This is a genomic window from Shewanella sp. SNU WT4 (assembly GCF_006494715.1).
Lineage (GTDB): Bacteria > Pseudomonadota > Gammaproteobacteria > Enterobacterales > Shewanellaceae > Shewanella.
Map to the genome: position 1 here is coordinate 3460291 of NZ_CP041151.1, position 115343 is coordinate 3575633.

The 115343-nt window shown below is 46.5% G+C and carries 97 protein-coding genes, 17 tRNA genes, 3 rRNA genes, 1 other RNA gene, 2 pseudogenes and 1 riboswitch (2 of these 121 only partly in view); of the genes and pseudogenes, 58 read left to right on the forward strand and 62 right to left on the reverse strand.

The features are described from left to right. The 3 genes from lolB to FJQ87_RS15655 all read left to right on the forward strand — a co-directional run. Nucleotides 1-536, forward strand: partial view of a lipoprotein insertase outer membrane protein LolB gene (gene lolB, locus FJQ87_RS15645; protein ID WP_168195212.1) — the 3' portion only. 94 nt of this gene lie to the left of the window's left edge; 536 of the gene's 630 nt are visible here — the last part of the coding sequence; the start codon falls outside the window, past its left edge; its stop codon occupies nucleotides 534-536. A gap of 67 nt (nucleotides 537-603) precedes the next feature. Continuing rightward, nucleotides 604-1461: a 4-(cytidine 5'-diphospho)-2-C-methyl-D-erythritol kinase gene (gene ispE, locus FJQ87_RS15650; RefSeq protein WP_140933414.1), complete on the forward strand. Its 858-nt coding sequence runs from the start codon at nucleotides 604-606 to the stop codon at nucleotides 1459-1461. 66 nt (nucleotides 1462-1527) lie between these two features. Beyond that, nucleotides 1528-2475 carry a ribose-phosphate pyrophosphokinase gene (locus tag FJQ87_RS15655; RefSeq protein ID WP_140933415.1) on the forward strand — a complete coding sequence of 316 codons (948 nt, stop codon included), beginning with the start codon at nucleotides 1528-1530 and terminating at the stop codon, nucleotides 2473-2475. A 74-nt stretch (nucleotides 2476-2549) separates the two neighbouring features. Here FJQ87_RS15655 and FJQ87_RS15660 read toward each other — a convergent pair whose 3' ends face one another. The 11 genes from FJQ87_RS15660 to FJQ87_RS15710 form a co-directional block, all read right to left on the reverse strand. After that, entirely contained in the window at nucleotides 2550-3155 is a 606-nt protein-coding gene (locus FJQ87_RS15660; protein ID WP_140933416.1) for a glutathione S-transferase family protein, read from the reverse strand. 215 nt (nucleotides 3156-3370) lie between these two features. Then, a complete protein-coding gene (gene pdxY, locus FJQ87_RS15665; RefSeq protein ID WP_140933417.1) occupies nucleotides 3371-4228 on the reverse strand; it encodes a pyridoxal kinase PdxY in 858 nt (285 codons plus the stop codon). A gap of 190 nt (nucleotides 4229-4418) precedes the next feature. Continuing rightward, a tRNA-Gln gene (locus FJQ87_RS15670) sits at nucleotides 4419-4493 on the reverse strand. Nucleotides 4494-4534: 41 nt separating this feature from the next. Next, a tRNA-Met gene (locus FJQ87_RS15675) sits at nucleotides 4535-4611 on the reverse strand. Between the two features lies 1 nt (nucleotide 4612). Continuing rightward, nucleotides 4613-4687 (reverse strand) — tRNA-Gln (locus FJQ87_RS15680). Nucleotides 4688-4710: 23 nt separating this feature from the next. Continuing rightward, a tRNA-Gln gene (locus FJQ87_RS15685) sits at nucleotides 4711-4785 on the reverse strand. 46 nt (nucleotides 4786-4831) lie between these two features. Further along, nucleotides 4832-4916, reverse strand: a tRNA-Leu gene (locus tag FJQ87_RS15690). Nucleotides 4917-4947: 31 nt separating this feature from the next. Further along, a tRNA-Met gene (locus FJQ87_RS15695) sits at nucleotides 4948-5024 on the reverse strand. 203 nt (nucleotides 5025-5227) lie between these two features. Beyond that, nucleotides 5228-6319, reverse strand: a complete 1092-nt coding sequence (gene ychF / locus FJQ87_RS15700; protein ID WP_140933418.1) for a redox-regulated ATPase YchF — start codon at nucleotides 6317-6319, stop codon at nucleotides 5228-5230. A 71-nt stretch (nucleotides 6320-6390) separates the two neighbouring features. After that, nucleotides 6391-6978, reverse strand: a complete 588-nt coding sequence (pth, locus tag FJQ87_RS15705) for an aminoacyl-tRNA hydrolase (RefSeq protein WP_140933419.1) — start codon at nucleotides 6976-6978, stop codon at nucleotides 6391-6393. Nucleotides 6979-7080: 102 nt separating this feature from the next. After that, nucleotides 7081-8268 (reverse strand): FAD-dependent oxidoreductase, encoded by a 1188-nt coding sequence (locus FJQ87_RS15710; RefSeq protein WP_140933420.1) that lies wholly within the window; start codon nucleotides 8266-8268, stop codon nucleotides 7081-7083. 439 nt (nucleotides 8269-8707) lie between these two features. On the opposite strand from FJQ87_RS15710, the gene miaB reads away from it, so the two are divergent. From miaB to lnt, 5 genes are all read left to right on the forward strand, one after another. Further along, complete coding sequence (miaB, locus tag FJQ87_RS15715; RefSeq protein WP_140933421.1) at nucleotides 8708-10132, forward strand: tRNA (N6-isopentenyl adenosine(37)-C2)-methylthiotransferase MiaB; 1425 nt, start codon at nucleotides 8708-8710, stop codon at nucleotides 10130-10132. A gap of 183 nt (nucleotides 10133-10315) precedes the next feature. Then, complete coding sequence (locus FJQ87_RS15720) at nucleotides 10316-11350, forward strand: PhoH family protein (protein WP_140933422.1); 1035 nt, start codon at nucleotides 10316-10318, stop codon at nucleotides 11348-11350. Further along, nucleotides 11340-11804, forward strand: a complete 465-nt coding sequence (gene ybeY / locus FJQ87_RS15725; RefSeq protein WP_140933423.1) for an rRNA maturation RNase YbeY — start codon at nucleotides 11340-11342, stop codon at nucleotides 11802-11804. The genes FJQ87_RS15720 and ybeY overlap by 11 nt, the downstream gene beginning before the upstream one ends. A gap of 34 nt (nucleotides 11805-11838) precedes the next feature. Next, entirely contained in the window at nucleotides 11839-12714 is an 876-nt protein-coding gene (gene corC / locus FJQ87_RS15730; RefSeq protein ID WP_140933424.1) for a CNNM family magnesium/cobalt transport protein CorC, read from the forward strand. Between the two features lie 30 nt (nucleotides 12715-12744). Continuing rightward, nucleotides 12745-14304, forward strand: a complete 1560-nt coding sequence (gene lnt, locus FJQ87_RS15735) for an apolipoprotein N-acyltransferase (protein WP_140934158.1) — start codon at nucleotides 12745-12747, stop codon at nucleotides 14302-14304. A gap of 83 nt (nucleotides 14305-14387) precedes the next feature. On the opposite strand, the gene FJQ87_RS15740 is transcribed toward lnt, so the two are convergent. The 3 genes from FJQ87_RS15740 to FJQ87_RS15750 all read right to left on the reverse strand — a co-directional run bounded on the left by FJQ87_RS15740 (nucleotide 14388) and on the right by FJQ87_RS15750 (nucleotide 17749). Continuing rightward, nucleotides 14388-15581: a histidinol-phosphate transaminase gene (locus FJQ87_RS15740; RefSeq protein WP_140933425.1), complete on the reverse strand. Its 1194-nt coding sequence runs from the start codon at nucleotides 15579-15581 to the stop codon at nucleotides 14388-14390. 170 nt (nucleotides 15582-15751) lie between these two features. Next, nucleotides 15752-17008, reverse strand: a complete 1257-nt coding sequence (locus FJQ87_RS15745) for an EAL domain-containing response regulator (RefSeq protein ID WP_140933426.1) — start codon at nucleotides 17006-17008, stop codon at nucleotides 15752-15754. 240 nt (nucleotides 17009-17248) lie between these two features. Beyond that, the gene (locus tag FJQ87_RS15750; protein WP_140933427.1) at nucleotides 17249-17749 is read right to left on the reverse strand and encodes a zinc ribbon-containing protein; all 501 of its coding nucleotides are present in this window, start codon (nucleotides 17747-17749) and stop codon (nucleotides 17249-17251) included. 118 nt (nucleotides 17750-17867) lie between these two features. On the opposite strand from FJQ87_RS15750, the gene leuS reads away from it, so the two are divergent. From leuS to lipA, 14 genes are all read left to right on the forward strand, one after another. Beyond that, nucleotides 17868-20447: a leucine--tRNA ligase gene (gene leuS, locus FJQ87_RS15755; protein WP_140933428.1), complete on the forward strand. Its 2580-nt coding sequence runs from the start codon at nucleotides 17868-17870 to the stop codon at nucleotides 20445-20447. A 19-nt stretch (nucleotides 20448-20466) separates the two neighbouring features. Then, the gene (lptE, locus tag FJQ87_RS15760) at nucleotides 20467-20964 is read left to right on the forward strand and encodes an LPS assembly lipoprotein LptE (RefSeq protein WP_140933429.1); all 498 of its coding nucleotides are present in this window, start codon (nucleotides 20467-20469) and stop codon (nucleotides 20962-20964) included. After that, on the forward strand, nucleotides 20964-21983 hold the full coding sequence (gene holA / locus FJQ87_RS15765; protein ID WP_140933430.1) for a DNA polymerase III subunit delta: 1020 nt from the start codon (nucleotides 20964-20966) through the stop codon (nucleotides 21981-21983). The genes lptE and holA overlap by 1 nt, the downstream gene beginning before the upstream one ends. Nucleotides 21984-21991: 8 nt before the next feature. Further along, entirely contained in the window at nucleotides 21992-22624 is a 633-nt protein-coding gene (gene nadD, locus FJQ87_RS15770) for a nicotinate (nicotinamide) nucleotide adenylyltransferase (protein ID WP_140933431.1), read from the forward strand. Between the two features lie 209 nt (nucleotides 22625-22833). Then, nucleotides 22834-23160 carry a ribosome silencing factor gene (gene rsfS / locus FJQ87_RS15775; RefSeq protein WP_140933432.1) on the forward strand — a complete coding sequence of 109 codons (327 nt, stop codon included), beginning with the start codon at nucleotides 22834-22836 and terminating at the stop codon, nucleotides 23158-23160. Beyond that, complete coding sequence (gene rlmH, locus FJQ87_RS15780; RefSeq protein WP_140934159.1) at nucleotides 23160-23630, forward strand: 23S rRNA (pseudouridine(1915)-N(3))-methyltransferase RlmH; 471 nt, start codon at nucleotides 23160-23162, stop codon at nucleotides 23628-23630. Before rsfS ends, rlmH begins: the two co-directional genes overlap by 1 nt. Before the next feature lie 94 nt (nucleotides 23631-23724). Then, a complete protein-coding gene (gene mrdA, locus FJQ87_RS15785; protein WP_140933433.1) occupies nucleotides 23725-25578 on the forward strand; it encodes a penicillin-binding protein 2 in 1854 nt (617 codons plus the stop codon). After that, complete coding sequence (rodA, locus tag FJQ87_RS15790) at nucleotides 25578-26684, forward strand: rod shape-determining protein RodA (protein WP_140934160.1); 1107 nt, start codon at nucleotides 25578-25580, stop codon at nucleotides 26682-26684. Before mrdA ends, rodA begins: the two co-directional genes overlap by 1 nt. 11 nt (nucleotides 26685-26695) lie before the next feature. Next, on the forward strand, nucleotides 26696-27715 hold the full coding sequence (gene mltB, locus FJQ87_RS15795) for a lytic murein transglycosylase B (RefSeq protein ID WP_140933434.1): 1020 nt from the start codon (nucleotides 26696-26698) through the stop codon (nucleotides 27713-27715). Beyond that, entirely contained in the window at nucleotides 27696-28568 is an 873-nt protein-coding gene (locus FJQ87_RS15800; RefSeq protein WP_140933435.1) for a septal ring lytic transglycosylase RlpA family protein, read from the forward strand. The genes mltB and FJQ87_RS15800 overlap by 20 nt, the downstream gene beginning before the upstream one ends. A 190-nt stretch (nucleotides 28569-28758) precedes the next feature. After that, nucleotides 28759-29937 (forward strand): serine hydrolase, encoded by a 1179-nt coding sequence (locus FJQ87_RS15805; protein WP_140934161.1) that lies wholly within the window; start codon nucleotides 28759-28761, stop codon nucleotides 29935-29937. Nucleotides 29938-30035: 98 nt separating this feature from the next. Then, nucleotides 30036-30308, forward strand: coding sequence for a DUF493 family protein YbeD (gene ybeD / locus FJQ87_RS15810; protein ID WP_140933436.1), 273 nt, complete (start codon nucleotides 30036-30038; stop codon nucleotides 30306-30308). Nucleotides 30309-30470: 162 nt separating this feature from the next. After that, nucleotides 30471-31172 (forward strand): lipoyl(octanoyl) transferase LipB, encoded by a 702-nt coding sequence (lipB, locus tag FJQ87_RS15815; RefSeq protein WP_276613146.1) that lies wholly within the window; start codon nucleotides 30471-30473, stop codon nucleotides 31170-31172. Next, on the forward strand, nucleotides 31169-32134 hold the full coding sequence (gene lipA / locus FJQ87_RS15820; RefSeq protein ID WP_140933438.1) for a lipoyl synthase: 966 nt from the start codon (nucleotides 31169-31171) through the stop codon (nucleotides 32132-32134). Before lipB ends, lipA begins: the two co-directional genes overlap by 4 nt. Before the next feature lie 131 nt (nucleotides 32135-32265). On the opposite strand, the gene rimI is transcribed toward lipA, so the two are convergent. The 3 genes from rimI to FJQ87_RS15835 form a co-directional block, all read right to left on the reverse strand. Then, nucleotides 32266-32718 (reverse strand): ribosomal protein S18-alanine N-acetyltransferase, encoded by a 453-nt coding sequence (gene rimI, locus FJQ87_RS15825; protein ID WP_140933439.1) that lies wholly within the window; start codon nucleotides 32716-32718, stop codon nucleotides 32266-32268. Then, on the reverse strand, nucleotides 32708-33145 hold the full coding sequence (locus tag FJQ87_RS15830; protein ID WP_140933440.1) for a hypothetical protein: 438 nt from the start codon (nucleotides 33143-33145) through the stop codon (nucleotides 32708-32710). Before FJQ87_RS15830 ends, rimI begins: the two co-directional genes overlap by 11 nt. Nucleotides 33146-33304: 159 nt before the next feature. Continuing rightward, nucleotides 33305-33381, reverse strand: a tRNA-Trp gene (locus FJQ87_RS15835). 160 nt (nucleotides 33382-33541) lie between these two features. Between FJQ87_RS15835 and FJQ87_RS15840 the strand changes: the two genes are divergently transcribed. From FJQ87_RS15840 to FJQ87_RS15855, 4 genes and pseudogenes are all read left to right on the forward strand, one after another. Continuing rightward, the gene (locus tag FJQ87_RS15840) at nucleotides 33542-34174 is read left to right on the forward strand and encodes a hypothetical protein (RefSeq protein ID WP_140933441.1); all 633 of its coding nucleotides are present in this window, start codon (nucleotides 33542-33544) and stop codon (nucleotides 34172-34174) included. A gap of 190 nt (nucleotides 34175-34364) precedes the next feature. After that, nucleotides 34365-34754 (forward strand): annotated as a pseudogene (locus tag FJQ87_RS15845) (transposase); the annotation flags it as partial. 106 nt (nucleotides 34755-34860) lie between these two features. Continuing rightward, a complete protein-coding gene (locus FJQ87_RS15850) occupies nucleotides 34861-36069 on the forward strand; it encodes an IS4-like element IS10A family transposase (protein WP_206194404.1) in 1209 nt (402 codons plus the stop codon). Between the two features lie 13 nt (nucleotides 36070-36082). Continuing rightward, nucleotides 36083-36718 (forward strand): annotated as a pseudogene (locus FJQ87_RS15855) (IS110 family transposase); the annotation flags it as partial. A gap of 504 nt (nucleotides 36719-37222) precedes the next feature. Here FJQ87_RS15855 and FJQ87_RS15860 read toward each other — a convergent pair. From FJQ87_RS15860 to FJQ87_RS15880, 5 genes are all read right to left on the reverse strand, one after another. Further along, nucleotides 37223-37299: transfer RNA gene (locus tag FJQ87_RS15860), tRNA-Asp, on the reverse strand. A gap of 89 nt (nucleotides 37300-37388) precedes the next feature. Continuing rightward, a 5S ribosomal RNA gene (gene rrf, locus FJQ87_RS15865) occupies nucleotides 37389-37504 on the reverse strand. 31 nt (nucleotides 37505-37535) lie between these two features. Further along, nucleotides 37536-37611, reverse strand: a tRNA-Val gene (locus tag FJQ87_RS15870). An 89-nt stretch (nucleotides 37612-37700) separates the two neighbouring features. Further along, nucleotides 37701-40592: ribosomal RNA gene (locus FJQ87_RS15875) — 23S ribosomal RNA — on the reverse strand. A gap of 300 nt (nucleotides 40593-40892) precedes the next feature. Then, nucleotides 40893-42439 (reverse strand): 16S ribosomal RNA (locus FJQ87_RS15880). Together the 16S, 23S and 5S rRNA genes with 2 tRNA genes alongside form the textbook arrangement of a ribosomal RNA operon. A 653-nt stretch (nucleotides 42440-43092) precedes the next feature. Between FJQ87_RS15880 and FJQ87_RS15885 the strand changes: the two genes are divergently transcribed. Next, nucleotides 43093-43560 carry a DUF4124 domain-containing protein gene (locus FJQ87_RS15885; protein WP_140933443.1) on the forward strand — a complete coding sequence of 156 codons (468 nt, stop codon included), beginning with the start codon at nucleotides 43093-43095 and terminating at the stop codon, nucleotides 43558-43560. A 120-nt stretch (nucleotides 43561-43680) separates the two neighbouring features. Here FJQ87_RS15885 and clpB read toward each other — a convergent pair whose 3' ends face one another. The 3 genes from clpB to rluD all read right to left on the reverse strand — a co-directional run bounded on the left by clpB (nucleotide 43681) and on the right by rluD (nucleotide 48037). Then, a complete protein-coding gene (gene clpB, locus FJQ87_RS15890) occupies nucleotides 43681-46254 on the reverse strand; it encodes an ATP-dependent chaperone ClpB (protein WP_140933444.1) in 2574 nt (857 codons plus the stop codon). Between the two features lie 84 nt (nucleotides 46255-46338). Continuing rightward, on the reverse strand, nucleotides 46339-47061 hold the full coding sequence (gene pgeF, locus FJQ87_RS15895; protein ID WP_140933445.1) for a peptidoglycan editing factor PgeF: 723 nt from the start codon (nucleotides 47059-47061) through the stop codon (nucleotides 46339-46341). A gap of 1 nt (nucleotide 47062) precedes the next feature. Further along, nucleotides 47063-48037, reverse strand: coding sequence for a 23S rRNA pseudouridine(1911/1915/1917) synthase RluD (rluD, locus tag FJQ87_RS15900; protein WP_140933446.1), 975 nt, complete (start codon nucleotides 48035-48037; stop codon nucleotides 47063-47065). 120 nt (nucleotides 48038-48157) lie between these two features. Between rluD and FJQ87_RS15905 the strand changes: the two genes are divergently transcribed. Beyond that, nucleotides 48158-48925: an outer membrane protein assembly factor BamD gene (locus FJQ87_RS15905; protein ID WP_140933447.1), complete on the forward strand. Its 768-nt coding sequence runs from the start codon at nucleotides 48158-48160 to the stop codon at nucleotides 48923-48925. Nucleotides 48926-49056: 131 nt separating this feature from the next. On the opposite strand, the gene FJQ87_RS15910 is transcribed toward FJQ87_RS15905, so the two are convergent. The 3 genes from FJQ87_RS15910 to FJQ87_RS15920 all read right to left on the reverse strand — a co-directional run bounded on the left by FJQ87_RS15910 (nucleotide 49057) and on the right by FJQ87_RS15920 (nucleotide 53065). Further along, on the reverse strand, nucleotides 49057-50121 hold the full coding sequence (locus FJQ87_RS15910) for a 3-oxoacyl-[acyl-carrier-protein] synthase III C-terminal domain-containing protein (protein WP_140933448.1): 1065 nt from the start codon (nucleotides 50119-50121) through the stop codon (nucleotides 49057-49059). Nucleotides 50122-50208: 87 nt separating this feature from the next. Further along, nucleotides 50209-50931, reverse strand: a complete 723-nt coding sequence (locus FJQ87_RS15915) for a hypothetical protein (RefSeq protein WP_140933449.1) — start codon at nucleotides 50929-50931, stop codon at nucleotides 50209-50211. Next, on the reverse strand, nucleotides 50909-53065 hold the full coding sequence (locus FJQ87_RS15920) for an MMPL family transporter (RefSeq protein WP_140933450.1): 2157 nt from the start codon (nucleotides 53063-53065) through the stop codon (nucleotides 50909-50911). The genes FJQ87_RS15915 and FJQ87_RS15920 overlap by 23 nt, the downstream gene beginning before the upstream one ends. Before the next feature lie 261 nt (nucleotides 53066-53326). On the opposite strand from FJQ87_RS15920, the gene FJQ87_RS15925 reads away from it, so the two are divergent. From FJQ87_RS15925 to FJQ87_RS15960, 8 genes are all read left to right on the forward strand, one after another. Then, nucleotides 53327-53402: transfer RNA gene (locus FJQ87_RS15925), tRNA-Phe, on the forward strand. A 46-nt stretch (nucleotides 53403-53448) separates the two neighbouring features. Beyond that, a tRNA-Leu gene (locus tag FJQ87_RS15930) sits at nucleotides 53449-53535 on the forward strand. A 35-nt stretch (nucleotides 53536-53570) separates the two neighbouring features. Beyond that, nucleotides 53571-53657 (forward strand) — tRNA-Leu (locus FJQ87_RS15935). Between the two features lie 28 nt (nucleotides 53658-53685). Further along, nucleotides 53686-53772 (forward strand) — tRNA-Leu (locus FJQ87_RS15940). Between the two features lie 47 nt (nucleotides 53773-53819). Then, nucleotides 53820-53895 (forward strand) — tRNA-Phe (locus tag FJQ87_RS15945). A gap of 49 nt (nucleotides 53896-53944) precedes the next feature. Further along, nucleotides 53945-54031 (forward strand) — tRNA-Leu (locus FJQ87_RS15950). 47 nt (nucleotides 54032-54078) lie between these two features. Further along, nucleotides 54079-54154: transfer RNA gene (locus FJQ87_RS15955), tRNA-Phe, on the forward strand. 37 nt (nucleotides 54155-54191) lie between these two features. After that, nucleotides 54192-54278, forward strand: a tRNA-Leu gene (locus tag FJQ87_RS15960). 226 nt (nucleotides 54279-54504) lie between these two features. Here the strand turns inward: FJQ87_RS15960 and rsuA are convergent. Then, complete coding sequence (gene rsuA / locus FJQ87_RS15965) at nucleotides 54505-55206, reverse strand: 16S rRNA pseudouridine(516) synthase RsuA (protein WP_168195213.1); 702 nt, start codon at nucleotides 55204-55206, stop codon at nucleotides 54505-54507. Between the two features lie 205 nt (nucleotides 55207-55411). On the opposite strand from rsuA, the gene FJQ87_RS15970 reads away from it, so the two are divergent. The 5 genes from FJQ87_RS15970 to FJQ87_RS15990 all read left to right on the forward strand — a co-directional run bounded on the left by FJQ87_RS15970 (nucleotide 55412) and on the right by FJQ87_RS15990 (nucleotide 61181). After that, complete coding sequence (locus tag FJQ87_RS15970) at nucleotides 55412-57517, forward strand: M13-type metalloendopeptidase (protein WP_140933451.1); 2106 nt, start codon at nucleotides 55412-55414, stop codon at nucleotides 57515-57517. A 160-nt stretch (nucleotides 57518-57677) separates the two neighbouring features. Then, on the forward strand, nucleotides 57678-58085 hold the full coding sequence (locus FJQ87_RS15975) for an SMI1/KNR4 family protein (protein ID WP_140933452.1): 408 nt from the start codon (nucleotides 57678-57680) through the stop codon (nucleotides 58083-58085). Nucleotides 58086-58109: 24 nt separating this feature from the next. Then, on the forward strand, nucleotides 58110-58613 hold the full coding sequence (locus FJQ87_RS15980; RefSeq protein WP_140933453.1) for a DUF4447 family protein: 504 nt from the start codon (nucleotides 58110-58112) through the stop codon (nucleotides 58611-58613). A gap of 278 nt (nucleotides 58614-58891) precedes the next feature. Further along, nucleotides 58892-59356, forward strand: coding sequence for a DUF1456 family protein (locus tag FJQ87_RS15985; protein WP_140933454.1), 465 nt, complete (start codon nucleotides 58892-58894; stop codon nucleotides 59354-59356). Nucleotides 59357-59492: 136 nt separating this feature from the next. Further along, the gene (locus FJQ87_RS15990) at nucleotides 59493-61181 is read left to right on the forward strand and encodes an NAD-dependent malic enzyme (RefSeq protein WP_140933455.1); all 1689 of its coding nucleotides are present in this window, start codon (nucleotides 59493-59495) and stop codon (nucleotides 61179-61181) included. Between the two features lie 53 nt (nucleotides 61182-61234). On the opposite strand, the gene FJQ87_RS15995 is transcribed toward FJQ87_RS15990, so the two are convergent. Next, nucleotides 61235-61666 carry a DUF3069 domain-containing protein gene (locus FJQ87_RS15995; RefSeq protein WP_140933456.1) on the reverse strand — a complete coding sequence of 144 codons (432 nt, stop codon included), beginning with the start codon at nucleotides 61664-61666 and terminating at the stop codon, nucleotides 61235-61237. Between the two features lie 16 nt (nucleotides 61667-61682). Beyond that, a complete protein-coding gene (locus FJQ87_RS16000; protein ID WP_140934163.1) occupies nucleotides 61683-62180 on the reverse strand; it encodes a phosphatase PAP2 family protein in 498 nt (165 codons plus the stop codon). A 291-nt stretch (nucleotides 62181-62471) separates the two neighbouring features. On the opposite strand from FJQ87_RS16000, the gene queG reads away from it, so the two are divergent. After that, the gene (gene queG / locus FJQ87_RS16005) at nucleotides 62472-63635 is read left to right on the forward strand and encodes a tRNA epoxyqueuosine(34) reductase QueG (protein ID WP_140933457.1); all 1164 of its coding nucleotides are present in this window, start codon (nucleotides 62472-62474) and stop codon (nucleotides 63633-63635) included. A 46-nt stretch (nucleotides 63636-63681) separates the two neighbouring features. Here queG and FJQ87_RS16010 read toward each other — a convergent pair whose 3' ends face one another. Beyond that, nucleotides 63682-63894: a dodecin gene (locus FJQ87_RS16010; protein WP_140933458.1), complete on the reverse strand. Its 213-nt coding sequence runs from the start codon at nucleotides 63892-63894 to the stop codon at nucleotides 63682-63684. 183 nt (nucleotides 63895-64077) lie between these two features. Between FJQ87_RS16010 and FJQ87_RS16015 the strand changes: the two genes are divergently transcribed. Continuing rightward, on the forward strand, nucleotides 64078-64968 hold the full coding sequence (locus FJQ87_RS16015; protein WP_140933459.1) for a LysR substrate-binding domain-containing protein: 891 nt from the start codon (nucleotides 64078-64080) through the stop codon (nucleotides 64966-64968). A 47-nt stretch (nucleotides 64969-65015) separates the two neighbouring features. On the opposite strand, the gene FJQ87_RS16020 is transcribed toward FJQ87_RS16015, so the two are convergent. The 3 genes from FJQ87_RS16020 to FJQ87_RS16030 form a co-directional block, all read right to left on the reverse strand. Further along, the gene (locus FJQ87_RS16020; protein ID WP_140934164.1) at nucleotides 65016-65741 is read right to left on the reverse strand and encodes an HDOD domain-containing protein; all 726 of its coding nucleotides are present in this window, start codon (nucleotides 65739-65741) and stop codon (nucleotides 65016-65018) included. A 141-nt stretch (nucleotides 65742-65882) separates the two neighbouring features. Next, nucleotides 65883-67814 carry a TonB-dependent receptor gene (locus FJQ87_RS16025; protein WP_140934165.1) on the reverse strand — a complete coding sequence of 644 codons (1932 nt, stop codon included), beginning with the start codon at nucleotides 67812-67814 and terminating at the stop codon, nucleotides 65883-65885. 111 nt (nucleotides 67815-67925) lie between these two features. Continuing rightward, nucleotides 67926-68106: riboswitch (cobalamin riboswitch) on the reverse strand. A 49-nt stretch (nucleotides 68107-68155) separates the two neighbouring features. Next, nucleotides 68156-68416, reverse strand: coding sequence for a hypothetical protein (locus FJQ87_RS16030; protein ID WP_140933460.1), 261 nt, complete (start codon nucleotides 68414-68416; stop codon nucleotides 68156-68158). Between the two features lie 194 nt (nucleotides 68417-68610). Here FJQ87_RS16030 and FJQ87_RS16035 point away from each other — a divergent pair, with 194 nt between their 5' ends. Next, on the forward strand, nucleotides 68611-70224 hold the full coding sequence (locus tag FJQ87_RS16035) for an IS1634 family transposase (protein ID WP_140931885.1): 1614 nt from the start codon (nucleotides 68611-68613) through the stop codon (nucleotides 70222-70224). 107 nt (nucleotides 70225-70331) lie between these two features. On the opposite strand, the gene FJQ87_RS16040 is transcribed toward FJQ87_RS16035, so the two are convergent. From FJQ87_RS16040 to FJQ87_RS18715, 3 genes are read right to left on the reverse strand one after another with little or no spacing between them, the layout of a single operon-like run. Further along, entirely contained in the window at nucleotides 70332-70709 is a 378-nt protein-coding gene (locus FJQ87_RS16040; protein ID WP_140933461.1) for an iron-containing alcohol dehydrogenase, read from the reverse strand. Beyond that, nucleotides 70676-71245, reverse strand: coding sequence for a DUF4287 domain-containing protein (locus tag FJQ87_RS16045; RefSeq protein ID WP_140933462.1), 570 nt, complete (start codon nucleotides 71243-71245; stop codon nucleotides 70676-70678). Before FJQ87_RS16045 ends, FJQ87_RS16040 begins: the two co-directional genes overlap by 34 nt. A gap of 57 nt (nucleotides 71246-71302) precedes the next feature. Further along, nucleotides 71303-71446: a hypothetical protein gene (locus FJQ87_RS18715; protein WP_168195214.1), complete on the reverse strand. Its 144-nt coding sequence runs from the start codon at nucleotides 71444-71446 to the stop codon at nucleotides 71303-71305. A gap of 15 nt (nucleotides 71447-71461) precedes the next feature. On the opposite strand from FJQ87_RS18715, the gene trmY reads away from it, so the two are divergent. Further along, nucleotides 71462-72067, forward strand: coding sequence for a tRNA (pseudouridine(54)-N(1))-methyltransferase TrmY (trmY, locus tag FJQ87_RS16050; protein WP_140933463.1), 606 nt, complete (start codon nucleotides 71462-71464; stop codon nucleotides 72065-72067). 106 nt (nucleotides 72068-72173) lie between these two features. Here trmY and FJQ87_RS16055 read toward each other — a convergent pair whose 3' ends face one another. Genes FJQ87_RS16055 through FJQ87_RS16065 form a run of 3 tightly spaced genes read right to left on the reverse strand, consistent with a single transcriptional unit; the run spans nucleotide 72174 to nucleotide 74879 of the window. Beyond that, a complete protein-coding gene (locus FJQ87_RS16055; protein WP_140933464.1) occupies nucleotides 72174-72857 on the reverse strand; it encodes a GDYXXLXY domain-containing protein in 684 nt (227 codons plus the stop codon). Beyond that, the gene (locus FJQ87_RS16060) at nucleotides 72850-73908 is read right to left on the reverse strand and encodes a DUF4401 domain-containing protein (protein ID WP_168195215.1); all 1059 of its coding nucleotides are present in this window, start codon (nucleotides 73906-73908) and stop codon (nucleotides 72850-72852) included. Before FJQ87_RS16060 ends, FJQ87_RS16055 begins: the two co-directional genes overlap by 8 nt. Then, nucleotides 73905-74879 carry a DUF2157 domain-containing protein gene (locus FJQ87_RS16065; protein WP_140933466.1) on the reverse strand — a complete coding sequence of 325 codons (975 nt, stop codon included), beginning with the start codon at nucleotides 74877-74879 and terminating at the stop codon, nucleotides 73905-73907. Before FJQ87_RS16065 ends, FJQ87_RS16060 begins: the two co-directional genes overlap by 4 nt. A 426-nt stretch (nucleotides 74880-75305) precedes the next feature. Between FJQ87_RS16065 and metC the strand changes: the two genes are divergently transcribed. The 3 genes from metC (at nucleotide 75306) to FJQ87_RS16080 (ending at nucleotide 78600) form a co-directional block, all read left to right on the forward strand. Further along, nucleotides 75306-76496, forward strand: coding sequence for a cystathionine beta-lyase (gene metC, locus FJQ87_RS16070; RefSeq protein ID WP_140933467.1), 1191 nt, complete (start codon nucleotides 75306-75308; stop codon nucleotides 76494-76496). Nucleotides 76497-76799: 303 nt separating this feature from the next. Then, the gene (locus FJQ87_RS16075; protein ID WP_140933468.1) at nucleotides 76800-77681 is read left to right on the forward strand and encodes an alanyl-tRNA editing protein; all 882 of its coding nucleotides are present in this window, start codon (nucleotides 76800-76802) and stop codon (nucleotides 77679-77681) included. A gap of 205 nt (nucleotides 77682-77886) precedes the next feature. Next, nucleotides 77887-78600, forward strand: coding sequence for an RluA family pseudouridine synthase (locus FJQ87_RS16080; protein WP_140933469.1), 714 nt, complete (start codon nucleotides 77887-77889; stop codon nucleotides 78598-78600). A gap of 33 nt (nucleotides 78601-78633) precedes the next feature. Here FJQ87_RS16080 and FJQ87_RS16085 read toward each other — a convergent pair whose 3' ends face one another. The 8 genes from FJQ87_RS16085 to FJQ87_RS16120 form a co-directional block, all read right to left on the reverse strand. Further along, nucleotides 78634-79110: a DUF1097 domain-containing protein gene (locus FJQ87_RS16085; RefSeq protein ID WP_140933470.1), complete on the reverse strand. Its 477-nt coding sequence runs from the start codon at nucleotides 79108-79110 to the stop codon at nucleotides 78634-78636. 479 nt (nucleotides 79111-79589) lie between these two features. Further along, nucleotides 79590-80273, reverse strand: a complete 684-nt coding sequence (locus FJQ87_RS16090) for a hypothetical protein (RefSeq protein ID WP_140933471.1) — start codon at nucleotides 80271-80273, stop codon at nucleotides 79590-79592. A 235-nt stretch (nucleotides 80274-80508) separates the two neighbouring features. Then, nucleotides 80509-83406, reverse strand: coding sequence for an aminomethyl-transferring glycine dehydrogenase (gcvP, locus tag FJQ87_RS16095; RefSeq protein ID WP_140933472.1), 2898 nt, complete (start codon nucleotides 83404-83406; stop codon nucleotides 80509-80511). A 90-nt stretch (nucleotides 83407-83496) separates the two neighbouring features. Then, on the reverse strand, nucleotides 83497-83886 hold the full coding sequence (gene gcvH, locus FJQ87_RS16100) for a glycine cleavage system protein GcvH (RefSeq protein WP_140933473.1): 390 nt from the start codon (nucleotides 83884-83886) through the stop codon (nucleotides 83497-83499). A gap of 25 nt (nucleotides 83887-83911) precedes the next feature. After that, nucleotides 83912-85003, reverse strand: coding sequence for a glycine cleavage system aminomethyltransferase GcvT (gene gcvT / locus FJQ87_RS16105; RefSeq protein ID WP_140933474.1), 1092 nt, complete (start codon nucleotides 85001-85003; stop codon nucleotides 83912-83914). A gap of 299 nt (nucleotides 85004-85302) precedes the next feature. Further along, nucleotides 85303-86526 carry an FAD-dependent oxidoreductase gene (locus FJQ87_RS16110; RefSeq protein WP_140934166.1) on the reverse strand — a complete coding sequence of 408 codons (1224 nt, stop codon included), beginning with the start codon at nucleotides 86524-86526 and terminating at the stop codon, nucleotides 85303-85305. Nucleotides 86527-86556: 30 nt separating this feature from the next. Next, on the reverse strand, nucleotides 86557-87762 hold the full coding sequence (ubiH, locus tag FJQ87_RS16115) for a 2-octaprenyl-6-methoxyphenyl hydroxylase (protein WP_140933475.1): 1206 nt from the start codon (nucleotides 87760-87762) through the stop codon (nucleotides 86557-86559). A gap of 11 nt (nucleotides 87763-87773) precedes the next feature. After that, nucleotides 87774-88343 carry a UPF0149 family protein gene (locus FJQ87_RS16120; protein WP_140933476.1) on the reverse strand — a complete coding sequence of 190 codons (570 nt, stop codon included), beginning with the start codon at nucleotides 88341-88343 and terminating at the stop codon, nucleotides 87774-87776. Between the two features lie 240 nt (nucleotides 88344-88583). Between FJQ87_RS16120 and zapA the strand changes: the two genes are divergently transcribed. The 3 genes from zapA to FJQ87_RS16135 all read left to right on the forward strand — a co-directional run bounded on the left by zapA (nucleotide 88584) and on the right by FJQ87_RS16135 (nucleotide 89936). After that, a complete protein-coding gene (gene zapA / locus FJQ87_RS16125) occupies nucleotides 88584-88931 on the forward strand; it encodes a cell division protein ZapA (protein ID WP_140933477.1) in 348 nt (115 codons plus the stop codon). A gap of 7 nt (nucleotides 88932-88938) precedes the next feature. After that, a non-coding RNA gene (gene ssrS, locus FJQ87_RS16130) (6S RNA) lies at nucleotides 88939-89117 on the forward strand. A gap of 33 nt (nucleotides 89118-89150) precedes the next feature. Beyond that, the gene (locus FJQ87_RS16135) at nucleotides 89151-89936 is read left to right on the forward strand and encodes a 5-formyltetrahydrofolate cyclo-ligase (RefSeq protein ID WP_140933478.1); all 786 of its coding nucleotides are present in this window, start codon (nucleotides 89151-89153) and stop codon (nucleotides 89934-89936) included. A 45-nt stretch (nucleotides 89937-89981) separates the two neighbouring features. On the opposite strand, the gene FJQ87_RS16140 is transcribed toward FJQ87_RS16135, so the two are convergent. Next, nucleotides 89982-90881 (reverse strand): DUF808 domain-containing protein, encoded by a 900-nt coding sequence (locus FJQ87_RS16140; RefSeq protein ID WP_140933479.1) that lies wholly within the window; start codon nucleotides 90879-90881, stop codon nucleotides 89982-89984. A gap of 203 nt (nucleotides 90882-91084) precedes the next feature. On the opposite strand from FJQ87_RS16140, the gene rpiA reads away from it, so the two are divergent. Beyond that, complete coding sequence (gene rpiA, locus FJQ87_RS16145) at nucleotides 91085-91744, forward strand: ribose-5-phosphate isomerase RpiA (protein ID WP_140933480.1); 660 nt, start codon at nucleotides 91085-91087, stop codon at nucleotides 91742-91744. A 97-nt stretch (nucleotides 91745-91841) separates the two neighbouring features. Here the strand turns inward: rpiA and recJ are convergent, their stop codons facing one another. From recJ to brnQ, 4 genes are all read right to left on the reverse strand, one after another. Further along, the gene (recJ, locus tag FJQ87_RS16150; protein WP_140933481.1) at nucleotides 91842-93566 is read right to left on the reverse strand and encodes a single-stranded-DNA-specific exonuclease RecJ; all 1725 of its coding nucleotides are present in this window, start codon (nucleotides 93564-93566) and stop codon (nucleotides 91842-91844) included. 134 nt (nucleotides 93567-93700) lie between these two features. Continuing rightward, the gene (gene dsbC / locus FJQ87_RS16155; RefSeq protein WP_140933482.1) at nucleotides 93701-94429 is read right to left on the reverse strand and encodes a bifunctional protein-disulfide isomerase/oxidoreductase DsbC; all 729 of its coding nucleotides are present in this window, start codon (nucleotides 94427-94429) and stop codon (nucleotides 93701-93703) included. A 152-nt stretch (nucleotides 94430-94581) separates the two neighbouring features. Beyond that, entirely contained in the window at nucleotides 94582-95499 is a 918-nt protein-coding gene (xerD, locus tag FJQ87_RS16160; RefSeq protein ID WP_140933483.1) for a site-specific tyrosine recombinase XerD, read from the reverse strand. A 104-nt stretch (nucleotides 95500-95603) separates the two neighbouring features. Beyond that, complete coding sequence (gene brnQ / locus FJQ87_RS16165) at nucleotides 95604-96926, reverse strand: branched-chain amino acid transport system II carrier protein (RefSeq protein ID WP_140933484.1); 1323 nt, start codon at nucleotides 96924-96926, stop codon at nucleotides 95604-95606. A gap of 480 nt (nucleotides 96927-97406) precedes the next feature. Between brnQ and FJQ87_RS16170 the strand changes: the two genes are divergently transcribed. The 6 genes from FJQ87_RS16170 (at nucleotide 97407) to FJQ87_RS16195 (ending at nucleotide 107376) form a co-directional block, all read left to right on the forward strand. Next, nucleotides 97407-98132, forward strand: a complete 726-nt coding sequence (locus tag FJQ87_RS16170; RefSeq protein ID WP_140934167.1) for a methyltransferase — start codon at nucleotides 97407-97409, stop codon at nucleotides 98130-98132. Nucleotides 98133-98261: 129 nt separating this feature from the next. Beyond that, on the forward strand, nucleotides 98262-99527 hold the full coding sequence (gene srmB / locus FJQ87_RS16175; protein WP_140933485.1) for an ATP-dependent RNA helicase SrmB: 1266 nt from the start codon (nucleotides 98262-98264) through the stop codon (nucleotides 99525-99527). 262 nt (nucleotides 99528-99789) lie between these two features. Next, nucleotides 99790-101085, forward strand: a complete 1296-nt coding sequence (locus FJQ87_RS16180; RefSeq protein ID WP_240778752.1) for an efflux RND transporter periplasmic adaptor subunit — start codon at nucleotides 99790-99792, stop codon at nucleotides 101083-101085. A 5-nt stretch (nucleotides 101086-101090) separates the two neighbouring features. Further along, the gene (locus tag FJQ87_RS16185) at nucleotides 101091-104336 is read left to right on the forward strand and encodes an efflux RND transporter permease subunit (protein ID WP_140933487.1); all 3246 of its coding nucleotides are present in this window, start codon (nucleotides 101091-101093) and stop codon (nucleotides 104334-104336) included. A gap of 132 nt (nucleotides 104337-104468) precedes the next feature. Then, entirely contained in the window at nucleotides 104469-105068 is a 600-nt protein-coding gene (locus FJQ87_RS16190; RefSeq protein ID WP_140933488.1) for a TatD family nuclease-associated radical SAM protein, read from the forward strand. A gap of 64 nt (nucleotides 105069-105132) precedes the next feature. Further along, a complete protein-coding gene (locus FJQ87_RS16195) occupies nucleotides 105133-107376 on the forward strand; it encodes a hypothetical protein (protein ID WP_140933489.1) in 2244 nt (747 codons plus the stop codon). Nucleotides 107377-107402: 26 nt separating this feature from the next. Here FJQ87_RS16195 and FJQ87_RS16200 read toward each other — a convergent pair whose 3' ends face one another. From FJQ87_RS16200 to tkt, 8 genes are all read right to left on the reverse strand, one after another. After that, entirely contained in the window at nucleotides 107403-108815 is a 1413-nt protein-coding gene (locus FJQ87_RS16200; RefSeq protein WP_140933490.1) for a hypothetical protein, read from the reverse strand. Between the two features lie 145 nt (nucleotides 108816-108960). After that, nucleotides 108961-109491 carry a hypothetical protein gene (locus tag FJQ87_RS16205; protein WP_140933491.1) on the reverse strand — a complete coding sequence of 177 codons (531 nt, stop codon included), beginning with the start codon at nucleotides 109489-109491 and terminating at the stop codon, nucleotides 108961-108963. Then, entirely contained in the window at nucleotides 109484-110224 is a 741-nt protein-coding gene (locus FJQ87_RS16210; RefSeq protein ID WP_140933492.1) for a helix-turn-helix domain-containing protein, read from the reverse strand. Before FJQ87_RS16210 ends, FJQ87_RS16205 begins: the two co-directional genes overlap by 8 nt. 420 nt (nucleotides 110225-110644) lie before the next feature. Further along, entirely contained in the window at nucleotides 110645-111364 is a 720-nt protein-coding gene (locus tag FJQ87_RS16215; protein WP_240778936.1) for a DUF481 domain-containing protein, read from the reverse strand. A gap of 135 nt (nucleotides 111365-111499) precedes the next feature. Then, nucleotides 111500-112567 carry a class II fructose-bisphosphate aldolase gene (fba, locus tag FJQ87_RS16220; protein WP_140933494.1) on the reverse strand — a complete coding sequence of 356 codons (1068 nt, stop codon included), beginning with the start codon at nucleotides 112565-112567 and terminating at the stop codon, nucleotides 111500-111502. A gap of 105 nt (nucleotides 112568-112672) precedes the next feature. Continuing rightward, a complete protein-coding gene (locus FJQ87_RS16225; RefSeq protein ID WP_140933495.1) occupies nucleotides 112673-113848 on the reverse strand; it encodes a phosphoglycerate kinase in 1176 nt (391 codons plus the stop codon). Nucleotides 113849-113880: 32 nt separating this feature from the next. After that, the gene (epd, locus tag FJQ87_RS16230) at nucleotides 113881-114894 is read right to left on the reverse strand and encodes an erythrose-4-phosphate dehydrogenase (RefSeq protein WP_140933496.1); all 1014 of its coding nucleotides are present in this window, start codon (nucleotides 114892-114894) and stop codon (nucleotides 113881-113883) included. Nucleotides 114895-115031: 137 nt separating this feature from the next. Further along, nucleotides 115032-115343, reverse strand: the 3' end of a protein-coding gene (gene tkt / locus FJQ87_RS16235) for a transketolase (protein WP_140933497.1). The gene runs 1683 nt beyond the window's last position; 312 of the gene's 1995 nt are visible here — the last part of the coding sequence; its start codon lies off the right edge, out of view; its stop codon occupies nucleotides 115032-115034.

Below are 115343 nucleotides of genomic sequence, written 5' to 3' on the forward strand. Positions count from 1 at the left end.
TGTCGGTACCGAGCGCCGCCGAGGCTTATGCTTGGCAACTCAATGGCAACATTTTAGTCCGTACCCCTGATGATAAGGTTAGCAGTACCCTCTATTGGCTTGAGCAACCTCAACTAACCGATATTCAGCTTATTAGCCCCATAGGCACAAGTTTATTGGCGTTAACTATCACCCCCAAAGTTGCAAATTTAACCACTAACGGTGAAACCTATGAAGGCACTAATGGGGAAGAGTTATTGCAAGCCTTAACCGGCTGGGCACTGCCTATTGCCCAAATGCCGCTGTGGGTTACCGGGCAAGTCACAGATGATATGCAAGTGATTAGCCGTGATGAACAAGGGCGCGTAGCGCAAGCTAAAACCACAGGCGCACAGGCATGGACCATAAATTATCAGCAGTGGCAGCAACAAGGTGGCAGCGAAGTCCCACGCTTAATCCTGCTGCAAAGTGACTCGATACAAGTTAAAATTCAAATCAATCGCTGGCAACCTCTAGCCCCTAGCAGCGCTACTTTGACGACCAACAAACGGTATTAAGAATTAACGGCTGATGGGATGTAATCAATCAAAATTAGCAGCCGCAAGTTAGCCCAAGGAATACATAATGACACTAAGCGCGCCCTCACTGCGCTGGCCGGCACCGGCTAAACTTAATCTTTTTTTGCATATTAATCATCAACGTGCCGATGGTTACCATGAACTGCAAACCTTGTTTCAATTTATCGACTTTTGTGATTATCTAACCATCACGCTCCATGACAATGATGAAGTCACCTTAGCCTCAGAATTGAATCAGGTTGTCGCAGATAGCGATAACTTAATTCTCAAAGCAGCAAAATCATTGAAATTAGCCACAGGTTATCGCGGCGGCGCCCATATTGAATTAGAAAAAAACATCCCTATGGGCGGCGGCTTAGGCGGTGGTTCATCGGATGCTGCTACCACTTTAGTGGCGCTCAATGCCTTATGGCACACAGGGTTATCTAAGGCGCAACTCGCTGCCATTGGCTTAAGTCTTGGCGCGGATGTTCCTGTTTTTATTAATGGTTATGCCGCATTTGCCGAAGGCGTAGGCGAGCATTTACAAGCAGTCTCCCCCACTGAAGCTTGGTACCTAGTTATCGCGCCCGATGTCCATGTGTCGACAGCCGCAGTGTTTCAAGATCCACAACTTGTGCGTAACACCCCAAAAATGACATTAGCAAGCTTGATGTCATCACCATGGCGTAATGACTGTGAGATGCTAGTCTCAAGGCAGCAGCCTCAAGTTGCCAATGCCTTAGGCTGGCTGTTAGAATATGCGCCGTCAAGAATGACCGGAACAGGCGCATGCGTGTTTGGGTCATTCGAGCAGCAACAAGAAGCTAAAGCGGCGTTGGCTAACCTGCCAAGTCACTGGCGCGGTTTTGTTGCTCAAGGAAAAAATATTTCGCCGTTAGAGCAAATGCTAAATTCGCTCTAATCCATGTACCTAAAGTGATGTTCACTTTAGTCACGACATATTAAGCAAACGCCTGAGGTTCTTACAGTGCCCGACATCAAGCTCTTTGCTGGGAATGCCACCCCCAGTCTCGCGAAAAAGATTGCCGATCGTTTATTTTGCAAACTTGGAGACGCCGTGGTGGGCCGTTTCAGCGATGGTGAAATCAGTGTTCAAATCAACGAGAACGTACGTGGAGCGGATGTTTTCATCATCCAATCAACTTGCGCTCCAACCAATGACAACCTGATGGAGCTGATCGTCATGGTCGATGCTCTGCGCCGTGCTTCGGCCGGTCGTATCACAGCCGTGATCCCTTACTTTGGTTACGCACGTCAAGACCGTCGTGTACGCAGTGCACGTGTTCCTATTACCGCTAAAGTTGTTGCTGACTTCTTATCGAGCGTGGGTGTTGATAGAGTATTAACTTGTGATTTGCACGCTGAGCAAATTCAAGGCTTCTTCGATGTTCCTGTTGATAACGTGTTTGGCAGCCCAGTATTACTGGAAGACATGCTGAGCCGTAAATTGGATAACCCAGTCGTAGTATCTCCTGACATCGGTGGTGTAGTTCGTGCGCGAGCTATTGCTAAATTGCTCGATGATTCTGACTTGGCCATTATCGACAAGCGTCGCCCTCAAGCGAACGTTGCCCAAGTTATGCACATTATTGGTGATGTCCAAGGCCGTGATTGTATTATCGTAGATGACATGATCGACACAGGCGGCACTCTGTGTAAAGCAGCTGAAGCATTAAAGCAGCATGGCGCTAATCGTGTATTTGCTTATGCAACTCACCCGGTTTTCTCTGGCAAAGCCGCTGAGAACATTGCAAATTCAGTAATTGATGAAGTGATCATCACTGACACTGTGCCATTATCTGAAGAAATGCAGAAATTGCCTAATGTGACTCAGTTGACCATGTCAGCTTTATTAGCAGAAGCTATTCGCCGCGTGAGCAACGAAGAATCTATCTCTGCGATGTTTCGTCATTAATTCGCAAAGATAATCAAAACGCACCTTAGGGTGCGTTTTTTTATGGCTGAAATTCTTATATTAACCCCTGCGCTTTAATCATTACTCGGCATAGGATAAAAACCGCCAAGGGATGATATCTGCTGACACCAGCGCTGAATATGTGGGTATAGGCTTAAATCAAAACCACCTTGATGCGCCACATGGGTATAGGCAAATAGAGTGATGTCAGCAAGACTCGGATCATCCCCCACTAAATAAGCGGTTTTAGCAAGCTGCGCGTCCATAATCGCTAGCGCCTTATTGCCACCTGCCTGTAAGCTAATGAACTCAGCACGGCGCGCTGGTGGTAACCCCTGATAATGCTTAATGAATCGTGCCACCGCAATATAAGGCTCATGGCTGTACTGCTCAAAGAACATCCACTCGAACATCTTAGCTTTAGCAAACCTATCCGTTGGGATCCAAGCGCTATCTGCGGCCAAAAACAACAAGATGGCATTAGACTCACAGAGCACGCATTTATCATCTAACACTAATGCCGGAATTTTCCCGTTAGGGTTAATAGCTAAATAATTTGGCGTATGCGTCTGCCCCGCCAATACATTCACAGCTTGCCATTGATGCTCAATTGCTAACAGTTGCAAGATAAGTTTTACCTTGTAACAGTTTCCAGAAGCCAAATCGCCATACACTAACATTATCCGCTCCAAGTGCTTGTCCTTGTTATCAGATTAGCACCCAAGCTTCTGGCAAAATAGTCTTTCGTTAGCCCAAAATAAAAAACGCTGCAGCAGCAGCGTTTATTTGTTGATCAGCGAGCATGTTAAACCATGGCACATAGTTCATCACGGTTCATCACTAAAACTCATCGCGATACTTCATAGCAATAGTGCATGGCTATAGTTAGTCTGCCTTAGCAAGCCACTGCGCGATAAATCACATCAGGCTCAGCAATTTGTTCTTGGCTGGCAATCAATTGCAGCTCATAGGATTGAGTCTCAAAGGTCTGCTTCAACACGCTATCAACCGCGGCATTAGTGCGCTCAAAAGCGGTCACGGCATCAAAACCACGCAATAAGTTACTCAGCATCAAGCCACTCAGTAAATCACCTACGCCCACAGGTTGGCGCTCAAACATATACAGAGGGCGTGAAATAATAAAATCACCCTGCTCACAGCTTAATAGCATTTGGAACTCATCACTGCTGCCTGCGCGGCTTAAGTGCTTCACTAGGACTAACTTAATGCCAGTATCCAATAATTGCTTAGTCGCAGCTTTAACGCCATTAAGATCGTTAATGCTATGACCTGCCAAGGTTTCTAATTCTAATAAGTTGGGGGCTATCATGTCAGCGCAAACTAACGCGCGTTGCTTAAAGAATTCCATCACCCCTGGGGCCACAATACAGCCTTTTTCAGGATGACCCATGACAGGATCGCAAAAATAGAGGGCATTTGGGTTAGCGGCTTTAATCGTAGCCACAGCCGCTAAAATCTCTTCACCTTGCTCGGCGCTACCAAGATAGCCACTTAATAAGGCATCACATTGGCTCAAGGCATCAATATTAGCAAGTCCAGTCACAAGTTCGGTAATTTGCCCTGCTGGCATTACCATTCCCTTAAAACCTTGTTGATATTGTGTATGGTTAGAAAACTGGACAGTATTAATCGGCCACACTTCCATGCCGTTACGACGCATAGGAAACACAGCGCTGCTATTGCCGGCACAACCAAATACCACATGAGATTGAATGGATAAGATCCGCTTCATGGACAAAACCTTATTGTAAATAGATGAGATTGCAACGAACAACTCAAGTGTAGGATTGAATTATACCCGAATACACGATTAGCAATAGTAATCACTATCGCATTATTGGCCTTGATGGCTGAGTTCGGGATTAATATTTATTTATTCTAGATAGCAAAAAGCCCGTCTATTAAGACGGGCTTTTTAAATTTGGCTGGGGTACAAGGATTCGAACCTTGGAATGCCGAGATCAAAACCCGGTGCCTTACCGCTTGGCGATACCCCAATAAATTGTTCAAGACGATTAGCAATCAACTTGATAAAAGATGGTGGCTATGGCGGGATTTGAACCTGCGACCCCAGCATTATGAGTGCTGTGCTCTAACCAACTGAGCTACATAGCCTTGGCTGGGGTACAAGGATTCGAACCTTGGAATGCCGAGATCAAAACCCGGTGCCTTACCGCTTGGCGATACCCCAATCATTGGAAATAAGAGGAAAATTGGCTGGGGTACAAGGATTCGAACCTTGGAATGCCGAGATCAAAACCCGGTGCCTTACCGCTTGGCGATACCCCAACTGTTTGTTGCTCATCTAACTTAACTTAACTTAACTTAACTTAAATGGTACGGGAAGAGAGACTTGAACTCTCACACCTTGCGGCACCAGAACCTAAATCTGGCGTGTCTACCAATTTCACCATTCCCGCTCAACAATCTCTTTTTTACATCTGGAGAAGATGGTGGCTATAGCGGGACTTGAACCTGCGACCCCAGCATTATGAGTGCTGTGCTCTAACCAGCTGAGCTACATAGCCATCTTATTTTCCGCGTCCCCTTCATCAGGGAACGGGGCGTATTATGCTTATTCGACCCAAGGAGGTCAACCGCTTTTTTACGAATAATATCGTCAAATGCATCGTTTGCTCATTCCATCAGCAAACTGAACATTAGATGGCCAAAAAAAAGAGGGAAACTATGTTTTCCTCTTAAATTCACTTAATTGCAAATGTTTGCTTGATTAAACATTGAACAGGAAATGCATTACGTCGCCATCTTTAACGATATAAGTTTTACCTTCCACTCGCAATTTACCGGCTTCTTTACAGCCAGACTCGCCTTTGAACTCTAAAAAGTCGTTATACGCCATTACTTGAGCACGAATAAAGCCGCGTTCAAAGTCAGTGTGAATAACACCAGCCGCTTGTGGCGCAGAAGCACCTACTGGCACAGTCCAAGCGCGCACTTCTTTTACACCCGCGGTAAAGTAAGTTTGCAGATCAAGTAATGAGTAGCCACCGCGGATCACGCGATCAAGACCTGGCTCTTCTAAGCCTAAGTCAGCCATAAACTCATCACGCTCTTCAGCATCCATTTCCGCCAGTTCAGATTCAATCGCTGCACATACTGGTACTACTACCGCATTCTCAGCGGCAGCAATGGCCATAACTACGTCTAAATGCGGGTTATTTTCAAAACCGTCTTCAGATACGTTAGCAATGTACATAGTTGGCTTGATAGTCAGCAGGTTCAAATAAGCAACGGCTTCCAACTCTTCTTTTTCCAGCGGTAATGAACGCAGCATTTTGCCTTCATCTAATACTGGACGCAGTTTCTCAAGCACTTCAACTTCGAACTTAGCATCTTTGTCACCGCTCTTAGCGCGTTTTTGCTGGCGAGTAATCGCACGCTCAACACTGTCTAAGTCGGCTAAGGCCAATTCGGTGTTAATGACTTCGATATCGCTGGCAGGATCAATCTTGTTAGCCACGTGAATAATGTTGTCGTTATCAAAACAACGAACCACATGACCAATAGCGTCAGTTTCACGAATGTTAGCTAAGAATTTATTGCCTAAGCCTTCACCTTTAGAGGCGCCAGCCACTAAACCTGCAATATCCACAAATTCCATCGTGGTAGGCAGAATACGCTCAGGTTTAACAATGGCCGCTAACGCATCTAAGCGTGGATCCGGCACTGGCACTACGCCGGTATTAGGCTCAATGGTACAGAAAGGAAAGTTTGCTGCTTCAATCCCAGCCTTTGTCAGTGCGTTAAACAGCGTAGACTTACCTACGTTTGGCAAACCAACGATGCCACATTTAAAACCCATATCGATACCTTTTTATTGACGTAACAACCTAAGCTAAAGCAGCTTAAGTTCAAAATTCATGGTGGCTAGTACTAGACGGCTTTGAATGAATGCAGTCTATGTTGCGCCTTAACCATATCTTCTTTAAATCCAATTTCAGTGGAGCGTACGGCTTCATCAATCGCGGCCAAGATTTTTTCTTGATCGTCACTCGATGCTTTATTCAGTACATAAGCTGCCACTTTGTTTTTATCGCCAGGATGACCAATGCCAATCCGTAAGCGATAAAAATTATTATTGTTGGCCATTTTAGCCACTATGTCTTTGAGGCCATTATGACCACCGTGACCGCCACCTATCTTAAATTTGGCCACCCCCGGAGGCATGTCTAATTCATCGTGGGCCACTAGTATCTCTTCTGGCTCAATTCGAAAGAAATTAGCCAGCGCGGACACAGACTTACCGCTTAAGTTCATGTACGTCGATGGGATCAACAAACGAACCTCGCGACCAAACAACATGACTCTTGCCGTCATTCCAAAATATTTAGAGTCTGGCACTAAACTTACATTCGCCATGCGAGCTAATTCTTGGACATACCAAGCGCCAGCGTTATGGCGAGTTTGCGCATATTCTGCGCCAGGGTTGGCTAAGCCAACAATCAATTTTATCTGATCCATACCGCTACTATTACTCTATCCGGCATGCCATCTGGCTGCCACTCAGACATAAAGCCCAGTATTCTACCACTGCTAACACTGCTCAACAAATTTACAATTAGCTTAGACTAAGCCCAGCGCATATTTGAGCACCCAATCTTTCAGTGGCCCTGACTTATCAGCGATGCGCAGCGCCGCGTTGCGCAGTAATTTAAGCGGTAAGATTCGATTACTGAAACCGGCATAAAAGGCATCCATAGTGGTCATCATTAATAAATTGTCGCGATAACGTAGGCTTTGATAGTCACTCAGTACTTTAGTGCTGGCAACATCATGGCCGGCTTGCTGCGCTTTAGCTATCACCTCAATTAACGCGGCCACATCTTTAAAGCCTAAATTAACCCCTTGGCCAGCCAGCGGATTAATAGTGTGGGCAGCATCGCCTAGGATCACTACATTTTCTTGGTAATAACAACTGGCGTGACGGCGCGTTAACGGAAAACTGCCCTTGGCTTCAATCTCAAAATCAGTAGCAAGGCGCGCTGGGAAATGGGTTTGAATCGCGCTTTTTAGCGCCGCATTATTCATCTGCATTAATTGCGCGATGCGCTGCGGCGTATCATACCAAACTAGCGAAGCATGCTTATCTGGCAACGGCAGTAATGAGCGCGGGCCATCAGGCGTAAATTGCTGCCAAGTAATAGCGGGCAGCTCCTCTGTGGTCGCGATATTAATCAGCATGGCACTTTGACTATAATCCCAACCACTGACACCTATGCCCGCCCATTGGCGCACATGCGAATTCGCACCATCACAACCCACTAACAAGCGGCAATCAATACTGGTGCCATCATCGAGTAGCACACTAACCCCATTATCATGGCGCTGATATTTAGCCACGGCCGCGGGGCAATACAGATTAAGGTTGGGATAATTGGCCATTTGCTGCCAAATACCTAATTGAACCACACGGTTCTCAAGGATATAGCCTAACTGCTCAAGCTTAACTTGGCTGGCACTAAAGCGCGTGGCAGCACCTTCCATTTCCCAAGTTTCTAGCCCAGTGTAAGCCACATGGCGCATAGCTAAAATGGCATCCATAGCGCCTAACGATTGCAGTAACCGCACTGAGGCCATGCTAATGGCGGATACGCGCACATCTAAGGGTTGGCTTGGGTCATAATCTTCTTGGCGACGATTTTCCACCAGCGCCACCGATAGGCCAAGTTTTGCCAAGCCGACAGCCGTCGCGGCGCCCACCATTCCACCACCTATGATGCAGACATCAGTTTGCGCTCGTTGTTGTGTCACCTTGTGCTTCCTTATTGATTGAACATTGCATAGCTACAATAGTTAGAACTGTTGGCCGAGTCGAATAACCAAAATGGCTTAAAAGCGCGAGTATGCTTGCTTGCACAGAACGCTGGCGCTTTATCATCACTCAGACCTTTTTGATGAACAATTTTACGCAATTATCATTAGTAGCATTATGCCTTAAATCACAGCGCGACTAAATCAGCGAATACCAGGCGTGGATTCTGACCCTTTACTCAATAATAAATGTGGCGCAACCCATGCGTTCAGGATTATTTCCGCTATGATGGCGCACCGAATGCAGCGCCTTAATCCCTAGTAATTGCAAGCCTACTAAGAGATATTGCTTAAAGTTAGTCCGACCACTGGAAAGCTTGGGTGCGAGGGGGTAAAATGCTGCGCTATTTTTCCGTGGTTCGAAGAGCGAAATTAACTGATGAGTAAAAAACTCCATATCAAAACCTGGGGCTGTCAAATGAATGAGTATGACTCATCCAAAATGGCAGACTTGCTGGGTGAAGCTCAGGGATACACTCTGACAGAAACAGCCGAAGAGGCTGACATCCTGCTGCTGAACACCTGCTCAATTCGTGAGAAAGCGCAGGAAAAGGTGTTTCATCAGCTCGGCCGCTGGAAGACCCTGAAAGATAAAAACCCAGACCTAATTATAGGTGTGGGTGGTTGTGTTGCCTCCCAAGAAGGCAAGGCCATTAAAGATCGCGCCCATTGCGTTGATATTATTTTTGGCCCGCAAACGCTACACCGCTTGCCAGAAATGATTGAGCAAGTGCGTCGTGGTGATAAAGCGGTTATCGATGTCAGCTTCCCTGAGATTGAAAAGTTTGACCGTTTACCTGAGCCGCGCGCTGATGGCCCGAGCGCCTTCGTATCTATTATGGAAGGCTGCAGTAAGTACTGTTCATTCTGCGTGGTGCCTTATACCCGCGGTGAAGAAGTGAGCCGTCCGCTTGATGATATTATCCTTGAGATTGCCCAGTTAGCTGAGCAAGGCGTGCGTGAAGTCAATTTACTTGGCCAAAACGTGAACGCCTATCGCGGCGCGACTCATGATGATGAAATCTGTAGCTTCGCTGAATTACTGCGCTTTGTGGCAGCGATTGATGGCATTGATAGAATTCGTTTTACCACCAGCCATCCTATCGAATTCACTCAAGATATTATTGACGTGTACACAGATACGCCTGAGCTTGTAAGCTTCTTGCACCTGCCTGTGCAATCAGGTTCAGATCGCATTCTGACCCTGATGAAACGTAACCATATGGCGATTGAATACAAATCAATTATTCGCCGTTTACGTGTCGCCCGCCCAGATATCAACATTAGTTCTGACTTCATTATTGGTTTCCCTGGTGAAACTAAAGAAGACTTCGCTGATACCATGAAGCTGATTGAAGAAGTGAACTTCGATCATAGCTTTAGCTTTATCTACTCAGCGCGCCCTGGTACGCCAGCGGCAGATCTGCCTGATGATGTTAGCTTGGAAGAAAAGAAACAGCGTTTAGCTATCTTACAAGACCGCATTACTCAGCAAGCCCTGCGTTATAGCCGTCATATGTTAGGTACAGTGCAGCGCATCTTAGTTGAAGGTCCATCAGTGAAAAACCCGATGGAGCTGCGTGGCCGCACTGAAAACAGTCGCGTCGTAAACTTTGAAGCCGATATGAAGCATATCGGTAGCTTTGTGGATGTTGAAATTGTTGATGTGCTAACTAACTCACTGCGCGGTAAATTTATCCGCGGTGAAGATGAAATGGACTTACGTCGTGAATTGCGCCCAGCCGATATTTTATCGCAGCGTAAACAAGATGATGCTTTAGGTGTAACCACCTATAAGCCTTAGTCGCTAAGAGCATTAGCGCCGCGCGTCAGCTAGTGTGCGGCCATAAGATAAGCTCTAGAATAAGGCGGCTTAGGTCGCCTTTTTTCATACCTAATTGCGGTAAGTTAGGTTATATTCATCCCTTATTATCACCGCAGATATCTCTATATACCTTCTGGGTAAAACTGAATTCGGAGTGTTTATTTGTCTGGTAAAATGACTACGCTCAATCTTTATCTTGAGCCCGCTGAAACTCGTCGTTTGGCTTCTTTATGTGGTCCGTTTGATGACAACATCAAGCAACTTGAGCGCCGCATCGGGGTAAAAATTAGCTACCGCAACAACCATTTTCAGATTGTCGGTTTACCGAGAAACTGCCTAACTGCCAATAACTTGCTGCGTGATTTATATGTCGAGACTCAAACAGTTAAAGGCAGCACCCCAGATTTAGAGCTAGATACTGTGCATTTAGCCATTCAACAAGCAGTATCGATTGAGGCTGCGAGTGAATCTGATGACAAGCATCTGCATATCAAAACCAAGCGGGGCGTCATTAAGCCGCGTAATCCTAATCAAGGCCAATATGTTGCCAATATAGTGACCCATGACATTACCTTTGGTATTGGCCCTGCAGGCACAGGCAAAACCTATTTAGCGGTTGCGGCCGCCGTTGACGCCTTAGAGCGCCAAGAGATTCGCCGCATTATTCTAACGCGCCCAGCGGTTGAAGCCGGTGAAAAACTAGGTTTCTTACCTGGGGATTTAAGTCAGAAAGTCGACCCGTATTTACGCCCGCTGTATGACGCCTTGTTTGAAATGTTAGGCTTTGAAAAGGTTGAAAAACTGATTGAGCGCAGCGTCATTGAAGTCGCGCCTTTAGCCTATATGCGCGGTCGCACCTTAAACGATGCCTTTATCATTCTTGATGAAAGCCAAAACACCACCATAGAACAAATGAAGATGTTCTTAACTCGAATTGGCTTTAATTCCCGAGCGGTGATCACCGGCGACATTACTCAGATAGATTTACCTAAGCATCAAAAATCAGGGCTACGTCATTCCATTGAAGTGCTTAATGGCGTCAATGAAATTAGTTTTAATTTCTTCCAATCCCATGACGTAGTTCGCCATCCCGTCGTGGCGCGTATCGTTGATGCTTATGAAGCGTATGAGCAAAAAACCGCGAAAGCGGGCCACGATAATCAGCACCAATTACAGGACACTCACCATGAGTCTTGAGTTATTTATCGATTTACAAATTGCCACAGATAACAACCAGCTACCGTCTGAATCTGATTTTGAATTATGGGTTCGTGCCGCATTGGGCAACACCATGGCGGAAGCAGAACTCACCATTCGTATTGTCGATGAAGCAGAAAGCCAAAGCTTAAATCACGATTATCGCGGTAAAGATAAACCGACTAATGTGTTATCTTTCCCATTTGAAGCGCCGCCAGGAATTGAATTACCCCTGCTTGGCGATCTTGTTATTTGTGCTAAGGTAGTCGAAAATGAAGCGTTAACCCAAAATAAAGCCTTACAGGCTCATTGGGCGCACATGGTTATCCATGGATGCTTGCATTTACTTGGCTATGATCATATTAATGATGAAGAAGCCGAAGAAATGGAATCACTTGAAATCGAGTTGATCCAATCTCTTGGTTACCCAGACCCTTACAAGGAGCAAAACTGAACTCAGCCGTTGGCTTAAGAGTTTAAGAAATACTATGAGTGATGATATCCCACCGAGTACCAGCGCCCACAAAAAAAGTTGGCTTGATAGAGTAAGTCAGATTTTTCAGGGCGAACCCCAGAATCGCGATGATCTGGTGGACGTGATCCATGATGCCGAGCAGCGTGATTTGATCACAGAAGATACCCGCGAAATGATTAAAGGCGTATTGGAAGTTTCTGACTTACGAGTACGCGACATTATGATCCCACGGGCGCAAATCGTCGCCGTCCAGATCAATAACAGTGTCGAAGAATTATTGTCTACCGTCATAGGTTCAGCGCATTCCCGCTTCCCTGTGGTTAATGAAGATAAAGATCATATCGAAGGAATTTTGCTCGCCAAAGACCTCATTCGTTATGGCTTTAATTTAGAAGCCGATTTCAGCTTAGACAAGGTCATTCGACCTGCAGTCGTTGTTCCAGAAAGCAAACGCGTAGATGTGTTACTTAAAGAATTTCGCTCACAACGTTACCATATGGCCATAGTGGTCGATGAATATGGCGGCGTATCGGGTCTAGTGACCATTGAGGATATTCTGGAAGAAATTGTCGGTGAAATTGAAGACGAATTTGACCATGACAGCAGTGAAGATACTGAAATTCGCAAAATCAGTCCTAAAGTGTTTATGGTTAAAGCCCTAACTCCAATCGATGATTTCAATGAACACTTCAACACTCACTTTAGCGATGAAGAGTTTGATACCGTTGGCGGCTTAGTGTCACATGCTTTTGGTCACTTACCTGAACGTAACGAAAAAATCACCATAGATGGCATTGAGTTTAAAATCGTCAACGCTGATACCCGCCGTCTTATTCAGTTACGAGTATCTTGGCCAGAATCCGAAGATAATCAAACAGTTGAAAATTAATTCGTGCATAAAACTCTGCAAACTTTTTTGATGGCAATTTGCCATAATGCAGGTCTACGACTGGCGATCGGCTATTTAGCCGGCGCCAGTACAGCCCTCGCCTTCGCCCCCTATAGTCTTTGGGTCATTTATCCACTCGCTATCACTGTTGGTATGTGGCAATCACGCCACTTAACGACCAAGCAAACTTTCTATTACTGGTGGGCCTTTGGCTTTGGCGCCTTTAGCGTCGGCATCAGCTGGGTGCATGTCAGCATGGCGCAATTTGGCGGTATGCCGTTAATTGCCTCTATCGGCCTAATGGCGCTGCTAGCTCTCTATCTGGCGATTTATCCCGCGCTCTCTGGCGCCCTTGCCCGCTATTTAAGCCCGTATTCTCTCACTTGGCGATATTTAGCCTTATTCCCCGCGCTGTGGGTATTAACTGAATGGGCCCGGGGCTGGGTGCTGACCGGATTCCCGTGGCTATGGGCAGGTTATTCGCAAGTTGATGGACCACTGCGCCCAGTCGCAGCCGACATTGGCACCTTAGGCTTAAGTTACCTAGTGATTATAATCGCGGCCGCACTCATGCTTGTCACTGCCCGCCGTTATCGCTTAGCTAGCGCCGCACTAGTCATAGTCGCTATCACGCCGCTTGCCACGCAGTTGCAACCTAAGCTGACACCGCAAGACAAAGCCGTGAATGTCGTTTTAGTTCAAGGCAATATCGCCCAAAGCATGAAATGGCAGCCTGAAGCCCTGTGGCCAACACTGCTTAAATACATGGACTTATCTCGACCAGAACTCGATGCTGATATTGTTATTTGGCCAGAAGCTGCGATTCCAGCGCCTGAGTACATGGTGCAATCGTTTTTAGACAATGCCAATCAAGTTGCTAACTTAAATGATGCTGCCATCATTACCGGCATTATCAGCAATCATAACGATGACTTTTATAACTCGTTAATAGTGCTAGGCAATCATAATAACAAGCAGCAAGCACAAGCGGATTATGTGGGTGGCGGCATCAATGAATACCGTAAGCATCAACTACTGCCTATAGGGGAATTTGTTCCACTAGAGGCGCTGTTAAGACCGCTGGCACCGTTTTTCAATCTGCCGATGTCATCGTTTGCTCGCGGGGATTACCAGCAAACTAACCTATCGGCGCTCGGTTATCATATTGAGCCTGCTATTTGTTATGAAATCGTCTTCCCTGAGCTGCTGCGTGCCAACTTCAATGAGCACACCGACATGCTACTGACCGTATCTAATGATGCCTGGTTTGGTGATTCCAATGGACCATTGCAGCATTTTGATATTGCTAGAATGCGCTCGGTAGAATTAGGCAGGCCGTTAGTGCGCGCTACCAACAACGGCGTCACAGCTGTGGTAGATGCCAAAGGCAATGTAGTTGATAAGTTGCCACAATTTGAAACTGGCGTACTTAGGGTGGCCGTACCATTAGTGACCGGCCAGACGTTATTTAGTTATGTGGGTGAGAAACCCATACTAGGGTTAAGCAGCTTATTAGTGTTGCTTGGTTTTATCTTAGGTCGGCGTCAGCGCCGAGTGCATAATGCTAAGCTCAATCATAGCGAGCCATAAACAACGCTAGCCGAAACGACCAACAAAAAAGCCAGAGTCATCATACTCTGGCTTTTTTATTTAAAGCGGGTTAAAGCTCAGCATTACACCCAGCCTTGCTGCCTAAATTGAATTAAGGTGCGACAAAATTTTTCCATTTGCTCTGGCGTCCCTAAGGTTAAGCGGTTCCAACCATTAGTATGATTAAACTTACGCCCGACTAAAATGCCTGCAGCCTTCATACGCTGCTGATATAAATCAGTGTCACCATTCACCTGATGAAACATAAAGTTAGCATTGCAATCAAGATGCTTAAGCCCTAGGGCATCTAAGGTTTGGGTCACTAACGCTAATGCGCGCGCTTGCGAAGCAAGGCTTAATGCCAACCAAGTATTATCGCTAAGTGCCGCCGTTGCTGCCACGCAGCCCGCTAAGTTAGCATTATCTATGCTGGCTTGACGTGTCATAGCCACTATCATCTGCGGATGAGCTACGCCATAACCTACCCGCAGTCCAGCTAAGCCATAAATTTTAGAAAAGGTGCGTGTTACCACTAAATACGGATTTTCGGCCTTCACCGCAGCCACGGCTGATACAAAGGTCTTGGGATTAGCATATTCACCATAAGCTTCATCGACAATAAATTGCAGCTTTACCGATGCTTGAGCTAACCAAGCTTGCAGCGGATCAGTTGCCATCAATAAACTGGTGGGGTTATTGGGGTTACATAAGTAGATGATAGAGCAGCCATTAAAAGAGTCGACCTGCGCTTGCATAGCCACTAAATCAATCTGTAACTCTGAGTTAAGTGGCACAGCAACCACTTTTACACCGCGGGCACTGGCATAATCAGCCACCACGCCATAACTTGGATCTGGCATCACTAATTGAATCTCAGTGACCTTAGCGCCCGCATTATCAATGGCATTAGTCACCATGGCATCCACTGACATTTTAAGCACTTCTGACGAGCCATTGCCGTAAATCAGCTGCTCGGCCGTAACGCCATGGTATTGAGCTAACGCCGCCATAAACTCAGCCTTTGGCGCATCTGGATATAAAAAAGCCTGTGGCAATTGCTGGCTTAATGCCCGCATGCAACTTGGTGGAACACCTAAAGCGTTTTCATTGAAATTAAGCAATAAAGGCGCAGCACTGGCCGATGCTTTAGTTGCATGACTCACTGACTGACAACCCGTTAATGCCAATACGCACGCCGCGCCGCCTGCGCCTAATAATTCCCGTCTTGATAATTCCACGCCTTCACCAATTTGAATAATTATTCTTTTTATTATCATATTTAATCACACAGCTTGTGCTACTAAGACCCGTGAAAAGTGTGACAGCGATCAACAACAAGCTGTTTTGTCGTTTGTTTTTTAGCACAAATAAAAAAGCATGCCTCACGACATGCTTTAGATTGCACAATAAGTGAATAGAAAATCGACTTAGGTCATATAGTTTGCCATTAACTGCCTTGGGTTAATTTGGCAAATTGCTTTTGCCAAGTCACATGCCAGCTTATTAAGCTTGAAAGTGAGCGCGACTTACTGATTAAGAAGCCTTGAATAAGCATTTCATCGTAATGACCAAATAAATAAGTTAACTCTTCAACCTGCTCAATGCCTTCGGCCACTAAATTCACATCCATTTGCGAGGCGATTTCAATCAAAGAGTGCACCACAGCCTGACAAAATACGTCCCTATGGATGTTAATGATCAATGACCTATCAATTTTAATTTCACTGTAAGGCAAGTGCCTTAACTGATTAATATTAGTAAAACCGGTACCAAAATCATCTAAGGACACGCCAAAACCGCGCATACGTAAGCGATTTAAGGTTTCAAGTTGATGAGTACTGCGCAGGGCATTATCTTCGGTAATTTCAAGTACTAGTTGTTCAGGGCCCACGCCATTACTTGAAAACATTAACTGTAACTCATCCACTAACGCCAAGTTCTCTAGTTGTGGCGGCGCTAAATTGATGCACAGATGCACTGAGTCACCAAACTGTTTTTTTAACTTAGGTAAATCCGCAATCGCCTTTTTTATCATTATGTTCGTCATAACATCTAATAAATTAAGCGATACTGCCAAAGGTAAGAAACGATTTGGAGTTACGGCATCGGTTTCGCCTTGAAGCCTAATTCGCATCAGCGCCTCAACCGAGCTCACCTCGTGAGTTTTCATATTCACTTTTGGCTGGTAATAAGCCTCGATTCGCTCATCGGCGATAGCAGCGCGCAGTTGCTGCTCACTTAATAAATCAAGAGAATGATGCTGATTGGCGAGTAAGCTATCAGCCTTTAATAACAAACCGTTAAGATCTTCTGGTTGCAAAGGTTTAGCTATGCAGCCAATCAGGCGCAGTCTATATCCTTTAGCGATATCGGCCGCCAAATGCACAATTCGTTTTTCCATTTCCGAGATTATGCCAACCGTACCTTGATAACCGATTTCACCTAACCCCCGTAGCACCGCCATGCCATCTATGTTCGGCATATTTAAATCCGTCAAAATTAAGCTATAACGCTTAGGATTGCGGGCAATAATCGACAACGCTTTGGCGGGATCGTCAGTCACAGTAATTTGAAAATCACCAAAGGTGGAGAGGATATTTTTTACGATAAGCAAAATCGCTTTGGAATCATCAATCACTAACACGTGATCAATGTGGGGATACTTTTCGCTAGCAGATGAAGAATATGGGGTTAAATTGTCCATGAAGTATCTCACTTACATCACACATCCGTGTCGTCCACCAAGTGTAGACTGAGATATTTTTTCCTGCAAAAGTGCAAAGAACTTAAGCAATATTTTTTGCTACAGCATAATAATTTGAAGTATCGATCAAGCAATTAGCACTTTACAACCAGTCAGTTAACAACCAAAAAGCACGCCAATGCGTGCTTTAACTTAACTACAACCCGCTCGAATCAGCCGGTCTGAACTTGAGCAACAACGCTAAGGGGTTAAGGCTTCACGAATAAACTCACTTTGTTCGCACTGCGGACAATCAGGAATAAGCCCGGTGAATTCAATATGCATTTTATGGCCACAATGAATACACGTCAGGGTGCCTTGACTAATAATGTCACCACTTTGGTATTCGCCATGCTGCTTAAAATCTTGGCTAAGTTCATGCCACTCTACTTGGCTGCGGTCAGTAATTTCACTTAACCAGTGCCAAAAGGTATTTTCCATCGCAATCATGGTTGGGCTATAGCTGAGCTCATCGGCATGCTGCTCGTTGAGAAAGGCAATAATGTCGCGTTTAAGAAAATGCTCCACCAGCGCTAACTCTTCACTATCGGCGATTTGTTTGAGTTTTAAATAATCAGTGCCCTTAGTCACTGACGCCATTAAATCTTTAGTACTGAGTTGATTATTATCACCAAAATCGACTTTAACCTTGTCAATCAGCGTCTGATATAAGGCTAACATCTGTGAACTTCGATCACTCATGTTGAATACTCCTTCATTGGAACCTTTTTAATACAACGCATCTGGTTTATTCTATGCAGATCCCACCGCGCATATACAGCGCGAGATCAAAAAAAGGCGGCTTGGCCGGTAAATATTAATGCAAGAGCAATATAATCCCTCAGAAATCGAGACCTTAGTGCAACAGCATTGGGCCGATAACAAAACATTTGAAGTCACTGAAGATAATACCAAGGAAAAGTACTATTGCCTTTCCATGTTCCCTTATCCATCTGGACGCCTGCACATGGGCCATGTGCGTAACTACACCATAGGTGATGTGGTTGCTCGCTACCAGAGACTGCAAGGAAAAAATGTTCTGCAACCTATCGGTTGGGACTCATTTGGCTTGCCAGCGGAAAACGCGGCGATTAATAATAAAACTGCGCCGGCGCCATGGACTTACGAAAACATCGATTACATGAAAAACCAGCTGAAATTGCTGGGTTTCGGTTATGACTGGAGCCGTGAAATCGCTACTTGTACCCCAGAATACTATCGCTGGGAACAATGGTTCTTCACTAAGTTGTATGAAAAAGGCTTAGTCTACAAGAAGACCTCAGCGGTTAACTGGTGTCCGAATGACCAAACGGTACTGGCCAACGAGCAAGTACAAGACGGTTGCTGCTGGCGCTGTGATACTAAGGTTGAGCAAAAAGAAATTCCGCAGTGGTTTATTAAAATCACAGCCTATGCCGATGAACTGTTATCTGAATTAGATAACTTGGACGGCTGGCCTGAGCAAGTTAAATCCATGCAACGTCATTGGATTGGCCGCAGCGAAGGCATAGAAATGACCTTCCAAGTCGCTGACAGCGATCAGAGCTTTGATATTTATACCACTCGCCCTGATACAGTCATGGGCGTGACTTATGTTGCTATTGCTGCAGGTCACCCATTAGCTGAAGAAGCGGCTACCAATAATCCAGCCTTAGCGGCCTTTATTGAAGAGTGTAAAGAATCTTCTACCGCAGAAGCCGATATCGCCACCATGGAAAAACTGGGTGTTGATACTGGTCTTAAAGCCGTTCACCCATTAACCGGTGAATTAGTACCTGTATGGGCTGCTAACTTTGTACTGATGAACTACGGCACTGGCGCGGTAATGTCAGTTCCTGGCCATGATCAGCGTGATTATGAGTTTGCAAAGAAATACGGTTTAGAAATCAAGGCAGTTATTAAGCCAGTTGATAGCGAAGTCGATATTAGCGAAGCCGCTTACACTGAAAAAGGCGTGTTATTTAACTCATCTGAATTTGATGGCTTAGATTTCCAAGCGGCATTTGATGCTATTGATGCCAAGCTGAGCGCTGAAGGCAAAGGTAAGCGTCAAGTGAATTTCCGTCTGCGTGACTGGGGCGTATCGCGTCAACGTTACTGGGGCGCGCCTATCCCTATGGTGACTCTGGAAGATGGCACTGTGATGCCAACGCCTGAAGATCAACTGCCAGTGATCCTGCCAGAAGATGTCGTCATGGACGGTATTCAAAGCCCAATCAAGGCTGACAAAGAGTGGGCGAAGACCACAGTCAATGGCCAGCCAGCGCTGCGTGAAACCGATACCTTTGATACCTTTATGGAATCATCATGGTACTACGCACGCTACTGTAGCCCACACGCTGATCAAATGATTGATCCCGCTAAAGCTAACTACTGGTTGCCAGTAGATCAGTATATCGGCGGTATTGAACACGCTTGTATGCATTTGCTGTATTTCCGCTTCTTCCACAAGTTGCTGCGTGATGCGGGTCTGGTAAACAGCAATGAGCCAGCGAAGCAATTGCTGACTCAAGGCATGGTGTTAGCCGATGCCTTCTATTACACCAACGACAAAGGCGGCCGTGTATGGGTATCGCCACTTGACGTGACTGTACTTGAGAAAGATGACAAAGGCCGCATCCTTGCCTGTGTTGACCAAGAAGGTCATGAGCTGGTGTATACCGGTATGAGCAAGATGTCTAAGTCGAAAAACAACGGTATTGATCCACAAATGATGGTGGAAAAATACGGCGCCGATACTGTGCGTTTGTTCATGATGTTCGCAGCCCCTCCAGAGCTTACCTTAGAATGGCAAGAGTCTGGCGTAGAAGGCGCGCATCGCTTCATTAAGCGTTTATGGAAGTTGGCGAGCGATCATATTGGTTTAGGTGCTACTGAAGCGTTAGACATCAAAGCCTTAAGCCCAGAGCAAAAAGCCCTGCGCCGCGAGCTGCACAAGACAATTGCTAAAGTAAGCGATGATATTAGCCGTCGTCAGATGTTCAACACTGCCGTTGCTGCGGTAATGGAACTGATGAACCACCTGCAAAAAGCGCCAATGGCCAGCGCTCAAGATCGCGCCTTGATGGAAGAAGCGTTATCTGCTGTGGTACGTTTGCTTTACCCTATCATTCCACACTTGTGCTTCCAGTTATGGCAGCAACTGGGTAATGAAGGCGTGATTGAAGATTCGCGTTGGCCTGAAGTTGACCAAGATGCCTTGGTTGAAGACAGCAAGCTCATCGTGGTGCAAGTGAACGGTAAAGTTCGCGCTAAAATCACGGTAGCGGCTGATGCCAGCAAGGAAACCGTAGAAGCCTTAGGCTTAGCCGATGAGCATGTGGCTAAACATCTTGATGGTTTAACCGTACGTAAAGTCATTTTTGTACCAGGTAAGCTGTTGAGCATTGTTGCTAACTAACCCAAGGATACGACGCTAAATGAAGTTAACTCAACGGATAAGTAGCGTCGTACTGGCACTGGTCGTGTTGACCAGTGCTGGTTGCGGCTTTCACTTACAGAGCAGTTATTTTATTCCTGCATCATTAACAACTCTGCATTTGAGTTCTAGTGATAATTACAGTGAATTAACGCGACTGGTGCGCGAGCGCCTGCGCCTCAATAACATTACTTTAGTTAATGCCGCGGCCGATATTCCAACCTTACGTTTAGTCCATGATAGTTTGGAGCGTTCAACCTTGTCCCTGTATCCCTCGGGCAATGTTGCTGAATATGAACTTATTTATCAGGTCCACTTTTCAGTACGCTTTGATAAGCAAGAGGCTAAAGAGTTTGATGTGGTCATTCGCCGCGATTATTTAGATGATCCGCGTACTGCATTAGCTAAGAGTAAAGAAATGGAATTGCTGCTCAAAGAAATGCGAGCGCAAGCGGCCGATAAAATTATCCAAACCCTATCGACGGTTGAAACTAACTAATGCGGGTCTATCCTGAACAACTTGCTAGCCAGCTATCAACGCTGGCTAGCTGTTTTTTACTCTTTGGTGATGATCCTTGGCTGCTAGGCCAGTGTCGTCAACAAATTCTTAGCGCTGCCAAAGCTCAAGGTTTTGATGAACATATTCAACTGGTGCAAGAAGGCCAATTTCAATGGCCAGAATTGCAGCAAGAATGGCAAAGCTTAAGCTTATTTGCTAACCGCCGCGTGATTGAACTGACCTTGCCACAAGCTAAACCTGGCACTGAAGGTAGTCAGTGTTTGCAGCAATTACTGGCAACGCCTAATCCTGATTTAATTCTTATTCTGCAAGGCCCAAAACTTGCTGCCGATCAAACCAAAAGCAAATGGTTTAAGCAGTTAGATAGTCACGGCATTTACTTACCTTGCCTAACCCCTGAAGGGCCACAATTTTTACGTTGGCTCACGGCGCGCATCAAGCATTACGCTTTAACCTTAGATAAAGAAGCCGCGAGCTTACTTGCCTATCTGTATGAAGGTAATTTATTAGCCTGCGATCAAGCGCTGCAATTATTGCAGTTATTGCACGGCCAAGAGTTAGTACCGGCGCACAAGCTGCACGAGTATTTTGATGATCAGTCGCGCTTTAGCGTCTTTCAACTAACTGATGCCTTGCTTGAAAACCACACCAATAAAGCCATGCATATGCTAGCTCAGCTCAAGGCTGAAGGTACGGCTATGCCAATTTTACTGTGGGGATTGCTGCGAGAACTGAGCTTATTGCTGGCAGTGAAGCAACCGGGCGCCGACCAAAGGCAGCTATTTAATCAGCATAGAGTCTGGGATAAACGCCAGCAGGCCTATAAACAAAGCGCAGGCCGCCTAACTTTATCGCAAATTGAAACCATGTTAGCCATGACATCCAATTTAGAATTGGCCTTAAAACAACAAGGGCAAGAAAATTGGATTTTATTAGCCCACATCTGTTTGCTGTTTAACCCTAAGGCCCATCAAGCCCTGCCGCAATTTAGCCAATAGGATAACAGGTGAGAATCGCATTATTGGGGGGCACATTTGACCCCATACATTTAGGTCATATTCAATTAGCGCTGGCGGCCAAGTCGCAGTTAGCGGTTGATGAAGTGTGGCTGCTCCCCAATGCCACGCCGCCTCATAAACCTCAGCCCAAGGCCAATGTGCAGCAGCGCTTAGCTATGCTGAGCTTGGTATGTAAGCAGTGGCCTGAACTTAACGTCTGCGACTATGAACTTAAGCAAGCGGGTCCTAATTACACCTATTTAACCTTGCAGGGACTGCATAAGTTATATCCACAGCATCAATGGGTATTTTTGATGGGAATGGATAGCCTAGTGAATTTGCCATTATGGCGCTCGTGGCAAGAGTTATTAACGCTTTGCCATATTGGCGTTTATCAACGCCCCGGTTGGCAACTGGAAGCACAAACCCCAGTGGCCGCCTATTATCAAACGCACTTAGTGACTCAAGATAAGATATGGCAGCGCGCCAGTGGCGCCTTTACGCCCTGCATAATGCCAGACATGCCCATATCCTCTAGCGATATACGCGCGCAGCTGCAAGCAAATACCCCCTATGACTTAGTCACAGGCTTACCTCACTGCGTGCAAGATTACATAGCAGCAGAGCATCTTTATCGCTAATTTGCGCTGCAAAACTCAGGTTAACGCCCCTCAACACTTAGGCTAAATAACTTCAAAACTCAGGCAAAACCACCTCAATCTTCATGCTCAAACACTTCAACTTTTCTCCTAAATTAGCTCAAAATAATCGCAAATGGGCAAAGCGTATATTTGCCGTACGTTACTTGCTATAATACTCGGCTATTTCATACACCCAGAGGACCGCTTAGGTGCAAAGTGAGCAACTAAAGCAATTCGTATTCGACAAAGTCGATGATTTAAAAGCAAAAGATATTCAAGTTTTTGATGTATCTGCACATTCAAACATTACCGATACTATGGTGATTTGTACTGGTACTTCAAAGACTCACGTCCGTGCCATTGCAGAAAACTTAGTTTGTGAAGCTAAAGCTGCCAACCTGCCAATCATTGGCGTTGAAGGCCGTGAAGGTTGCGAGTGGGTATTAGTCGACTTAGGCGAAGTGATCCTGCATGTAATGCAAGAGCAAACTCGTGAGTTGTACCAGCTTGAAAAACTTTGGCAAGATTTCGCCTAATGAAGTTACAACTGATTGCTGTCGGCACTAAAATGCCCGACTGGGTAACCCGTGGATTTGAAGAATATCAGCGCCGTTTCCCCCGTGATATGCCGTTGGAATTAATTGAAATTCCGGCCGGTAAACGTGGTAAGAATGCTGATATTGCCCGGATTTTACAGAAGGAAGGCGAACAGACAATGGCCGTCATTCCCAAAGGCAATCATATTGTGACGCTCGATCTTCCCGGTAAAACTTGGGATACTCCAGCGCTCGCAACACAAATGCAAAAATGGCAACTTGATGGTCGAGATGTCAGTCTACTGATAGGTGGTCCAGAAGGTCTTGCACCCGAATGCAAGGCAGCGGCACATCAAAGTTGGTGCTTATCAGCACTGACCTTACCGCATCCTCTGGTCAGAATTGTCGTAGCAGAAAGCTTATATCGCGCATGGAGCGTGAACAATAACCACCCCTATCATAGGGAATAAAAGGCTAGGCTGATGGAACCTTTCCTCTCAGCCTAGGTCTATTAGCCGCCCACTGGCGGCTTATATTGACAACTATTCCGAGGAGATAGCATTAGTGTCCCCGAGAAAGCGCATCACAATGCACAACCACGCTGCCGAAGCGTCACTGTTTAAGAGCCGAGCTCTTTTCACCTTTTTATGTGTAATCGTTCTTTTATCCCTATTAGTGGCCAATCTGTATCGGCTACAGATTTCCTCTTATAAAGATTACACCACCCGCTCCAACGATAACCGTATCCGCGTTGTCCCTGTTGCGCCAAGTCGTGGCCTGATTTATGACAGGCATGGCCATCTATTGGCCGAAAACCGTCCGTTTTATACCTTAGAAGTGATCCCAGAGAAAGCCGTCAATCTCGATGACAGCTTAAATGAACTGGCGAGCATTATTGAAATTACCGACGATGAACGCGAAGAATTTGCTAAGACCTTAAAATTCCACCGCCGCTTTAAGCCTTTGCCGCTAAAAAACCGCCTAACCGAAGAACAAGTGGCAACGTTTAGTGTCAATCAGCATAGATTCCCAGGCTTTTATGTAGAAGCAGGTCTTAAACGCCATTACCCCTATGAGCACTTACTGACTCACGCCTTAGGCTATGTTGGCAAGATTAACACGCGCGATCGCGAAATCCTTGAGCGCAATGATGAATGGCAATTCTACCCAGCCACCCGCGATATCGGTAAGCAAGGGGTAGAAAAGTTTTACGAATCCTTACTGCATGGTAAACCTGGTCATCTTGAAGAAGAGGTTAATAACCGTGGCCGCGCGATTCGAATTTTAAACACCACAGCGCCCGTGCCAGGTAAAGACATAGTCCTGACCTTGGATTTAGATTTACAACGCAAAGCCATGGAGTTACTCGATGGTCGCCGCGGCACTGTGGTTGCTATCGACCCGCGCGATGGCGGCATTTTAGCTTTGGTTTCAAGCCCAAGTTACGATCCTAACTTGTTTGTGCATGGCATTAGCTCTAAGGGCTATAACGCCTTGTTGAACGACACTTCGCGTCCATTAGTTAACCGCGCGAGTCAAGGCCAATATTCTCCAGCCTCAACCATTAAACCTATGATGGCTATCTTGGGCCTAGAAGAAAAAGTCATTACCGATAGAACCCGAATTTGGGATCCGGGTTTTTGGCAAATCCCTGGGGTTGAACATAAGTATCGCGACTGGAAACGTTGGGGCCACGGCTGGGTTGACCTTTACCATGCCTTGATAGATTCCTGTGATACCTATTTTTATGATCTCGCTTATAAGGTCGGTATAGATAAGATTGCCAACTTCATGGGTGATTTCGGCTTTGGTGATTCAACTGGCATAGATATCTATGAAGAATCCAAGGGTAACTTGCCATCAAAAGACTGGAAGCGCTTACGCTACAACCAGCCTTGGTATGTGGGCGACACCATTTCTGTGGGTATTGGCCAAGGTTACTGGACAGTAACGCCATTGCAATTAGCTAATGCTACCGCCATTTTAGCCAACAAAGGTAAACGCTTTACCCCGCATTTACTCAAAGCGCTTAAAGATGAAAATGTCACTTTAGATACGCCCATTGAAGAGTTACCGCCAATTGTGCTGGAAAATAACAAGCACTGGGACTCGGTCAATGAAGCCATGCGTCAGTCTGCTAGCAAAGCTCGCTTTAGCGATGCTAAATATACTGCGGCAATGAAGACTGGTACGGCGCAGGTATTTACCGTAAGACAAGATGCTAAATACGACAAAGACAACGTTGATGAGCGTCTGCGAGATAACGCCTTAATCGTGGCTTATGCCCCCTTTGAAAACCCTAAGATAGTGTTAGCCGTGGTGATTGAAAACGCCGGCTTTGGCGGCGCCAGTGCAGGCCCTGTCGCGCGCGCATTATTAGATGAATACTTGTTAAGGGATGACTGGAAAAACCAATGATGAGCCAACACCCACATCAAATGACATTTTGGCAGCGCTTTCATATCGACATGCCGTTATTTCTTGGCATTTTATCTATGTTTGCCTTTGGTTTATTTGTGATTTTCTCGGCCAGTGGTGGCAATTTAGCCATGATGGATAGGCAACTATTTCGCATGGGTATTTCACTGGTGGTTATGTTAGTGGTTGCCCAAATCAACCCCGAAGTACTCAAACGCTGGGCCTTACCTATCTTTCTAATCGGCATTTTATTACTGGTGGCGGTGCATTTTTTTGGTGAGATAAATAAAGGCGCGCAGCGCTGGCTCAACTTAGGCTTTATGGAGTTCCAACCATCAGAACTGATGAAGCTCGCCTTTCCTATCATGATGGCTTGGTACATAAGTAAGTATCCACTGCCGCCTAAAAAGCGCTATTTAGCGGGCGGGATCATGATTTTATTAGTGCCAACATTACTTATTGCCAGTCAGCCCGATCTCGGTACTTCTATCTTAGTGGCAGCCTCAGGTATTTTCGTGCTGTTTTTAGCCGGCATGAGCTGGACTATTGTCGGCGGCGCTGTCGCCGCCGTCTTACTATTTTTGCCAATTCTGTGGTTTTTCTTAATGCATGATTATCAGCGCACCCGCGTGATGACCTTGCTCGACCCTGATAAAGATCCTCTTGGCGCGGGTTATCACATTATTCAATCGCAAATTGCCATTGGCTCAGGTGGCTTTTGGGGCAAGGGCTGGCTTGAAGGCACGCAGTCACAACTGGAGTTTTTACCAGAACGTCACACTGACTTCATTTTTGCCGTGATTGGTGAAGAATTTGGCATGCTCGGCTCCCTATTCCTTTTGGCCATGTATCTCTATATTATTGCTCGAGGCTTGATTATTGCATCGCGCGCGCAAACCAGTTTTGCACGCCTGTTGGCAGGTTCAATCACCTTAACATTTTTCGTGTATGTGTTTGTTAATATTGGGATGGTGTCAGGAATACTACCCGTTGTAGGTGTACCCTTACCACTTATCAGTTATGGGGGAACGTCAATGATCACCCTGATGATAGGCTTTGGTATTTTAATGAGCATTCACACCCATAGACGCTTTGTGGACAGATAAAAGGATTCACTATGTACCATAAATTTGCGCCGTGGTTACTCGCTGCGGGATTGGTTATTCAAGCCTCAGCGCAGGCCGATGATAATCACCAACAATTACAGCAAGAATTTTTGGCAAGCCAAGAACAACAAGGTTTCAGCCAACAGCAAACTTTGGACTTTATCGGCCAAGCTCAGTTTAATCAGCAAGCGCTAGATGCCATTTCTAGGCCTTGGGAGGCCAAGCCTTGGCATGAGTATTTCCCCATATTTCTGACCGAAAAGCGCCTGCAAGCCGGCGTTAATTTCTGGCAGCAACACGCCAGCATCATAGATAAAGCCAGCAAAGAGTTTGGGGTTGAACCGCAAATCATAGTGGCCATTATTGGTATTGAAACCTTCTATGGTCAGTACATGGGTAAATACCCTGTGCGTGACGCCTTATTTACCTTAGGGTTTTATTACCCACCGCGCGCCGACTTCTTTCGTAAAGAGTTTGGTCAATTGCAGCTATTGCTTAAAGAAGAGCAACTGGATGCCAATAACTTGTTTGGCTCCTACGCGGGTGCCATGGGATTCGGTCAGTTTATCCCGTCAAGTTATCGCAACTTTGCGGTAGATTTTGATGGCGATGGTAAGCGTGATTTACTCACAAGCCCAAGTGATGCGATTGCGAGTGTAGCAAATTACTTCCACCAACATGGCTGGCAAGCGGACGCCGATGTGGTTTTACCACTGCAAGCGTTAGTTAATGGCAAAGCCATAGATAAACCACAACCGGGCGCAGCAACCACTATTGCGCCGTGGGCAGGAGAGGCACTATCGCTAACGGTGGCCGATATTTTAAGCCCTACCTTAGCGTTAAAACACAGCAAAGATATTGATGTTAGTCAGCAAGCGTTATTAATTGAGTTAGCACAACCTGAAATGACTGAGTATTGGTTAGGGCTTAATAACTTTTATGTTATTACCCGCTATAACCGAAGCCCATTGTATGCCATGGCTGTATATCAATTTAGCGAGCAACTAAAACATGCCTATCAAAAAAACTAGCCATTTAACCCCTCTTGCTGCCGTTGCTCTATGGGTCGCACTAGCCATCTCAGGCTGTAGCAGTAACTCCCGAGATATCAGCAGCAACAATGAAGATATTGCTCAAAACCAGTCAGCAGAAGCGCAAGCTGATGACTATCAGGTAGAAGATGAGCAAGACACGCAAGACGTTAGCAATGAACCAAGCGAAATCGTAGAGCAAGCTGATAATGAAGCTATGCCTGCAAGCGCTGACTATCAAGTCATCACTTCAGCCAATGCCTATAAAGCCACAGGCAAAGCCTCATTTTATAGCGCTGCCCTGCAAGGCAATAAAACCGCCAGCGGTGAGCGCTATGACAAATACGCCTTGACTGCCGCCCATAAAACCTTGCCATTAGCGAGCTTTGCAAAAGTCACTAATTTAACTAATAACAAATCAGTGATAGTTAAAATTAACGACCGCGGCCCGTTTCATCGCAGTCGCCTCATAGATGTGTCTTATGCTGCGGCTGATGAACTTGGTATGGTTAGAAGTGGCACGGCTAAAGTTAAAGTCGAAGCAGTTAAATTAGATGCCAATGCCAAAATGGCACTGGCCAATTATAAATCGTCGGCTAAATCTAACCGTCAGTCAAAAAGCCAAGCTCAAGGCAAAGGTCATTACATTCAAATTAGCTCGTCTAAAAATAGGCAGCGACTGTTTGAATTAGGTGAGCAACTTGCCAGTAAAAAGGGCTATGAATATCGCCTAAAAACGGCGGGCACTTGGCATCAATTACAACTTGGTCCCATTGATAATACCAAGCAAGCTAAAAAGCTACTTAAAAAGATGAAGCAGCAAGGTTATCCCGACAGTTACTTAATCCAATAATAACTATTTATTCATGGTTAACTAATGCAAGGAACCTATACTGAATTTCTTTGTCCACTAGTGGTATACTCGCACGCTGACATTTAGCCAGTGGCTAAATTGTCTCCCATTTTCGAGCGGTAATGCCTAGTTGTTACCGCAAATTGTTCAACACTGACTGTTGTCAAAAACCAAAAGAACCGTCTTACTGATGAAGAATTTAGTGATAAAACCAATTTCAGCGTTACTGTTATTTTCCAGCATTTGTGTGGCCGCTAGTGCCAATAACGCTCCGATGGTGATCCCTGACGCTCCAAATGTCGCCGCTAAAGCGTATATTTTAATGGATTACAACACAGGCAAAGTGATTGCCGAAACCAATGCCTATGAGAGCCTAAATCCAGCCAGTTTGACTAAAATGATGACCAGTTATGTGATAGGTCATGAAATCAAAGTCGGCAATATTTCTCCTGATGACAAAGTCACTATCAGCAAGAATGCTTGGTCAAAGAATTTCACTGACTCATCTAAGATGTTTATTGAAGTGGGCACCCAGGTTTCTGTAGACGATCTGAACCACGGCATTATCATTCAATCAGGTAACGATGCTTGTGTAGCTATGGCTGAGCACATTGCTGGCACTGAAGATGCTTTCGTTGACTTAATGAATTCTTGGGCCAAGCAATTAGGCATGCAAGACAGCCATTTTGAAAACTCTCATGGTTTAGATTCAGCGCAGCATAAAACCACTGCCTATGACATGGCCATATTAGGCGCAGCGCTGATTCGCGACGTTCCCAATGAATACCGTGTTTACGGTGAAAAATCATTTACCTTTAATGGCATTAAGCAATACAACCGTAATGGCTTATTGTGGGATAAGAGCTTAAACGTAGACGGCATTAAAACTGGCCACACATCAGGTGCTGGTTATAACTTAGTGAGCTCTGCCACTAAAGATGGTATGCGCTTGATTTCTGTGGTTATGGGCACAGGCAGCGAAGCTGCGCGTAAGGCTGAAAGCAAGAAGCTACTTAACTACGGTTTCCGCTTCTTTGAAACTGTGACTCCTTACAAAGCCGGTGATACTTTCGTTGAACAGGACATTTGGTACGGCGATCGCCCTAAAGTAAAACTTGGCGTAGCCACCGATACCCCTATCACTATCAATCGTGGTATGGCTAAGAATTTACAAGCTAACTTTGAACTGACTAAGCCATTAGAAGCGCCGATTGTTAAAGGTGAAACTGTTGGCCGCGTATTTTTCCAAATGGATGGCAAAGATATCGCCCAGTTCCCACTGGTAGCCTTAGAAGATGTGCAGCCAGGCAGCTGGTTTAGCAAGTTAATGGATTACTTTAAACAACTCTTTGCGAGCTGGATAAGTTAATCAATACGCCACCGCAAGGTGGCGTTTTTTTATGGTGTAACTTGAAATATTCGATTTCGACACCATATTAAGTTCAACAGTATTAAAGGGAGTATCCCATGTCAGATTTAGATACACGTTTTGATGAATTAATGGAGTTTCCTAACTCATTTCCTTTTAAAGTTGTTGGCAGTGCCAGTGACACCTTGGCTGAACGCGTTGTTGCCGTAGTCCAGCGCCATGTGCCAGGTGATTACGCCCCAACCACCAACATCTCAAGTAAAGGCACCTATTACTCCATTACCATTCGTGTCATGGTGCAAGATAAGCCGCAAATTGAAAGTTTATATACTGAATTAGCGGCGATTGAAGGCGTTAAACGCGTACTTTAATTCAAGCCTTTTCAGGCGAAGCTCTCCTTGCGATAGTTTCGCCTTTTTTTTACCCATTAAATCTGTGGCTTAACAAACAGATTTTTGTCGGCTGTGATCTCTGTTACATTTCTTGCCCCTCGCGTATAATGACCCCACATTTAGTTGAAAGAGGCCGCGACAGTGTCCGTTGAGCTTAACACCGCAGATCTTGCTAGCTGTTTACATGTACGCCATCTAGGCAACATGGATTACCAGACAGTCTGGCATGCGATGCAACACTATACCGACCATCGCACCGAGCACGACCAAGACGAATTATGGTTAGTGGAACACCCCCCCGTATTTACCCAAGGTCAAACGGGCAAGAGTGAACATATTTTGGCGCCTGGTGATATCCCAGTCATTCAAGTCGATCGCGGCGGACAAGTGACTTATCACGGTCCAGGGCAATTAGTGGCCTACCCATTACTTGACTTAAAGCGTAAAAAACTTGGAGTCAGGCAATTAGTCACCGCCATTGAAAACAGCATAATTGCGATGTTAACGCCTTACAGTATTGACGCATTTGCTAAGGCTGATGCCCCAGGCGTGTATGTAGGCGCGGGCAAAATTGCCTCATTAGGCTTACGTATTCGTAAAGGATGCTCGTTTCACGGCTTAGCGCTTAACGTCAATATGGACTTAGCGCCCTTTCAACGCATTAATCCTTGTGGATATGCTGGGATGGAAATGGTGCAATGCCAAGCATTAGCTGGACCGCAATCGGTTGAGCAAGCTGCTGCAGAATTGACTGACACCCTTAGCCAACAACTAGCCTATACCCAAGTTATTCATCATCACGGATTATCCACTACAAGTACTGAGGAAGTATCTCATACATGAACAGGCCAGAACGATTACAGCCAGGAGTTAAACTCCGCGATGCTGACAAAGTAGCTCGAATTCCAGTGAAGGTTGTGCCTTCTGAAAAAGACACTATGTTACGCAAACCCGACTGGCTGCGAGTAAAGCTGCCAGCGTCGAATCAGCGCATCAATGACATTAAGCAAGCCTTGCGTACTAATGGCTTACATTCTGTGTGTGAAGAGGCTTCATGCCCTAACTTGGCTGAATGTTTTAACCATGGTACGGCTACCTTTATGATCTTAGGTGCCATTTGTACCCGTCGCTGCCCATTTTGCGACGTGGCTCATGGCCGTCCACTTAAGCCTGATAGCGAAGAGCCTAAAAAGCTGGCAAAAACGATTGCCGACATGAAGCTTAAGTATGTCGTAATTACTTCTGTTGACCGTGATGATTTACGTGATGGTGGCGCCCAGCACTTTGCCGATTGCATTCGCGAAATTCGTCTGTTAAATCCTGAAATTAAGATTGAAATCTTAGTACCAGATTTTCGTGGTCGCATCGATGCCGCCTTGGACATCTTGGCCAATGAGCCACCAGATGTATTCAATCACAACTTAGAAACGGCGCCAGCCCATTATCGCAAGGCAAGACCCGGCGCTAACTATCAGTGGTCATTAGACTTACTGAAACGCTTTAAAGAGCGTCATCCAAACATTCCGACTAAATCTGGCATCATGCTGGGTCTGGGTGAAGCGAATGAAGAGATAGTACAAGTACTCAAGGATTTGCGTGATCATAATGTCAACATGCTAACCTTAGGTCAGTACTTGCAGCCATCTAAGTTCCATTTGCCGGTCGAGCGTTATGTCACGCCAGATGAGTTTGCTGAATTCAAACGCATTGCCGATGACTTAGGCTTTAGCCATGCCGCTTGTGGCCCATTAGTGCGTTCAAGCTATCACGCTGACTTACAAGCTCAAGGCAAAGAAGTTAAGTAACTTTAAACGCCAATAAAAAAGCCGCAGTGATAACACTGCGGCTTTTTTGTATCTGTGCATTGCTAACTAAAATCTTTACCCGTGCTTAGCTAAGTGTCTTTTAAACTTAGTTAAAGCATTAATCACAAGCCTTAAACGCTAACTTGCCAATCCATTAGAATCGCATCCTCGCGTCCCGCTGGCGTTTGATAATAATTAGCTCTAATACCTGTTTCGATAAACCCAAGTTTTTGATAAAGATGCCTAGCGCCATGGTTAGATGCCTTAACCTCAAGCATGATCACGACCGCGCTAGCCGCTTTGGCTTCGTCATACATATGCTTAAGTAACCAAGCGCCTATGCCTTGCCCTTGAAATTGCGGCGCGACACATATATCCATCAGCGTGACTTCATCGATGATTTGCTGGCAAATACTAAAACCAAGCAACTGCTTATCTACATAAAGCCCTGACACTCGATACAAGGGGCCAAAACAGCCCTGTAAGCTACTTTCTGATAGCGGATAACCTAAGTCACTGGCAATCGACGCCATAGCGTTCACATCGCTTAACGACAGCGCGACTAATTGTTTATTACTGCTCATTATTTTTACCACTCCTTTGCTGCGCTAACCACTGCCATAGGCACGCCCATAAGTGCCGCTTAGTTGCAGCATCAGCGAGCTGAGTTACCTCATGTAACGCTAAAGAATGCACTAACCCATCATCTTTGCCGGTGAGATCCCATAGCAAGTGTTGCCCCGCGTCAACATAAGGCTGCGTAGAACAAGTGCTTGGCGCGATATCCGCTAACTTGAGTAATGCTTGCATCACAGGGTGTCCTAGCAAGCTCTCAGCGCTTACTTGCGTATCGGCGGCTAACTTAACAACCCAAGGTGATAGCGCAGCGCTAGCCCCTTGCTCTGTTAACGCAATACTTGCAGAGCCTGTGATAGGAAATTGCTTACGACCACGCTCATTGAGTCGTAACGGCGTAATACCCATAGCGAGTAGTTGAGATCGTTGCGTCATGATATTCATCCTTAACACTCAGTCGGTTAAGTTTACGCTGTTAACGGCTGAGGCAGAAGAGTGGGACTTAGAGTTAATACATCGGACTTAATAAACTGCTTTATTAATCTGTAAATGCAAAAAAGGCCATTCATTGCTGAATGGCCTTTTTCTAGAATTTGGCAGGGGTGGCAGGACTCGAACCCGCAACCATCGGTTTTGGAGACCGCTGTTCTACCAATTGGAACTACACCCCTGTTGACGAGACGGATTATGCGTAAAAGCGGGGTAAAGGTAAAGTACTTTTTCACTAAGACTGATTCAACTGCTGAGCTTTTGAACGATGCGTCGATAATTACGCCAAGTAAGCGTATAATAACGAAATTAATCGCTTAATTTCATGCAAAGGCCGCGGCTATGTTAGTATTTTTTCCTCAGTTAAATATCACTAAAACTCTGAAATTATCGTCACTGTGCTTAAGTTTTTCACTCATTAGTAGCCAAAGTTATGCCGACCCGCAGGCACTGCTGCAAAATCTATCCGGCCAATGGCAAGGAAGCACCTACTACGCCCAAAGTGAGCCCACCAAAGTTGCCACCCAAATCGCAGCCAACCTCACCCCAGATCAAGGCATATTGACCTTTAACATCACCTATTCTGCCGATGGCTTACAAAACTATGCCGTTAAGGTGATGAGTTTTGATAAGGAAGCGCAGCTACTTTACTCCAGCGACTTTCATGACCATAACGGCACTTTAAGTCAGGCTGAGATAATCCCGAACCAAGGCCTCAGCAATTACACTGAGTTGCAGCAAGATAACCTCAGCAATGGCTTACCCTTTAATACCGACAGCACACTCGATCAGCAGTTAACTATTCAATACCAAGGTGTGTATCAACAGCGACCGGCAAAGTACATTGAGCACTGGCAATTATCAGCCACTGAATTTACTCGTCACACTAAAATGTGCTTCCAAGATGTGAATGATTGCCAATATGTGCCCTTAAGCACCAGTAAGTTGACTCGAGTGACTAATGACTCTTTTTAAGAGCTAAGGTTAACCTCAGTTTTTAAAGCACTTAGCACTTAGCCGCAATAATTAGCCACTCAGTTATGAGAGTTAAACTGCTCATTGATAGATAACAAAAAGCCCTAACATGGCTGTTAGGGCTTAATTAGATGGTCCGCCTCACCCCTAAACTAAGCTTAGGGTTAGGCAAACAAAGAGGCGAACCATCATGTCTACTATTAAAGTAATTGGGATCGATTTAGGCAAATCTTCTTTTCATCTTGTTGCTCATGACTATAGCGGTCGAGAGCAATTTCGAAAGCATTTATCTCGCGCAAAACTTATTGAGTTTTTAGCTCAAATACCCGCAACAATCATAGCTATGGAGTCATGTGGTGGCTCACATTGGCTCGCTCGAAAGTGCCAGTCTTTTGGGCACGAAGTTAAACTCATTCCTCCGCAGTACGTTAAACCTTACGTTAAAACTAATAAAAATGATTACATCGATGCTGATGCAATAGCGGAAGCATCAACACGCCCATCGATGCGCTTTGTTGGTGTTAAAACTGAAACTGCTCAGGTTATCTCAGTGATCCAACGTATTCGTTCTAGTTACGTACTGAGGAATCCCCTGATAATTTACAAATAAATCATCAAATTAGGGTGGAAGCGCATCTTGTTGCATGATCAAATGGTTTCGTCAAAAACTACACTTGGACAACAAGATGCGCGAAGCCAATATCCTACAACATTATTTACACCAATACTGCCCAGAACTTCACCTAAAACGATTAAACAGTTTGATGCTGGCCTCTAAGGCACTGATTGAATGTAAGACACTGACCTTGACTGAGTTAGGTCGAAATTTACCAACCACGGCTCGAACCAAGCAAAACATCAAGCGCATTGATCGTTTGCTCGGCAACACGCATCTGCACCAAGAGCGGTTAGCGGTCTACCAATGGCATGCCAGCCTTATCTGTTCTGGTAACCCTATGCCGATTGTGCTCGTCGATTGGTCAGATATCCGAGAGCATAAACGCATCATGGCCCTGCGAGCCTCAATAGCCTTCAATGGCCGCTCTATTACCCTATATGAGAAATCCTATCCCCTATCAGAACAATGCTCTAAGGCCGCCCACAACGGTTTTTTAGCGGACTTAGCCAAGATTTTACCTTTGCATGTTACCCCTCTCATCGTGACTGACGCGGGGTTCAAAGTGCCTTGGTACAAAGAGGTTGAGGCACATGGTTGGTTTTGGCTAAGCCGTATTCGCGGTACAGTTCAATTTGCAGATATTTGTGCCGAAAATTGGCGTGCAGTGCGCAGTACACATGACTTGGCCAACGGTCAAGCGAAGAGCCTGGGTTGTAAGACCTTGACCAAAACTAACCCTATCAATTGCCATCTCACGCTGTATCGTAGCAAACCTAAGGGCCGTACAAATCAGCGTTCAACCAGGACGAATTGCCACCATCCATCAGCAAAAACGTACTCAACAGCGGCGAGAGGACCTTGGGTGTTAGCCAGCAACTTACCACCAGAATCTCGCAGCCCAAAACAGCTGGTAAACCTGTACGCCAAACGTATGCAAATAGAGGAAACCTTTCGTGACCTCAAAAGCCCGGCATACGGCTTTGGCTTACGCCAAAGTCGTACCAACAGTCCAGAGCGATTCGACATCATCCTACTGATTGCGTTAATGGTTCAATGCCTGTTGTGGCTAGTTGGTTTACACGCACAGCAACAGGGCTGGGATAAGCATTTTCAGGCCAATACCATTGGGCATCGAACGGTACTCTCAACGATTCGCTTGGGATTGGAGGTACTCAGGCGGCCTGATTATCAAATCACGGAGAAAGAATTGCTGGCGGCGTGGGTATTATTCGCCAATCAGTTACTCAAATATGGCTATGCTATGGCCGATTTATGAGGGGATCCTTCAGAGTTACGTAAAAGAGCGTACCGCGTGCATGTCCCGTATTGGAGCTATCTTGCTTGAATTTGGTATGAGCTTCCCTAAAGGGCATAGCAAGATGAAGAGCCTATTTCAATGGCTTGCTTATAGTAAAGAATCTATTCCTCAGATGTTAATGCAGGAGTTGATTGAGCATCACGAATACTATTTACAGCTTAATGAGCGTATTGCAGGTCAAGATAACAAGCTGAAACAGCTTGTCGAGCAAAATGAAGATGCTCAACTGCTTAAATCTATCCCAGGTGTGGGAAATTTAACAGCGAGTCAGTGTTTAGCGGATATCTCCGATGTGGGTCACTTTAAAAATGGACGACAGTTAGCCGCCTGGATAGGGCTTGTCCCACATCAATACTCAACTGGCGGCAAAACCAGGCTTTTGGGGATAAGTAAGCGCGGCAACAAAGCGTTGAGGACGTTATTCATCCATGGTGCACGGTCGATTTTATCAAGGCCAGAGGTTGCAGTCGCTGTTTTTGGTGAATGGATTTTGGAGTTAAGAGCCAGAAAGCCATTTAACGTAGCGGTTGTCGCTTTGGCGAATAAGTTAGCGCGGATAGCGTGGTCAGTGTTATCGACCAAGCAAGCATTTGAAGTAAGAGTTTAAGCCGAGTTTGCAGATGATAAAAAAGATGGCAGAACGGTCAGACCACTAGATTGAAGACCTGACATAAAAAACAGCAACGCAGTATGCTTTGGGCTTTTTGAGGACAATCTAGCGCGGAACTCATCGTGGAGCGGGTGGTAGCACCTAATGAAGACTCAGAATACATTAGCGCAAACCAACCTCGTTATCGAAAATATCATTTGCAATAACGAGGCGGACCATACATTGTTTTGAGAAATAGTGTGAAGTGAACTGCTAGCCTACCAATCATTCGTTTGAGCTAAAGTGGCGCGAAGTAATGCCTCATAAAAGCTAAAATGCCACAACGAAAAAAGCCTCAGCATTGCTGCTGAGGCTTTTATTTTAATGTTGATGGGTGAATATCGCCTAGCGATGAGCTTATGAGCACGAAGCTGGGGCGAACAGGACAGCCCCGCTAAATCACAGCATCAAATTTCAGATACGAAAAAGCCCTAACATTACTGTTAGGGCTTATCAAAATGTTGGCGGAGCGGACGGGACTCGAACCCGCGACCCCCGGCGTGACAGGCCGGTATTCTAACCAACTGAACTACCGCTCCTTTAGTGATGGCTTGCGCTTCTCACTAAATTCTTTTAGCGTCGCTAACGTGTCAGCGTTAGGATACGTGCTTTTGCAAGCAAATTAGGCGCCTGGAGATGACCTACTCTCGCATGGGGAAACCCCACACTACCATCGGCGCGACTGCGTTTCACTTCTGAGTTCGGAATGGGATCAGGTGGTGCCACAGTGCTATGGTCTCCAGACAAATTTGGAATTCGGAAAGCTGTCAAAAAATGGTGGTCGCTACTGGGCTCGAACCAGTGACCCCCTCCTTGTAAGGGAGATGCTCTCCCAGCTGAGCTAAGCGACCTGGGATTTTTTGCTATTGAGTACTCAATCTTCAATCAAGTATTTTTCGATTCTTTATCAGGCTTGTTCAGTAAAACCCATCTGGGTTGTATGGTTAAGCCTCTCGGGTCATTAGTACAAGTTAGCTCAACGCCTCACAACGCTTACACACCTTGCCTATCAACGTCCTAGTCTCGGACGGCCCTTCAGAGGACTTATAGTCCTAGGGATGACTCATCTTGGGGCTCGCTTCCCGCTTAGATGCTTTCAGCGGTTATCGATTCCGAACGTAGCTACCGGGCAATGCCATTGGCATGACAACCCGAACACCAGCGGTTCGTCCACTCCGGTCCTCTCGTACTAGGAGCAGCTCCCCTCAATCATCCAACGCCCACGGCAGATAGGGACCGAACTGTCTCACGACGTTCTGAACCCAGCTCGCGTACCACTTTAAATGGCGAACAGCCATACCCTTGGGACCGACTTCAGCCCCAGGATGTGATGAGCCGACATCGAGGTGCCAAACACCGCCGTCGATATGAACTCTTGGGCGGTATCAGCCTGTTATCCCCGGAGTACCTTTTATCCGTTGAGCGATGGCCCTTCCATTCAGAACCACCGGATCACTATGACCTACTTTCGTACCTGCTCGACGTGTCTGTCTCGCAGTTAAGCTGGCTTATGCCATTGCACTAACCGTACGATGTCCGACCGTACTTAGCCAACCTTCGTGCTCCTCCGTTACTCTTTGGGAGGAGACCGCCCCAGTCAAACTACCCACCAGGCACTGTCCCTAATCCCGATAAGGGACCTAGGTTAGAACATCAAAACTACAAGGGTGGTATTTCAAGGACGACTCCACACAAACTAGCGTTCATGCTTCAAAGTCTCCCACCTATCCTACACATGTAGGTTCAATGTTCAGTGCCAAGCTATAGTAAAGGTTCACGGGGTCTTTCCGTCTAGCCGCGGGTATACGGCATCTTCACCGCAATTTCAACTTCACTGAGTCTCGGCTGGAGACAGCGTGGCCATCATTACGCCATTCGTGCAGGTCGGAACTTACCCGACAAGGAATTTCGCTACCTTAGGACCGTTATAGTTACGGCCGCCGTTTACCGGGGCTTCGATCATGAGCTTCTCCGAAGATAACCCAATTAATTAACCTTCCGGCACCGGGCAGGCGTCACACCGTATACTTCATCTTGCGATTTTGCACAGTGCTGTGTTTTTGATAAACAGTTGCAGCCACCTGGTATCTGCGACTCCCGCTAGCTTAGAGAGCAAGTCTCATCACCGGCAGGAGCGTACCTTCTCCCGAAGTTACGGTACCATTTTGCCTAGTTCCTTCAGCCGAGTTCTCTCAAGCGCCTTGGTATTCTCTACCCGACCACCTGTGTCGGTTTGGGGTACGATTCCTGCTAACCTGAAGCTTAGAAGATTTTCCTGGAAGCATGGCATCAACTACTTCAGTCCCTTAGGACCTCGTCATCAGCTCTCAGCGTAAGTATTCCCGGATTTGCCTAAGAATACCGCCTACCACCTTAAACGCGGACTACCAACGCCGCGCTAGCCTAGCCTTCTCCGTCTCTCCATCGCAGTTAGCACAAGTACGGGAATATTAACCCGTTTCCCATCGACTACGCCTTTCGGCCTCGCCTTAGGGGTCGACTCACCCTGCCCCGATTAACGTTGGACAGGAACCCTTGGTCTTCCGGCGAGGGGTTTTTCACCCCCTTTATCGTTACTCATGTCAGCATTCGCACTTCTGATACCTCCAGCGTGGGTTACCCCTTCACCTTCAACGGCTTACAGAACGCTCCTCTACCGCGCATCTCTAATGAAATGCACCCGTAGCTTCGGTGACTAGCTTAGCCCCGTTACATCTTCCGCGCAGGCCGACTCGACTAGTGAGCTATTACGCTTTCTTTAAATGATGGCTGCTTCTAAGCCAACATCCTAGCTGTCTAAGCCTTCCCACATCGTTTCCCACTTAGCTAGTACTTTGGGACCTTAGCTGACGGTCTGGGTTGTTTCCCTTTTGACAACGGACGTTAGCACCCGCTGTCTGTCTCCCGCATAGTACTCATTGGTATTCGGAGTTTGCAAAGGGTTGGTAAGTCGGGATGACCCCCTAGCCTTAACAGTGCTCTACCCCCAATGGTATTCGTGCGAGGCGCTACCTAAATAGCTTTCGAGGAGAACCAGATATCTCCCGGTTTGATTGGCCTTTCACCCCCAGCCACAAGTCATCCGCTAATTTTTCAACATTAGTCGGTTCGGTCCTCCAGTTGATGTTACTCAACCTTCAACCTGCCCATGGCTAGATCACCGGGTTTCGGGTCTACACCTAGCAACTAAACGCGCAGTTAACACTCGGTTTCCCTACGGCTCCGCTATTCGCTTAACCTCGCTACTAAATGTAAGTCGCTGACCCATTATACAAAAGGTACGCAGTCACGGTCTCAAGAACCGCTCCCACTGCTTGTACGTATACGGTTTCAGGTTCTATTTCACTCCCCTCACAGGGGTTCTTTTCGCCTTTCCCTCACGGTACTGGTTCACTATCGGTCAGTCAGGAGTATTTAGCCTTGGAGGATGGTCCCCCCATGTTCAGACAACATATCACGTGTGCCGCCTTACTCGTTTTCATCTAAGGTTAGTTTTCATGTACGGGACTATCACCCTGTACCGTTGGACTTTCCAGACCATTCCACTAACACCCCCTAGACTTAAGGGCTAATCCCCGTTCGCTCGCCGCTACTTAGGGAATCTCGGTTGATTTCTTTTCCTCTGGGTACTTAGATGTTTCAGTTCCCCAGGTTCGCCTCATACAGCTATGTATTCACTGCATGATGACCACTTATGTGGCCGGGTTTCCCCATTCGGACATCGTTAGCTCAAATGCTTGTTACTAGCTCGCCAACGCTTTTCGCAAGTTACTACGTCCTTCATCGCCTCTGACTGCCAAGGCATCCACCGTATACGCTTAGTCACTTAACCATACAACCCAAATGAGTTTCACTTGAGCGTATTGCAACTAGCTGGTTTTTACTGTCTCTTGCTTTCGCAAAAGAACGCCTTGATTTACTTCATTTCTGAAGTTAAAGAATATCCAAAACACTTGATTAAAGTATTTTGAGAACTCAATTTTGTATCACCTAATGCTTGCGCACTAAGTTCTACTATCAGCTTTCCAAATTTTTAAAGAACGACATCCCTTCAAAGGAAGGTAATGTTTTGCTCGTCAACAAGACAAGGCAATCTGTGTGAACACTCAACAGTAATTCTAAATCGCATAGGTAAGGAGGTGATCCAGCCCCAGGTTCCCCTAGGGCTACCTTGTTACGACTTCACCCCAGTCATGAACCACACCGTGGTAAACGCCCTCCCCGAAAGGTTAAGCTATCTACTTCTGGTGCAGCCCACTCCCATGGTGTGACGGGCGGTGTGTACAAGGCCCGGGAACGTATTCACCGTGGCATTCTGATCCACGATTACTAGCGATTCCGACTTCATGGAGTCGAGTTGCAGACTCCAATCCGGACTACGATCGGCTTTGTGAGATTAGCTCCACCTCGCGGCTTTGCAACCCTCTGTACCGACCATTGTAGCACGTGTGTAGCCCTACTCGTAAGGGCCATGATGACTTGACGTCGTCCCCACCTTCCTCCGGTTTATCACCGGCAGTCTCCCTAGAGTTCCCACCATTACGTGCTGGCAAATAAGGATAAGGGTTGCGCTCGTTGCGGGACTTAACCCAACATTTCACAACACGAGCTGACGACAGCCATGCAGCACCTGTCTCAGAGTTCCCGAAGGCACTAAGCTATCTCTAGCGAATTCTCTGGATGTCAAGAGTAGGTAAGGTTCTTCGCGTTGCATCGAATTAAACCACATGCTCCACCGCTTGTGCGGGCCCCCGTCAATTCATTTGAGTTTTAACCTTGCGGCCGTACTCCCCAGGCGGTCTACTTAATGCGTTAGCTTGAGAGCCCAGTGTTCAAGACACCAAACTCCGAGTAGACATCGTTTACGGCGTGGACTACCAGGGTATCTAATCCTGTTTGCTCCCCACGCTTTCGTGCATGAGCGTCAGTCTTTGTCCAGGGGGCCGCCTTCGCCACCGGTATTCCTTCAGATCTCTACGCATTTCACCGCTACACCTGAAATTCTACCCCCCTCTACAAGACTCTAGTTTGCCAGTTCAAAATGCAATTCCCAGGTTGAGCCCGGGGCTTTCACATCTCGCTTAACAAACCGCCTGCGCACGCTTTACGCCCAGTAATTCCGATTAACGCTCGGACCCTCCGTATTACCGCGGCTGCTGGCACGGAGTTAGCCGGTCCTTCTTCTGTAGGTAACGTCACAGCTAACGGGTATTAACCGTCAACCTTTCCTCCCTACTGAAAGTGCTTTACAACCCGAAGGCCTTCTTCACACACGCGGCATGGCTGCATCAGGGTTTCCCCCATTGTGCAATATTCCCCACTGCTGCCTCCCGTAGGAGTCTGGGCCGTGTCTCAGTCCCAGTGTGGCTGATCATCCTCTCAGAACAGCTAGGGATCGTCGCCTAGGTGAGCCTTTACCTCACCTACTAGCTAATCCCACCTGGGCTTATCCATCAGCGCAAGGACCCGAAGGCTCCCCTGCTTTCCCCCGTAGGGCGTATGCGGTATTAGCAGTCATTTCCAACTGTTATCCCCCACCAATGGGCAAATTCCCAGGCATTACTCACCCGTCCGCCGCTCGCCGGCAAAGTAACAAGTTACTTCCCGCTGCCGCTCGACTTGCATGTGTTAGGCCTGCCGCCAGCGTTCAATCTGAGCCATGATCAAACTCTTCAATTAAAGTTTTGTTCGGACCCGAAAGTCCTGCTCAATGAATTCTGTCGATTCGATGATAAATCATCAAATTTGCATGTTATGCGGACATCTTCGTTGAAGTCTCTTGCGAGACGTGTTAAATCGTTGTCGATTTATCAACTACTGTGAATGTCCACACAGATTTGCTTGTCTTCTACTTGTTAAAGAACGTTGCCGCTACGGGCTAGGGATGCGTATTTTACGCATAAACCTGAGTGGGTCAAGCCCTTATTTCAGGCTTGGATCCAAGCGGTTAAACTTTCGCCTAACACCCTTAATCACTCATGGTTAACTTGCTTCGCAAGTTCCATCCTGACTCAGTATCGTTGCCTTACAGCGCCGTTGTCCGTGTCAGTGGGGTGGATTATAGGGCGCTGACCCAATTGCGCAAGCGCTAATTTATTCAAACCACACCAAGCGCTCAAACATTGAGCAAAACTATTAAGTTCACGACCAAATAGAGCAATTAATGCCGCTTTTATACTTAAAAGCTGGGCATGTTTAGCGCTGCAAGCCTGAATTTAGTTATGAATAGACTAAGGTTAATTTAGGTTATGAGTCGTTAGCAGTTGGCAAGGTTGCAGAGCTTGAGTAAACTTCAACCACTATGACTGAGATATGGCCGCAAGGAACTGCATATGCCGCACTTTTTAAGTTTACCTAAGCGAGCTCTCGTTATCATTAGCTTAAGTGTATCTACTCAGGTTATGGCAAGTGAGGTCATTTACTCTTGGGTGGATGCCAATGGCCTAGTCCACTATAGTCAGCAGCCGCCCGCAAACGATATAAAATTCACTCAAGTTTATAACGATGATATTGAGCCGCAAAAATCAGGGTATGTCAGCGCACCGACAAAACAACCGACTCAATCGACAGCCGCTGAAATAGCCAGTGCCGAGGCGTTACTTATTAAGGCCAAAGATCCTGCTCAAGCAAAAATGTTGTGTGAATTGGCGCAGGAAAAACTAAAACTACTTAATAGTCAAAATCGACTGACCCGCAAAGACTCAAAATCTGGTGAACAAGTGACCTTAAGCGATCAAGAGCGTGCAACTGAAATTACCACGCAGCAACAACGTATTGATGAATTTTGCCCCAAAGCTTAAGTCATTATTGCAATCTGTTATTTTGAGTATCAGTTTTGATAAAGCTTTTAGCTCAACATAAATAAGGCGCCCACAAGGCGCCTTATTTTGTTACTGCTAACTATTCATAGTAAATTGTGCTTATTGAACGAAGTCTAACTGTTCATTTACTACTTTAACCCGAATAGGCCGCCCGGGGAGTAAATCTCCACGCAGTAAGCGCTGCGCTAATGGGTTTTCGATGGCTTGTTGCAAAGTGCGTTTTAGCGGTCTGGCGCCATACAGAGGATCAAAGCCCATAGCCGCTATATAAGATAAAGCTTCATCACTGACTTCAAGTTCAAATTCTTTATCGGCCAAACGGCGACGTAAGGATTCAATTTGAATGCTGGCAATGCGTTTGATGTTTTCTTTATCTAATGGATGGAACACGACAGTTTCATCGATGCGATTTAAAAACTCAGGGCGGAAACTTTGAGTCACAACCCCCATCACCCGCGCTTTCATCTCATGGTAACTCATGGTATCGCATGACTCTTGAATAATGTCTGAGCCTAAGTTAGAAGTCATGATCACGACAGTATTTCTAAAATCTACCGTCCGCCCTTGGCCATCCGTTAAGCGGCCATCATCGAGCACTTGCAGCAAGATATTAAACACATCAGGGTGCGCCTTTTCGACTTCATCCAGCAAAATCACTGAATAAGGCTTACGGCGAACCGCTTCAGTTAAATAGCCGCCTTCTTCATAACCTACATATCCTGGAGGCGCCCCGACTAAGCGCGATACTGAATGCTTTTCCATAAATTCTGACATATCAATACGGATTAAGGCCGATTCAGTATCAAACAAGAAACGCGCTAAGGTTTTACACAGCTCAGTTTTACCAACCCCTGTAGGACCTAAGAATAAGAAAGAGCCGATGGGCTTATCGGGATCAGCAAGACCCGCGCGGCTGCGACGTATGGCGTTCGCCACAGCATCGACGGCTTCGTTTTGACCGATAACCCGCTCGTGCAAGACATCTTCCATTTGCAGCAACTTTTCGCGCTCGCCTTCGAGCATTTTACTGACGGGAATACCTGTGGCTTTAGATAAGACTTCAGCAATTTCAACGTCAGTGACTTTATTTCTTAATAAGGTCATGTCTTGCATTTCAGCTTGCGAGGCTAAATCAAGCTGCTTTTCCAGTGCAGGAATACGGCCATACTGCAATTCTGACATATGGGTTAAGTCGCCGGCGCGTCTTGCGACTTCTAATTCCATCCGTGCTTGCTCTAAATCGGCCTTAATGTGTTGAGTACCCGCCAAGGCGGCTTTTTCTGTGTACCAGATTTCATTAAGCTCACCAGCGCGCATTTCGACGTCCACTAATTCGTGACGCAGAATATCTAAGCGCTTACGACTGGCTTCATCGCCCTCTTTGGCCAGCGCTTGCTCTTCTAGCTTAAGCTGAATAGCGCGGCGCTCAAGCCTATCGAGTTGCTCAGGCTTGGAATCAATTTGCATGCGAATGCTGGACGCCGCTTCATCGATAAGATCTATGGCTTTATCGGGTAACTTGCGATCTGAGATATAGCGATGCGACATAGTGGCTGCGGCTACGATTGCAGGATCGGTAATTTCCACATGGTGATGCAGCTCATAACGCTCTTTTAAGCCGCGTAAAATCGCTATGGTGTCAGTAACACTAGGTTCATCCACCAGCACTTTTTGGAAACGGCGCTCTAATGCCGCATCTTTTTCTATGTATTGGCGATATTCATCAAGGGTGGTCGCGCCCACGCAATGCAAATCACCGCGCGCAAGCGCAGGTTTTAGCATATTGCCCGCATCCATGGCGCCTTCACCTTTGCCGGCGCCGACCATGGTATGCAATTCATCAATAAATAAAATTACCTGCCCTTCTTCTTGGGCTAATTCATTGAGTACCGCTTTTAAGCGCTCTTCAAATTCACCGCGATACTTAGCGCCCGCTATCAAGGCGCCCATATCTAGGGATAACACGCGTTTATTCTTAATGCCTTCTGGTACTTCACCATTAATAATTCGCTGCGCTAATCCTTCAACAATCGCAGTTTTACCCACGCCCGGCTCACCTATGAGCACTGGATTATTTTTACTGCGGCGCTGCAACACTTGAATCGTGCGGCGGATTTCATCATCGCGGCCAATCACAGGGTCTAGTTTGCCTTGCTCGGCGCGCTCGGTTAGATCGACGGTAAATTTTTTCAGGGCTTGGCGCTGATCTTCAGCATTTGGGTCATCAATATTTTGGCCACCGCGCATCGTTGAGATAGTGCTCTCCATTAACTCTTTAGTCGCTCCCGCCTGAATAAGGCATTGAGCTAAGGTATCTTTGCCCTCAAGCGCAGCTAAAATGAATAGCTCACTCGAGATGTACTTATCTTGACGCTTTTGAGCGAGCTTATCGCATAAATTAAGCAAACGAATTAATGCTTGAGATAACTGAACATCGCCACCTGAACCATCTACTTGCGGCAAACGTGCTAATTCTTGAGTTAACAAGGAGCGAAGATTACTGACGCGAATGCCAGCTTGGGTGAGTAGCGGATGAATGGATCCTGAATCTTGATTCAGCAAGGCCATCATTAAGTGAATTGGCTCAATAAATTGGTTATCTCTACCCAGTGCAAGTGACTGAGCATCGGAAATAGCCAGCTGGAATTTGTTGGTCATACGGTCTAATCGCATAATACCTCCTCAGCGAACTAACAAATATAAGAATACATTTGCCTACTAAGATGGAGATTAATAGCGAAATTTCAAGCTATACCATCAATCTTTAAGCCAAATTAATGATGCTTGACGCCCGGTAACACCATCACGGCGATAGGAAAAATAATCTGCAGCTAAGGCAAAAGTACACTGATGACTATGGTAAAACTGTGTGACACCAAGGCGCGCTAAGCGATTTTGCGCCAGCAAAGTTAAATCAGCTAAAAATTTACCATTGGCATTTGGCTTAAAAGCACCAGCATCTTCAGTATGACGACTGACAAAAGCGGCTTTTACTTCGGCGCCGACTTCAAAGGCTTGTGGGCCGATACAAGGGCCAAAATAGGCTCTAAGCTCATGGGCTTCTGCCATAAATCTGGCAACGCCTACCTCTAAAATACCATCACATAAACCGCGCCAGCCTGCATGTAAAGCCGCAACTTCAGTGCCAGCATTATCACATAACAATACAGGTAAGCAGTCAGCTGTCATTACGCAGCACACCAGACCTTGTTCGCGCGAATAGCTGCCATCGGCAATATTATCGCCCGCTAACGGCAATTCAAGCACGGCAGTGCCATGTACTTGAGTTAACCAAGCTGGAGGTGATGATAAGCCCAAGTCTTTATGTAAGCGCAGACGATTGGCAACCACATGGATAGGGTTATCCCCCACATGATCGCCAAGATTGAAACTATTCCAAGGTGCCAAGCTATGGCCGTTACTCCGTTGAGTTAACGCCATACCGACATTTGCAGGTAACAACCAATGACTTGGCAGCATCTTAGATATATTCCATTGGGTGAGCTTCAGTGTCAGCTCGCAGCGCTTTAGTCAGTTGCACCATGTCATCAGGAATAGGCGCTTGCCAGCTCATTAAGAACCCTGTGATCGGGTGGTATAGCTCTAAGCGCACAGCATGCAGCGCTTGACGCTTAAAGCCACGCAATACTTCCATAAACTCAGGGCTTGCCGCTTTTGGTGGACGAGGACGACCACCATACACAGGGTCACCCACCAGCACATGGCCGATATGCGCCATATGAACACGGATTTGGTGAGTACGACCCGTTTCTAAGCGCAAACGTAAACGAGTATGGGCTCTGAATTTTTCTGACACGCGATAATGGGTGACCGATGGACGACCATTATGGATAACGGCCATGTGGGTACGCTTAGTGGCGTGACGCGCAATCGGCTCATCCACAGTGCCGCCAGCTGTCATAGTGCCTGTAACAATGGCTTCATATTCACGAGTGATTTCACGCTCTTGCAGCGCTGCCACTAAGTGAGTCTGAGCTTCCACTGTTTTAGCTACAACCATTAAACCTGTGGTGTCTTTATCAAGACGATGAACAATACCAGCGCGTGGCACTAATTCAATGTCAGGACAATGATGCAGCAAGGCATTCATTAACGTGCCGTTGTGATTGCCAGCGCCTGGGTGAACCACTAAGCCTGCAGGCTTATTGATCACCATAATATCGTCATCTTCATAGACGATATCTAAATCCATGGCCTGCGCTTCAGCAACCACTTCTTCTTCAAGAGTCGCTTCAACCTCAATAATTTGAGATTCAAGCACTTTTTCTCTAGGCTTGGTCACTGCAATACCATCGACATAGACAGCACCGGATACAATCCATTCCTTGATACGGGTGCGCGAATAGTCTGGAAATAATTCAGCGACTGCTTGATCTAATCTCAGTCCAGTTTGGCTTGCTGAGATCTCGCTTTTTAGATTAATCTGTTGAGTCATAGGAACCGTACCCCGCTTTTGGGGTCCAAAAGTGTGTGCTATCTGATACTATCGAGTTTTCTATTTTATCCCGAAATGGAAAAATTCTTAACAACAACTTATAAAAGAATTGAATTCAGCATGTATAAATTTGCCAAGCGCACTGCCATTCTTGTGCTCACATTGAGCCTTGGAGCCTGTAGCAGTACAGATCAGCAGGATGATCTAATCAACCAACAATCTCCAGAAGCCCTTTATAATCAGGCTCGTACATCAATGGAGCTAGGTAATTTTGCCAAGGCAGTACGTTCTTTAGAAGGCTTGGATACTCGCTATCCTTTCGGCCCTCACAAGACTCAAGTACAGCTAGATTTAATTTATGCTTACTACAAGCTAAACGATCCAGCCTCGGGAATTGCCAATATTGACCGTTTTTTACGCTTAAATCCAACTCATCCTGACATTGACTACGTTTATTATATGCGCGGCTTAGTCAATATGCAGTCAGATAGCTACCTGTTTCATGACATGTTGGACATAGACAGAACCGATCGTGATCCAAAAGCGGCCATGGCGGCATTTAAGGATTTTGAGCGCTTACTTAAGGCTTACCCTAATAGTAAATATGCCCCAGATGCTCAAAAACGCATGCAGTTTTTGAAAAATCGTTTAGCCCAATATTCAATTCGTGTGGCTCAGTATTACATCAAGATGAATGCTTGGAGCGCTGCGGCAATTCGCGCCCAATATGTGCTGGAAACTTTCCCAGGCACGCCATCGGTTGAGCAAGCTCTCGAAGTTATGATTGAAGCTTACGGTGAACTTGGGCAAAACAAATTAAAGCAGCATGCTGAACAAGTATTAGCGGCTAATTACCCTGAAAATGAGTTAGTAAAACAAGCGAACTAAGCTGTTTCGCTAAATACGCTAAGCATTTTCGCAAAGTATTCGCGACTCATTACGCCAATAATAACCAACTCATAGGCAATTAATAATGCCATGAGTTGGTTGTTTGTGTTTTTCTTGGCCTTTATCCCGCTTTATGGCGCCTGCCTATGAAGATAGACAAAGCCGCCATAGATATATTTAGTCGCCTCAGCCCCGAGCACTAATACCTTATCGCCATCCTCTAGCTTACCTGAATGAATTAAGCGCGACAGACTGACCCAAATGGCCGCCGAGCCTAAATTACCTAGCTTGAAGGCATCATTAACAATGCGCTCGCGCGCTATCTGCCAATGGCTACTTAGCAAAGCATCTATATGACCATTGGCTTGATGGGGCAAAATATAAGTGAAATCACTAAGCTTATGGCCTCGAGCTAATACCGCCTCTAACCCCAACTCAAATAATTTGGGCCCCATAGCTCGCACCGCATTGGCATCATGATAAAAGCGGCTAAACTCCCCTTGCCACACTGAATCACTGCCTCCCGCCAAATAAAACCCTGGCGACTGACCAATCCCATGATGACCAATATAAATATCGCTTAAATACGACTTATCAGGCTGCCAAGCCCCTACCATCACAGCGCCCGCGCCATCACCCATTTGCATGACATTAATAAGCTGCGCCGTATCTAAAAACTCAGCGCTAAACTGACTATACACAGAGCCGGTTTCACTGCCGGTGATCACTATGGGCGCAGCGCTTGCGCCAATCATAGCCGCCGCAATTTGCAAACTATTGGCAAAGCCGCAGCAAGCTTGGCGCAGCTCTAAATAGGGCGCGCTAAATGCCAAAGCATCGCTTATCCAAGCGCTGTTACCTGGCACTTGGGTGTGCGGCGTGCAAGTATGACTAATAAGATACTGACAATCTTGCAGTTGCACCTGCGCGCTATGCTGCAACATTTGCTCTATAGCAGCCAAACTCAGTTCAATGCCATTGGGCTTAGCAGCGCTTGCCACTTGATCAAGCCGCCGACTTAAATACCTGTGCTGAACGCCAATAAGCTCGCCTAAGGCTTGCGCCTTACGCGCAATTCTTGGATTCGTCAGTGCTTCTAATGCTGTTAATAATTGCTCATTATTAACCCCGGCCCCTGGCAGTGCATGACCAATACCTAAGACACTTAATCTTTGTTCGGCAAACCTGACATTCATTAAAACCTCTGCAGATGATCATTCATCTTAAAAAAGACACGGCAAATCTAAGCGAACCTTATCAAATCAGTGCATGTTTACATGATTTCAATGCAACAGTTCATCAAGCTTGATGCCTACCGCTTCAAAATGCTGTTGATAAGGCAATAATAACTGCCCCAAGTTAGCATCCACTTGATGGCGGTAATAATGAAAGTCATAGCTTGTCGCGCCAAGCAACTTGGCATAATGACGACTGACATACACATGCTTAGCTTCATCTTTGGCAATGGCGAGACATAACTCACCAAAAGCGCGATTAGCTTGCCATTGATAACTGCCTAACTGATGCATCAACTGCGAAACCAAGGTATCAAGTACGCTAATGCTGACAAAATGGCTCGCGAGGGTTTCCCCCTTAACCAGCTGCCGATAAAAAGACTTGGCTTGTTGCTGCGCCGCTTGCGCCTCACTATGGCGCGGCACTTGATTAGCCACTAAGGTCAGCGCCTGATCGTGCCAATATTCTTCTTGGCCAATCAGCGCAAGTTGCTTGGCTGCTTGCTGATAACCGCCTTGCTCTGCCCTGCGACTTTCGCTGGCAAAGACCCACTGCGCTGATTGCTCGCCGCACAATAGCAAAGGCAATAACAAGCCTAAATGTTCAGCGAGATTATCTGAAAGATGCAATGGCTTATCATGCACTTGGCACCATTGTTTAACGTTAAGGCAGCCTTTCTCTTGCAATGAGTTTAGAGCTGTTGACCTTGATGGCACCAAGCTAGGCAGTTCTGCCAAGTTAATTGCCCTAAAGCAGCGGGGAGTGGTCATCACTAGAGCTCCTTAGTAAACGCCCATAAAGATGAGGCAGCAGCAATAAATCGGCCCACCAAGCTGCCGCTATCATTAAGGCCGACAAGCCACTTAAGTCGCGAATGGGACCAAAATCAGATAAACCCCCTAAGCCAAAACCTGCCACTAAAATTATGCTGGTTAAAGTAATGGCTGGGGTAATTTTGGCTAATGCGGCGTTCATCACTTGCCTTTGTATTGCTCCCTGCGCTGGCAATTTCAGCAGTAGATGCAAGCTATCATCCACAACAATCCCCATGATGATGCCAACAGCCACAGCGCTACCTAGACTAATGCCACCCCCTAAAAATCCCCATAAACCAAACACCCATAGAATGGGTAATAGATTCATCAATAACGCCAGAATGGCAAGCGGTATAGAGCAGCGCAGCCAAGCGACTAACACCACTAACAGCAAGGCACTCATAGCAAACGACATCAGCATGTTTATACCGTTATCGCGGCTTAATCTGGCAAACATCATTTGTGGCCCGAGCGCCTGACTCAAGGTTAAATGTGAAGGCAGCGTTTGCTGCGCCAGCCAAGCATTAATGCTCGCCTCTAATGCCAACATACTGCTGGTATCTGTTGAGCTGAGGTACACTGTAATGGCGCTCTTTGATAACTCGGCATTAAGCTCGCGCCGCAGTATATGGCTAATATCAGGGTTATCATCCAGTAAACGCTTTAACGTGCTACCACTAATGCCGGTTGCTTTTAACCAATCCACATAAGTATCAACCGATGTCACTTGGGCTTGGCTCACTAAAAATCGCTTAAATTGATTAGTAAAAGACACTACTTCTGGCTGCAACAAGCCATAAGAGCTTTTCGTTTGAGTATCCAATTGAAAATAGACATGATTTGCCCCAGAAAATTGCCGTTCTAGCACTTGGCGAGCCTGAGATAAGGGATTATCAGCACTGAAATAACTTAAGGGATCGTCGCGCACACTTAACTGAGTTAACCCAGCGCAGGCCATTACAGTGGCAACAATAGATATTGACCAAAAAAACCTTGGTTGCCGACACGCCCGAAATGCCCACCTTAATGACCACAACTTAGGCGCTTGCATTGAAGTAGTGCGCGCCCAGCGACTAAACCACAGCAACAGACTTAAATTCAGCGCTAACGCCAACAGCACAGCAAAAGTCACCATCACCCCAACCCCTTGAATAGGAGGCGATGGGCTCAACATTAATAAAGCAAAACCAACCGCAGTGGTAAGTGACGCCCAAACCATAGGTTTACCGTGTTCACTCACACTTAAGTGCATGGCTTCTGAAGGCGCTACGCCTAAACGCACATGCCGCGCCCAGCCTAAATATAAATGACAACTGCCGCTTAATAGTAAAGTCACTATGACGACTGGCACAAAGCCGCTAATCGCCGCTAAGGTCAGTGATAAGTGTCCCGCTAACGCTAAGGTTAAATACAAGCAAATGAAGACATTAGTGATGATTGCCGTAAGCCACACGAGTGAGCGCATGCGCCAATACAGACAAACCAAGATGAGCACTAATAAACCGGGAGCAAACCATAACAAGTCGGCTTTCAACACTTGGGCGTATTGCCAATTTAATGCCAAGGGGCCGTAAAAATAATGCTGACTGCCAACGGGCAATAAGCCTGCGACTAATTGACTGATCTGCGTAATAGATTGATTAAGTTGGCGCGGATTGGCCGCTTGGCTGTTAAGGTTAATCTCCACCAAACAAGTGGTGCCGTCACTGGATAACAAACTGTTTAAGCGCGGAAAGGCTTTATAAGGCAATAACTGCAAACCATTATCGGCAGATAACAGGCTTGCCACACTCAGCACAGAAGTGACCGACGCTTGCTGACCTAGCGCCTCCTCTATTGAGGTTAATAACGCAAGTTGCTGACGCCAATCAAAGCTTGATTGCAGCACTAACCATAAACTATCAGTACGTTCAAACTGCCGTTCAAATTGACTGTTGGCGATAAAATCGGCGGAATCATTAGCAAAATAGGCATCATACCGACTATTGAGTTCTAAATTCGCTAATCCTGGGGTCATAATAGCCACTAACACTAGCCAAAATAGCGGCACCCCAAGGCGATGATTAGATAAGGTTAAGATCCAAGTCATTATAATTACTTATGGTTAGCTGTACTTTAGTGTAGTCACTCACAGATAGACCTAGGCAAAGAGATTATTCATTCACTGAGCGATTGATTTAGTTTTTAGCTTAACCATTCACTTTTCAAGCCGTCAAAAAACCAATTGCGACCATAAAAACATCAGCATTAACATGGCTCGCGTAAAACTTAGGCAAAAGCGCTGATTTTTTCATTTCTCACTAGAAAAGTGTTGACTCAAATCCACAAAAGCTTTTTAATGCACGCCGTTGCCCGAATAGCTCAGTCGGTAGAGCAGAGGATTGAAAATCCTCGTGTCCCTGGTTCGATTCCGGGTTCGGGCACCAATCAATTTTTGTCTTTGATAAAAGTTGATATTAACAAGAGTACAGCGCAGGTGTGGTGGAATTGGTAGACACGCTAGCTTCAGGTGCTAGTGCCCTCACGGGCGTGGAAGTTCAAGTCTTCTCACCTGTACCATCTTGTTAATAAGTTAAACAACACAGGTTGTCAGTGCAGGTGTGGTGGAATTGGTAGACACGCTAGCTTCAGGTGCTAGTGCCCTCACGGGCGTGGAAGTTCAAGTCTTCTCACCTGTACCAATTTCTGACAATCAAAAGTGTGCGCAGTGCAGGTGTGGTGGAATTGGTAGACACGCTAGCTTCAGGTGCTAGTGCCCTCACGGGCGTGGAAGTTCAAGTCTTCTCACCTGTACCAAATTTGATGCAAATCATCTTTGGTACAAAGTCACAAGATAGTAAGATGCCCGAATAGCTCAGTCGGTAGAGCAGAGGATTGAAAATCCTCGTGTCCCTGGTTCGATTCCGGGTTCGGGCACCAATCTTGAGCATGACTTATCGTCAGACTAAGACGTTAACCAGTCAACAATGCAGGTGTGGTGGAATTGGTAGACACGCTAGCTTCAGGTGCTAGTGCCCTCACGGGCGTGGAAGTTCAAGTCTTCTCACCTGTACCAATTATTTAAGAATCTCGCGGATGCGAGTTTTTTTAGCGCAAGAATTCGCCCGAATAGCTCAGTCGGTAGAGCAGAGGATTGAAAATCCTCGTGTCCCTGGTTCGATTCCGGGTTCGGGCACCATCTCTTCGTCTATACTAAGACGTGAAATAAGTACAATGCAGGTGTGGTGGAATTGGTAGACACGCTAGCTTCAGGTGCTAGTGCCCTCACGGGCGTGGAAGTTCAAGTCTTCTCACCTGTACCAATTAAGAAAAAATCTCGCTAAGGCGAGATTTTTTTTGCCTAAAATTTGGTGAAAGACAACCCAAACCACTTTAAGCGGCTACGAGATAATAACCGTATTACTTATTATCACTATGATATGCGCCTAAACACAAAAAGGGCTTGCCAGTGGCAAGCCCTTCTTTATTGGCTGCGGTTAATGCTCAATAACACTTAACGCGCAAGCACTTATATTAACTCACGCCAACTTAAGCGCCGATACTGGCAACTTCTGCAGCGGTTAGCATGCGCCATTCACCTTCAGCTAAATCGCTATCCAGTTCAATCGCGCCAATTTGCTCACGATGCAAAGCCACCACCTTATTACCAACCGCAGCAAACATACGTTTTACTTGATGATATTTGCCTTCATTAATGGTTAATAACGCTTCATGGGAGGCCAAAATTTCAAGCTTAGCTGGCAAGGTCAGGTTATCTTCACCGCGCAGCGCTAAACCCGTAGCAAAAGGTTCGATGAGATCTTCAGTCACAGGATCTGCTAATTCCACCCGATAGCGCTTAGCGCACTGCTTTTTAGGGGATGTCACTTGATGCGACCATTGGCCATCATCAGTTATTAGCACTAGCCCTGTGGTATCGACATCTAAACGGCCAGCAATATGCAGTTTTTCCACTTGAGGCACATCCAGCAGATTTAATACTGACTGATGCACTTCATCTTGGGTTGAACAGATATAGCCTTGCGGCTTATGGAGCATGATGTAGCGATTACCCAGCACTTGGATAACCTCATCATTGAAAGTCACAATACTGCCATCCACTAGCTGTAATGAGGCATCTTTTACCATGATGCCATCAACCTTTATCTCTCCACGCTTAAGCGCTCGTTTAGCTAAAGAACGAGTCAAGCCAGTAGATTCACATATGTATTTATCAAGACGCACTGTCATACCCACCCAATCAAATAGCTGCCGATTATAGCCAAACTAAGCTAACAAGGCTTGTGATACCGCCCATAAGCCTCCACAAAATTTTAGTTACATTTTTTATTCAGTAGAACGACTGAAAAAACACCCATTAGCTTTACATTATTGCAACACCACATACCATAGGCATCATTGCCCATGTCAGGGCTCACTATAACAAGGGATATTTATGCGCAAGTTAATCTTAGGCAGCGTATGTGTGTCAGCAATCTCGCTGTTAACGGCCTGTAATCCAAGCGATATTAGCCAGCAAGCCGCAACGCCAACTACTGAGACGGCAAGCCCTGCGGTATCTAAAGTTGCCGCTGCGGTTAAGCAAGAGCTGAGCTCAGGAATTGATTTTGAAAACTTTGACAGTTCAGTGCGCCCGCAAGATGACTTTTATACCTATGTGAATGGCGCTTGGATAAACAATGCAGAAATTCCTGGCGATCAAGTGAGCATTGGCGCCTTTTATGATTTACGTGAGCAAGCCCAGCAAGACGTTAAAACCATTATTGAAGAAGTGGCCGCAACGCCTAACCTCACCCCGGGCAGTGACGAGCAAAAGGTGGCCGATTTATATCGTGCCTATATGGATGTAGCCACCATAGATAAACTTGGTGTAACGCCACTTAAGCCATATTTTGCTGAGATCAATGCTATCGCCAGCCCATCGCAATTAATGAGCTATTTTGCCCAAAGCCAAATCATGGGCGGCGGCACACCGTTTGCGTTTTATATTAATGCCGATGCCAAAGATTCAACCCGCTACGCTGCCCACATTTGGCAAGCGGGATTAAGCTTACCCGACCGCGATTATTACTTATCTGCTGAACCCAGATACCTAGAAATTCGCGCCGCCTATCTTGCTCATATTGCCAAAATGTTTACCTTGGCAGGCTTAGCCAATCCAGAAGAAAGCGCTAAGCAAGTGTTAGCCTTAGAAACCGACATAGCTAAGCTGCATTGGGATAAAGTGGAAACGCGCGATAGCACTAAAACCTACAACCTTGTTGCCACTAAAGATTTAGCGACCTTAAGTCCTGGCATTGATTGGCAAGCTTACTTAACCGCCCTTGGCGTTGATAAACAAGGTCAAATTATTATTAACCAGCCAAGCTTTATTACTGGTATGGGTAAGCTGATTAACCAAGATACTTTGCCAGAGTGGAAAACCTACCTCACATGGCAGTTATTAACTCAATTTGCGAGCGACTTGAGCACGCCACTTAACGATGAAAACTTCGCGTTTTTCTCCAAGTCCCTTAACGGTCAAGCCGAGCCAAAACCTAGGTGGAAGCTTGGGGTAGATAACGTTAATGGCGTGCTCGGTGAAATTGTCGGCAAGATTTATATCAAGCGTCACTTCACCCCAGAAGCCAAACAAAGAATGCAGCAGTTAGTTGAAAACCTGCGCTCCGCTTATGGCCAAAGTATTGATGAACTCACCTGGATGAGCCCAGAAACTAAAGTCGCTGCCAAAGAAAAGCTGGCTAAGTTTAATCCTAAAATTGGCTATCCTGACCAATGGCGCGATTATTCAGCCCTGACCATAAGCGCTAGTGATTTGGTCGGCAACATAGTCAACGCCAATCGCCTTAATCATCAATTAGAGTTAGAAAAGCTTGGCGGCCCAATAAGAAAGTGGGAATGGTTTATGACGCCACAAACCGTCAATGCCTACTACAATCCAACCATGAATGAAATCGTGTTCCCTGCGGCGATTTTACAACCGCCCTTCTTTAGTATGGATGCCGATGATGCCGTCAATTACGGCGGTATTGGCGCTGTGATTGGCCATGAGATGGGCCATGGTTTTGATGACCAAGGCGCTAAATTTGATGGTGATGGCAACCTTAAAGATTGGTGGACAGAAAAAGACTTAGTCGAGTTTACTCTGCGCGGTAACGCCCTCATCAAGCAATATAATGGCTATAAAGTCTTTGATGATTTACACGTGAATGGCGAGCTTACTTTAGGTGAGAATATTGGCGATTTATCTGGGGTCACTATCGCCTATAAAGCCTATCAAATGTCCTTAAATAACCAACAAGCCCCTGTCATTGATGGCTTAAGTGGTAATGAGCGTTTCTTTATTGGCTTTAGCCAAATCTGGCGCAGCAAGCTTAAAGATGAAGCCATGCGTAACCGGGTTGCCACTGACCCACACTCACCGGGTAAGTTCCGCGCCATTGGCTCGCTCGCTAACATGCCAGAATTCTATCAAACCTTTGATGTAAAACCTGGCGATGGCATGTATCTGCCTGACGACCAAAGAGTCAAAATCTGGTAATCGTGATTATCACGCCAGATTCGCAGTAATAACCCATAGTAATCCCCTAAGGCTGCGCCATTTTGGCGCAGCCTTTTTATCGAGTTCGCCTCACAAACGATTAGCCAGCCTTAACCACAAAAGGCTATACTGCCGCCAAATTTAGATAGCGGAACATCACATGAATGAATTGATTGAACGCCTGCAGGAACTTAACCAAACCGTTCCCGTCCCGTTGGAATTACCTGAGTATGACCAACTGGTGCAAGCCGAAGAACAACTATTAATCGGCTTTCCTCGAGAACTAAAAGAGTTTTTGCTGTATGCCAGCGATGTGATTGTTGGCCGTATTGAGCCAGTAACAGTATCAGACCCAAGCTCCCACACCTATTTACCTGAAGTCGCCTCTTACGCTTGGTCCATTGGCCTGCCGCGGGATTTATTGCCGATTTGTCAGGTAGGTGATGATTTTTATTGTATAGATCAAGAAGGTAGAGTTTATTTGTGGCAAGATGGCTATCTTGACGAAGAAACCACTTGGGAATCCTTCTGGGAATGGGTGGACAACGTGTGGCTAGCCCACTGCTAATTGGTAAGCAATAGGATAATAATTATGGCAAAGCAACCTGATTTAAATGCTGTTGAGATGCAATATTTACGCATGTCTCTCGGCCTAGATGCACAGCTACTTGCACAGTTAACCCAAACAACCGTAGAGCAAGTGCTTGCTTGGGAAGCGGGTACCACTATTGCGCCTGAATTAGTGCAAAAGAAACTGCTCGAAATCGATGAAACCATTGAACTGCGTGTTGCCGATACTTGTGATGGCATTGAAACCTTGTTTAAGCAGGAGCCTAAGCGCCGCTTAGCGTTCGTGGTGTATCCAACTCAAGCTGTGTATACCCAATACAATCCAGAATTTTTAAGCTCACTGCCGTTAACTGAGCTTTACACTACTTGCGCTTGGCGCATCAAAAAAGAATGTAAGCTAATTCTTGATGTGGAAGTCACTTTAGTGCAATTGGACGCTGAAGCTTATAAGAGCTATCGCGCCGAGCATAACTTAGGTGAAAGCCCAAATAATCGCGCCAAGTGGGCCGCGACTCAAATCAAGTAACTCGATTAAAAAACTAATCAAATGACTGAATTAATTGAGCCTTTTTAATAAGGCTCAATTGATATCAAAAAGCGGCCTTGTAGCCGCTTTTTTTATGCGCCATGTAAAGTGCCAACACGCAGGCCTTTGGAGGCGCGCTCAGCGTTTGCATCGATCTCAGCCCGCAATCTGTGCTATTATCCCGCGCAATATTTCTACAAGCTTTTTAACTAGCTATGTCAACCCGCTAGAGCCGCGATAAATGCTGCTCAGTCATCGCATATAAATGCTGGAAACCCATGATAAACAACGATAAATTTAGACAGATTCGCTACATCTTCAACTATAACAACACTCATGCCTTAAAAATATTTAAGAAGATGGGTGCGGCTATGACTGAGGCTGAATTATTGGCCTTTATGAAAAAAGAAGAAGACGCTGGGTTTGTATTGCTGAGCGATGAGCTGTTATGCCGCTTTTTAGATGGCATTATTATTGAAAAACGCGGTTTGAAAGAAGGCGCAGAATTGCCAAAACCTCTGACTGAACTCAATAACAATATGATTTTACGCAAAATCAAAATTGCCTTGCAGTTAAAAGATGATGATATTTTAGCGGCTCTTAAGATGGCTGATTTCCGCCTTTCTAAATCAGAATTAGGCGCATTATTCCAAAAGCCTGAGCACAAGAATTATCGCAATTGTGGCGATCAAATTCTGCGCTACACCATTAAAGGCTTAGGCTTAATTCACCGCGAAAAATAAGACGCTCATCGTCATTGATGCTCGGCTGCAATTGATTTTGCACAAAAAGCAGCCGACAAATACAACAAAGATCACATTCCGTGTTAACCTTAACGCATTGAACTTTCTATAACTCTAATGCCAAACAAGGTTTACCATGGAAGATAATAAACGCCCTCTGTATCTCCCTTTCGCAGGTCCTGCCATTCTTGAAGCGCCGTTAATTAATAAAGGCAGTGCTTTTAGCCACGAAGAACGAATGTTTTTCAATCTCGAAGGCCTAGTACCCCACGTGATTGAAACCATTGAAGAGCAAGCCTCGCGTGCCTACGATCAGTTCAAAAGCTTTAGCCGTGATGTCGATAAGCATATTTATCTGCGTAATATTCAAGACACCAATGAAACCTTGTTTCATCGGTTAATTCAAAACCATATTACCGAGATGATGCCCATCATCTATACCCCGACTGTGGGTAAAGCCTGCGAGCGTTTCTCTCAGGATTATCGCCGTAATCGCGGATTATTTGTGTCCTATCCCAATAAAGACCGCATTGATGACATCTTAAATAACTCCACCCGTCATAAAGTTAAAGTCATAGTAGTTACCGATGGCGAGCGCATTTTAGGCCTTGGCGATCAAGGCATTGGCGGCATGGGGATACCCATTGGTAAGTTGTCACTGTACACAAGTTGCGGCGGCATAAGCCCGGCATATACCTTGCCTATCACCTTAGATGTGGGCACGGATAATCCTAATTTATTAGAAGATCCTATGTATATGGGCTGGCGTCACCCGCGCATTGGTGGTGAGGAATACGCCAACTTTGTGGAAGCCTTTATGCAAGCCGTGCAGCGCCGCTGGCCTAATGCCCTGATTCAATTTGAGGATTTTGCGCAAAAGAATGCCATGCCACTGCTTGAGCGCTATAAAGATAAATACTGCTGCTTTAATGATGATATTCAAGGCACAGCGGCGGTGACTGTTGGCTCATTGCTGGCAGCCTGTAAAGCCGCCGGTAGCCAGCTTAAAGATCAACGCGTGGCCTTTCTTGGCGCCGGTAGCGCTGGCTGCGGCATAGCTGAAGCCATCATTGCGCAAATGGTGTCTGAAGGCATCAGTGATGAGCAAGCACGCAGCCAAATCTACATGGTCGACCGCTGGGGATTATTACTCGATAACATGCCGAATCTATTGAGCTTCCAAGCTAAGCTTGGGCAAAAAGCCGATGTTATAGGCCAGTGGCAAAACGGCAATGATAATGTGTCTTTACTTGATGTCGCGAATAACGCAAAACCTACCGTATTAATAGGTGTGAGCGGCGCGCCAGGCTTATTTACTGAAGAAATTATTAAGGCCATGCATAGTCATTGCCCACGACCTATTATCTTCCCGCTGTCTAACCCCACTAGCCGTGTAGAAGCTACCCCTAAAGACTTAATCCACTGGACTCAAGGTCAGGCGTTAGTGGCCACAGGTAGCCCGTTTGAGCCTGTGGTGTATGAAGGTAAAACCTATGAAATTGCGCAGTGCAATAATAGCTTTATCTTCCCAGGCATAGGCCTTGGCGTATTAGCGAGCGGCGCGCGCCGCGTTAGCGATGAAATGCTAATGGCATCCAGCCGCGCCTTGGCTGAATGCTCACCGTTAGCCAGCGATGGTGAAGGCGGCTTATTGCCGAAACTTGAAGATATTCATGCCGTGAGTCAATACATTGCCTTTGCTGTTGGCCGCGTGGCTATGGATCAAGACTTAGCACTGCCGACCACCAATGAAATATTAAGACAAGCGATTGAAAGTAACTTTTGGAAGCCCGAGTATCGCAGCTATAAGCGCACCTCCTTCTAAATCGTTACCCATAAAAAAACCGCCTTTCGGCGGTTTTTTTATGCTGACAAGCCTTACGCAATCACTTGCTTAATAGCATTAAGCATAGAACGATCGGTACGGGCTTTTTTCAGCTTCTTAATGCTTTCTTTGAGCGCTTGCTCAATCAGCTTAGCGAAGATCCCCGCATAAGCCTGTTCATTAACAGCATCCTCTGAATCCTGACGGTCAGCGATTTCTTGGCCAGCCATGGTCAGCTTTAACCAAGCGTGACCAATGAAGAAACCATGAAACTCAGCGTCACTGATTAACGCGCGGGCGCTGGCAGGAATAGCCTGATAATGAGTGGCAAACAAGCTGTCACTATCTAGCATTAATTGCTCATACAGATCGGCAAAAGCTTCATGCAAGCTTTCTGGCATCTCATTCATAGGAAACACTTGCGCCGCAACGTTAATGGCAGCGAGGTGAGCGGTTTCGCGGTATTGAGCACTTACTTCAGTCATAGGAATTCTCTAACGATTAGAAACGGCCGCTAATATACAGACCATACTGGCCATTGCCTACTATTGGCGTGATATTTATATTTTCATAAGGGTCAGTAAAGTACCAACCCGCTAATGCGCCAATGGCTGCGCCCGCAAGCACATCACCGACATAATGCTTGTCACTCTCAACGCGGCTATAAGCCACAAAGGTAGCGGCAACATAGGCTGGCGCGCCATATTGCCAGCCATAGCGCTGCTGAATAAATGTCGCTGCCATAAAGCTATCTGTGGTGTGGCCAGACGGAAACGAGTCATTGCCACTGCCATCTGGGCGCTCTTTATCAACCGCAAGTTTTAAGCCTTCAGTAATTAAGCGCGCTGATACCGCAGCTTTTGCCAGCTGCCACATGCCTGCATCGCCCTCTTCATAAAACACTGTGGCGGCAAGCGCACTAACAGGCAAAGCTAAGTGCACTATGTCACCACTGGTCTCTAAGCTCGAGCTTGCCAACGCAGGTGTTGAGAGCGCCATTGCTCCCACGGCCAAGAGCCACTTTTTTACTGAGGTCATTCGCGATTCCCAAAAATTAAATCCAATCAAATTTAAGTGTGTTGTGGCCAAGCCACTATCACGGGCTTTGACCATCACTATGGCTTAGTCATACCTAAGCCATAAACAAGGGCGCGATTATAACAGAAACAAGCTATTAGCGCTGAACTCACTATGCCGCTTACCTTTAAGCTAAATGTCCATGTGGCTGTGATTTGGCGCTCATCCTTAGGCAAGGTAAACTAGCCACATTATTTCTATACTTTGTACGCCATGTCGCCAGCTTGCCCACTCAGTTCAACTCAATTAGCCCAGTTAGCCACTCAAATTAAACTATGGGGGCAAGAACTAGGCTTTGCCGCAATCGGTATTACTGATACCGACTTAAGCAGCCATGAACCTAAGCTGCAAGCTTGGTTAGATCAAGGCTATCACGGTGACATGAACTATATGGCGCAGCACGGCATGATGCGTGCCCGCCCCCATGAGTTGCATCCTGGCTGCGTTCGAGTGATTAGTGCGCGCATGGATTATTTACCGACTAACGCCCGTTTTACCCGTGAACTTAAAGAGCCTATGCACGGCTATATATCTCGCTATGCTGGCGGCCGTGATTATCACAAGTTATTAAGGCAACGCCTTAAAAAGCTTGGCGATAAAATTGCGGCAGAGCTTGCCACCTTTAGTGAGTGGCACACTGACTATCGCCCGTTTGTGGATTCGGCGCCCATATTAGAGCGGCCATTAGCGCAAAAGGCTGGTCTTGGCTGGACGGGAAAACACACCTTATTACTCAGTGAAGAAGCTGGCAGTTGGTTTTTTCTAGGTGAGTTACTGATTAACTTACCGCTACCCATAGATACTCCTAATCAACAAGACTGCGGGGCTTGCACCGCTTGCATCACCAGTTGCCCAACGGGCGCCATAGTTGCGCCTTTTACCGTTGATGCTAGGCGCTGCATCTCTTATTTAACCATTGAATTAGATGGCCCGATTGCTGAACATCTGCGCCCCCTCATAGGGAATCGAATTTATGGCTGTGATGACTGCCAATTGGTGTGCCCTTATAACCGCGCCGCGCCTTTAAGTCAGGAAGCAGATTTTCAAACTCGCGATGTTTGGCAAGATACTAATCTTTTAAGCTTATTTGCATGGGATGAAACACATTTTTTAGCGAAAACTGAAGGTAGCCCTATTCGGCGCATAGGCCATAGGCGGTGGTTAAGAAATATTTCAGTAGCGCTCGGCAATGCGCCAAGTCATAGCGATATTATTGCGGCGCTTAAGGCTAAATTAGAGCTGTACCAACACGATAGCATGCTGCTAGAGCACTTTACTTGGGCGCTAACTCGCCAGTTACAAGCTGAAGTTAATCAAGACCGTAAAACAGCGCGCTTGATTCGCATTATTGAAAAAGGATTAAGCCGCGACGCCTAATCCTATTGATAAATGCCATTAGGCTGCCTTGTGTGCAGCCCAATGCTTAACTGTGAGGCGTCAAGGTAAAACCAAGCTTAATCGTCACTTGCCAATGAGCCACGGCATTATTTTCTAAATGACCGCGAGTTTCGATAACTTCAAACCAACGTAAATGATCTAAGGTTTCGGCCGCCGATGCGATGGCATTGCGGATGGCCTCATCACTACTAATGGGCGACGATCCTGTCAATTCAATAATCTTATAGGTATGGCTCATAACTTGCTCCTTGGTGTTTTTACTCAGTATAGACGGCTGCGCTTAAAAACTGAGTCAAGCTCCCATGGTTAATAGTTAGCTAAGTGGTTGTAAATTTAAAGCAACAACCATCTAGACGTCCAGAAGTTTGCTGTGCTAATCTTGAGCAACAATGCACCAAACCTAAGCGCTAAGAGTGGACTTATGATTGAGCTCAGACATTTACGAACCCTTTTGGCTCTTAAGGAAAGCGGCAGCTTAGCAGCAGCGGCTAAACTGCGCTTTGTGACCCAATCTGCGCTTTCCCATCAGATTAAAGAGCTAGAAACTAGAATCAACTCGCCGGTATTTATTCGTAAGAGTAAGCCCTTATGTTTTACCGAGGAAGGCGCAAGACTGCTGAAATTAGCTGAAGATATCTTGCCAAAAGTGCAGCACGCCGAGCAGCAGTTAAAGCATGGCTTAACACAAGCGCCCCAAAAAATTCGCGCCGCCGCGCATTGGCCAGTATTAAATGGCTGGTTAGCCCAAGTGGCTGAGAATAAGCGGCAGGAATTAAGTAGCAGCGAATTACAGTTAACCAGTCAGCATCCGCAAGCGGCGCTACATTCACTGGTGAGCGGTCAGCAAGACTTGGTATTAACTTCTAAGCTCAGCCGCGATCCAGCGCTTGCTTATCAGCATGTGTTTGATTATGAGATTCGCTTATTGGTGGCCGCTAATCATCCACTGGCAGAGCGCCAGCAAATTCAAGCGCAAGATCTAGCGGGTCTGACCTTATTTAGTTTTCCGCTCTTGCCAGCAAAAACCGAATTAGTGCAGCATTTTTTAGAGCCTGCCGGCATTACTCTGGGCAAGGAAATTCCTTGTGATAGCTTAGGGCAAGTGGCGAAATTACTGCTGCAAGAACAAGGTGTAGCAGCGCTACCACACTGGGCGCTTAAGGAGCTTAAGGCCTATCCATTAGTAAGTTTACGTTTAGGTGATAAAGGCTTTTTCAGGCCACTATTTGCCGCTTATCGTAAAAGCGATGCGCTCAATCAGCCGCTGCAAGCCTGTATTCAATCCTTAAGTCATCAAGAATTACAGCACTAAACTAGATTGCGCTAATACTAGAGCTAGTTAGGCATTGCCTCGCTAGCTCACAAAGGATTGAGTAATAAGCCGCGGCGAGATAACACCCGTCGTAAAATCAGGCCGGCGGAATTGGGATTAGTGGATTGATTGAGATTATGGGCAATCAAAAACTCATTGATCAGTTCTTGATCTAATTGCAGCGCTTCAAAGGCGTCTAAGGTTAATGACTGCTGCTCATGATCGATAATACTTTTCATGACTTCAAGTGGAATGGTTTGCTCAGCTTTGGCATTTAAATAGGCAAAAGCCGTTAATGCGATAATTTGACCAAACACGCTAAATAAGGCGATGGTTTGCAATTCATCGGCATCGACTTTTACGCCTTCGAGCTCTTTTAGGCACAGCATGGCATCTTCAGCAATATTCTCGTTTAACTTCCAATAGCCAAACACTAACTTTTTATAGGGGTGTGGCAATTCATCCAGCCGCTCTTTTAAATAAAAAGAGAAGGCATAACGATAGATATTGATTTGACCGAGACGAATTAAGGCCTCTTTAATACTGCGGTTTTTGCCTTGGCCGCTAGAGCTTGCGGCCGTATTTGAGCGCCATAATAAATGGGCTGAAAGTGCGGGATCACTCGCCACAATATCAATCACATTTTGAATATCGCCATCGGCAATAATGGCCTTTTTTAAGGGGAGTAAGGTTCCTTTTCGGCCAAGAATTTGTTCTTCATTGCCCATAATGGAACGAATTTGCTGGAACACCAACTGCTCTAATTCTGTCATGATAGAGGGAGCCTGATTATGGTTATTTTTATCGTGTGCTAACACAAGTGTCTCTCCTAAAAATAACCATAGGGTCAAGCTTTTACAAGTATTGCGCCCGAGATATTAACAATCTTGCTAATCCTCGCGGGCGAATCTTAGTTAAAACTGATATTGCAGGGTCAATTGCAGATTGCGACCCGTACCAGAATAATAGCCATTGCCGTATGCACTGTAATAACTAGAAGCCACATATTGCTTATCCAATACGTTATCAATGCGCATGCTCAAGCTCCAATCATCGAGATAATAATTCGCCGCCAGATTCATTAACCCGTAAGATGGCAATTTACTATCGACATTGGCACTATCACCTTCCACAAAGCGTGATGATGTGAACACCCCTTCAACTTGCCACTGCCAATGCTCACCAAGTGTTTGGCTCAGTTGCACTCGCCCTGTGTGCGGTGCCACCCAGGATAAACGCTTATTTTGGTTAACCCCTTCGGTTAACTTAGCATCTATATATTGATACTCACCAATCAGCTCAAAGTCTTGCGGTAATTGCCACGTCGCTGAGGTATTAACGCCATAGCGCCGCGATGCTTCAGCATTAATATTGGCGCCATTAAAGGCGCCGCCTTCTGGGGTTAATTCGGGATTACTATCAAAGATAATTTCATCTTCTAAATCTAAGCGATAAAGGTTAAGGCTTAAATTAAGCGCGGAATACGCCCAGTCCACTCCAGTTTCATAAGAACGCCCAGTTTGTGGTTTAAGCCCAGTCACACCTTTAGGGGTGTAAGCTTGCTCATCCACTTTGGCAAAGCGAAAGTTATCATCCATGCGAATGTACCAACGCACATCATTGCTTGGACGATAATTTAACCCCAATTCAAAAGCGGTCGCATCTTGTGATAACTCAACCCCACCTGGGTATACGTTATTATCAAACAAATGATCGCGCGCTTCAGCGTAGCGGCCACCCACCACGTAACTTAGGCTTGAGTTTAATGGCACAGTGGCCTGCACATAGCCACTGCTCACGCTTTGGGTATTTTCACGCCCAAAACTAAATTCTGAAGTGCCGCGGGTAAAATCACCGCCAACTATCATGGTCATAGGGCCGCGGTCGGTCGCAAAGTTCGCTAACACCTTAGGCATGATACTAAAAAGGCTGCGCTCATTGCGCCCAGCGCTGCCCCAGTTCACAGAGGTCACTAAGCTATCGCTATAATCGGCATCAGCCACTAGGGTCCACACAGAATTAAGCTGATGACTAGCGCCAAGACGCCAAGCATTGGTCATATCATGCTGATAGTCTTTACTGTCAGGACTAGACGCTTGCCTTGGGTCGGCGGCAAATTGCGCGGCGGTTAACGCGCCTGGAGATTGTACTTTATTATCAAAATAACTCGCCTCAGCGTAAAAACTGCTCTTAGTATCATCATAATTAATGCGCGCTAACCCTGAGCCGGTGTCGGAATCATTGTGGGCGCGATAATTATCTGAGCTATGTAAACTGGCAGAACCGTAATAACTCCAGTCTTGATTAAAGCGGCCATAAACGTCGCCTTGGCCTTGATAACTTTCAAAACTGCCGCCGCCTAATTGCACATTAGCGCCGTTATTTTCAGGTTTACGAGTAATGATATTAATCACCCCGCCTACCGCTTGGTCGCCATATAATACGCCAGCACTACCCGATAAGACTTCAATGCTTTCAACTAAACTTAAGGGAATGGCGCGCAGCGCAGGCGCCGCAATATCAATATTATTGAGTCTGCGACCATCAAGTAAAATTAGGGTGTTATTGGACGCTTGCGAGCCTGTAAAGCCGCGCATAGCAATCGTCGCTTGGGTATTATTATCCGAGATTTGGATGCCGTTTACGCCGCGCAGTAAGTCAATTAGATTGGTGGCACCGCTATTGGCTATAGCGAGCTCACCTATGACTTGCACATTAGCAGCCATGGCCATAATGTCGGCATCGCTGCGACCTAAGACTAAGATATGTTCTACATCGTTATTGCTCGCAACCACTTGACCATTTAATAACAGCCCAAGTAAAACCGCGAGTTGAGTCGCTTTCATCTGTGTCATCTTCCCATTTACCTGTTTTATTCTAAGGAAATGGGGCAATATCGCCGCGCACAGTCAATTAAGCCTGCGTGAAATCGCACCTCAGGATCTGCCCACCGAAATCACTGAAATCGCTTTAAAGGCCGGTCTCCGGACTTAGGTTCTGCTATTACGCACGTAAACAGTTATTAACGCCTAAACGCACTGTTTACTCACCATTCACCGTTGCGGGGGCAGTATCAGCATCGCACTGATTTCCCGATTATCCCACTCAAAAGCAGGCACCATTTAAAGTTGACGAGTGCAAAAAATTTGCGCTCGAATTATAGCCATCTATACGTATAAATGTCTAATTAATTTGAACCGCCATCACAGCGATCATCTTGTTGAATATGAACTAAATGATTTTTAGCGCAGTGAGCGAGATAAAAGGCGCAAGCAGTAAACGCCGCCGTAAATACCAATAAAATGGCATAACCTAAGGGCATAAGAAGATTAAATCCCAATACACTTAAATAGCTTAAGACGAGGGCGATGAGCGCCCAAGCCAGCAGTCTAGGCTTAATGGTCACTATTCGTTTGGCGATAACAACTGGGGGTGACTGACTATCCATAGTAATGACTCCGCAAATATCCCTGTGCGATTACGATATGCTGTCCAAGCAGAGCTCACATTATCAAATTATTAAAAAATTACCAATAGCGCGCGCATTTTAAACCCGTCATTCCGCACCTAATTTTCGATTTAAAAAAACTTGACGGCGATCGGCCATTCTGATCTATTACTACTTTTTGCAGGTAGATCATTATGCCCACTCCCGCTATCGCTATTCGTAACCTCGACCACCTTGGTTTGGTGGCTGCACTTTGCCAAGAACTCGGCATTGCTCGCATGATTGATGCGGTGCTCCCCAAAACGCCGCCCTACAAAGTTTCACATGGTGAAGCGTTGGTGGCGATGATACTGAATGGTCTTGGCTTTCATAGTTCGACCTTGCACATGTTCCCGCAATTCTTTGCCAACAAGCCTGTAGAGCGTCTGATTGGCCCGGGGATCTGTGCCGATGACCTCAATGATGACGTGCTCGGCCGCTGCCTTGATGCCCTCTTTGAGGCCGATGTCAGCACGCTTTATCAGGTGATGGCGGAACAGGTCGTAGAGCGATTGGAGCTCAAAAGTACGGCAGTGCACCTCGATATCACCAGCTTCCACGTCGATGGCGCCTATGACCAAACCGATGGCGAAAAGCTCGGTAAGTTGCAATTGGTACGTGGCTATAGCCGCGACCATCGGCCCGAGCTGAACCAGGTTATCCTAGAACTTATCTGCGAAAATCAGGCCGGCCTGCCCATCTACATGCAGGCCTTGAGTGGTAATAGTAATGATACCAAGGCCTTTGCCCAGACCGTACGGCGCCACTTGAGCAGTCTCAAGGCCGCGCAGGAGAGTCGTTACCTGGTCGGCGATGCGGCGCTGTATTGCGCTGATACCTTGCAACTACTGGCTCAACAGCAACAGTTGTTCGTGACTCGAGTGCCTGTCACACTCAATGAGGCCAAGCGGGCCGTGGCAACCATTGGCACCCAGTCGCTGGTCGCGCTGGGCAATGGCTATCATGGCTGTTGGCAAAGCGCCAATTATGCCGACGTCGCGCAGCGTTGGTTGCTGGTGCGCAGCGAACAGGCTAGCCACCGTGAGCAGCAAACATTAGCCAAAAATCTACTTAAAGACAGCACGCGTGAGCTGAAAGCCTTCAACAAATTATGTGCCCAGCGTTTTGCCTGCGAGGCCGATGCGCAGGCTGAATTAGCCCGTTTTGCTGCCAGCTTAAATCTGCTGCAACTGGAAGCAGAGGTCGTGAGTGAACCTCTCTATGCTGGGCGCGGAAGGCCGCAAAAGGGTGAAGTGCCGGTGAGCTACCAATTTCACATCAAGGGGTTAGCCGCAAGTAGCTTGGCGCGGGTAGCAGAAGCGCGCAACCAGACAGGGGTGTTCATCCTCGCGACCAATGATCACAGTGAAACGCTCACCATGGTTGAGCTGTTGGCAATTTATAAAGCCCAGCAAAACGTCGAGCGTGGGTTTCGCTTTCTGAAAAGTCCCGAATTTTTAACCTCCTCGTTGTATCTTAAAAAACCGGAACGTATCGAAGCATTGCTGATGGTGATGACCAGTAGCCTGATGATTTATGCGGCGCTAGAGCACCGGATCCGGCAGGGTTTAGTAGAGCAGAATCGCAGTGTGGCGGACATGAAAAAGAAACCCACGCAAAAACCGACAGCGCGGTGGATTTTTTTACGCTTTGGCGGGGTACACGAATACCAGTTGGGAGAAGCGCCACCTCAAGTTACGGGACTCACGGTGGACCAACAGATCATTCTCGACGTGCTAGGCGAACGCTATCGACAAATTTATTCCTAAATCAGGTGCGGAATGTCGGTTAAACTACTGCGCTATTGGTTATTAAGACAGTGATTACAGTAATGATTACACCAACCATTACAGCTATAACAATCTTATCCGTTGGCTTATAAGGCTAAGGTTAAAATTTCACGGCTCTTAATCAAATCGATATCTTCATGCTCACCTAAGGCCACCATGCCGTGCTGCTCTAACTGAGCTAACACGTTATCGATTGCTGCTTGAGATAAATCATAAGCAGCTAAACGCGTAGGTAACCCCATGGTTTCAAAAAAGGCGCGAGTATTAGCGATAGCTTGGGTGATTTTTTGCTGCTCACTGCCATCACGAATCTGCCATACGCGCTCGGCATATTGCAGTAGCTTCTCGCGTTTTGCTGTTTGCGTCACTGTCAGCAATGCCGGCAGAATAATGGCTAAAGTGCGGGCATGGTCGATATCATACAGCGCGGTTAACCCGCCGCCAAATAAGCTGCCTCTAACCAAGAAATGATCTTAGCATCTATCTCAACTACTGAGCTTAAGCGCAATTTGTACTGGCACATTTGCCCTGCTGGCATGACTTTTAAGCGTTCATCCGCTTCCAAGTGCTTTATATTAAGACCGATTTCAATCTGACTATTAGTGGCCGGCCCTATCATGCAAAACTGCTTATTCCGCCGATAACTTATGTAGTTTTGTTTCGGCGCTATGATAAATGGCCCCAAGCTATTAAGCGTGACAAGTAACGCCTGATGAATAATAAGTAGCGGCGCTTTTTTATCAGGATATAAGTTAGTTAACAGCTCATCGTCACTTAAGGGCATGGGTGCTGCAACGACTTGGGATTGCTTTGCCATATGCACGAATAGATTGGCATCACCATGGCCCATACCATAAGCGGTTTTTAGCATAGCGAGTCGTTCGCCATGTTTAACTAAGCCGCTTTGATTCACAATCGCCATTAATTCCGCCATGGTTTTACCGCTACGAGTTTCAATATTGGCCAATTGACTTGCCAGCGCCTTTTCCATATCTGCCATACTCGTCTCCGCTAAATTAAGTTTGATGTCAGCAAGTTAAGCCGTCTCCCGTTGATATTAACACCATAGGATATGGCGCGAATTTTGCCAAGCGGCACCATTAATACCGTTACTTGCGGGTGTAAAACAGCGATAATGCGCCATAGCCTCTGATGCTGACAGGCCGTCAACATCTGCATTCATTTTATTATTTTGACTCATTAGGACTTAGATCCCATGCGTGCCTTTGTATTACGAGCCCGAGCAGCCCCGACCGACAATCAAGCCTTTTTAGCCGCCGTCGGCCAAGATGCCCATACCGAAATTTTGGCGCACACATTAATGAATACCATTTTTGTGGCCCAGTCTCATCGTGATGATGTAATTGTGTATTTAGTGCTTGAAAGCACTCAAGATTACTCTCGAACCATTTGCTTTCAACCTAACCTTATCCATGATTTAGGTGGCTTTCACGAGCAAGCCTTAATCAACACCATAGCCACAGCGCTGCAATTATCAAAAGGCATGGACAAGGAACAAGTTAGGCAGGTTAAAAGCGGTATTACCGTCAGCACCACTAGCTTTGAAAAACTAGTTAAAGATCTCTCGGAAGATTATCAGCTGTATATGATGGATAAAAAAGGCAGCTCGATTCGTGATGTCGAGTTTGCGCCTAATCCATGTTTTTTACTGACAGATCATATTCCTATGCCAAAAAAGAGCTTTAATACCTTAAAGCGTCTGGGCGCAGAGAAAATTAGCCTAGGCCCTAAGATGCTATTTGCTTCTCAGTGCGTGGTGCTTATCCACAATGAGCTCGATATTGCAGAAGCTGCGCGCTAACCGCGATTAACTGCTGGTAAGCGCAGCTCAAATAGCTGTGTTAACGCCGCAGCCTCAATAAAAAAGGCGTGAAGTATAAACTTCACGCCTTTTTGTTTATTACTGCCTACGGCGCTAGATTGCGAAAGTCTTTATCGTGCAAACTCACCAACAATAAATCGCCATTGGTTGCGACTTTAAAGTATCCAAAGCGAGCCGACTCAAACGCCGCGGCTTGGCCTTCTTCAAAGAAGAAAGCATTACTAGCAAGCTTAATCTCGCCATCGCGCAAGCGATATTTAATCAGTAATTGCTTCGCGCCGAGCGCCTTGCCATCATAAATCTGCAGGAAACTCGCTTGCTGATTATCATCGAGCGCCACTAACACTAAGCCATCATGATTTGAGCTATCAACAAAGCTTATTTCCGCACTTGTAGCAAGGTTTTCGTCAGCTATCTCGCCACTCTCGCTAGTGTCGCTACTTTCAATGCTGCCGCTAGTGTCGCTTCCTTCACTATTATTGACACTAGCTGTGCTATCAAGGCGTTGGCCATTATCAACACCCTCAGCGAGATCCACTGTAGCGGTTGCGCTGGTATTATTAGTAACAAGCAGCGCGGCGGCGATTTGATCAGCCATGGCAAAACCTAATGCCATATAATCGCCCTGCATCAGCGAGCGCGGATCCACAGGGGCGAGCGCTAAATACATGCCTTGGCCGTGGGCTATCAACTGCTCTTTTTGATAAATAGACCAATTAACTGCCGCAAGAATTACTCCTAAGGTGATGACAACCACTAACTTATTCATGGATTACTCCTTGCTGAGTCTTAGCTCCGCGCACTAACGCCCAGCGCGCCGCCAACAAGACAACGCCTAGCAGCAATAAGCTTTGGGCTTTTAGCAATAAACTCGTGTCTAACTGGTAATAATAGTAACTGACATAACAGAGCAAAGAGGCAATCCCAAGGCCTAACAACTGGCGATTACTGCCATAAAAACCTAGCAATAAGATTAATACCGCCAAACTAATGCCTGGGGCATACATGGTCGCGGCGCACACCAGTGCAATAAGTACATACATCCATAAGCTAAGTAGGCTCACCAGAGGAAACCCAAGCCGGCTAACTATGTGATTGGCCACATAACAGAGCACGAATCCTGTGAGCACAGCATCAAGCCAAGGCGGCGGGATAACTCTAAATATGTTTGGGTCGTTAAACCAATAACTCACGTCACCATACCAATTTACGCAAGCGGTAATCACTAATCCCAGCAGTAATCCATAGCCAAGCGCATTAATATCGCTAAGCCATTTAGGATAGCTAAATTCATTGACCCACAGCCAAGCTGCTAGCGCCATTAATAGGCTCGGAATAATCCCCACTATGCCGACTAACAAAGTCCCAGCACAAGCGCACAGCGTAAAACATAAAGCGCACAAAAAACGGTGTAATGTATTAGGGATTACCAGCGCTAGCAGTAATTGCATGGCCGCTAATAGCAACCAAGCATTGGCCTCAATCGTGAGTTCAAAAATAACCCACCCAATTAACATTTGGCCGGCAAAGCTCACCGCCAGCGCTATATGCTCCATAAACTCACTGACTTGTGTGCGAAAAAAACCATAAGCTGCCGCTATCATGCCAACACCAATCAATGCAGAGATAGGCGGCTCTTGAAAGATAACATCAAAAGAGACAGCTAAAAAAATCAGCACTAATATCGCCGCTAACCAGCCAGATAACGCCATTAACAATTTCACATACCAAGGCGAGCTTATGCTTGGCACTGGCGCCTCGCCGACCACTAATTTAGCCTGCTGTAACTCGCGCCATAGACTCTCGTTATTAGGACTCATTGCTGCCATCCTCGCTGAACATTTCTAAGCCATATGGCTGAACCTACCCCTAAACCAATGATGATTAGCGCTAGCACTAAAAAACCGCCGATATCAAAGTCATTGAGCAATAAGCGCGCAAATAAACACACCACTAAGGTATCAAAGGATAAGGCTGCGCCCGCCAACATAAATAAATCGCGGCGCCAATAACGGTAACAAACCACAGAGACTAATAACCATAAGCCCCACACCACTACCGCGGTATTGTCTACTTGGCTGTACTCGTTGTGATTGATGATGGGTTCGAGCGCTAATAGGGTTAGCGAGGTGCCGGCAACTGTCGCAATTAAGCGAAATGACCAGCGCTCAGTCAGCGCTAAACACGGGCGCAAGATTAGCTCCCAAGCCACGAGCGCTAAGCCGTTAACTATACACATGGCCCAGAGCAGTGACTCATACATGGGGAAGAATAACCACCTCGGCCTTAAGTCCACCAGCCACAACACTAAGGCCAGATTCACTAGCGTCAGCCACAACATCCATAATGCCGAAAAGCGCCCGACTATGACCCAAGGTAAAATCAGCGCCGCCCAAATGGCAAACAATTGCCAAGGATCGGCGCCGGTTTGATAGGTTTGACCGAAAAAGGCGAGTAAGACACCGACGGCAATAGACGCGGCCATTAATGACACTTGCGCCACTAACGCTTGCTTGCCCCACTTAAGGTAACTGGCCACAGCGAGTATCACTAACACTTCAAGGCCGGCAAATTTACTAAAACGGCCGAAGTCATCCCAGTTATAAGCAATAAAAAACAGCGCCGCGATAACGAGCGCCAATGCGGCGCACCACAGTAACAGCTGCTCGATAAAGGTAAACCATTGCCCGTGATTAGGCCTGAGTTTACTCACTTGTAGCGCCGCAGCGACATGCTCTGGCGCAATATCTTTGGCCGCTATATAGCCTTGCAGTTGCTTTCTGATGGACATGCTTAACGCTCCCCCATGATATACATGACGAAGTATTGCTGATAATTCCTAACATTACAGCCCCTAGCCGCCAAGCAGAGTCATCAATCACGGATCGTAAATTCATGTAAGTAATTCATTAGATAGCGATACCAAGGAGTTCTCTCACGGCAAAAACATGACTGTGACTTGTGTTATGGCGATAAGACAAGGCACTAAAAGGATAAAAAATTTGAATACTTATCAAGCGGTTTAAATAGGGTTAACATGAAAGTTATTATCAGCCTAATGACGGCGCGCAGGCTGACTTAAACAAGCCAGTTTTGAGCATAGCGCTAGGCATGTTTTTTTGTGTGATTTATGTAGCTGCAAGCTTTACTCATGAAGACTTAACCGCCCCGAGGCAGTGAGTGCTTTCCTCGACAATACCCTTGATTGAGAATGAATATGCCTAATCTAAAAATGAATACCTTATTAGTGACTGCGGGTCGCAGTGAACGCGTAAGCCAAGGCTCAGTAAACCCTGTGATTCAGCGCGCATCATCGTTAGTATTTTCATCGGTCAAAGCTAAAAAAGAAGCCGCGAAAAAACGCACCAATGGCGCCTTATTTTATGGCCGGCGCGGCACCTTAACTCACTTCGCGCTGCAAGATGCCATGGTGGCATTAGAAGGCGGCGCAGGTTGTACGTTATATCCTTGCGGCGCAGCAGCAGTTGCCAATAGCATTTTATCCTTTGTGAAGAGTGGCGATCATGTATTGATGACAGGCGCCGCCTATGAGCCAAGTCAAGATTTCTGTAACATCATCTTAAAAGATATGAATATCAGCACCACCTTTTATGACCCGTTAATTGGTGCCGGTATTGCTGACTTAATTACGCCAGCCACTAAAGTGGTATTCATGGAATCACCAAGCTCAGTGACTATGGAAGTGCAAGATATTCCAGCCATGGTTAAGGCCATTCGTAGCGTAAACCCAGAAGTTATTATCATGATAGATAACACTTGGGCGGCGGGTATCTTGTTTAAAGCCTTAGAGCATGACATAGATATTTCGATTCAAGCCGGCACTAAATACATAGTCGGCCATTCTGATGCCATGCTCGGCACAGCAGTCGCTAATGCGCGCTGCTGGGATCAGTTGCGTGAACGTTCATACCTGATGGGACAAATGGTTGATGCCGATACGGCCTATGTAGCAGCCCGCGGCCTGCGCACTATGGCGGTACGTTTAAAGCAGCATCAAGAAAGCAGTATCAAGATTGCCCATTGGTTAGCGGCGCGCCCAGAAGTTGAGCGCGTAAACCACCCTGAACTGCCAAGCTGCAAAGGTCATGAGTTTTATAAGCGCGACTTTAAGGGTTGCAACGGCTTGTTCTCATTTGTATTAAAAGACAAGTTATCCGATGCCCAGTTGGCAGAGTATTTAGATAACTTCCATCACTTCAGCATGGCTTACTCATGGGGCGGTTATGAATCACTGATTTTAGCTAACCAGCCTGAAGAGCTAAACGCTATTCGCCCTGCTGGCAAAGTGGATTTTAACGGCACCTTAGTGCGAGTTCACATAGGTCTGGAAGACTGTGATGACTTGATTGCTGACTTAGCGGCTGGCTTTGAGCGCTTAAAGAACTAAGTTCTTAACTCTATCAACGCAGCTTGCAAGCAAGCCTAACCACTAAGCTAAATAACTAAGTTTACTAACTAGCACCTGCGCCCAGCAAGGCTTAAGCCATTCATTGCTGGGCGCATTTTATTTTCTGCTTGCTGCATACTGCTATATGTATGCGGGTATATATGCGGCGGTATGTATATTCGGCAGCAGTTATTCGATTGTCCAAACTGAGTGATGTTTAGCATTAACGCTATCCGAAGCCGCGCCGCCTCTGCAACTTTGTTATCATGCAAGTCACCATCATACCAAGCCATAATAATAACCATGACGCAGTTAACCGTTAGCCCTACTCAAGTCAGCTTTAGCCAAGGTATATACCAGCAAAATAGCCCAGTTCTTTATTGTGAACATGATGACAGCAGCAGCGTTGTCATTACTGCGGCCACGCCATTTCATCCGGTATCTCATATTTGGCCCGATCACCCCGCCGACAAAGGCGTGCTAGTCATCAACCAGCAAGAATATAAGGTTATCGATTGCTTGGTTGGCGCTTGGCATAGTGAAGAGGCTTATCTTACTATCGGCGCGGATATTCCAGTGAAGCGCGATGAAGCCGGTTGGCAGTTTGTGGTCGTGCACCGCATTAATGCCAGCTTATCCATCACGCCAGGCACAGTGGTGAGCTTAAAAGTCGACAGTGACTATCAGCAAGCCTTAAGCCGAGCTCACAGCGGCGCGCATTTGGCGGCGCTTGCCCTTAATAAAGTGCTGCACTCAGCTTTTTGGCGCAAAGCCCCTAGCAGGTTTGATACCTTAGGCCATTACGATTTTCACAGTTACGCCGAAGAAACCAGTTTTGTCAGTGAAGATAGCTGCCTTGATAGTTATCGCTTAGGCAAAACCTTAAAAAAGCGCGGCTTTAATAATGATGAGTTTATAGCGGCGCTCACCCAGGTGGCGGCGCAAGTAAATGCGCAATTGCAGTTGTGGCTACAAACCGGCGCCAAGATTGATTTAGTGTGTGACGGCCCTCATTTAACCGATTCCCGCTACTGGCAATGCCAATTAGATGAGCACAAGATCAGTATTCCTTGCGGCGGCACTCATATCTCCACGCTGCAAGCATTGGCGGATATTACCGTAACCTTGGCAGTCAATGCTGCAGGTAATATTGATATGACAACCCGCACCAGTAAAAGCCTTTAGCGTTAAGGTTAAGCGAATTACGTGAGTTACGTGAGTTACGTGAGTTACGCAAATAACACCAAGTGTCGCTATTGATTGAGCCGCTAACAATAATGCCAAGCGCGGCCGTAAACTCAGCACTTAACACAAGGCCGCAAATTTTAAGCAAGTGCTAGCAAGCAGATATAGGTATGATGTCGGCCATTGCATCCCAAGAGACACATTCATGCCTATCATATCCGCCAATAACACTATTCTTGTGGATGATTTTGTCGCGCCCCTATGCCATAAGCTAGTCACTATCTTGTATCAAGATGATGATATCTTACTGATTAATAAGCCAAGCGGTTTATTAAGCTTGTCAGGTAAAAATCCGCAAAACTGGGACTCTGTGCATTACCGCTTAGTGAATGGTCAAGCTGGGGCAACGCCTGCCTTTATTCATGCCAAATTGCCCCACAGGTTAGATTTTGGCACTTCTGGCATTATGGTCGTCGCCCTTAATGCAGAGGCCGCGAGCCATCTTAATCGCCAGTTTCAAGAGCGCAACGTCAGCAAGCAATATATGGCCATGTTGGCCGGCTGGGTTAAGGATGATAACGGCCGCATTAATGGCGCTATAGCTAAAGATAAAGACTTGTTTCCATGCGTAAAAATCTGCGCCGAGACAGGAAAAGCGGCAATGAGTGATTATCACGTCATAGCGCGCTTAAATGAGCCCAAGCGCACTTTAGTTAAATACACGCCTCACACTGGCCGCACCCATCAACTGCGCATTCATAGCTTAAGCTTTGGTCACCCCATTCTTGGCTGCGACTTGTATTCAAACCTTGAGAGTCAAGCCATGGCGCCAAGGCTGCAACTACACGCCAGCGACTTGTATTTTGAGCATCCACGCCTTGCCACACCTATGCATGGCCACAGCCCCTGCCCATTTTAGGCAGTGCCCTACTATCAACAATGGATAATCTAATCAGCGTTTAACACTCATGGTTTTGACTTTTTCAGTCAAAAAAACAAGCTGAGTCGTTAATAAACTCATGCATAAGCCAAGGGCAGAACCTATTAATAATGGCGGGATAATGGCACTTAAATCTGCGCTTAAGGCAAAAGTAATGCAGCAACCAATAAAGGCGCCAGGAATGAAGGCCAAACGCTGATGGCTTGCCTGTAAACACATGGCCGAAGTGGCTATGCCAGTTAAAATGTAAGCCATTGAAGGCGCAGCAAACACACCGCTACCTGAGATAATAAGCCAGCCCCAAAATACGCCAGACAGATTCGTGGCCATCGCCATAAGCATGCCTTTCACCCCAGCATGGGTTTGCGCAAAAAAGGTGCTACAGCTTAAAAAGCCAATCCAAGTGACTAAATGCAGCGCATCGGCCGCGCCCGCCCACAGCGTCGCTAACAGCCCTGCGGAAATAGCCACTTGCCAACGATGTTTCATACCTTACCCCTCAGCTCGCACTTCACCTTGGTGAGTGAATTAGTTTAAGGCGAGCTAAGCTACCTTGTTTATCGGTAAAAAAACACAATTTCACACCAATAATCGGCCCAAGTGACTATTTAGGCCGTGCACCTGCCCGTTATCGAGTAAAGCTACCGAGCTTGTGGCCGATACTGTGGATGAGCCAATTGTGTATCATCGCACCACTGCGCGCCCCTAGGGCAGTTTAACTGTGATTGATGATATTGAGCGCCATCCCACTGAAAAACAGCGCTTAAACGTATTAACCTCTTATTACGACCAACAACAGGCTAGTACTGTGATTGAATTTTGATAGGATGCAACTGGGTGTATTTAGCCTGAGCGAGCTGCAACTTTTAATGGAAAACGTCGGATTTAGCGTTAGCCATTACACCAAGCCTGCTGATTCCAGCACTGAATGTTTAACTGTGCTGGTAGGCACTAAGCCGTAATTACTCTTAATCTAAGCGGCGCCACACTTCGACTTCTTTCAGCTCGCCATCTTCTGTGCGGCGGGTATGCCATTCATCGCCAATGAGCTCAAAGGCAAAGCTAAAGCTCTGCCTTTCTTGCATTTCAAAGGATGTGAGGCTTGGATATTCAATATATTGATTGGCTTCGATTCGGTACTTACCCGCGCCTGCCGCCCAAATTTGCTTATGATTGTCCTCTTTTTGAATTGTCGTAAAACTAAAGTGGCCATTGGATAACACCTTGATAGCCACTAAATCTAAGCTCGTATAATCAACCCAATGGCCTTCACCATCAAGATAACGCCCTGAGACTAACTCCCAACTGCCGTTTAACGCCAACGCCGCCAGAGTGGCCATGGGTTCATCTGTGTTTTGAAATTCTGCGGCTATTTGAGAATCTGCAGCTAATGCTTCTGTGGCTAATGCTGCAGAGGCTTCAGCGCTTGGCGCATCTGCTACTTCGCGGCTGGGTGTCGCGGTTTTTGGGGTTAACTCTGAAGTGTCGGTCACCTCAGGGCTTAGCTCAGGGGCTTTAGCACTCGAATCCATAGCTTTGGCATTCGGATTAATAGCTTCGGCATTCACGGCAAAACCCTGCAACATAACGCTAAGCAAGCAACTCGCCAGTAAAGCTGATGGCATTAGACGGCGCGACTCTACAAACATCATTAATCCTTCCCTATCAATGGCCTATCTTGACCAATCAATTGATTAAAACGCGAACACTGCCGTGATTTTCTCAGTTTTTAAATAAAAGGCAATCTCGGATGCCGCAAATAAAGCCGCTGCGCTTTAGTCCACCAAAAAAGTAGTGCAACAAAAAAGTCGCATAATAAAAAAGCGAACCTAAGGTTCGCTTTTAATTAGCTGATGACAGCGATTAACTCTGCATTAGCAGCGCTAATTACTCATAGTCACTTAACGGCACACAACTACACATCAAGTTACGATCGCCATAGACATCATCAATGCGATTGACCGATGGCCAGAACTTATTGGCGCGCACGGCATTCGATGGGAAGACTGCTTGCTCGCGGGTATAAGGGCGCGCATCAAACTCAGCGTCCATAATGTCCGCAAGTGTATGGGGTGCATTGTGCAGCGGATTGTTATCGGCTGGCCATTCACCCGCTTCTACTTTGGCAACTTCAGCGCGAATCGACACCATGGCTTCGATAAAGCGGTCAAGTTCTACCTTAGCTTCTGATTCAGTAGGCTCAATCATCAAGGTGCCAGCGACAGGAAAACTCATGGTCGGTGAATGGAAACCATAGTCATTTAAGCGCTTGGCGATATCCATTTCAGTGATCCCTGAGGCTTCCTTCAGTGGCCGTAAATCAATAATGCACTCATGGGCAATTCTGTCATTGCGACCGCGGTACAAAATTGGGAAATGCTCTGACAGCTTTTTAGCCACATAGTTAGCATTCAGCATGGCCACTTGGGTGGCGCGCACTAAGCCTTGGCTACCGAGCAAGCGAATATACATCCAGCTAATAGGTAAAATGCCAGCGCTACCAAAAGGAGCCGCCGAAACTGCGCCATTGTTCTGGGAAATATCACCATTTTTTACTATGACATGGCCTGCCACAAACGGCGCTAAATGGGCTTTAACACCGATAGGCCCCATACCTGGGCCGCCGCCGCCATGCGGAATAGCAAAGGTCTTGTGCAAGTTTAAGTGCGACACGTCAGCACCAATAAAGCCAGGCGCCGTTAAGCCCACCTGCGCATTCATGTTGGCGCCATCAAGATACACTTGACCGCCATGCTGATGAATAATATCGCAAATCTCACGCGCGGTTTCTTCGTACACGCCATGAGTCGATGGGTAGGTAATCATCACGCACGCGAGGTTATCGGCAAGCTCAGACGCTTTAGTGCGTAAATCGTCTAAATCTACGTTACCTAACTTGTCGCAAGCGGTAACTACGACTTTCATGCCCGCTAACTGCGCCGTGGCTGGATTGGTGCCGTGGGCCGATTGCGGAATTAAGCACACATCTCTGTGACCTTCGCCGCGCGACTCATGATATTTACGAATGGCCAGTAAGCCCGCGTATTCGCCCTGCGCGCCTGAGTTAGGCTGCATGCACATGGCATCATACCCTGTGATATCCACCAGCCAGCTGGCAAGTTTACTTATCATGGCGCGATAACCCGCCGCTTGCTCTTGCGGGCAGAAAGGGTGCATGTTGGCAAATTCTGGCCAGCTAACAGGGATCATCTCCACTGCTGCGTTAAGCTTCATGGTGCATGAACCCAATGAAATCATGGAGTGATTGAGCGCCATGTCTTTATTTTCTAAGCGCTTGAGATAACGCATCATCTCAGTTTCGCTATGATAAGAATTAAAAGTTGGATGACTTAAAATCGCATCATCCCTAAGCTCAATCGCGCTTAACGTAGGTGCCGCGGCCATCACTTCTGAATCGAGCGCACCAACATCTAAACCATGACCACTGCCTAATATCACATCAAACAGCTCAGCAATATCAGCGCGGGTAGTGGTTTCATCAATACTAATACCCACAGTGCTCGCGCCTTGGGTGTGTGTGCCATCAAGACGTAAGTTAATACCAGCATCTTCAGCGCGTCGCAGCGCATCTGGGGTAACACTGCTTAAGGTTAAGGTATCAAACCAGCGCTGATTGACGAGCTTAATGCCTTTACTGCGTAAGCCAAGGGCTAAGATATCGGTTAAGCGATGAATGCGTGAAGCAATAGTGTGTAAGCCTTGCGGGCCATGGTACACGGCGTAGAAAGAGGCCATGTTGGCCAATAATACTTGGGCTGTACAAATGTTGGAGTTGGCTTTTTCGCGGCGAATATGTTGCTCACGAGTTTGCATCGCCATACGCAGTGCCTTGTTACCGCGAGCATCCTTAGATACCCCGATAATGCGCCCAGGCATGGAGCGCTTGTGCTCATCTCGGGTCACAAAGAAAGCGGCATGCGGGCCACCAAAGCCCATCGGCACGCCAAAACGCTGAGCACTACCAAAGACTACATCGGCGCCTAAGCTGCCAGGAGATTTAAGCAGCACCAGCGACATCATATCGGCGGCCACACAAATAATGGCTTTTTTAGCTTTTAAGGGCGCGATTACACTCGGTAAATCAGTAATATCACCAAAGCGGTTAGTGTATTGGAATAAGGCGCCAAATAATTCGTACTGACTGGCATCACTAGCCTTACCGACGACGACTTCTATGCCTAAGTATTCGGCGCGGGTTTTGATGACATCTATGGTTTGCGGGAACACATCATCCGCCACAAAGAAGATGTTGGCGTTTTTCGCCTTAGACACTCGCTTAGCTAAGGCCATAGCCTCAGCGCCTGCTGTGGCTTCATCGAGCAGAGATGCTGAAGCTAAATCTAAACCGCTTAAGTCCATAGACACTTGCTGGAAGTTTAAAATAGCTTCCAAGCGGCCTTGAGCAATTTCAGGCTGATACGGCGTATAAGCTGTATACCAACCTGGGTTTTCCAGCACGTTACGCAAAATCACATTCGGCACTAAGGTGCCGTAGTAACCCATGCCTATGTAGTTCTTTTTCAGCTGGTTACGCTTGGCGTAATCTTTAATGATGGCTAAGCCTTCAGCTTCTGAGTGCGACTCACCAACGATTAACGGCTTAGTTAAGCGAATATCATCCGGCACAATTTGAGCGGTCAACTGCTCTAACGACTCAGCACCAACATAGTTGAGCATGGTTTGCAGTTCAGCTTGGCTAGGGCCTATATGGCGACGCAGGAACATGTCATGCTGTTCCAATTGGGTAAGAGTATTAGAGCTCATGGGTAACCTTTAATGTATTGCCGGCTGTAACCGGTCTCTTAATAAGGGGCCAATATTTTCAAAGCCCCAGAGGGGCTTTGAATTGGGCGACTATTCTTCGTCGATAATTTCTTGATAAGCATCGGCTTCAAGCAAGCTATCAATTTCAGATTCATCACTTGGCATGACGCGAAATAACCAGCCATCGCCAAAGGCATCTGAATTGACTAACTCAGGTGAGTCTTCGAGGGCCGAGTTAACCGCTAAGATTTCACCAGACAAAGGCGCATAAATATCAGAGGCAGCCTTAACCGATTCAGCCACGGCGCAATCATCACCGGCAGTGACACTATCGCCAACTTCTGGTAACTCAATAAACACCATATCACCGAGTAACTCTTGGGCGTGCTCGGTAATACCTACGGTATAACTGCCATCGTCTTCACGACGCGCCCATTCATGGGAAGCGGCATACTTAAGTTCAGACGGAATATTGCTCATCGTTTTGGTTCCTTGTTCGATTTAATCAGAATGCTTGTTGTCCATTGCGTACAAACACTGGCGCGACCACGCGTACAGGAACGCGCTTATTGCGAATAGCGACTTCAGCGCAATCGCCAATATCCGCCCCTACCCGTGCCATGGCAATAGCATAGCCTAAGGTCGGCGAGAAAGTCCCGCTAGTGATCACACCTTCAGCCTCTTGGCCTTGGGCGTTAGTAAAGTGCACTGTCATGCCGTGGCGCAGTACGCCTTTAGCTTCCATCACTAACCCGACTAGCTTATCTGTGCCAGTTGCGCGCAGCCTTGTTAAGGCGCTGCGGCCAATAAAATCACGATCTTCTGGTTGCCAAGCGATAGTCCAGCCCATGTTGGCGGCTAAGGGATTTACGCTTTCATCCATATCTTGGCCATAAAGATTCATGCCAGCTTCTAAGCGCAGCGTATCACGAGCGCCTAACCCGCAAGGGCGCACGCCAGCATCGAGCAAAGCTTGCCATAAAGCTTCTGCCTCACTCACTGGTACGATAATCTCGTAACCCGCTTCACCTGTGTAACCTGTGGTGGCAATAAAAAGAGAGCCTGCTTGCACGCCAAAAAAGGGCTTCATGCCGGCAACGGCAGCAACTTGCTCTGAGGTAAATACGCGGGCAGCGCGCTCTTTGGCGTTCGGGCCTTGCACGGCAATCATGGCAAGCTCAGCGCGCTCAGTCACAGTGACGTTAAAGCCTTCACTTTGGCGAGTGATCCACGCTAAGTCTTTATCTCGAGTGGCGGAGTTCACCACAACCCGGTAAAAGGTCTCAGTAAGGTAGTAAGTGATTAAGTCATCAATCACCCCGGCGTTATCATCGAGCATGCCGCTATACAGGGCTTTACCGGTTTGGGTGAGTTTAGTGATATCGTTGGCCAGTAAATGGCGCAGGAAAGGTTTAGCGTCAACGCCTGTGATGTCCACAACTGTCATGTGGGAGACATCAAACATACCGGCATCTTGGCGCACCGCGTGATGTTCTTCGATTTGTGAGCCGTAATTCAGTGGCATGTCCCAGCCATGAAAGTCGACCATTTTCGCGTTGGATTCAAGATGCTTATTGTAGAGTACAGTTTTAGCCATTTTCAGCCCTTATCCTGGGAGTAAAAATTGTTGTTCAATCTTACGATTAAACCGCAGAAATGCTGTGCTTTGCTGTGTTGTTGCGCAGATTTTGTAGGGGAAGCATCTGCTTTAATGTAACTGTTGCCGAATATAAAAGTCGCCAAAATTATACATTGAGCAACAAGTTTGTATACAACAAATAATCTTATGCATCACCCTAGCAGCATTAGATTAGCTAATGCTAACTAGTGTGAATATTTTGCAGATGAGAAGGCTCGACACCAGTCGCTAGCCCTTGATTAGGCTGGCTAGCGCCATTAAGAGGAGTGCGGCGCGCGGCAAATTTCTGGCAAGCGACCGTGTTGCCCCATGGCTTGTTCGATAAACAGTGTTTTCAGGCCAGAGGATGAATCCACTAAGTTAAGACCAAGCTCGCGCACTAACTTTTTCAGCGGGTGACCGCCACTAAAGCACTGCTTAAAGCCTTCCATTGCCGCAATCATAGTCATGGCATCGGCCTTACGGTTACGCTCTAACGCCCGTAAATGCCGATACTCACCGATATCTTTGCCAGCATTTTTTAACTCGTTTAAGGTTTCAATGATCCACGCCGCGTCCATCAAACCTAAGTTCACGCCCTGCCCCGCCAATGGATGTATGGTATGAGCGGCGTCTCCTGCCAGCAATAAGCGATGGCGAGCAAAATGACGGGCATAGCGCATGCGCAGTGGAAAACTTTGGCGTGAACTATTAAGGCTACATAAGCCAAGCTTGCCATCAAAGGCGGCGGTTAACGCGCGGCCGAAGGTTTGCGCCTCACACTCTAACAACTCTTGAGTCACTATCGGCGGCTGTGACCACACCATGGAGCATAAATGCGGGTCAGCCAAAGGCAGTAAAGCCAAAATGCCATGTTCAGAAAAAACTTGGCGCGCGCAGCCATCATGAGGCAATTCAGTGCGTATGGTGGCGACCATGGCATTATGACCATAATCCCAAAAAGTTAAGGGGATTTTTGCTTGGCTGCGCACCACAGATTCTGCACCATCGGCAGCTATGACTAAGCGCGCGCTCACTTCGAGGTTATCGCTTAAATGCAGCCAAGCTTCGCGCTCACCAAAGCTTAATCTTAATAAGCTGTGCTGCTGCAAGTGGGTAAGCTTTTCAAGCTCAGCGGCGCGCCGCCCTAAAGCAAAGCTTAAGACATCGTTCTCGACGATATAGCCTAAACGCGGTTGCTGCACGCTATCGGCATCAAAATCTATTTGGCCCATGCCGTTTTTAGTCCACACCGACATAGACTGATACGGCCCTAAACGCTGCTGGTCGATATAGGTCCAAGCGCCTAAGTTATCCAGTAACTGCTGACTGCCTAAGTTAATGGCACTAACGCGCAGTTTTGGCTCGCCCGTCACCATTTTTAGCTGACTGCTATCGATAACTACGACGCTAAGGCCCGCTTCAGCTAAGCCAATGGCTGTGGTTAGCCCCACCATACCGCCGCCGACTATGGCGACATCATAGGTTTGAGTTGTAAACATCAATCAAAATTCCTTGCTAACTATTCCTTGCTAACTAAGACGCCGAAGCGGCCAACCACTGGCGGCGCTCACAATAGGACGTTTTAATGGCGGACACCAAGATAAGAGCCGCAGCCCCAGATTACGGCCAAGCACTAAGGGAAACGCTTGATTGGAAAAACCGCGTACTAGGCTTTCTATCGCCGTTAAGGTGGCTTGTCTATCTTGGCGTCTATGGGCTAAATAGTCGTGGGTGACCTCACTCGCACCAGCATCTTGGCCACGATTAAGCACAGGCGTTAATACTTGCACTAAAGTGGCTATGTCTCTTAACCCTAAATTAAACCCTTGGCCAGCAATGGGATGCAAGGTTTGGGCGGCATTGCCCACAAACACGCAGCGATGATAAATCGGCCTTGGCATTACCGACATAATCAAAGGGTAACCATGGCGCTGGCTGACCTTAGTCAATTTGCCAGCGCGATAACCAAAGGCGCCTTGCAATGCGTGTAAAAAGTCACCGTCAGATAATGCTAAGTAGCGCGCTTGCTCATCGGCCTTCATCGCCCACACCAAGGACATACATTTGCCATCGCCTTGCGCCATAGGTAATAGCGCAAGCGGCCCATGCTCGGTGAAACGCTCAAAGGCGCGGCCTGCATGAGGTCTATCAAGGATAACATTGGCAATCACAGCACTTTGATTAAAATCTATGTGCTCACTTTCAAGCTTAAGGCTTTGACGCACAAAAGATTGCGCGCCATCGGCGGCCACGAGCAAACGCCCGCGCAGGCGCCGACCAGAATCTAAAGTGACTTCTTGATAATCTGAATGACTTATAAGCGCTGTAACATGATCTGGGCAAAAGAAATCAATCTCGGCATTGATTAACGCCTGCTGCAATTGCCTGCCTGCATCTTCTAGCCCCAGCACATGGCCAAAGCTATCACAGCCAAATTGCGCCGCCGCTAAATGCGTCATGCCAAAATGACCGCGATCCGACACATGAATATCAGCAATCGCCGTGGCATTGGGCGCCAGATTAGACCACAAGTGCCAACGCTTAAGCTGCTCAACACTGCCGCGCGATAAGGCAATTGAGCGCGCATCGAACCCTGGGTGCTGCGAGCTCACCGTTTGCGCTTCAACCAAAGCTATTTTGGCGGGCGTTAGCGAGCGCAGTGCCAAGGCCAGCAAGGCGCCGGTCATGCCGCCACCCACTATAACTAGATCCCAAAGTTCGGCGTCTTGCTTCATCACACTATCCCTTAATGCACTGTCTTTGGTTCAGCATCCATTTCAGGCTCAGGACCAAATTCTGAGTAACACAGCATGGCGCCCATGCGGACAAATTCCACCAGCTCCATCAAGGCCGCTTCTGACTCTTCATCTTCATCGACCTCAAGCTCAACGCGGGCGATTTCAGACAAATCATCAATCACTTCACGCACTTCAGCTGATGCTTGCTTAAGCTTAGGTTGGATAATCGCAAGACCAGTTAAGAAGCTTTGCACCCATAACGATAAGGCTTCTAAGCGCGCGGCTAAGGCTTCTTCTTCATCTGGCAATAATGGCGTAAAGCCAAATTCCATTTCCGCTAAGTTCGCCACCGCATCGTGATACATATCACTGACTAACACTTCTAATGGCTTAGGCAGTGGCTGGCCATCATTCATCAATTCACTTAAGGGCTTTTGCCACCCTTGTGGGCTGGTTTGTACCCCGCCACAGATTAAGCCAACCAAGGCGCCATGAACCTCAACCGCGTCCTGACCGATTTCAGCCTCGCGCAAGGCATTATTCACATGTTCAATGCGTAAAGAAGGAGGGGGGGCCATAGTTAATTTCCAATTACGATATATTGTTAGCAATGCTAGCAGATTGACCTAGGCAGCCCAAGGACTTTGATCCCATCGCCTACAAGTCCCCGTGATTACTCGCTTCGTAAATAAGCAAACACTGACCAAACAGGCAGCAATTAAGTCATCAATACTAAAATCAACGCTTTGTTGGCTTGCACTTTTGCCAGCGCCCTTATATAGTCCGCCTCAAGAGCAAATCACAGGATATAACGCTAGATGAGTAATCGTGCAGTAGAAATCACCCTTTTGGGTCGCACCTACTCTATTGCCTGTCCGGTGGGGCAGGAAGCCGCGCTCAAGCAAGTAGCCGTTAAGATAGAGCAACAGCTAACTGCGATGCGGGCAAGAACCAATAGCCTAAGTCGCGAAGATATAGCCATCATGGCCGCCTTAAATATTGGCTATGAGCTATATGAAGAAAAAATGAAGAACCAAGACTACATAAAACAAATGGATACACGTATCGGTTTGCTGCAGTCCACCTTAGAAAATGCCCTGGTTGAACGTAGTCAACCTGTATCAGCGACAGCTAAAGCTAGCGCTGATGAGCCCGCTAAGGTATAACTTATTTTGCTCCCTGGGATGTTCGTTGAAGGTAATGTCCCTGTGCCGATATTTACAAACTTAGGGTAGCTGTTTTTACTGACATTGAGCATGCTCGGTTTTCCGAGAAGCCTTAGGAGGTAATCAGTTTCCCGCCTTGAACCTACGGTTCAAGGGCTACACCCGAGACGGCATCCTGGGGAGCATCCCAAGCTTCACATCTAGAGACAAGTCAGCGCCATGGATAAACCTGCGGACTTAGATGCTAATCCAAAGCATCACTCAATTAGCAAACTAGCGGTTAATAGCGCAAAGCCTATACCGCTGCTCCCAGCAAACACCACTACTGCGCCAACACATAAGTCACAGCAACAATCACTTAGGCAATCGCTTAGGCAAAACCTCAAGCAAGCTCGCGCAGCGCTAAGTCCAGAACAACAAGCCCAAAGCGCCAAGCAAGCGGCGCATTTAGCCCTAGAGCTCATCACACGCTTATGCGCTCAAGACGTAAATCTTCAAGCTGCAAGCTCTCAAACAGTAACAACCCCAACAATAAACAAGCCGCGCCCAATCAAGCGTATTGCCTTGTACCATACCTTAGGTAGTGAGCTTAACACTCAGCCGCTTATCGATTTATTGCGCCAACACTTACCAGAATGTGAGCTCTATTTACCGCGCTTACATCCGTTTTGCGCAGGCCATTTGTTGTTTTTGCGATACTCGCAAGAAAGCGAAATGACACACAATCAATTTGGCATAGCTGAGCCCAAGCTTGATTGCCGCGAAGTGATGGCAGCGTCAAAGCTCGATATCATCTTAACGCCTTTAGTCGGGTTTGACCGTCAAGGGCAACGCATGGGAATGGGCGGCGGTTATTATGATCGCACGTTAGTTAATAGCCAAGCCATCACCATAGGCTTTGCTCACCAAGTGCAGCAGGTTGAAAGACTGCCGGTTGAAGTGTGGGATCAAGAACTTGACTATGTAGTGACCCCAAGTGAGGTTCATGACTTTACTCAAAGTTAAGCGCGCCTTACGCGATTAACTTTGAGATTTAAAAAATAGCTATCATCAGCCGCGCAGTTTTTTCACTAAGGTAAATACCACTACCGCGATAGCGCCGCACGCCACCCCAAATAACGCATTTAATACAGTTGGTAAGCTATAAGTTAAGGCAGGCCCCACTAATGCTATGCCATGTAGAGCCTGCGCCCACGCTTGAAACACATCGCCAACCGCATGTATGCCGTGCACTAAAATACCGCCGCCCACCATAAACATGGCGATAGTGCCTATCACAGTTAAGGCGTGCATTAATTTAGGGGCAAGGGCTAAAAGGCCGCGGCCCAAGGCGCGGGTGCCAGCACTGGCGCCCGGTTTATTTTGTAAGTACAAACCGGCATCATCAAGCTTAACTATGCCTGCCACTAAGCCATAAACGCCCACAGTCATCAAGATAGCCACAACCACTAAAGTCACGGCCTGTAAGGTAAAACTGCTAGCGGCGACGACGCCTAAGCTGATAGCTATGATTTCTGCCGATAATACAAAATCGGTGCGAATGGCCCCTTTTATTTTTTCAGCCTCCCACGCCGCTAAATCATCAGGAATATCATCATCTTGTTCAATTTCTGTATGCAGCCATTTTTCGGCAAGCTTTTCAGCGCCCTCAAAGCATAAATATAAACCGCCAACCATAAGTAGCGGCGTCACTAGCCAAGGGACAAAGGCGCTGATGACTAGTGCCAGCGGCACTAAGATGGCTTTATTGATAAATGAGCCTTTAGCCACAGCCCATACCACAGGCAATTCACGCTCGGCGCTTACGCCTGACACTTGCTGCGCGTTAAGGGCTAAATCATCACCCAATACGCCCACGGTTTTATGAGCGGCCATTTTGCTCATTAACGCCACATCATCGAGCATGCTGGCAATATCATCTAACAAGGTTAATAAACTGGCTGCCGCCATAACCGCCTCTTACTATGGATGAAAGTAATGTCCATCATAAGTCATAGTATTGAAATTACCACTGCCGGCATAGGTAGATAACTAACTATTAATCAAACTGAAACTTCACATAATTCATCTTTAGGTAATCACAAAGGCGCCCGCTTCCTAGGGATTATGTATATAATCGCTCACACATAAGCACTGCTAACAAGGATTACAGCATGACCCAAGATGAAATGAAAAAAGCTGCCGCCTGGGCCGCCCTTAAGTATGTTGAGAGAGATACCATTGTCGGTGTTGGTACTGGCTCAACCGTTAACCACTTTATCGATGCGTTAGCGACAATGAAGGCTGATATTGAAGGCGCGGTGTCAAGCTCTGAAGCATCAACGGCCAAGATGAAGGCGCTGGGCATTCCTGTATTTGATCTTAATAGTGTTAATGACTTGGCCTTGTACGTTGATGGCGCCGATGAAATCAATCCTCACATGGATATGATTAAAGGCGGCGGCGCAGCATTAACGCGCGAGAAAATTGTTGCTGCTGTAGCTAAGACCTTTGTGTGTATCGCTGATGCCAGTAAGCAAGTGGATGTATTAGGTCAATTCCCACTGCCAGTTGAAGTAATTCCTATGGCTCGCTCTTATGTGGCGCGCCAATTAGTGAAATTAGGCGGCGACCCTGTGTATCGTGAAGGCGTAGTGACAGACAACGGTAACATCATTTTAGATGTGTACAACATGAGCATTGTTGACCCTAAAACCTTAGAAAAGCAGATTAACAATATTGTTGGTGTTGTGACTAACGGCTTATTTGCCGCTCGCGGCGCAGATATTTTGCTGGTTGGCGCCGCTACTGGCGTGACAACTATTAAGGCCTAATTGCCTGTTAATGGCACTTAGGCATGAGCATGCCATTAACAACAAGACCCGCAATTGCGGGTCTTGTATTTTGGCAACTAGCTAAGCAGTTACAGCGCTACTGCGCTTCGATTTGCTCCACCAGCAACTGCAAGCTTTGATTACCGCGATACTCATTGACATCAAGCTTATACACTAAGCGCACTTGTTTAATGCTGGCATCTGGCCAAATTTTGGTATCAACATTAAAGGCGATGGCATCCACCATAATGGCGCCGCACTCAGTTTCTAACATCATTTTTAGATGCTTTTCCCCGACTATGCGCTGCTGAATTAAACGAAAATTGCCATCAAACAAGGGTTCTTCAAACGACTGCCCCCAAGGCCCCGCTTGCCTTAGCATTTGCGCGGTTTCCAAGTTGAAATCATTCAGACTTAACTCGCCATCACTGTGCAATTCACCTGTGAGTTCAGTGAGCGTTAACTGCTCGCGTACCGCTTGATCAAACGCCTCGGCAAACTGCGCATAACGAGCGGCATTAATGGTTAAGCCCGCCGCCATCGCATGGCCACCAAACTTGAGTATCATGCCTGGGTGGCGACTATTAATCAGCTCTAAGGTATCGCGCATATGCAGCCCCTTAATCGAGCGGGCTGAGCCTTTGATTTCATCATCATTGCCATGGGCAAAGGCAATCACAGGTCTATGATATTTATCCTTAATGCGCGACGCTAAAATCCCTATCACCCCTTGATGCCAATCGGCTTGAAACAAGGCTATGCCCCAAGGCAAGTTGGCATTATCAAGCCCAAGCTTAGCCAGATGCACTAATGCTTCTTGCTGCATGCCAGTTTCAAGTTCACGTCGCTCGGCATTCAGACCATCAAGCTCTGATGCCATGCGCCGCGCGCGATTAATATCATCACACAATAAGGTTTCGACCCCGAGCGCCATTTCATCTAAGCGCCCAGCAGCATTTAATCTAGGGCCCACCGCAAAACCAAAGTCAGCGGCCACTAACTTGGCAGGGTCACGCTTGGCTACATCTAAAATGGCAGTAATACCTGGGCGACATTGACCTGCGCGCACGCGCTTTAAGCCCGCATTCACTAAGATACGGTTATTGGTATCAAGGCTTACCACATCAGCGACTGTGCCAAGCGCGACTATATCAAGCAAGCTGGCAAGGTTAGGATCGCTAATGCCTTGGCGCTCAAACCAGCCGCGCGCTCTAAGCTCCGCTCGCAGCGCTGACATCACATAAAAAGCAACGCCCACACCAGCAATAGATTTACTGGCAAACGGGCAATCCCCTTGATTGGGATTAACTATGGCATCGGCCTGTGGCAATTCACTGCCCGCCAAATGGTGATCGGTAACCACAACTGTCATGCCAGCGACTTTTGCCGCGGCGACACCCTCAATGGATGAAATGCCGTTATCCACAGTAATTAAGCACTGTGCCTGCATCGACTGCGCCACTTCAACAATTTGCGGGCTTAAGCCATACCCAAAATCAAAGCGATTAGGAATAAGATAATCAAGGGCGGTTGCGCCCATCATCCGCAGCGCCAAAATACACACAGCGGTAGATGTCGCGCCATCGGCATCAAAATCGCCCATGATCAATATCTTGTGCTGCTGCTCAATCGCATCAGCCACAATGGCGGCGGCCTTGCCCATATCTTTCATTGTGCTCGGGCGCAAAAGGTTAGCAAGCGCTAACTCAACCTCGCTGGCATTAACGCCGCGGCGGGCATAAATTTGCTTAAGTAATGGCGGTAAGCTGGCGGGTAAATGCGAGTCGTCTACCCAAGGGCGGCGAATTATGTGTCGAATCAAAACCACATCCTGTCACTAAAAATCTAATGCTGCACCATAGCAAAAAGGCGAGCTATCAGCTCGCCTTTTTTATCTATGCTAGGCGTTGATCAACGCCGTTAGGCATCAACGCAGACGCTATGCACTTCAACTCATTACTGAGAGCGCATGTCTAACATTTTCTTTAAATCGCTCGCAGGCTGATAACCTGGGATCATGCTGCCATCGGCTAACACTATGGCTGGAGTACCGCTAACGCCTATGCTCGCACCCATTTTATATTGACCAGCAATGTCGGCATCACATTTAGCTAATGGTACTGCTTGACCATTTTGCGCGTCGCTCATGGCTTGATTCGGATTAGCCGCGCACCAGATAGAGCGCATATCATCGGCATTCTTAGATGGCACACCTTGACGTGGGAAAGCTAAATAACGCACGGTAATGCCGGCATCATTGTAGTCTTTCATCTCAGCATGCAACTTACGGCAATAGCCGCAGCTGATGTCGGTAAACACAGTCACCACATGCTTTTCGTTTTTAGCTGGAAACACTAACATCTGATTGGTAAAGCTATTGATCATATCAAGGCGCGGACCGGCTAATGCCAACTCAGTTAAGTTTTTCATGCCTTGATCAAGATCGTAAATATTGCCGTGAAACAGCTTAGTACCATCTTCCGTGATATACACCACACCGCGATCGGTAATGGCCTGAACTAAGCCAGGTAATGGTGATTCTTGCATGCTTGCCACATCAATACTCAGGCTATCGCTCAGCTTAGTCTTGATTTTTTGCATCTGTGCATCAGTTAAATCAGCAGCTTGGGTCAATGGCGCCAGGCTCAAGGCCAACAGCAAAGAAATGGCTCGGGTCGACTTCATATCTATTCCTTGTGGGTATCGGGTCAGAGAACTACGGCACGTACTGCCTAGCTCTTCTATCTATGACCGCATAACTGCCGCAAAAGTTACACGGCAGATGAATTTAAATCAATCAGTTAGTGTTAATCAGCAGCAAGTCTGCAAGCAAACTCTCATCCGCGCGGATGATGTTCACTGTGTATTTGCGCCAATCTTAATTGGGCAACATGGGTATAAATCTGAGTGGTAGATAATGATGAGTGCCCAAGCAGCAACTGTACAACCCGCAAATCCGCGCCATGATTGAGCAAATGAGTCGCAAACGCGTGGCGCAAGGTGTGCGGTGATAATTCAGTTTGAATGTCGGCGCGCAGCGCATACAGCTTAATACGGTGCCAAAAGGTTTGGCGAGTCATCATTTGTGCCCGACTTGATGGAAACAAGACATCACTGCTTTGCCCTTTCAACAATTGGGCGCGGGCTTGCTTTAAATACAGCTCAATGGCGGTTTGCGCCATTTCCCCTAATGGCACTAGCCTATCTTTATTGCCCTTACCTGTCACTCGCACTAAGCCTTGCCTTAGGCTCAGCATACTCATGGTTAAACTCACAAGCTCAGTTACCCGCAGACCCGTGGCATACAGTAATTCCAACATGGCAGCGTCGCGGCACTCAATGGCATCCTCAGTATTGGGCTCATTAAGCAAGCGCTCCACTTGCTGCTCACTTAAGCTGGCAGGTAAATGCTTACCTAGTTTGGGAGCATCCAATAAGGCACTGGGGTCTTCGCTGATGAGTTGATGATTGACTAGATAACGATAATAGCGGCGCAGGCTAGATAACTGCCGAGCACTACTAGTCTTAGCAATGCCAAGCTCAGTGCGCATGGCAATAAAATCCAGCAAGGCGGCTTGAGTGGCGCTCGTTAAGCATAAATTCTGCGTAGCAAGGTAGCGCGCTAAGTGCATTAAATCAGTGCGATATGCGCTTAAGGTGTTATCACTTAAGCCTTTTAGCGCCCACATTTCTTCAATAAAGGCATCAATCGATGTTTGACTAAGTTGTAACTGGGCAGAATTCAAATCCATCATTTACTCAAATAACTTAAGCGCTAGCAATTTTGCGAGTCTAACAAAAGGGCGCGAATATCGCGCCCTTAATTTACTCACCGAAAAGGTGATGACTCACTCGCGTATTAGTTGCTTGCTTTGGCCTTTGAGGTCAGTAAGCACAACACCACAGCCAAAATAGTAGGTAACAACCATGCCATGCTGACATCATACAAAGGTAAGAAGTTCACTAAGCTAGTATCCACGCCTGCCGCTTTAAAGCCGTCAATCAGGCCAAAAATTAAGGCTACTGACAAGACTAAACGATGAGCAAATTGTGGGCGGGCAAAACGTTCAGTCAAGAAGGTCACTAACACTAAGGCCATGGCCACAGGATAGATGCTCACTAATACTGGGATGCTGATGCTAATCAGCGCCGTCAGACCTACGTTGGCTACCAAGGCGCAAATAATACTGAAAACCACCACTAATAAGCGATAAGACAGCTTAGGTAATAGCTCATTAAAGTATTCAGCACACGCGCTCACTAAACCTACCGCGGTAGTTAAACAAGCCAGTGTTACTACTAAGGCTAATAACGCTACTCCAACGGTGCCAAAGTGATGAGTCACATAAGCCGTTAAGATTTGACCGCCGTTAGCTGCACCTTGCGCTATATCACCAGCACTGACGCCTAAGAAGAACAAGGCGACATAAACAAAGGCTAAACCCGCAGCAGCAATTAAAGCCGCGCGCACTAAGTACAAGGTCTGGCTAGCGGTATCGACAATGCCTTTTTTACGCAAGATATCAATAATCAGCATACCGAAAATCAGTGAGGCTAAGGCGTCCATAGTGTTATAGCCTTCTAATACCCCTTTGATTAACGGGTCAGAAGCATATTCACCTTGTGGAATACCAGGGGCCGCGCCCGCAACTAGCATCACAGAAATCGCTAAGCCCACCAGCAGCACTAATAATACCGGCGTTAAGATTTTGCCTACGTTATCAAGTAACTTACCTGGGAACATAGACAGCAGCATAGTCACTGCGAAAAAGCCTAAGGTGTAACACAACTGCGCTTGATTTAAAGCGACACCGGCAATATTGATCATCACATCAGGGTCGCTAATAAATGGGCGCGCGCCGATTTCAAAAGCCACTAAGCCAGTACGCGGAATCGCAAATGCTGGGCCAATAATGATGTAAATGGCAACCGCTAAAGCGGTAGCGGCAAATACAGGTAACATGGCCATGATCTTACCATTGGCTCTAGCGACTGCTACCAACGCTATCAAAGGTAAGCCCACGGCTGTGATGAGAAAGCCCGCCATCGCAGAGAACATATGTTCTCCGGCCATTAAGCCTGCGAGCGGCGGAAAGATTAAGTTGCCAGCACCTAAAAAGAAGGCAAAGGTCATAAAGCCTAAACTTAAGGTGTCCATAAATGTCAGTTGTTGTTTCTGCACAGAATGCCTCGTCTTGTTGTTATATTGTTTTTAAAACCAATTGATTATCTAGTCTTGTACCTGTAGGGAGGCATCCCTAATTTGCACGTGTAAATCAAAGTTTACAGACATCAATCTAATTATTCATTGATTATCGTTCATTTTTCAACCAAAACGAGCAATTGCTACTATATATCTTGCTATTTTTAGCCATAAAACAACCAAAACAATGCTTGTTAACTAGGTAACAAGCTTAATCTTTACCAGACTATATTAATGAAAACAAGTTTTTTACCCCGTTTGAGCACAAAAAGTAGCTTAAACCGTTTTAATTGTAAGTTAATCGTTAGTTATCCTCCTTAAAAAAGCATTAGCAACAACTAAAAAACAACATAGTGATCACAGCGCCACTCTGTGGTCTGACCAATACAGAGACTCGAATTTCTGATACACTAGCGCCGCTTGTTGAACGTTAACCCAGCCGATAGAATCCAGCCGACCATGCCTTTTAGTTTTAAACAATTTCATATCGATGATAGCCAATGCGGCATGCCAGTGAGTACCGATGGCGTGATCTTAGGCGCTTGGGCAGAGTTATCCCAAGCCCGCCATATTATTGATATTGGCGCTGGCAGTGGCTTATTAAGCTTAATGGCGGCGCAGCGCAGCTTGGCTCGCATCACGGCCATTGAAATTGATGCCATGGCCGCAAACGCTTGCCGCCTTAATGCTGCCAACAGCCCATGGCCTGAGCGCATTGATGTGATTGAGCAGGATGTGTGTGAGTTAGCCGCATTAACTCAGTGGCAAGCTGCCGCGGATTTCATTATTTGTAATCCGCCCTACTTTGGCTCAGGGCCGCAATCGCAAAAACCTGGGCGTTCACAAGCGCGCCATACTGATAGCCTAAGCTTTACCCAGTTGCTTAACGCCATGACGGCCTTGATGCAACCCAAAGCACAAGCGGCATTGATATTACCTGAGGCCAGCCTGAGCAATTTTTTGGCGGCCTTAAACAATTCTGACTTACAAGTATTGCGCCATCAAACCGTGCAAACTGTGGCGCACAAGCCTGTGAGTCGCCATTTATTAGCCTTAGGCTTTGAGGCTAGTGCGAATACGGCTTCCCAAGCTAAGCCATTAGCCCCCTTGTTAATCCGCACCTCAAGCCATGACTATAGTGATGAGATGCGGGCATTAACGGCAGATTTTTACTTAGGCTTTTAATCTTTGCCCTGTGATAAATAAGGCCGCACGAGTAACTAAATGGTACACTCTGCGACCAAGCTTAACCCGATAGCTTTATTTCTCGGCGCTAACTATAATGCGCCCCGTATATTTTTTGAGATGCTGCGCATGCAATTTGACAACTTTGATTTAGATACTGACCTGCTCGATTCCCTTAAGGCAATGGGCCATTTGACCCCAACCACTATCCAGCAGGAAGTGTTGCCTATGGCGCTGGAACAGCGCGATATTTTGGCCAGAGCGCCTACAGGTACAGGTAAAACGGCCAGTTTTCTGTTGCCAGCATTACAGCATCTCATCGACTTTCCGCGTCGCCGCCAAGGCCAAGCACGCGTATTGATTTTGACCCCAACTCGCGAGTTGGCCAGTCAAATTCATCGTTATGCTTGTCACTTAGCCACAGATTTAGGCCTAAATATCGGCATCATTACTGGCGGCCTGCCTTATGGCCCGCAAGAAGAGTTGCTGGCCAATAACTTAGATATTCTGGTAGCAACCCCAGGTCGCTTACTTGAGTATTTAGATAAGCGCCGCTTTACCGCTGAAGACGTTGAAATCTTAATTATCGATGAAGCTGACCGCATGCTCGATATGGGCTTTAGCACCACAGTGAAATCCATTGCTATGGAAGCGCAAGGTCGTAAGCAGACCATGCTGTTCTCAGCAACCTTGGAAGGCTTTGGCGTTAACTCGTTTGCCCGTGAACTGTTAAATGACCCAATTTCCATTACTACCATTCCGCCTCGCAGCGAAAAGGCCAAAATCCATCAGTGGATCCACTTAGCTGACAACAAGGAGCATAAGTTTGCTCTGTTATGTCATTTGCTGCGCCAAGAAGATGCCACTAGCGTTATCGTGTTCTGTAAGACCCGTGACATAGTGCAATCTTTGGACGGTATGTTGGCGCACGAAGGCATTCCTTGTGCCTTTATGCGTGGTGATATGGAACAAAAACGTCGCTTCCAAGCCTTAAGCCGCTTTACTAAAGGTGAAGTTAAAGTCTTGCTGGCTACCGATGTTGCTGCTCGCGGTATCGATATCGACAATGTTAGTCATGTGATTAACTTTGATATGCCACGCACCGCTGACGCTTACGTACATCGTATTGGCCGTACTGGCCGTGCGGGTAACAAAGGCACTGCCATTTCATTAGTTGAAGCTCATGATATGCGCGTGTTATCTAAGATTGAGCGCTACATTGAGATGGGCCTGAAGCGCCGCTTTATTGAAGGCTTACGCCCTAACAATAAAGAAGCTAAGGTTCCGACCAAGAAGAAGCCAAAAGAAAAGGCAAAATTAGCCGCTAAAAAATCGCCAAAAGAAAAAGCGAAAATGGCCGCTAAGAAGAAGCTTAAAAAAGCTAAGAAAAGTTAAAAATAGCTGATTAATCTGAACTAATTCAGTATCAATCAGACTAAAGCGCAGTAACTAACCTTACTGTGACCCTAAAAAAGCCGCTATGCGGCTTTTTTTGTATCTCGCCATTGGCCTGCACTATTCAAGGGCGGCAATTAGCTACTTGCCATTCCCCCTCAACACTGTCATGTTTAGAAACATTTTGGTTACAAAAACAATTTCTCCGCCTTAAATGACTCTGTTAATTTAGGCATAACGCGATCGCATGGATAGAATTCACATGGCCACATTAACACTGATATTCAGACGCTTAAGTCCATTACTCATCATTGCTTTGGCCTTTATTGGCGCGGCGTTACTTATGAGTAGCAAGCAAGAGCCTGAGAAAAAAAGCGCTGAAGCCAAACCGCCGGTCGTGACTGTTATGGCGGTTGAACCTCAAAACTTTACCTTAGATCTCAACTCTTATGGAGTTGCCTCCCCGAAAAATAAGACCCAATTGGTGAGTGAAGTCCAAGGGCGAATTTTATCCATAGCCGATGAATTTGTAGCGGGTGGCGTCGTTAAACAAGGCCAAGCCTTAGCCGTAATTGAGCCATCGGATTATCAAGCGGACCTAATGCAAGCCCAAGCAGGGTTAGCGCAGGCAGAAGCGGCGCTCAATGAAGAAATCGCCCGCGGCGCTGTCGCTAAAATAGAATTTAAAGATTACAACAATGGCTTGCCGCCAGAACTTGGCCTGCGTATTCCGCAGCTTAAAAAAGAGCAAGCTAACGTGAAATCGGCGCAAGCCGCCTTAAAGCGCGCCGAGCGCAATCTTGAACGTACCACTATTCGAGCGCCATTTGATAGCCTAGTGCGCAGCCGCCAAGTCGACTTAGGCCAATATGTCACTATGGGAAATCTTTTAGGTGAACTCTACGACACTTCAGTGGCCGAGATTCGACTGCCATTAGCTAACGAAGAATTAGCCTATTTAGAGTCCATCGATAACCCTAATACCCAAGTTGTGCTTAAGGCTAATCTAGCCGGTAAAACCGTGCATTGGACAGGCAAAATCGTACGCAGTGAAGGCGTTATCGATCCCAACAATCGCATGGTGTATTTAGTGGCCGAAGTCCCCGACCCTTATCAGCGTTTAAGGGACAATCAGCACGGCTTGCCGCTAAAATTTGGCACCTTTGTCAACGCTAGCATCACAGGGCGAGAAGTCGGCGGCATAGTAAAATTACCGCGCCACTTATTAAAAAATCAGACGATTGCCTTAGTCAGTAGTGATAACACCATAGAGATGCGCAGCGTCAACGTGGTGCGCCAAGATCTTGATAGCATTTATATTAAGGACAGTTTGCAGCTAGGCGATAGAGTGAGCTTAACCTTACTCAACGACATGAATACTGGCCTGTTAGTAACAGTCGCGACAGACAAGAAAGGCAAGAAAGATAAGCAACACGCTGAGGTTAGCTCTGGATCAGAATCTGACACCAAAGCCAAAGCTAATGCGCCGGCAGAGGCTAAGTCAAAAGCCGAGTCAAACGCTACCAATATTGCCGTCGCCGTTGATAACCAAGGATAATGTCCATGCAAACTGAACCATCACAGTCAGGGATTATTGCCTGGTTTGCCAATAACAGTGTCGCGGCTAATTTACTAATGTTGGTGCTGTTACTTGGTGGCCTCATAAGTGCTGCGCTGATTAATAAAGAGATTTTTCCAAGCTTTGATCTCAACTATTTACGGATTTCGGTGGCCTACCCAGGCGCGGCGCCGCAAGAGATTGAAGAAGGCATTACCATCAAGATTGAAGAAGCCATTGAAGATGTCTCCGGCATCAAAAAAGTGTCATCTGTGGCCAGTGATGGCGTTGGCTCAGTCACCATAGAAGTGGATGATGGCTATGAGACTCAAGATGTACTCGATGAAGTAAAATTACGCATAGATGCGATTTCAACCTTTCCCGTCAATATTGAAAAGCCTGATATTTTTCAGATAAAACCCGAAAGCAATGTCATTTGGGTGTCTGTCTATGGCGACATGACAGACAAAGAAATGAAGGAAATGGCTAAGGTGATGCGCGATGACATTATCGCCCTGCCAGCTGTGACTCGCGCCAGTGTTGGCGGGGTGCGCGACTATGAAATTGCCATTGAGTTATCTGAAAACAAACTGCGCGAGTATGGCTTAACCTTTGCGCAAGTGGCGAGCGCAGTACAGTCTTCATCCATAGACTTACCTGGCGGCAGCATACGCGCTGAAAATGGCGACATTTTATTACGCACTAAAGGCCAAGCTTATACCGGGGAGGATTTTGCCAATATAGTCGTCAGCACACAGGCCGATGGTAGCCGCATTATGCTACCGCAAGTAGCGACTATTAAAGATGATTTTGAAGAGCGCCTCGACTACACCCGCTTTAATGGTAAGCCTGCTGCCATCATAGAAGTCAGCAGTATTGACGATCAAAACGCCATAGATATTGCCAATCAGGTTAAGCAATACGTTGCCGATAAGAGCAAGGTATTACCTGCGCACATTAAGCTTGATACTTGGGGTGACTTAACCCATTACCTTAAGGGCCGCCTTAACATGATGCTGTCTAACATGTTTTATGGCGCCCTTTTAGTATTCCTGATTTTAGCCCTATTTTTAGACCTGAAACTCGCATTTTGGGTGATGATGGGCATTCCAGTATGCTTCCTTGGCACCTTACTGATCATGCCGCTGGAACCTTTTTCGTTATCGATTAACCTGCTGACCCTCTTTGCTTTTATTCTAGTGCTCGGGATAGTCGTCGATGACGCCATAGTTATAGGTGAAAGCGCCTATACCGAGATAGAACAACGCGGTCACAGCATCAATAACGTGATTGTGGGCGCCCAGAAAGTGGCCATGCCAGCCACCTTTGGAGTACTGACCACAGTCGCCGCTTTTATGCCTATGCTGCTGGTTTCAGGGCCGATGGGGATTATTTGGAAATCCATCGGCATGGTGGTTATCTTATGTCTGCTGTTTTCATTAGTTGAATCTAAGTTTATTTTGCCGGCACACTTAGCCCATATGAAAGTCAAACCTAAGCAAGCGCCTACCAATGCCATATCTCGCGCTAAGGTCAAGTTTAATGAGCAAGTGCAGCGCTTTATTCATGTCAGCTATCGCGGCTTTTTAGAGCGCTGTATTAAGCACAGATATAACGTGATTGCCGTGTTCATTGGGGTACTCATTTTATCCATAGCGTTAGTTGCCAGTGGCAAAGTGCGCTGGGTCTTCTTCCCTGATTTACCGTCAGACTTTATCCAAGTTAACTTACAAATGGATAATGGCAGCTCAGAGCAAAACACCTTAAACGTGGTGCAAGATATTGAAACGGCACTCTTTGCCATGAATGAAAAAATGGAGCAAGAGTACGGCTTCCCAGTACTTAAGCACACCTTTATCAATATGAGCTCGCGCACCTCGGCAATGATTTTTGCCGAATTAACTAAGGCTGAAGATCGCGACATTGATGGCGTGGCCATTGCTGCCGCTTGGCGGGCGCAGTTACCCCAGTTACCTGCGGTGAAAAAACTCGATATCGCGGCCAGCACCAATGACAGCGGTGGCGCCATTGCCTTTCGTTTGCAATCCAATGATCTCGAACAATTATCGCAAGCCGCCGCTGTGCTTAAAGCCAAATTAGCCCAGTATGAAGGCGTTTATGACATTGCTGATGATTTCTCATCGGGCAGCCAAGAAGTACGTTTAAGTATTTTGCCGGGCGCTGAGGCCTTGGGCTTAACTTTGGCGGATTTAGCTAAACAAGTGCGTTATGGCTTTTACGGCGTTGAGGCGCAGCGGATTTTACGCAACAAAGAAGAAATCAAGGTGATGGTGCGCTACCCCAAAGAAGAGCGCAGCACCTTAGGTTACCTTGAAAACATGATGATACGCACGCCATCCGGCCTTGCTGTGCCCTTTTCCAGTGTCGCCAAAATTGAACTTGGGCAGTCGTATGCAGCCATTAACCGAGTTGATGGCCGCCGCGCCATTACTGTGATTGCCAATGCCGACAAAAATAAAGTGGAACCCAGCAAGGTAGTTAACGAAATTCAAGAAGACTATTTGCCTGAGTTACAACAGCAATTTCCAGCTATCACCACCAGTCTCGACGGTGAAAGCTTAGAAGAACAAAATTCCATGCTGAGCTTAATGCAAGGCTTCTTCTTTGCGCTGTTTACCATTTATGCCTTAATGGCCGTGCCGCTTAAGTCCTATAGTCAGCCGCTCATCATAATGTCCGTCATTCCTTTTGGGATCATAGGCGCGCTCTTTGGCCACTTTATCTTAGGTTTATCCATGAGCGTTTTGAGCCTATGCGGCATCATTGCCTTATCTGGGGTAGTGGTGAATGATTCCTTAATCTTGGTTGATTTTGTTAACCGTGCGCGCCTTGAAGGCCAAAGCTTAAAGGATTCAGCGGTTAACGCTGGTTGCTACCGTTTTCGGGCCATCATACTCACCTCACTCACTACCTTTGTTGGTTTAGTGCCGATTATTTTGGAAAAGAGTTTACAGGCGCAAATCGTTATCCCAATGGCGACCTCCTTAGCCTTTGGTATCTTGTTCTCGACGTTTGTGACCTTGATTTTAGTGCCAGTGCTGTATGTAGTGATGGATGATGGTCGGCGCTTACTTGCTTGGTGGTGGCAGCCTAGCGCTTATCGCGCCGCCAAATCTGTGGCTTCTGTAGATAATTCATCGCTAGCCACTGTTCGGCTAGACAGTGCTCAGCTAGACAGTGTTCGGCTAGATAATGTTCAATTAGATAAGTCGCCAGAAGATAGTAAATAACACTTAACCCTGCGATTAATTGTTAGTAATGGGTAGCAGCGCTGCCCATTTACTTGAGCTAAGTCTCAACACTGAAACTCACCAACAACTACAATTGCGTCACAAATCACCAACCAAGGCGTTTAAGCCTGCATGTCAGCTACCTTAGTTTATGATATTCGCCAAAGCCGCTATTTAAATATCACTGGCCGCTGCACGTTGCGCTGTCAATTTTGCCCCAAACAACAAGGCAGTAAGCAAGTTCATCAATACCAATTGGCGCTGCAACATCAACCTAAGGCCGCAGATGTCATAGCACTATTAGGTCAAGTTGATCATTTTGATGAGTATGTGTTTTGCGGTTATGGTGAACCCACCTTAAACCTCAATACCTTGATTGAGGTGGCTCGCACTATTAAAGAGCGCGGTGGCAAAGTGCGCCTCAATACCGACGGTTTAGCCAATCATTTTCATCGCCGTAATGTATTGCCAGAACTGGCCCCTTGGATTGATAGCTTGTCAATTTCACTCAATGTTCATAATGAAACCCTCTATCAACAGCATTGCCAACCTAAACTGGCTGGCAGTTGGCAGGCACTACTCACCTTTATTAAGTTAGCTCCGCATTATATAAGCAAGGTGCAAGTGTCGGCGATTAATGGCCTAGCTGGTGTTGATATTGAGGCATGTCGGCAAATTGTGGCCAACAGTGGTTGTGAATTTAAGCTCAGACAGCTCGATATTGTTGGCTAACTGATTACCGCAGATAGCTTTTTACATGTTAATATGACAGCAAATCTTTAGCCTAACGATAACAATGCCTAGTAAGCCTAACGCGCCCCTATTACCTAAAAAATTAATGCCAGAACAAGGCATTATTTGGTCACAACAACGGATTTTAGGCTTAGTGAGCCAAATTGCCGTGTTGTTATTTTGTATTGTGGTTCTCGCTAATGTCATTATTGAGTTAGGCCAAAAAAATATCCTCAAGGAGCGGGCAAGCCAGCGCTACAGCGAATTGCAAAGTGTTGCCAATGATCTTACCGACCAAATTAATTTTCAGCATTTTCAAACCCGAAGCTTAGCCAAAAGCACCTTATTAAAGTCATTTTTGCAAAACCCGCAGCCAGAGTTCCGCCAACAATTGGTATCGAGCTGGCAAGAATTACAAGCGAACTTAGATAGCTTACAAGGCATTGCTGTCTATGATGGCAAAGGCCAGCAATTGATCAACTTTAGTGATGAACTCGGCGCGGCGACCTTATCAGATAAACTATTAACTAAAATCAGTGCATTAGAGCACGACCAAGTTTATCTATCGCCAATTACCTTTAGCTCCGGCAATGGCAAGATAAAACCCGTGGTTTATCAAGTTACTAAGATTAACTATCCCGAATTCAATAGCCCTATCTACCTCATTACCTTTCATGCCATGGACGTTAATCTCGCGCGCTTACAAAACAGCTTTGGCGATCCTAACGCATCACTGTTTTTATTTAATGTCGATGGCCAGCTGAATACTCTGTCATCCAATCAACAAACATCGAGTCGCATTCCAACAGAGCTTGGCACTAACTTAAATGATAGTTATCCCGCATTGTGGAAGAACATGGAGAAAGAGCATTACGGCCAATTTCAAGGTGAAAATGTCACCTTAGTGTTTTTAAAGTTCCAATTAAAAAATGGCCAGTTTAACGATTACTCTTACTTCTTATTGTCTTACATAGACAACGCCTACCTTTATAACCAATTTGCGATGTCGCGTTACTTAGTGCTTATTTTATTGGTGTGTTTAGGTCTGTTAGCCATGGCTTTCATTGGGCTGAAACATAGCAGACACTTACAAAAGCGCGCGGGTTTTTTCAGCATGCAGCTGGCCGAGCATCTATTTGATGACGGCCAAGGGCGAATTATTAGTACAGATCAAGGACGCATAATCACAGCCAACGCCCAAGCGGCAGCGACCTTGTTAATGTTGGAAGAAGATCTAAAAGACAGAAGCTTGCAGCGCTGCTTACAGCTGCAAGATAAAGAGTTTAGCGCCATGCTGACGACACTCAATCAATACAATATCTGGAAGGGTGAGCTCGATTTGCGCCAGCAGCAAGGGGACTACTTAGCCATTACTATTCGCAAAGTTCCCTTTGGCCGTCACCGTGATTATTACTTGCTGCTGACAATCACTCAACAGACTGACCTTTGCCTTAGTCGCGAGCAAGTCAGCCGTTTAACCATGTTTAGTGATGGCGCCATTGCTGGTGCCCTATTTGCACCCGATGGTCAGTTAATTGAAGTCAATCCCGCCTTTAACCAACAACTCAAGCAAGAGATGGATGATATCAATCTAATAAGCTTAGTTAATCACGAGCAAGCAGGGCTATGGACTCGTGTGCAAGAGCAGTTAACTAGCTTAGGTCATTGGCACGGCAATCTGGTCATTACTCTATTCAGCCAAAGCGCGCAGGAATGGCAACTTATGCTAACGAGTCACACAGATTCAGCAGGTGAAGTCTTAGCCATTACTAGTTATTGGTTACCAGCTTGCCCTAAGCATACCCTTGAGAACCCGCAGGATATCGCTAGCGCTAAACATAATGATGACTTATTGGGTGATCAGCACGAGCTGCAACGCTGCTTTGAAAAACTAGATAAATCATCTAAGCATCCAGCCAGTTTGTTACTCATTGATATCAGCCCTGAGATAGCGCACCAACATATCAGCGCCTTAAATCAGCTGGATACGCATCAGCACAGTATTGAAATGCACTTGATTGAGTTCATTACTCCGAATTTTAAGCTGTGCCGCGGCCAAACTGGGCAATTGTTACTGTTAATGCCTGAGACCTTGCCGAATCAAGCGCATCTCTATGCCAGTGACCTAATGAACTATTTGATTAAATTCGACTTAGGCGATGGGCTTAACATAGGGATTGCGGCGGGAACCCAGCAAGATAACTTAGCCACCCTGATAAGCCACGCCGACATTGCCTTGCACCGCGCCAAGCAAACCGGTGAACAGCAAATTTGCCAAGCCTATACGCGGCCATTAAGTGCTCTTTAGGCTTAAAACTAAAGAGAATAAGCTGATTAATGGCTATCTGGCGCTTCTAATTCTGAGTTAATCGCCAAGATGTTTTCAGGTAAACTGCTTTGGGTGAGCTCCACAATCCCAGAGCGGTTAACTGTTAACTTATATCTGGCATAACTTGGCGCTTGTTTGCCTTTTCGCAACGAAACCACCACATTGATTTGGTAGCGACGCTCAGCAGAATCACTGCTGACGTTACCATCTTGCTCACGATACACTTTAATGTTACTGCGCTCTAAGTGACGTAAAAACGGCACTAAGTTGAAGTTAATCGATTCTTGAATTCTATGATATCCCGCTAAAAAACCTGTCTTACTGACCTTAGCATGCACCGCATAATGCAAGGTTTCCGACTCGACCTTATTCTGGCTATGGCGCCGTTGTAAAATCTCTTTGACGGTATCTGGCATATCTTTGCTGGTGACAAAATCCAGCCAAATACGCTGCTTGGCAATCACGCTTTGACTGACAGTATCGCGCAATATTCGGCTCCAACGTGGCCGCCCGCGCTGAATGCGGCGCCAAATGGCATCACGAATATCATCTTTAAAAATTTCGCGAAAACCGTAAATAATGGCGAGTACTACCACTAATGCCATGGTCAAGCCGCTCAGCATACCTTGCGCCTGAAACACCATGCTATAGACCACCATCATCACTAGCGCTGTTGCTACGCCTGTGGTTAGCTTTTTTAAACCCTTACCCAATGAGCGCTGCTCTTGTTTAAGTACCACCCCTTGTTGCAGCAAGCGCCTTAATAGCAGCATCTTATTAGATATGCGGTTAGGGTCATTAACGGTTTGCGCTGAGTTATAGCGATTCACTTCGCGATAACTCGACTCTTCACGGCAAAAGGCTAAAGCGAGTTCTTTGCATTCAGCAAATTCGCTGGTGCGCGGGCTATGGCTTAAGAGTTTTAAAATCGCTTGCTCGCAAAACCATGACAAATAGTTATCGGCGTTTTCAAAGTAAGATTGCCATTTAGGATCGGCAGGTGAGCTGCGCCGAAACTTTTTTAGCATGGCGGCTAATAGCCCAAGTTGTTCCTGCAGCGATGGGTAAAATAATTCAGGATCGCTAAGGCGCGCTAATTCTTTGCTATCGGTTTCAATGGCCACAGCAAATTGATAAGCAAAAAGGTTGAGGTAAATACGATAGTCCTCAAGGCTTTGCTTTTTAAAACTAGTGAAACGACCTTGAACTAAAGGTAAATGCAGGCCTTGCGAAAAATAAGAACGACGACCCAGTACCGCGCTATGATGGTAGTCTTCTTCATTGAGCGACTTAGGGTTAATACCTAAATCTTGCGGCAGTGAGAAATATAAATCTACGCGCTGATCGGCGCCAGCTTCCAGCACTTGGCTGAACTTAATCGAATTGGAGGATTCTTGCTTAACTTGAATATCGGCCAATGAAGACTCCTCTGGCAATTAGTTCATACTGCGCCACAGTATAAGGCTCAAGCAGAGATTAAACCTAGTGAATTACTCACGCTTAACTCTTGATGACTGGTTTACTAAATTAAGTTTTTGACAACCAAGTGTAGCTGTTCATGAGTTAATCTAGCTTTTGACAACTCCAGATATTATTGCCTGGCATAAAGCGTATGAATACTTGATTGTCTTGCTTAAATACTTGCGAAACTTGCATGGCAAGTGGCAGTTGGTTGTTGGTGAGGTTCAGCGCCTTGCGTCCTTGGTCGAGCACACGCACTATCTCAGCAGGAATATTCTTAGCGGTTAAATCCATATCCAGCTCACCCGAGTGAATGATGAAATCATAAGTCATGTCTGATACATGAATCGACTCCAAACTGCCATGTAAAGTCACGCCGCCCACTCGGTCTTGGCCAGAATAATAGTCATAGTCAAATATGACTTTATCCTGATTAATATTGACGCTAAGTTTGAGATTATTATGATCTTGCAATTTGTGAGCATCGTTATACACCACAGACGCACACTGAAATTGCTCCTTAGCTGTATGTTTATTGAGCAGAACTATGCCACCATAAACCACGCCAACCACTAATACTATGGCTAAGACACAAATACCAAAGGCCATTCGCCAATCATTTAACTTAACCACAAATACCGACCTCAGTTAACCAAGCAGAATTAATTGCGCAAATATTAAGCTCATGCTGAAATAACTTAATATTGCGGTATTCTGGAATCTTATTGTTATTCTTCATCAATACAAAATGAATCATAGAAGTATCACTGGAGATCGCATAACCAATCATTTGCCAAGGAATATGTTTACAGGTTAATAATTGCTCCTGTAAATGATCGCTATTATTGACCACTTTATTCACTTGATCTTTGTCATGGGGAAAGACTTGCAGGGTTAATGTTTGGCCATAATCAGTGGTTATTTGCTGCTCGTAGACATTATCAAAACTCACCTCAATATCATCGATTTTTGGCAGTAACCAAAAGATCAATAACGCAATAACTACCACTACCATACTATACGCTAACAGAGGGATGGCTTGATAGGGGGAAGCATTTAATTGCGAACGTGGCGGTTTGCGACCATGGAGCAAGTAGCCTTGCACGCCGACAACTTCAAGTAAGGTGGCGTCTTTCGGCCCGATAAAACGATGCAACTTATGTATTATGGGGTTGAGTTGGAGTTGTTTATTGTCGCCGTTAAAATAGACGTATAACGTCTGACGCGAAACCACTTTATCACGATTATTCAGCAAGCAAGAAATCACAGCTAACTCAGTGTGATCTAATTGCCAAATCTGGCCTTCATCGGAAATTAATTGCTGTTTCTGATTATCTAACCAACAGCGGCCAATATGCATACTCACTCAATCTCAATAAATTTGGCATAGCAGTATACAAATAGAAGTTAAAAGCATAAGTGCTTAATAGTTTATTTCGTGATCTTTACCTCAAAATAATATTCAGCCATAAATCCTTATTTAGTTTTGTGAATGATTCATTGTAATTAGCCGACTTGCTGCTACTGAATGTTGTCGATACCGCACTATCCATTCATAACAGTCAGTGTGAATTAGCGCCAATATAGGGGGCTGCCCCCCCTATATTTATCGCATGTCTGTTTGTGTGACTTAAAACATGATTTAGTATGCGACTTATTATGGTGTTATTTCTTGTGTGACTCAGCGCGTGATTTAGCGCGCGATTAACATGCTTCACTGCGTATGGACACAGCAGTAATAAGCCCAGTCAAATGAGGAAAAACTAACATTTGCCAAGATAACAGCCTAGAACGAATATAATAAGGCTATGTTAGTTTCTGTATCTGTACTTTTCTTTTCATCTAACGGTTCACTGTTATAACGCACTATCACAGAAAACTTCATGGCAAGGGCGCCAATAATATTGGCAGTAATAGAGGTTTCACTGCGACCATCAAGCTTATCGCCATAATCCGCCACCAATCTTTGGTTAAAGGTCGAGCTTTCACTGATTTTAGTTTCAAAATTAACCCCAGCGTGCGCCACCCAGCTTTGCTCAGTTTCTTCGCCCAATAACAGCGCTTGCTCTGCATTTAAACGTTGATATACATAACCAGGACCAATTTGCACATCTAACTTAGTCGCTAAATCTTCAAAGACGGTATAGCCATAACCTGTGGCCGCCGTGATGGTATAGTCATAACCGGTAAAGGGATCGTTAAGATAACTTGAGTTCACAAACAAATAGCTGCGCTCATCTAAGGCGTAATCGCCCTGCGCGCCGGCAAAATAACGCTCAGCAGTCACTACATCGGTATCCTTACTATAAAGCGCATTAGCCTCATAAGTGTTATGCCAGTTAGCTATGTCATGCTCAAGTTTAACTGCGCCTTTGACCGATGACGTATCGGTATTGCCTGTGGTTAATGTACCCCCTAATTCTGCCGCGCCACTAAAAGTCTTGTTCGCATTATCATCGGCAGCCAGTGCCGCTATTGGCAAACTGCAACACGCAGCCATTACCATTGCTTTAAATGTCATCAATATACCCTCTTGAAAATCAACGGAAGTTACTAAAAACACCTAAACATTAGCAAAATGTTAGTAATTTGACATTAAAAAAGCCCGCTAAGGCGAGCTTTCATAGCATCAGGGATTACATTAGAAGTTGATGCGTGGATCTAATTCGCCAGTTTGATAACGCTTATACATGGCTTGCAGCGACAATGGCTTGATTTTAGACGCCATACCCGCACAACCAAAGGCTTCATAGCGCTCAGTACAGATAGAATCCATAGCATCCATTGACGCCTTTAAGAATTTACGAGGATCAAATTCGGCTGGGTTTTCGGCTAAGAACTTACGCACTGCGCCAGTTGAAGCCAAACGTAAATCAGTATCAATGTTCACTTTACGCACGCCGTGCTTAATGCCTTCGACGATTTCTTCTAACGGCACGCCGTAAGTTTCTGGAATTTGACCACCGTATTGGTTGATGATCTTCAACCATTCTTGTGGCACTGACGATGAACCATGCATCACTAAGTGAGTGTTAGGAATGCGGGCATGAATTTCTTTGATGCGATCGATGCGCAGTACGTCACCCGTAGGTTTACGGCTGAACTTGTACGCGCCATGGCTAGTACCAATGGCAATAGCTAAGGCATCAACGTGCGTGGCAGCAACAAACTTAGCGGCTTCATCTGGAGTCGTCAGCATTTGGTCATGGCTTAAAATGCCTTCGGCGCCAATGCCATCTTCTTCACCAGCCATGCCAGTTTCTAAGCTACCTAAACAGCCAATTTCGCCTTCCACAGAAACGCCACAAGCGTGAGCAAAAGCTACGGTTCTGCGAGTCACGTCTACGTTATATTCATAGCTTGCTGGAGTTTTGCCATCAGCCATTAAGGAGCCATCCATCATCACAGATGACATGCCTAATTGAATTGAACGCTGACATACATCTGGGTGAGTACCGTGATCTTGATGAATACAGACTGGGATATCTGGATATTGCTCTAACGCCGCCGCCATTAAATACTTAAGAAACTGTGGGCGAGCATATTTGCGAGCACCAGCAGACGCTTGAACAATCACAGGACTGTCAGTGGCTTCTGCGGCCTGCATAATGGCGCGCATTTGCTCTAAGTTATTAACATTGAATGCTGGCACACCATAGCTATGTTCAGCAGCATGATCCAGCAATTGACGTAGGGAAATAAGGGCCATTTTAAACTCCAATAATAGGGTGATGTTTCACCGAGGTCGCTATTGATTGACTCGACATTGATTGTGCCGACTTACGCCGGCTCCTTAGTGGCAATAGAATTATTATTATTTACCACGACTTAACAGCATAGCCACTGCTGGTAACTCTTTACCTTCAAGAAACTCAAGGAAAGCGCCGCCGCCAGTAGAGATGTAAGACACTTTATCGGCAATGCCATACTTATCAACGGCTGCTAAGGTATCGCCGCCGCCAGCAATTGAGAAGGCATCTGAATCTGCAATCGCTTGGGCAATACGCTTAGTACCTTCGCCGAACTGATCAAACTCGAACACGCCCACAGGGCCGTTCCATACGATAGTGCCAGCGTTGGCAATAATGGCAGCTAAGGCTTCAGCGCTATCTGGGCCGATATCAAAAATCATATCAGTATCAGAGACTTCAGATACATCTTTTAAGGTAGCGCTCGCCGTTGGGCTAAATTCACTCGCAACCACTACATCGGTAGGGACAGGAATGTCACCGCCGCGGCTTTGGGCATTAGCCAACAAACGCTTAGCTTCATCAAGCAGGTCAGCTTCATACAGGGATTTACCAACATTGTGGCCTGCCGCTGCAATAAAGGTGTTAGCAATACCGCCGCCAACCACTAACTGGTCAACTATCTTAGATAAGCTTTCTAATACCGTCAGTTTGGTGGATACTTTTGAGCCGCCAACAATAGCAACTAATGGACGCTTAGGGTTATCCATAGCGCGACCTAAGGCATCAAGTTCACCAGCTAATAAAGGGCCAGCACAAGCAATCGGTGCATATAAACCAACACCATGGGTTGAGGCTTGGGCGCGATGAGCGGTGCCAAAAGCATCCATCACATAGATATCACACAGGCTTGCCAATTTGCGCGCTAAGGTTTCATCATCCTTCTTCTCGCCTTTGTTAAAGCGCACGTTTTCAAATACTACTAACTCACCGGCAGCAACTGTTACGCCATCAAGATAGTCACTGGCTAAACGCACTGGATAATCTAACGCTTGCGCTAAATAATCGACCACTGGCTGCATTGAGAATTCAGCAGCAAACTCACCTTCGACTGGGCGGCCTAAGTGTGACATTACCATCACAGCAGCGCCCTGCTCTAAGGCTAATTTCAAGGTTGGCAAAGACGCACGAATACGGGCATCACTAGTCACTTTACCTGCGCTCACTGGCACATTGAGGTCTTGACGGATCAGTACGCGTTTACCCGCAAGTGCTAAATCGGACATATTAATAATTGGCATGGGTTATTTCCTTATTTCGTAAATAGAATTCGTTATTGTTTGATTTGATGCCAGGCCAAGCTGGTATCTAGCATCCGCTGCGCAAAGCCCCATTCGTTATCGCACCACAATAATAATTTGACCAAGTGGCCGGCGCTGACACGGGTTTGGGTACCATCGACTATGCAGGAGCGGGGATCATGATTGAAGTCACACGAGACCAAAGGCTCATTGGTGTAACCTAAAATCCCGGAAAACATGCCGAGCGCCGAGCGCTCAAGCAATTGATTAACTGTGGCGATATCAACCTTACTCGCCAAAGTCACTGACAAATCAATGGCGGTGACATTAATCGTCGGCACGCGCACTGAAATGGCTTCAAACTTATCTTTCATTTGCGGCAAAATGCGCTCAATACCGCGGGCAAGCTTAGTATCCACAGGGATAATAGATTGACTGGCAGCGCGGGTGCGGCGCAAATCGTCATGATAAGCATCGATAACAGGTTGGTCATTCATGGCTGAATGAATAGTAGTGATGGCGCCACTTTTAACGCCAAAATGCTCATCAAGCACTTTAATCACGGGCACAATACAGTTAGTCGTGCAGGATGCATTAGAGACGATAGTGTGACTGGCTTGCAAGCTGTCATGGTTGACGCCATAGACTATGGTGGCATCCACATCAGCTGAAGAAGGGTTAGAAATTAATACTTTGCGGGCGCCTGCCTGCAAATGCGCTTCACAGGATTGCCTGTCGTTAAGGCTACCCGAGGCTTCAAGCACTAAATCAATGGCTAGCGCTTGCCAAGGCAATAAGTGCGCCTGCGCTTCATGCAGTAATATAATGTTATCATCGCCAATACACATATGGTTTTGGTGATATTCCACCGGCAATGGAAAGCGACCATGAGTGGTGTCGTAACGGGTTAAATGCACCATAGCCTCAGGCGTCGCCAATTCGTTAATTGCGACTATCTGAATATGCTGGCGTTTTCCTGATTCGTATAAGGCTCTTAATAAAGAACGCCCTATTCGACCATAGCCGTTTATCGCAACTCTAATCATAGGCAGACACTTCCTCCATGGCGGACGCAGATATAGCACAGCGGCCTACCCTAATCACTGGGTAAGCCGCTGTTATAGGTCGGCTTAATGCCGACCTTATCAGTAAGCACCATCACACTGGTACTCACTGAGTGTGATTAATTCAGCAGTTCGTTGGCTGCGTTAACCACATTTTCTGTGGTAAAGCCGAACATTTTGAATAATTCACCCGCTGGTGCTGACTCGCCAAAGCTAGTCATACCAATAATGCGGCCATTTAAGCCCACATACTTGTACCAGAAATCAGCAATACCAGCTTCAATGGCAACGCGTGCTGTCACTGAGCTTGGCAGTACCGCTTCGCGGTAAGCTTTATCTTGCTTATCAAACATATCGGTAGCTGGCATAGACACAACGCGTACTGCGCGGCCATTGGCAGTTAACTGCTCGTAAGCTGACATAGCTAATTC

What these genes read in the sequence shown, in the direction of transcription:
- ispE (WP_140933414.1), top strand. Translation starts at nt 604, where the DNA reads ATGACACTAAGCGCGCCCTCACTGCGCTGGCCGGCACCGGCTAAACTT.
- FJQ87_RS15660 (WP_140933416.1), bottom strand. Translation starts at nt 3,155, where the DNA reads ATGTTAGTGTATGGCGATTTGGCTTCTGGAAACTGTTACAAGGTAAAA.
- pdxY (WP_140933417.1), bottom strand. Translation starts at nt 4,228, where the DNA reads ATGAAGCGGATCTTATCCATTCAATCTCATGTGGTATTTGGTTGTGCC.
- ychF (WP_140933418.1), bottom strand. Translation starts at nt 6,319, where the DNA reads ATGGGTTTTAAATGTGGCATCGTTGGTTTGCCAAACGTAGGTAAGTCT.
- pth (WP_140933419.1), bottom strand. Translation starts at nt 6,978, where the DNA reads ATGGATCAGATAAAATTGATTGTTGGCTTAGCCAACCCTGGCGCAGAA.
- miaB (WP_140933421.1), top strand. Translation starts at nt 8,708, where the DNA reads ATGAGTAAAAAACTCCATATCAAAACCTGGGGCTGTCAAATGAATGAG.
- ybeY (WP_140933423.1), top strand. Translation starts at nt 11,340, where the DNA reads ATGAGTCTTGAGTTATTTATCGATTTACAAATTGCCACAGATAACAAC.
- corC (WP_140933424.1), top strand. Translation starts at nt 11,839, where the DNA reads ATGAGTGATGATATCCCACCGAGTACCAGCGCCCACAAAAAAAGTTGG.
- lnt (WP_140934158.1), top strand. Translation starts at nt 12,745, where the DNA reads ATGGCAATTTGCCATAATGCAGGTCTACGACTGGCGATCGGCTATTTA.
- FJQ87_RS15740 (WP_140933425.1), bottom strand. Translation starts at nt 15,581, where the DNA reads ATGATAATAAAAAGAATAATTATTCAAATTGGTGAAGGCGTGGAATTA.
- FJQ87_RS15745 (WP_140933426.1), bottom strand. Translation starts at nt 17,008, where the DNA reads ATGGACAATTTAACCCCATATTCTTCATCTGCTAGCGAAAAGTATCCC.
- FJQ87_RS15750 (WP_140933427.1), bottom strand. Translation starts at nt 17,749, where the DNA reads ATGAGTGATCGAAGTTCACAGATGTTAGCCTTATATCAGACGCTGATT.
- leuS (WP_140933428.1), top strand. Translation starts at nt 17,868, where the DNA reads ATGCAAGAGCAATATAATCCCTCAGAAATCGAGACCTTAGTGCAACAG.
- lptE (WP_140933429.1), top strand. Translation starts at nt 20,467, where the DNA reads ATGAAGTTAACTCAACGGATAAGTAGCGTCGTACTGGCACTGGTCGTG.
- holA (WP_140933430.1), top strand. Translation starts at nt 20,964, where the DNA reads ATGCGGGTCTATCCTGAACAACTTGCTAGCCAGCTATCAACGCTGGCT.
- rlmH (WP_140934159.1), top strand. Translation starts at nt 23,160, where the DNA reads ATGAAGTTACAACTGATTGCTGTCGGCACTAAAATGCCCGACTGGGTA.
- rodA (WP_140934160.1), top strand. Translation starts at nt 25,578, where the DNA reads ATGAGCCAACACCCACATCAAATGACATTTTGGCAGCGCTTTCATATC.
- mltB (WP_140933434.1), top strand. Translation starts at nt 26,696, where the DNA reads ATGTACCATAAATTTGCGCCGTGGTTACTCGCTGCGGGATTGGTTATT.
- FJQ87_RS15800 (WP_140933435.1), top strand. Translation starts at nt 27,696, where the DNA reads ATGCCTATCAAAAAAACTAGCCATTTAACCCCTCTTGCTGCCGTTGCT.
- FJQ87_RS15805 (WP_140934161.1), top strand. Translation starts at nt 28,759, where the DNA reads ATGAAGAATTTAGTGATAAAACCAATTTCAGCGTTACTGTTATTTTCC.
- ybeD (WP_140933436.1), top strand. Translation starts at nt 30,036, where the DNA reads ATGTCAGATTTAGATACACGTTTTGATGAATTAATGGAGTTTCCTAAC.
- lipA (WP_140933438.1), top strand. Translation starts at nt 31,169, where the DNA reads ATGAACAGGCCAGAACGATTACAGCCAGGAGTTAAACTCCGCGATGCT.
- rimI (WP_140933439.1), bottom strand. Translation starts at nt 32,718, where the DNA reads ATGAGCAGTAATAAACAATTAGTCGCGCTGTCGTTAAGCGATGTGAAC.
- FJQ87_RS15830 (WP_140933440.1), bottom strand. Translation starts at nt 33,145, where the DNA reads ATGACGCAACGATCTCAACTACTCGCTATGGGTATTACGCCGTTACGA.
- FJQ87_RS15840 (WP_140933441.1), top strand. Translation starts at nt 33,542, where the DNA reads ATGTTAGTATTTTTTCCTCAGTTAAATATCACTAAAACTCTGAAATTA.
- FJQ87_RS15850 (WP_206194404.1), top strand. Translation starts at nt 34,861, where the DNA reads ATGCGCGAAGCCAATATCCTACAACATTATTTACACCAATACTGCCCA.
- FJQ87_RS15885 (WP_140933443.1), top strand. Translation starts at nt 43,093, where the DNA reads ATGCCGCACTTTTTAAGTTTACCTAAGCGAGCTCTCGTTATCATTAGC.
- clpB (WP_140933444.1), bottom strand. Translation starts at nt 46,254, where the DNA reads ATGCGATTAGACCGTATGACCAACAAATTCCAGCTGGCTATTTCCGAT.
- pgeF (WP_140933445.1), bottom strand. Translation starts at nt 47,061, where the DNA reads ATGCTGCCAAGTCATTGGTTGTTACCTGCAAATGTCGGTATGGCGTTA.
- rluD (WP_140933446.1), bottom strand. Translation starts at nt 48,037, where the DNA reads ATGACTCAACAGATTAATCTAAAAAGCGAGATCTCAGCAAGCCAAACT.
- FJQ87_RS15905 (WP_140933447.1), top strand. Translation starts at nt 48,158, where the DNA reads ATGTATAAATTTGCCAAGCGCACTGCCATTCTTGTGCTCACATTGAGC.
- FJQ87_RS15910 (WP_140933448.1), bottom strand. Translation starts at nt 50,121, where the DNA reads ATGAATGTCAGGTTTGCCGAACAAAGATTAAGTGTCTTAGGTATTGGT.
- FJQ87_RS15915 (WP_140933449.1), bottom strand. Translation starts at nt 50,931, where the DNA reads ATGACCACTCCCCGCTGCTTTAGGGCAATTAACTTGGCAGAACTGCCT.
- FJQ87_RS15920 (WP_140933450.1), bottom strand. Translation starts at nt 53,065, where the DNA reads ATGACTTGGATCTTAACCTTATCTAATCATCGCCTTGGGGTGCCGCTA.
- rsuA (WP_168195213.1), bottom strand. Translation starts at nt 55,206, where the DNA reads ATGACAGTGCGTCTTGATAAATACATATGTGAATCTACTGGCTTGACT.
- FJQ87_RS15970 (WP_140933451.1), top strand. Translation starts at nt 55,412, where the DNA reads ATGCGCAAGTTAATCTTAGGCAGCGTATGTGTGTCAGCAATCTCGCTG.
- FJQ87_RS15975 (WP_140933452.1), top strand. Translation starts at nt 57,678, where the DNA reads ATGAATGAATTGATTGAACGCCTGCAGGAACTTAACCAAACCGTTCCC.
- FJQ87_RS15980 (WP_140933453.1), top strand. Translation starts at nt 58,110, where the DNA reads ATGGCAAAGCAACCTGATTTAAATGCTGTTGAGATGCAATATTTACGC.
- FJQ87_RS15985 (WP_140933454.1), top strand. Translation starts at nt 58,892, where the DNA reads ATGATAAACAACGATAAATTTAGACAGATTCGCTACATCTTCAACTAT.
- FJQ87_RS15990 (WP_140933455.1), top strand. Translation starts at nt 59,493, where the DNA reads ATGGAAGATAATAAACGCCCTCTGTATCTCCCTTTCGCAGGTCCTGCC.
- FJQ87_RS15995 (WP_140933456.1), bottom strand. Translation starts at nt 61,666, where the DNA reads ATGACTGAAGTAAGTGCTCAATACCGCGAAACCGCTCACCTCGCTGCC.
- FJQ87_RS16000 (WP_140934163.1), bottom strand. Translation starts at nt 62,180, where the DNA reads ATGGCGCTCTCAACACCTGCGTTGGCAAGCTCGAGCTTAGAGACCAGT.
- queG (WP_140933457.1), top strand. Translation starts at nt 62,472, where the DNA reads ATGTCGCCAGCTTGCCCACTCAGTTCAACTCAATTAGCCCAGTTAGCC.
- FJQ87_RS16010 (WP_140933458.1), bottom strand. Translation starts at nt 63,894, where the DNA reads ATGAGCCATACCTATAAGATTATTGAATTGACAGGATCGTCGCCCATT.
- FJQ87_RS16015 (WP_140933459.1), top strand. Translation starts at nt 64,078, where the DNA reads ATGATTGAGCTCAGACATTTACGAACCCTTTTGGCTCTTAAGGAAAGC.
- FJQ87_RS16020 (WP_140934164.1), bottom strand. Translation starts at nt 65,741, where the DNA reads ATGACAGAATTAGAGCAGTTGGTGTTCCAGCAAATTCGTTCCATTATG.
- FJQ87_RS16025 (WP_140934165.1), bottom strand. Translation starts at nt 67,814, where the DNA reads ATGAAAGCGACTCAACTCGCGGTTTTACTTGGGCTGTTATTAAATGGT.
- FJQ87_RS16030 (WP_140933460.1), bottom strand. Translation starts at nt 68,416, where the DNA reads ATGGATAGTCAGTCACCCCCAGTTGTTATCGCCAAACGAATAGTGACC.
- FJQ87_RS16035 (WP_140931885.1), top strand. Translation starts at nt 68,611, where the DNA reads ATGCCCACTCCCGCTATCGCTATTCGTAACCTCGACCACCTTGGTTTG.
- FJQ87_RS16045 (WP_140933462.1), bottom strand. Translation starts at nt 71,245, where the DNA reads ATGGCAGATATGGAAAAGGCGCTGGCAAGTCAATTGGCCAATATTGAA.
- FJQ87_RS18715 (WP_168195214.1), bottom strand. Translation starts at nt 71,446, where the DNA reads ATGAGTCAAAATAATAAAATGAATGCAGATGTTGACGGCCTGTCAGCA.
- trmY (WP_140933463.1), top strand. Translation starts at nt 71,462, where the DNA reads ATGCGTGCCTTTGTATTACGAGCCCGAGCAGCCCCGACCGACAATCAA.
- FJQ87_RS16055 (WP_140933464.1), bottom strand. Translation starts at nt 72,857, where the DNA reads ATGAATAAGTTAGTGGTTGTCATCACCTTAGGAGTAATTCTTGCGGCA.
- FJQ87_RS16060 (WP_168195215.1), bottom strand. Translation starts at nt 73,908, where the DNA reads ATGAGTCCTAATAACGAGAGTCTATGGCGCGAGTTACAGCAGGCTAAA.
- FJQ87_RS16065 (WP_140933466.1), bottom strand. Translation starts at nt 74,879, where the DNA reads ATGTCCATCAGAAAGCAACTGCAAGGCTATATAGCGGCCAAAGATATT.
- metC (WP_140933467.1), top strand. Translation starts at nt 75,306, where the DNA reads ATGCCTAATCTAAAAATGAATACCTTATTAGTGACTGCGGGTCGCAGT.
- FJQ87_RS16075 (WP_140933468.1), top strand. Translation starts at nt 76,800, where the DNA reads ATGACGCAGTTAACCGTTAGCCCTACTCAAGTCAGCTTTAGCCAAGGT.
- FJQ87_RS16080 (WP_140933469.1), top strand. Translation starts at nt 77,887, where the DNA reads ATGCCTATCATATCCGCCAATAACACTATTCTTGTGGATGATTTTGTC.
- FJQ87_RS16085 (WP_140933470.1), bottom strand. Translation starts at nt 79,110, where the DNA reads ATGAAACATCGTTGGCAAGTGGCTATTTCCGCAGGGCTGTTAGCGACG.
- FJQ87_RS16090 (WP_140933471.1), bottom strand. Translation starts at nt 80,273, where the DNA reads ATGATGTTTGTAGAGTCGCGCCGTCTAATGCCATCAGCTTTACTGGCG.
- gcvP (WP_140933472.1), bottom strand. Translation starts at nt 83,406, where the DNA reads ATGAGCTCTAATACTCTTACCCAATTGGAACAGCATGACATGTTCCTG.
- gcvH (WP_140933473.1), bottom strand. Translation starts at nt 83,886, where the DNA reads ATGAGCAATATTCCGTCTGAACTTAAGTATGCCGCTTCCCATGAATGG.
- gcvT (WP_140933474.1), bottom strand. Translation starts at nt 85,003, where the DNA reads ATGGCTAAAACTGTACTCTACAATAAGCATCTTGAATCCAACGCGAAA.
- FJQ87_RS16110 (WP_140934166.1), bottom strand. Translation starts at nt 86,526, where the DNA reads ATGTTTACAACTCAAACCTATGATGTCGCCATAGTCGGCGGCGGTATG.
- ubiH (WP_140933475.1), bottom strand. Translation starts at nt 87,762, where the DNA reads ATGAAGCAAGACGCCGAACTTTGGGATCTAGTTATAGTGGGTGGCGGC.
- FJQ87_RS16120 (WP_140933476.1), bottom strand. Translation starts at nt 88,343, where the DNA reads ATGGCCCCCCCTCCTTCTTTACGCATTGAACATGTGAATAATGCCTTG.
- zapA (WP_140933477.1), top strand. Translation starts at nt 88,584, where the DNA reads ATGAGTAATCGTGCAGTAGAAATCACCCTTTTGGGTCGCACCTACTCT.
- FJQ87_RS16135 (WP_140933478.1), top strand. Translation starts at nt 89,151, where the DNA reads ATGGATAAACCTGCGGACTTAGATGCTAATCCAAAGCATCACTCAATT.
- FJQ87_RS16140 (WP_140933479.1), bottom strand. Translation starts at nt 90,881, where the DNA reads ATGGCGGCAGCCAGTTTATTAACCTTGTTAGATGATATTGCCAGCATG.
- rpiA (WP_140933480.1), top strand. Translation starts at nt 91,085, where the DNA reads ATGACCCAAGATGAAATGAAAAAAGCTGCCGCCTGGGCCGCCCTTAAG.
- dsbC (WP_140933482.1), bottom strand. Translation starts at nt 94,429, where the DNA reads ATGAAGTCGACCCGAGCCATTTCTTTGCTGTTGGCCTTGAGCCTGGCG.
- xerD (WP_140933483.1), bottom strand. Translation starts at nt 95,499, where the DNA reads ATGATGGATTTGAATTCTGCCCAGTTACAACTTAGTCAAACATCGATT.
- FJQ87_RS16170 (WP_140934167.1), top strand. Translation starts at nt 97,407, where the DNA reads ATGCCTTTTAGTTTTAAACAATTTCATATCGATGATAGCCAATGCGGC.
- srmB (WP_140933485.1), top strand. Translation starts at nt 98,262, where the DNA reads ATGCAATTTGACAACTTTGATTTAGATACTGACCTGCTCGATTCCCTT.
- FJQ87_RS16180 (WP_240778752.1), top strand. Translation starts at nt 99,790, where the DNA reads ATGGCCACATTAACACTGATATTCAGACGCTTAAGTCCATTACTCATC.
- FJQ87_RS16185 (WP_140933487.1), top strand. Translation starts at nt 101,091, where the DNA reads ATGCAAACTGAACCATCACAGTCAGGGATTATTGCCTGGTTTGCCAAT.
- FJQ87_RS16190 (WP_140933488.1), top strand. Translation starts at nt 104,469, where the DNA reads ATGTCAGCTACCTTAGTTTATGATATTCGCCAAAGCCGCTATTTAAAT.
- FJQ87_RS16195 (WP_140933489.1), top strand. Translation starts at nt 105,133, where the DNA reads ATGCCTAGTAAGCCTAACGCGCCCCTATTACCTAAAAAATTAATGCCA.
- FJQ87_RS16215 (WP_240778936.1), bottom strand. Translation starts at nt 111,364, where the DNA reads ATGGTAATGGCTGCGTGTTGCAGTTTGCCAATAGCGGCACTGGCTGCC.
- fba (WP_140933494.1), bottom strand. Translation starts at nt 112,567, where the DNA reads ATGGCCCTTATTTCCCTACGTCAATTGCTGGATCATGCTGCTGAACAT.
- FJQ87_RS16225 (WP_140933495.1), bottom strand. Translation starts at nt 113,848, where the DNA reads ATGCCAATTATTAATATGTCCGATTTAGCACTTGCGGGTAAACGCGTA.
- epd (WP_140933496.1), bottom strand. Translation starts at nt 114,894, where the DNA reads ATGATTAGAGTTGCGATAAACGGCTATGGTCGAATAGGGCGTTCTTTA.